The sequence below is a fragment of the Stenomitos rutilans genome (assembly GCF_059505485.1).
In genome coordinates this window covers 1-84,451 of record NZ_JCACKR010000033.1, presented here as the reverse complement: position 1 = coordinate 84,451, position 84,451 = coordinate 1, and the positions used below count along the sequence as shown (strand labels likewise).

Below are 84,451 nucleotides of genomic sequence, written 5' to 3'. Positions count from 1 at the left end.
AGAAGTCCTGGAACGTCTCATTGAATCAGCCTTGAAAAATGGTGAGTCCCTACCAATGAGACGTTCGCAGCTCAAGAAGTCCTGGAACGTCTCATTGAATCAGCCTTGAAAAATGGTGAGTCCCTACCAGAGCCTCGACTCTTTGATAAGACACTACAGGTTGCCTAAATGGGGAGTCGTTACGATGGGTATTGACGAATTACTCAAAGAAAAGCGCGGGGAAATTATTGCCATTGCCGCTAAGCACGGTGCATTCAATGTGCGTGTATTTGGCTCTGTGGCACGCGGAGAGGCGATCCCTGGGAGCGATGTTTTCTCATTGACTACTCCAGCGAACATCGCAGTCCCTGGTTTCCCGTGGGTCTCACTCGTGATTTGGAAGACTTGCTGGGACGCAAAGTGGATATTGCAACCGTAGAAGGCTTGAAAGACCGCATTCGGGCGCGAGTGCTGAGTGAAGCTGTTCCCCTATGAGAAGCGATACGGAACGTTTACACGATATTGTAGAAGCGATCGTAGGGATCGATCGCTTTGCTAGGGTTACTGCCCTGGACTAATACCGTCTTTGGCTTGATGCCTATTTCGCTAATTCTGAGCATTGAGTTCAAAGTATGGCAACTCAATGCTCAGGGAATTTTTTCCAAAAACATTCTTAAGGATTTCTGCTTTTGGCATAGGGCGATCGCTCTACGTTGAAGTATGAGACGTTTTCTGAGCCGTACTTAAGCTGCTAATGCCGCCATACTGCATCCGTTGATAAACCCCCTGCGTAGGAGCCAACCAGACCTTCCCTGTTCCCCGGAACGTCTGAAGCAAAGCCTCACCACTGGTCAATGTTCCAAACAGACTCTTCGTCGATTTCTCCACCGTAAACTCAATATTGCCTGTTCGCATCAGCGCAAAATTACCGTCCACCTTCAATGTTTCATTATTGAGCTGAATACAACGCACTTCGCTAGTAGGTACGGGCAACTCGAACACACAGATTCCACTGCCCTTGATCTTAGTTTGGAAAAAGCCTTCACCGCCCAGAAATGCTGATGATAAGTTCTTTTGCATTGCGACCCCAACTTCCAGTGACGCTTCAGAGCAGTAGAACAATCCTTTGTCAGCAATAATTTCCTCATGATTGAGGTGATAAATCAGAAAGTGCCCTAGAGAAGGTTCTAGATAAATCTCACCCGTCCCTCGGTAGCGCGGTTTGAACGCCGATTCCTGGGTCAGCATCTTATTCAGTACAGCTTTACCTAGTCCACCCATGCCTCCCGCTTTATTTTCAATCTCAATTCGACCATGCATAAAATGAAGCGCACCTGCTTCCACTTGTGCCTCTCCATTCTGAAGCGTAATCCTAACTTGCTTCAATTTGAGTCCAGCCTGGTTGGCAAAGAAAACAGTTTGGGCAGTAAACGGATCGCGGGAACCAGCTAGAGTCCTGTATGCCAAAACTTCTACCTTGAACGCACCATGAGATGCAGAATCGAGTACTTGCAATCCATCATCAGTTTCCTGAGATGAACCATTCTCCCCTTGCGCTTGATGATCCCCAGGCTTATGCACAGGAGGGAGCGGCGGAGACGTAGAAGTAGGGTTCGCTTTTGTAGCTCGCTCAAATAGACCAGTGACTTTTGCTGCTGGCATCCAGCTTCCAGAATCTTGTCGAACGGTTGTCTCTGGCAAAATCAGCCCTTGTGTTACCGCTTGCACCAGTTCTGCTGGCGACAATGGACCGACCTCGTCATCCATAAACCTGTAATACCATACAACTGCCATTCTTGCTCTCCTTAAGTGCTATATACGGTTGATCAGGCAAAAGGAGTGGAGGAAGAATCAACATCTTCTACAAAGACTCTCCTTGATGTCCGGATTTAAAGTTCCCCGTTTGAATGGGAGATTGCTCCGCTGATTGTGCCTAATTAAGCCTTGCACTTACAGAAACTCCTCCATGAGTATTTCAGAGTTAGACTGAGCATTGTCTGGGATATCATCCAAAACGATTTGCCTGAGTTGAAAGCGCAGATTGAAGCGATACTTCGGCAGCTAGAAGGTTAGGGTACGATCGCTCCCATCATCCTCAAACTGCTGTTCGCCCACGCCAACGAGTTCCACAATGACAGTGCGAGCAGGTGGAGTCCAGTTGCCGTGTCGCGGTTGGACGCTGACGGTGGTACGCTCACCTTCTTGCCAAACGCGATACTCCGTAGTGGCCCAGGCACCATCCCGATAGTCAAAACTACTCCCGTCATCCTCATAGAGCGTGTATCGTCCTTCTCCTGACCAGATGCGGAGGCGAATTTCGTCCACAGGGCGTTCATCCACATACTGCATCACGGGCTGCATGGGAATAATGGCTCCCGCTTTCACGTAGAGGGGCATCCGCTCCAAGGGGGCATAGGCGAGGATGTGAGTGTTGCCGTCATAGCGATCGCCTGTCCACCAGTCGTACCACACACCTTCGGGTAGATAGACAGCACGATGGGTGACACCGGGACGATAGACGGGAGCCGCCATGAGAGACTCACCCAGAAAGACCTGATCGTGCAGGGCGTAGGTTTGGCGATCGTTTGGGTAATGGTAGAGCAGGGGACGGAGAATCGGTGCGCCTGTGGTTGCAGCTTCCCAAAAGGCGGTGTAGAGGTAAGGCAGCAGTCGGTAGCGCAGTTCAATGTATTCGCGGCAAATGCGTTCGGTTTGTTCGCCAAAGACCCAGGGTTCGTGCTGTTCAGTTTTCATAGACGAGTGGGCACGCATCAGAGGATAGAGCAAACCGACCTGCATCCAGCGGGCAAAGAGTTCTGCGGTTGCATTGCCAGCAAAGCCGCCAATGTCGCACCCAACGAAGGCGACACCGGAGAGACCCATATTGCAGAGCATGGGAATGGAAAGCTCCAGGTGTTCCCACCAGGACTGGTTATCACCCATCCACACCGACGACCAGCGCTGAATGCCCGCAAAGCCCGATCGCGTCAGTACGAACGATCGCTCGTTAGGACGGAGCCGCTCTAACCCTTCGGCACAGGCTTGCGACATCCCAGACCCGTACAGATTATGCGCTTCGGCGTGAGTTGTTTGTTCCTCAGTATTACCCTGTGGCGAATCGAGGGGAAACCAGATGTGAACGCCGTCATCGCCAAAGGGGCGATCGACAATGGCAGGCTCATTCATATCGTTCCAGATGCCTGCCACGCCCACATCGGTCAGCGCTTTCTGAGCCTTGCCCCACCACTGGCGGACTTCGGGCTTGAGAAAGTCGGGAAACACGGCTTTATCGGGCCACACGTAGCCGTGAAAGATCTCACCATTTGCCTGACGCACAAAGTAATCTTGCTCTAGCCCCTCCTCAAAGATGGTGTAATCGGCTTCCGGTTCATACTTCACGCCCGGATCGACGATCGTCACCACGTTAAAGCCCGTTTCCTTGAGATCGCCAATGAGCTTAGCGGGGTCAGCAAAGCGTTTGGGAGTCCAGGTGAAGACGCGGTAGCCGTTCATGTAATCGATGTCTAAATGAATGACATCACAGGGAATATGACGATCGCGAAACTCTTGCGCCAGCTTTCGCACAATGCTGTCCGACTCGTAGCTCCAGCGGCACTGATGGTAGCCGATCGACCATTTCGGCGGTAGTGGCATCCGTCCTGTAAGCTGCGTATAGGTTTCCAAGATTTTGGCAGGGGTAGGGCCGTAGATGATGTAGTAGTCCAGTTCGCCGCTGTGGGTTTCCATCTGCCAGATGCCGGACTTGGTAGCTCCCAGGTCAAACTGACTCCAAAACGTGGTGTTGAAGAAGATGCCATAGCCCACGTTGGGACGCAGCGCCATGAAGAACGGGATCGCCTGATACATCTCATCCGTCAACGTGGTGTAGTCGAGGGCGTCATTTGTCCAGTTGGTTTTACGCTCCGATCGCTTATCTAACAACCCAGTACGCTCACCAAACCCGTAGAAATGCTCGTCTGTCTCGATCGTCTTCCAACCCGCCACCGTATTTTCTGACCAGCCAATGCCCGTTTCGGCATCCTCTGCGAAGTGTCTGCCTGCCTGATCCATACACACGATGCGGCACGGATTGCGCTCAATGCGGAGCAGCACCTTATCAGTGTTGATCTCGATCGCCTCTTCCGTTTCCTGCACACCCATCAGCACAGGCAAGTAGTCTGAGTCATCCTTTGCCACAGCCCACGATCGGCGGGGTAGGAGTTTTCCAGTCGGTGCCAGTCGTACCCGAATCAACGATTGGGTTAGCACCGTGACGGACAGGAGCGCGTCACCACACTGGCAGTAAACGCCGCGATCGTCCTGCTCAACGGCTGTCACTGCGCCCAGGGTCGTCCAGGAGCGGGCATGAATAGGAAGTTTGCCAAAGACTTGGGGCATAGGAAAAAGGATAAAGGCTGAAGAATAAGAGGTTTGTCCTGCAAGCTTGAATGGCTGTAAATAGTTAGCTCATTGGTATCTCTGGGTACACTGCGCTGCAAGGCAACGCTGATTTTACACTAACTAGAACGCTTGGAGATTGCTATGGGAAGTCTTGTAACCCTCGCTGTGTGGGCTTTATGCGCTTATGCTTGCTACAACATCGCCAAGTCCAAAAATAGAAACAAGGAGCTATGGACAATCCTGGGGATAGTATTCGGTTTGTTTGCCGTAGTTGCGATTTCTTTCATGTCAAATCTGCCGCCTGCATAAATTGGGCGTTGCACACAGAACACCCGCCTTTTAACCTACTGCTACGCAGAAGCAAACTATAGCCTTCAGCCTTTCAACAGCGACTCTGTACCATCGATCCAGACTTCGGTGCCGCTAATGTGGCTGGAAGCATTGGAGACGAGGAACAGTACCAGTTGTGCGACTTGCTCAGAGGTGCCTGGTTTGCCATCGGTGAGCGGAATCTTGCCTTTGGGGAACTCCACAGGTGTTTGAATGTCTTCCAGGTCGCGTTTCTTTGTACTTTCGTTGATTTCGGTTTCGATCGCCCCTGGACAGATGACATTCACCCGCACACGATGCGGTGCCAACTCTAGCGCCACCATTTTGGTAAACGCCACCTGCGCAGCTTTAGACGTAGCGTAAGCTGTTGCGCCTGTGTTGCTAAAAATCCGAGTGCCGTTGACCGATGCTGTGATGACGACTGCTCCACCCTGACGCTTGAGATGAGGCGTGGCGTATTTAACGGTCAAAAACGTGCCTTTGAGGTTGGTATCGAGTGTTTTGTCCCACTCTTCAGGCGCGAGTTCCTCCAAAGGTGCCCATACGCCATTAATACCCGCGTTCGCAAACACAATATCGATGCGCCCAAAGGTCTCACTAATCTGCTGAAAGGATTTTTGCACCTGGTCGGGCTGCGCAATATCGGCAATTGTCACCAGTCCCTTGCCACCGTTTTGCTGCACCTTATCGATCGTCTCCTGACTGTCTTCCGGCGTGTGATCGATGGTGGCGATGATTGCCCCTTCCTGAGCCAACAGCAGCGCTGCCGCTCGACCAAGCCCAGAGCCTGCCCCAGTAATTACAGCAACCTTGCCCTCAAGCATCTGTCCTGTCATGGTTGATTCCTACGGTTAGTGCTTCCATCCGTAAGGGTCATCCACGCACTGCCGCTTTTCCTCTGTCTGTGGGAGAGAGTTGGGCTTCTGTCTGTAGTGGGTTTAATCACGTTCGTGGCATCGCTAAATTACGTGAGACGATAGGACGAGGTTTTTATGACGTACACCACATCAGATCTCAACAGTGAGAAGATTAAAGCATTCCAAAACTTAGATGTTGATCAGCAGTTGGCCTTGTTCTGGTTCATCTACACCGAAATGGGCGAATCCATCACTCCTGCGGCACCCGGTGCAAGTACGGCTTCACCCGCGATCGCCGAAGGGCTGTTTAGTCAGGTCGAGAAGCTGTCGCATGAGGAGCAGTTGCAGCTACAGCGCGATTTGATCACCCACAAGAATACCCAGTTAGCCCGTGAGTATAGTGCGCTTGGTGACACCACAAAACTACTATTCTGGTACCTGTTGGCTCAAGGGATGGACAAAGGCACAGTCGTTCCCGTGCCTGCTGATTACAAACTGCCAGGCGCAGCTGAATCTCTGTTTACCCAGATCAAAGGATTGGAGTTTAACGAGCAAATTACGCTCTTCCGCGACATTGTTTCACCGATGGGTGTCGACCCCAACGCGGTTGAACACGACAGCGAAACAGGTCTGTAAGCCCATCGGCGATCGATGGGCTTACAGTTAGGTCAGTAGGGCAAAGCAGCGCCAGTCATGCTTTGCCCCTTTTGATGCAATGTCCTCTGTGCCACCCCATCCTGCAAGTGAATCGCTTACTTACCCCAAATACTCCTATTCGGGGCGCGTGGGGGAGTTAGGGCCCCACATAGCGGGGGCCGGGGGGAAGTCCCCCGGTCAAATGGTATAAGATCTAAGACCGACCCCTTCAACGATCTTCCATGACCGCCGCTCGCCGCTATCACATCACAACCTTCGGCTGCCAGATGAACAAAGCCGACTCCGAGCGTATGGCTGGCATTCTGGAAACAATGGGCTTTGAGTGGGCAGAGCAGCCTGATGATGCAGACCTCATTCTCTACAACACCTGCACCATCCGCGACAACGCCGAACAAAAGGTGTACTCCTACCTGGGTAGGCAGGCCATTCGCAAGCAAACTCAGCCAGATTTGACGTTAATTGTTGCCGGGTGCGTTGCGCAGCAAGAAGGGGAACAGCTCTTGCGCCGCGTACCCGAACTGGATCTGGTGATGGGGCCACAACACGCTAACCGCTTACAGGATTTGCTGGAAGACGTGTTTAGTGGCAATCAGGTCGTCGCCACCGAGCCGCTCCACATCATGGAGGATATCACCAAGCCGCGCCGCGATAGCACCGTGACGGCCTGGGTCAACGTCATCTATGGCTGCAACGAACGCTGCACCTACTGCGTAGTGCCCAATGTGCGCGGTGTGGAGCAATCCCGCACGCCCGAAGCCATTCGTGCAGAAATTGAGGCACTGGCAGAGCAGGGCTTTAAAGAAATCACGCTCCTGGGACAAAACATTGATGCCTACGGACGCGACCTCCCCGGTTCTACGCCTGAAGGTCGCCACCAGCATACGCTGACTGATTTGCTTTACTACATCCATGATGTCCCAGGGATCGATCGCATCCGGTTTGCCACCAGCCATCCCCGCTACTTTACCGATCGCCTGATTCGTGCCTGCGCGGAGTTACCCAAAGTTTGCGAACACTTCCACATCCCCTTTCAGTCGGGTGACAACGATATCCTCAAAGCAATGGCGCGAGGCTACACCCACGAGAAGTACCGCCGCATTATCGACACCATTCGCCACACCATGCCCGATGCGGCCATCAGTGCGGATGCGATCGTCGGCTTTCCTGGCGAAACCGAAGCGCAGTTTGAACGCACGCTGCAACTGGTCGATGACATTGGCTTTGATCTAGTAAATACGGCAGCCTATTCGCCCCGACCCAACACGCCTGCCGCGCTCTGGCAAAACCAACTCAGCGACGACGTGAAGCGCGATCGCCTCCAGCGTCTTAACCATCTCGTTGCCATTAAAGCGATGGAGCGATCGGAACGATACCGCGATCGGGTCGAAGAAATTCTGGTGGAAGCGCAGAATACGAAAGACCTGACTCAAGTAATGGGACGCACCCGCAGTAATCGCCTCACCTTCTTCCCCGGCGATATTGCCACGATGAAGGGCAAACTCGTTCCCGTCAAAATCACCGCAGCGCGAGCGTTTAGCCTGACGGGTTTAAAGGCCTAACTGCGGCAGTGTGATACGTTATGCCACGGCAACCCAATTTTGTTCCCCTTGCTTCATTCTCGAAGTCTCAGTGATTTCGGCTTTCCCACCGCATCCAGGGAGGCGAACTCTCCAGATTGCTATCGTATGCTGGCGTTACCTCTTCTGGGTGATCTAACGTTGCTAGCGTGATGTCAATAATCTCACTGCCATCGTCCACAACCAAGAGCGAGCTACCACATTTGGGACAAAAGCCCCTCTGGGTGCTTTCTGACGATCGATAGAGGGCTGGCTCTGCCCCTTCATACGTCAGTGAAGCAATGGGAACGTTTGCCCAGGCTACAACGGGTGCTCCTGCTGAACGCTGACACATGCGACAGTGACAAAAATGGGGCGAGCTAGGCTCTTCGCTCAAATGATAACGGATGTACCCACATTGACACCCACCCGTATAGTTGCTCATCTCGCAGACCTCCGCGCAACTTAGAGAAAAGACAGTAGTGTATGCGTACCACAAAAAATGATACCAATTTGAATTGAAAATGCGACACATCCTGTAGGGGAAAGGCATTGCCTTGCCCCTACCCACCGATTGATCTATAGCCGTCATTCTTTAAATCGGTATGAGATGTGCCAAGCCTACACGAGTCGGCACGCAATGAATATGCCTTGCTAGGGGCTATCATCAATTACCAAGACACATGACTTGCAGCAAGGGTTCCAGACCCTAGCCTGGTTTGTGAGGACGGGCGCGGTAAGGCTAATACTCAAGGTTTCTGAGCTTCATTGCTGACACGCCCTAAAGTAGCTTAGTTGGTGGGATTGCTCTGCGACTTATGCTGCGGAGAGTGTGCGTCCGTCGCCTTTTTTTCGCGCTTGAGCTTTTCTTCCATTTCTTGAATCTGTTCTTTGCGGGCTTCTAGATCTGATGAGTGGACATCCATGATCCGTTTCTCACGCTTGAGCTTTTCTTCCATTTCCTGGATTTGCTCTTTGCGGGCTTCCAGCTCCAACGCACGACGATCGAGTTCCTGACTTTGCAGCGTGAGCGACTGTCGCCATTGTTCGGCGCGTTCCGTTTCTTGCTGCAAAAAGGCTGGTGTGATGCCGTTAACCAAAAACTTCTGCACAATGTCTAACAGCCATTCCTTAGCATCTTCAGCAGATAAGACCTGGCGACTAGGGCCTAGCTCAACCAACACAAACATGCCTTCGCTGAAGTTACTGGCTTCTGTGGCAAGAATGGTTTCCTCTTCTAAAAGAAGCGCCCACGCGTTTTCAGACTTCTGCCGCGCTAAGAGCTGTAGCCCTGACTTACCTAAAAGCCCCTTTTTTTGCACTTGCGCCAGATACAGCATTCCCTATCTCTGCCTTCGTGGGTTTAAGAACAACCGTATATCGTCTCGCCTAGACCTTCAAGAGTGGGGCAAACATCCTGGTGATAGGTTCCAAACTATACGGTTTAAACGGTTCTGTTTAAATTGTAAGCTGCACCAGTAGCCTATGGAGATGAGTATAACCTTGACTTGAGCGGTTTCCAAAGTGAACCACAATGACTTCACCTGCAAGCCGCTGCGATCGTCCATTAGCGCACATTGACAAAGCGTTCCTGGGCGATCGCGCGTAGCTGCTGCAAAGCTTCACGACGCGAAACAGACAACGGAATAGTGGCCTTAATGGTGTCAACTAGAATCGCTGTGTCTAAAGGCTTTTGCACGTAAAGGGCACGATAGAGCGCTGCAATAACGGCTTGCTCGATTTCGGCACCGCTAAACCCATCGATCGCCTGCACGAGTGCGAGCAAGTCGAACTGCTGAGGCGATTGCTTGTGCCGTGCCAAGTGAATTTGCAGGATCGTCGCGCGTTCCTGATCATTGGGCAAATCGACAAAGAATAGTTCATCGAACCGTCCCTTCCGCAACAGTTCCGGCGGCAGTTGAGAGAGGTCATTCGCCGTTGCCACCACAAAAATTTCCTGCGATTTTTCTTGCATCCACGTGAGGAAGGAGCCGAACAAGCGCCGACTCAGCCCGCCGTCGGCATCGCTTGTACTGCCACCCAATGCCTTCTCGATTTCGTCAATCCACAAGACGGTGGGTGCCATTGACTCTGCCAGCGCGATCGCCTGCCGAAAGTTTTTCTCCGATTCGCCGACATATTTGTCATACAGACGGCTGGTGTCAAGCTTGAGCAAGGGCATTTTCCACGCGCGGGCGATCGCCTTTGCCGCTAGCGATTTGCCGCATCCCTGAATACCCATAATGAGAATGCCTTTGGGTGGTTTTAGATTCAACGCTTTTGCCTGGGGGCTGAAGCCTACCCGCGCCTCTGCCAGCCATTGCTTGAGTCCGTTAAATCCACCTAGATCCACAGGGGCATCGCTGGTGGGAAAATATTCCAGTACGCCGCCTTCTCGAATGACCTGAGCTTTCCGCTGGAGAATGCGTCCCACATCTTGCAGCGTCAGCTTGCCATCCTCCAAAGCAGCATAGGCAATGACCTGTCGTGCCTGCTTTAACGTCATGCCGCTCAATGCCTGCACCAGCGCTGGCACATCCGCATCCTGTAGCTCGATCGCCACACGATTTTTCACACGCAAAGATCGGATGGCATCAGCAACGACCTGCTGTAGCTCATCGCGTCCGGGTAACTTCAGGTCAAAGTAAACGACATCGTGAGCAATCTCAGCAGGTAGTTTGATCGCATTGCCTGTGAGAACGATCGCCGATCGGCTCTGAGCAAACAGCTGCACGACTTCTCGAAACTGACGCGCCACTTCCGCATCTTCTAAATGCCGAGCAAAGTCCTTGAGCAAGAACACCGCTTTAAAGCTGATGTCCTGCATGTACTTCAGTGCTTTCAGTGGTTCTGTTGTGTTTTCAAAGGCAGCAGGTTTGTGTGCTGCGGGTGGGGCACATTCATCTACCCAACGATTTTCGGATGGACTGCCGAAGTTGCCAGCACCGTGCGATCGCGCCAAGCCCTGTGTGATGCTCCACTCCAGCAACTGCATCTTCATGTCCTGCGTGGCTTCTTGCAGCAAGGACTGCACCCGCTCTTCCTCCACCGTCTCAATCACGATCGCGGGGTGGAACGACATGATCAGCGTTTGCAGTTCGTGAATGCTGGCAGCAAGGGAACTGGGCGACGAGTGCATAGGCGTTACGTAGAGCAGATACCGCTAACTACGCTAGAGTGCCCGTTTATTCCTCAAAGGCAGCATGGACGAAAGGGATCGATCATCTATGTTAAAAGTCTCTATTTTTTACAAAATGCAAACATTTTAGCCAAACACCCATCAGAAGTGGCTTTGGTCTGGACTGCTTTCTGAGTGGCAGGCAAATGGGATCGGCAATTATACATTACCGTTCGAGTTAAAGTGAAAGATAGAACTTACGCAACTGCCCCCTTAAATCCTCCAATTCTGGGGGACTTTGAGTACTTGCTCCCCAAACTTGGGGGCCGGGGGCCAGTTCTGCGAGAATTTGCGTAAGTCCTAAAAGAAACAGATTGCAGCAAGGGCAAACCAATGACAGTTCGCCAAAGACGCGACAGCAAAGAAGAGTTGGCTCAACGAGGGTAAGCACTCTACGAGTCTGGCATCCGGCAGCAAGTTGAGGCAGGCAACGAGGGTACGGAGTCTGAAGCAGGGTCAATGATTTACGGAGTGGTGAATTTACGCCGTGAAGCAATGCTTCCATTGGTGGTCGGTAACTCGAATGAACAGCGGCAAGTAATCGATACGGTGATTGATACAGGATTCAGTGGATTCCTGTCTTAACCCTCTGCGCTCATTGCTACCCTGAATCTACCTTGGAGTGCTTCTGCTATCGTGACTCTGGGCGATGGCAGTGAAACTCTCTTTGATTTGTATGCTGCGATTGTGATTTGGGATGGGCAGTACCGCTGACACAGTAGAGCGCGATGGTGAGGGAGGCTGCTGCTCTGCTGAGTGCGTTTGCTTGAATGCGATCGTCGACCCATGCTTCACAATGCTTCTGGGAGCACTCACGACCAGCCGCATACAAATCGCTGAACCCGCCCGGGTAAAAGCTACTTGCTGAGAACCATCGGTTATTTGCAATCGTCAACTCAATCGTTAGTGAACTTGTTCCATTTCGCAACTCTGGTTTGTTGCGGGTCTTTGTCAGCGATCGCACCCATTGCTCAAACTAATTTTTCGGTTCTGTCGAAATGCCAGTCTCTCGTTCGTCATTAGAGTAGGAAGCAGAGAAGCCAAAACCTCCTGTGCTTGAATCAAACCCAAAACGGACAAGAGCTGATGAAATACGCCATTCTGGTTTACGAGACTGAGCAAGACTTTGCAAACCGTGAACTGCACATGCCCGCCTACAATGCCTACTCACAAGCCCTGGCTGAAGCGGGCGTAGCAGCAGGAGGAGCGGCACTGCACCCCAGCCACACAGGCACAACCATTCGGCTGCACAACGGACAGCGAAACGTGCAAGATGGCCCCTATGCCGATACGAAAGAACAACTGGGCGGCTTTTTTATCATTGATGTTCCCGATCTCGATGTGGCTTTAGATTGGGCTTCCCGTTGCCCTGCCGCCAGCAATTGCGCGGTTGAAGTGCGTCCCTTGCTACCCATGCAGGCATAGGAGATCCGTCATGAAACTTTATTACTTTCCACCTTCGCCCAACACCCGCAAAGCTCATGCTGTTGCAATTCATCTGGGACTGTCGATCGACCTGCGTTTAGTGGATTTGCAGCAAGGCGAACAGCGCACGCCAGAGTTCATGCGGTTAAATCCCACAGGTCGCACGCCAGTCTTACAGGATGGCGAGTTCATTTTGTGGGAATCGACGGCTATTATGCAATATCTGGCTAGCCAGATGCCCAACGCGCTTTGGCCCGATGTACCACAAATTCGGGCAGATATTATGCGCTGGCAAAGCTGGCAACTTGCCCATTGGCATCAGGCTTGTCAGCCCTTGCAGTATGAGAATTTTGTCAAGCCACTCTTACAGCTAGGCGAACCTGATGCGCAAGTGGTGCAACAGGCGACGGAGCGCTTTCATACAGAGGCGATCGTGCTCGATCAGCATCTGGCAGAGCGTGCATTTTTAGTCAACAACACCTTGACGTTGGCTGACTTTTCGGTAGCCAGTGACTTAACGTATGCCGTGCCTGGGCGCTTTCCTTTAGATAACTATCCGCACATTCGGCGGTGGTACGGGCAGCTTGAGCAGTTACCCGCATGGCAAGAAACCGCACCGAGGAGCTAAACGCGGATGGATGCACGCCGAGCGGCAGAATTGGCAGCACGCAACTCCTACGGTCGGTTGGTGGCTTATCTAGCTGCACAAACGCGGGATGTGGCAGCGGCTGAAGATGCCCTCGGTGAAGCATTCCTTGCGGCCCTCAATACCTGGGCAGACAGTGGAATACCCCAAAACCCTGAAGCCTGGTTGTTGACAATAGCACGCCATCGACTGATTGACGTTGCGCGGCGCACGCAGGTTCAGACCAAGGTTCTCAATAAGTTGAAGCTTGATGGATTGGAATGGCAAGCTGAACCATCGTTAGATGCAGTGATCTTTCAAGACGATCGCCTGAAATTACTGTTCCTTTGCGCTCATCCCGCCATTGATGCAGCCATTCACACCCCATTGATGCTGCAAACCGTGCTTGGTTTGAATGCAGTACAGATTGCTTCTGCCTTTTTGGTTGCACCTGCCACCATGAGCCAGCGACTTGTACGAGCAAAGGCGAAGATTCGGGATGCGGGCATTGCGCTTGAGTTACCTGACGCACGAGATTTGCCGACTCGACTGATAGCTGTGCTAGAAGCCATTTATGCCGCGTTTACTCATGCGTGGGAAACCGTAGATGGGGGCGATCCTCGGCATCAAGGACTGGCAGAAGAAGCGGTTTGGCTGGCACGGTTATGCGTTCAGCTCATGCCCCAGGAGCCAGAAGTGCGAGGGTTACTGGCGTTGATGCTTTACTGCGAAGCTCGACGTGAAACGCGTCGCACCACAAATGGTCGCTATGTCCCATTATCGCAGCAAGATACCCAGCTTTGGGCACAGCCCATGATCGATGAAGCTGAGCGTGAATTAGCAAAAGCCGCGACCTATAAGCAATTGGGACGCTTTCAACTGGAAGCAGCCATTCAATCGATCCACGCTCAACGTGCGACAACGCAGCAGGTTAACTGGGAAGCACTGGCCTTGCTTTATGAAGGGTTAGTGCAGCTTTCACCAACGCTGGGTGCGTATGTGAGTCAAGCGGCTGCGATCGCCGAAGCCAAGGGCTCAGACCAGGGCTTACAACAACTTGCGGCACTCCCAACTGAGGCGGTGAAGCATTACCAACCCTATTGGGCTTTGAAGGCTCATCTATTCAAGCAGTTGGGGCGTGAGCCTGAAGCGCAACAGGCTTATACACAGGCGATCGGTTTAACCGAAGATGCCGCTATTCGGGAGTTTCTGCTCCATCAATCGCGCTCTAATTAGAGGGCAAGCGTAAATGCTGCCGCTGCTGCTAGGGCTGCTACCGTCCGTACATGGTTCCAGGCTGTCCAGTTGGTGAGATAGCGAGTCCATAGCGCGGCACCGTCACTGCTGGTTGGTTCGACGGCTGCAAGGGCATCGTTGAGCGGTACGTTAAAAGCGATCGTGACCAGAAACGTGCCGATAAGATACAGCAGACTACCAATGAGTAAGAAAGCTGCACCGGGTTGTTGCCACTTGAGCAGCGACACGATCGCCCAAAAGAAGCAAACGGCGGCTGTGCCAAGAAATGCAGCCATAAACAGAGGATTAATCACGGTAATGTTGATGGCCTGCATAGCCGCAATCCCTTGTGATGGCTGAAGGCGGGCAAGAGCGCTCATGACGAAGGTTGAAAACGCGAAGAAAACGCCTGCGACCAAGCCACAGCCTAAAACCGTGAAAAGCTTCAACACAAAAAGTGCATCATTTGTGATCGCCATAAACCCTCCTGTCACTTACGCCATTGCCTTGTTAGCACCTTCTTTCATGAGTATTACTCTTATTGGATGCCGTCTAGTGCGTGCAGATCATGTTCCAAGACGACCTACCGCTTGGAAACCGTGAGAGTACACCAAGCTGTGGTTTTGCGGTACATTTCTGTGCAACATGTGTTGACTTCATGATGGATAACTCACAGCGTTGCTAAATACTCATCCATGCAGTCAAAGGTGGAGTTCCAACCTGCAACAACGCCCATTTCTTCGTGCTTACGGCGATCGTCTGCTGTAGCGTGCAGGATCAGGAGGGTTAGCTTGGTTTGGTTGCCCAACGCCTCGAAGGTTGCAGTCACGACAATTCCTTGTGGCAAATCAGCATTGATCACCGCTTCAAAGCCTTCATCAAACTCATCGCTCGTAACAATCCGCTCAGGAGCCACGATTTCACGAAACACCCCTTTGACTGGGTATTCCGTGCCATCTGGGCCAAGCATGACATAACGCCATTGCCCACCTGAACGGAAATCTAGCTCAGTAACACGGGTGGTAAAGCCTTTGGGTCCCCACCATTGGGTGATGTGCTGCGGCTCTGTCCAGACCTTGAAGACCAACTCGCGTGGTGCATTGAAGGTGCGGGTGATGACGATCGCACGATCGGACTGAGACTCGGACTGAGCCATTGTGGAATCATGATTGTTGCCCATTGGGATTCTCCTGGGTTTGCGATGCTGTTTGTGAAACTTGCAGGTAATCATCTAGCTATCGAGGCGATCTTCCCAGTATTAGCGATGTTGCTGGAGCCAATCTGCCACTTTCTTGAATGTTCTGCATTGATTTGACAGGGTCGCCATCGAGCCTCTCGCTCGCGTGTGATGAATGAGGATGCTCTACCCCCTAAGTTGTTAGAAATGGCTGAAAGGCTCATCTCATACCAATTTGAATTGAAAATGCGACACATCCTGTAGGGGCAAGGCATTGCCTTGCCCCTACCCACCGATTGATCTGTAGCCGTCATTCTTTAAATCGGTATCAAAGGGCTTTGCCAACTCCAGCGACGAAAGCCTCGTCCTGTATGACTGGGCCAGAAACGCACGTCGAGTGAGATCGGCAAGCGCCGCAAGGGTGGCACTCAGGTGATCAAGAGACATCTGATCGGCAGACCATCCTTTACTTAACCGTGCGGTTAATTACCTAATAGGTTAAGTGTACTAGTCCAGAATGTCAAGGGCTATCTGGTTACTGGCTCACAAAAGGCGCGATCGCAGTTCAATCACAGCGTGCAAGCGTGATCCTAACAAACTGAATCCGTTGAGCGTTGGTTTGGGTAAGGCAGTCTTGAACCGATGCTTAGCAGCAAACAATTTATCACGCAGAATGGTCTCACCTGTTAGAAGATTGCTAGAGCCGTCAAAGCGACTAAACAGGCAAGCTGAATCACTAAGCTCAAGAGCCGAAACAGTGGATTTAGGCCAGCGATGTGAATCAGTGAATGGAGTAGCCGAAAGGCTATGTACACAACAACAATTGAGTCGATGACAGTTCCAGAGACACCGCGAATGGTCAGAAGAAAGACAACCCCCAAATACAGAGGAAGGTTTTCTACTAAGTTGGACTGCACTCGGAATAATCGCCAAAGCAAGCTTTCGTCGTTTTGCATGCCGAAATCTTTGGGAGAACCGCCAGCCGATAGGTGTCGAATTCTAACGGCTAGCAGAAGGACAACGACGGCGATCGTCCATACAATAAAAACGGCTAGGCCCCAAAGTGGTATGGTCATCTCGATCGTAGGCATGATTAAGTTCCTCGACTTCAGTAACGGTTAAAGAATCAACGATGAGCTACTGCTAGAAGCGTCAACCACTTCCACAATTTGTCATAAGGTACCTCAAACAAATAAAATCCCACGTTGAAGGGATAGGTGGCTGGATGGACTCGCCGTAAGATGTTATTTCCCGGCGAGTATCCTGAATAAGCTATTCATGTAGCTAGATAAGCCGATCTTCATTGACTGAGGGTAGTTCGTTGATTGACAGACAAAAGTCTTGAAAGGCTGCTGGCTTTGTTGCTCGTCCGCCCGTGTTTAAAAGCCGGACTAACGGTGCGAAACCCGTTAAAACGAGTTGCAAGGCGCTTGCAGTCCTCTATCCTTCGGGAAGGCAACGCCTACAAATGACTTCCTGTTATTAGTCCGCACTTTGAGTGCAGGGTAGAGCCGAAATCATGGAAAGATTTGTCAGCCAATCAGGGGTAGCTCGATCAATTGAGTCATTTTAGTCCGAGCTGATGCGATCGAGTCTGCCAAACTAGCACCTCCAAACTCGTCACTTTCAACTGCGATAAAGGTAATGTCGGTAATGCCAACAAATCCAAAAATAGTGCTTAGATACGGGTCTTGATGATTCATCTTCTCGTTACGTCCTCCTGGCCCAAAGCCAGAATCCCCTCGCGCTGTCATGATTACCATTTTCTTACCAAGTACGAGCGGCTGATAGCGGTTCTCAACCTGCTCTGGCACAAACCCAAACGTTCTCCCAGGCCGCACAATCTGGTCAATATACGCCTTGAGCGTACTGGGTATGCTGAAGTTATACATCGGCACTCCAAGCACATAAACATCTGCCGCCAGAAACTCGTCTATGAGTCGATCGCTAATGCGAATAGCCTCAAGCTGGGTTGCCTCTGGATGAGAAGTTGCATAGGCCGCTGCAATCCAGGCTTCATCGACATGGGGTACGGGATGGCGACCAATATCTCGATACGTAATCGTGTTTGTAGGATGTGCCTGTGTCCATCGGTCAGCAAATTCTCTAGTCATGCGGCGAGAATGGGAGCGTTCACCACGCGGACTCGCATCGATTTGTAGTAGGTGTGCCATAGCTTCTCCTGATTCACTTACCTGTTCAGCTTAGGCAAACGGTTTCAGCTCAGCTATCTCATTCTTGTGGGGCTATCACAATCTTGCGATCGATTCAGCGCTTGCTGGCAAACTCTCAATGAGAAGCCAAAGGCATACAATCAGAATAAAATTCCTTGGACTGATCTCATGAAGTCGATCGCTCCTCCTGCGCTTGAATGTCCCTGTCTACCTGTGCTGTCTAGCCGAAACAAGGGGTGGGAAAACATTTTGGTGGAACAATTTCAGCACTCATCGGGGGAGGGAAAAACTCGTTTCAAAGAGGAACACACGATTTGTCTGTCGCTGGCATCGCGCCCGGTGCGCTTTCTCTTCATTCAAGGTGGCAAGACGCACACAAGCCTGTATAGCAAGGGCGACATTTCCGTAACGCCTGCTGAAACACCGTTTTTTGCCCGCTGGGACGGCGATGATCACTACTTGCAGATCCGCCTTGCATCCAAGTTTATGCAAACGATCGCCCGCGAAACGCTGGACAAGCAGCCCGATCAGCTAGAGCTATTGCCCACGTTTCGGACGCGTGATCCTCAAATTGAGGCGATCGGGCTGCTGCTGTTGTCCGAACTTCAGCAAAAAAATGTCGGCAGTAGGCTCTACGTCGAGTCGTTAACGAATGTGCTGGCAGTGCATTTACTCAGGCAATATGCTGTGGCGAAACCACACCTATCTGTTTATGAGGGTGGCTTACCTGAGCGTCAACTGCTGTACGTCCTGGAATATCTGCATGAGCATCTGGATCAGGACATTAAGCTCGCGGATTTAGCGGCGTTAGTGGGGATGAGCCAGTTCCATTTCAGCCATTTATTCAAGCAATCGATCGGTCTACCTCCCTATCAATACCTGCTACAACAGCGGGTAGAACGAGCCAAGCAACTATTGAAGCAAACCGATCGCACCATTGTAGAGATTGCTTTTTTATGTGGATTCAATAGCCATAGCCATTTGAGCAAACAGTTTCGGCAATTGACTGGCATTACGCCAACAGCTTACAGAGCTAACTAACGATTATGGATCGTTAAAGCTTAGGAACATGCGATCGATGCTGCTCTCTAAAGATCACAATTTCTAGTGAGCAACAGTCTAGACATCATCTACAAACACTATGCAAGCCGCACTGCGTAGTATCTAACTTTTAAGGTCAACTTTATCTCTTTCTAGGAAGTAACTCGTCTGAAAGCGATGCCAGGACGGGGACTTGAACCCCGGACACGAGGATTTTCAGTCCTCTGCTCTACCAACTGAGCTATCCCGGCGGGGTGTAGCGCTTTAACAACTTAGCAAACCCATGTAACCAATTGCAAGCTAATTTTGAGAAAGAGTTGATCGCGCAGCGAGATAGGCTTTGGATTCAGAGCAGGAAGCCAGTTTCGTGCGGCAAAATGAAGCTAGGTAGTCTCATTCGACTGCGATTCTCTCATCTTCATAACGCATGGATTGGCAGGAAATTTCTGGTAATTGGGTTTTGGTACCGCCACGCCCCACTGCGATCGTCCACTTTTTGGGTGGTGCCTTTGTGGCAACCGCACCTCACGTCACCTACCGCAGGTTTTTAGAGCAATTAGCTACGCAAGGGTATGTAATTGTTGCCACCCCCTTTGTCAATACGTTTGACCACACCGCGATCGCCAAAAGCGTCCTCAAAGAGTTTGAGCAGGCTTTAGAGACGCTCTACGCCAGGGTGTTGCATAAACGCTATTTGCCAATTTATGGCGTAGGTCACAGTATGGGCTGCAAGCTGCATTTGCTCATTGGCAGCTTATTTTCTGTGGAGCGATCGGGCAATATTTTGATTGCCTTCAACAATTTTTCGGCTCGGAACGCCGTGCCTCTGGTCGAACAATTTTCGCCTATCTTTGCAGTCGAGTTCACACCATCACCACTGGAGACGAATCAACTGGTTGCTCAGCGCTACCAGGTACGCCGAAATTTGCTGGTGAACTTTACGAACGACACGATCGACCAGTCTGCTAAGTTAGCTAATGTGTTGCAAACCCGTTTTCCAGGCATGATTGCGACTCAAACCCTGTCTGGCAACCATTTGACCCCACTTGGCCCGGACGTTAGCTGGCAAATGGGCGACGTTTTCACACCTTTTGACGCGATCGGGCAATGGGTTCGTCAAGGTGTTTATCGAGAACTCCATCAGCTAGAACGTACTGTCTTGCGGTGGCTCGATCCATTAGCGTCTTTCAGCTAGCGTCTGTACCACCACCCAGTTTTTGACGACGCTTGCCGCTCCAGCAGAAGAAGTACCTTAGATACAGTTCTGCAAAGATGTAGCATAGTCTGACTGCGACGTAGCTCATTGGGTCTTCGGGATGGCATTTTTCAAGCCTTTGGTTCAACTAGGGGTCGTATGTTTACTCACCGCACTCATGTGTTTAGTAATGGTCGAGTTTTTACAGACCAGCCCCCTGTGTAGCATTGGTTTTTTGTGTCTGGCGACGCTAGGGGCACTTTTAACGGCTAATGCTCTGTGAGGTCGGTGGATCTTCAGTCTCATCAGGACGGGGATCGGTTTTAGAGTACAGGGTATAGGGTTTGGGGAATGCAAACGAAGCAGCTATTACTGTAAGCAACCATTAGTCGTTGGCAATAGAGTGTGATGCAGGAATCGCCATCAATCTTGAATCTCAAGACTTGAATCTCATGATAAGATTCACTGGGTTTAGAGCGATCGCTGTGGCTACCTATGGAGACTGAATCTGACGTTGAGTGGAATGGGTTAATGGACATTGAAGCGGTACAAAAAACGCTCAATCGTTCTAGAGCTTCCATCTATCGCTATGCCAATACGGATGCAAATGCGTTGAATCCGCCCTACGATCCAGCCCTTTTAAACCCTGAATTACGCCTACACAAGGATGATATCTTGCGGTTTCATCCCAACGAAGTGGCTCGCTTTGCCAGAGACGTGCTGAAGATCAAGCATGTCACAGTTGAAGTGCGTGAAGCTCCCCCCACACCTACACAGGAGCTTCTACAGGAGATCCTAGCCGAACTGCAGCGCATTTATGCACTACTGAAGGAGCGATCGTAGAAAAGTAGTCCAGGTAGGCTACAGCATGTGCCTGGAAGTGCAATTTCTCCTGTTGAGGCTCCTCCCTCCTGCTTGACTGACAAATCTCTTTTGTAAGCGATTGTCTTGGGCCGTGACACCCACATAGCCCTCTTGTCCCGGTAGGCGGTCTTGAATGCGTGCCCATTGATCATCGCTCAAAGCGTCACGTCGAGTCGTCATGGTGGTGCTAGTCAGGTGCGTTAATGGTGTTTTCCCTCTAGCTCAACTAATTAATGACACGCTCTAGGGGCTGTCATCAATTACGCATACACATGACTTGCAGTAAGGGTTCCAGCCCCTAGCCTTGTGAGGACGGGCGCGGTAGGGCTGATACTCAAGGTGTCTAAGCTTGATTGATGACGCGCTCTAGGGAAAGTTGACCTTAAGGATGCATTTTGGGCGGCACTTTGGTACTATGTATATAGTTAGGATTCATCCGATTGGGGGATTCCGCACTAAGTTCTCAGCTTTGTTAAAACTTTTTGTTTTTGCTGATTTTAATTTAAGAGCAACCCGAGAAACGTTTCTAAAGCTTTATTAGGATTACTGGTCGCATTTAGTACGCTTACTAGGCACTCCTATAGGGGTTGATACAAGCGCTTACAATGCTTGATGGTACTTTGCCATTATCTCCATCCATAGGTTGCATTCATCCATCTGGAAGCTATGGGGTTTTCTGAGTGATTGCTGTTTCATCTCGTCCTGTCAAGCGCCACTGGAATACGGTTAGCTTTGCCTCTACGCTGTACCTCATTCCAGTTTTGGATTTGTTGTTGGCGGAAATCCCAAATCGTTGGAAGGCAGAGATCCGGCTAGGGTTGCAAGAAGCGTTAGTGAATGCTGCTAAGCACGGCAACGCCTTGGATCCCAGCAAGACGGTTCTTGTGCGGTTTTCGGTTGTTGCCAATCAGCATTGGTGGGTTATCTCAGACCAGGGTGCTGGTTTCAACACACCTGAAGAGGCGCTGCCTTGTGACGAGCAGGAGTGCGGGCGCGGTATGTATATCCTTCACCAAATTTTCGATCAGGTTCAGTGGAATCATCAAGGAACTGAACTGCGCCTCTGTAAGTGCGTCAGAAGTCCTTATCGGTTGCCTTTATTGACTTAGGTCGGTTAAGCAATCTTATCGGCCGCTTGACTTTATTCCATGCGAGATGCGTCTGCGTTTAGCCTTTACTGGTTTGAGTCGCTCTCACTGGTGTTGTCAACAAAGTGGTAGGGCGGTAACGCGCCTCCTAAAGCAATTTGCCATTCGGGGTGCTGCGCCTGCAAGGTTTGGATTGTTTGGCGAAGTTGCTGCTCTCGATCGTATGCGAGTAGCAGGTGAAGGGTCTTGTTTCCTGTTTGGTCTTCGCTCAAGCGACAGTGGCGATATGTTTGAGTGATGGTCTGCTCAATTTGCTTGAACGCTGCTTGCTGCTGTTGTTGGTGCAAGAGCTGGGCTTGAAACTGTTGCTTCTTGGCAAGGAAATAATCTTTACCCTTGATTGCTGAGCCAATGGCTAGCTCTGGTAACGTTTGAGGTATGAGTTTGAGCGTGTATTCGGCCTTTCCTTCTAATTGGGCCAGCTTGTTGAGATAGGTCTGCTGCTGGGTGTACAAATGTGCTTTTAAGCCTTCCAGCGAGTTAAAGCTTGTACCAAAGCGCAAGGGTAGGATGGTTGTTTGCACAAACAAGTCACGAATGACGCGATCGTGCCCAAGGACAGCTTGCATGAGAAGAGTGTCGTCCTGTTTGAGGGCGTCTAAGGAGATGGCTGGCTCAACCAACGCAGAGAGCTGCCCAGTCTCGATCGATTGCACCAAAGCAACAATGCCGTGTGGCAAGTTTAAAGGTGCAGGGGGTGTTTTACAAAAAGCGTAGGTATACATCAAAGGGCGTCCGCAACAAACGCAAGGCTTATACTTAGCTTCATGGTGCCAGTTTGCCAGTCTTGCTCAATGTCTTCAAGCCACGTAATCGAAACACCGTCTTTTAGCAGCCGATAGGCAAACATGGTTTCATCAAGTTGCTGCTGTAGATGATCGATGACTGCTGTGATTGGTGTTGGCTGTGAGCCGACTGCCGTGTTAATTTGAACAACTGTGCTGCTGCTTAGCGAAACTACGTCTGACTCAATCGATCGCCCAGTTGATAAGTCGAGCTGATAGTCTACATCGGTTGCCTTTAAGTGCAATGCTGCAAGCAATCGGAGCGTACCCCGTTGCCAGTGTGCATGGGGTTGTAATACTTGGGCAGATATACCTCCTACGAGTCGCATTATATCGTGTGTGCTGCTGGTGATTGACCACAGCAGGTTTGGGACGAGCTCATCCATTAGCAGCATGGGGTGCAGCAGCTCAAGACCAGACGTGTTGAGCTGCTGCTCACAACTGTCAATTGCGGCTTGGACAATGAGCGCCAGGTGCGCTTCCTTTTCGCCGCACGTTATCTGCTGATGGCGCAGTTGAGCCAGGGTCTGTTCACACTGCTGCTGAGCGGTTTCTTGGGCATAACGCTCTAGAGCCTCGGTTTCGGTCAGCCGCACCAAGGTGGTAGGGCTGAGCAGGCGATCAACTGGATTAACGACGGATACATGGGTTTTGGACAGTAAGCCCGCGATCGCAGGCTTTGCCGCTGTGGGCCATTGGGAGGCGCTATTTTGAGCCAGCCCAACTGTTTCTTCCATGAGCTCTGCTTCAATCAATTCAGGTTCAATCAATTCAGGATGTCTGGCGCTCTCTTCGCTGCCATCAGTTTGAGCGATCTGTGTGCTAAAGGCAAAACCCAAGCGAAGTCGGAGGTCGCCCGCTTGCCAGTCTATTCCAGGCTGTAGTAGCTCGATCGCGACTCCTTGAAGAAATGTATCGAGCCCAGACACACTGGTTTGCAGTTGGCGCAAAACAGCTTGCAGTTGATGCTTTACCTGACAAGGGGAAGCGTCACTGGCTTCGATCGTTGTGCAGCGGATGGGTAATGCCGACTCATCTGATTGAACGATCGCGGTTGGTTCTAACATCAACTCAGGCGGGTAGCCAGTGGCTAAATCAAAACACCAGCGGATGGTGGGCGCTTCTACTTCTAGCATGACCACTAATCGCAGCATGCCACACACCCAGCCTTGCTCCGGTAGCCAGCGCTTTGCGCGAATGCCTTCAATGAGGTGCATGGCGCTGTAAGAACTGCGAGCAAGACGCCAAAGTAAAGAGGGAATCAGGCTCTCGATTGTGGTGAAAGGGCTAGGCAGCGGGGAAATGAGGTCAAACGGACTGACTTGAGGTGAATGGCTAATGGCTGGCTGCGGGCTGTTGACTACCGCCTGACGCTCTGCATGCAAGGCATCCAGCACGTCGTAGGCTTCTTCGCTTACGTAGGGAAGTAAAGTTTCAAGCTTGTGGGCTTCGCTAAGTGAACCTTCTGGAGCGGCCAACGGGGACAATCGCGCCAGGTTGATGATCGCTATCAGCCGCTGCATAGCTGCCAGTAGAGTCTCGGAATTTACTGCTGCCGCGATCGGTTGCCCACACGACAGCGGATTCACAAACTTAAGCACGGTCTGATGCACCGTAGTCCAATCAAATAGTGGAGGTTCTGCTTGCGTTGGACTGGCAGAAGACTTGTCAGATGTGATGAGGAGAGACGGGTTGGGCATAAGTGACCATCATGGGCTGTTCAAAGGCGATTATGGTAAGAATGCCCATTCCGGAGCCTATCTGCAAGAACAGCAGCCTATTCTTAGTGGAGATTTGTAAATCTGAGCAAGTTTGAAGGTGAACGCGTAGCGCTAGTCCCTTCATTCTTAGCTGTAGCCACGTTTAGCAGTCGATATTTCATGCGGTTGCTGGTCAAGTCTCGGTCAGAACGCTCTGCGCAACTTACAATTTTGAGTGTATGGTCATGCCTCGCCATGAACGCTAACGCGCTTAACGACCAGCCCGAATCGCACGTACCGTTTCTCCCCTTTTGTGTCATGTCTCTCGTTGCTTTACCGATCGCCGTCTTTACGTCTCCAGGCCCAATGCTGTTGGAATGGGGGCCGTTCTCCATCCGTTGGTATGGGTTTTTAATCGCATCGGCTGTGCTGATTGGCGTGACGCTTGCCCAATGGTTAGCTAGTCGCCGTGACGTCAACCCAGATCTGCTTAGCGATTTGGCACTTTGGCTCGTCATTGCGGCCATTCCGAGCGCGCGGCTTTATTATGTTGCGTTTCAGTGGCAAGAGTATGCCCAGCATCCCGATCAGATTATTGCCATTTGGAAAGGTGGGATCGCGATTCACGGTGCCATCTTGGGTGGGTTAGTCGCCAGCTTGCTGTTTGCCCGTCTGCGCCATATTTCCTTCTGGCAATTAGCAGATTTAGTAGCACCATCGCTGATTTTGGGGCAGGCGATCGGGCGCTGGGGCAATTTCTTTAATTCGGAAGCGTTTGGTCGTCCGACTGATTTGCCCTGGAAGCTCTACATTCCTTTGGAGCGCCGTCCGGCTGGCTATGAGGGGTTTGAATACTTTCATCCCACGTTTCTGTACGAGTCGGTCTGGAATCTTACGGTGTTCAGTCTTTTGATTGCGCTCTTTTTTTGGGGCTTGAAAGCACCCTCTCGACTGAAGGTTGGTACTCTCTTTTTGGTCTATCTCGTCGCCTATAGCTGTGGCCGCGTTTGGATTGAGGGGCTGCGTACCGATAGCTTGATGCTAGGCCCATTACGCATTGCCCAGGTCGTTAGCTTGACCCAGATTGCGATCGGGCTGTTTGGTTTGGCTTGGCTGTATGGTCTCGATCGCGCTCTACCAGACGTAGCCTCACCTCAGAAGCAAACTGCCGCCAAAGCATCGCATCAGCCAAATCGAATGCCCTAAACACGTTTTGCACCAGATTTTGCCAAAAAAAACACCCCAGAACCAAAGGCTCCAGGGCGAAATCAGGGTGCATCTACCACTCTATTCTTCTGCGCTACGGCGACCCGTCCGGAGAAAATGAAATACACGCCATCTAATGCTTCCCTTTTGTGACTAACCAACTGCCTCAGCCGCCTGCTGTCCCTTTACTCCCTGCGGTCTACATTGTGGGTGCTGGCCCTGGTGCCCCCGATTTGCTGACTGTCAAAGCTCAGCACCTCCTCGCACAGGCAGATGTTGTCTTATTTGCCGATTCTCTCGTGCCTGAGGCGCTTTTGTACGGTGTACGCTCTGCTGCAGAACTGATACCAACGGCTGCAAAAACCTTGGAAGAAATTGTGCAGCTCATGGTGGCACGCGTGCAGGCAGGATGTAGTGTCGTTCGGTTACATTCAGGTGATCCCAGTCTTTACAGTGCTGCGCAAGAGCAAATGCAGGCACTATTGGAGGCTGGCATTCCCTTTGAAGTTGTGCCTGGTATTAGTGCTTTTCAAGCGGCAGCGGCAAAACTTCGTGTTGAGTTAACGCTACCAGGGGTTGTGCAAACTATTATCCTGACTCGCATAAGTGGGCGTACAGAGGTGCCCTCAACCGAGGAACTCACTACGCTAGCAGTTCATCAAGCGAGCTTGTGTCTTTACCTGAGTGCAAAGCATGTTGAGACGGCACAGGCAAAGCTAATGCAGCACTATCCAGCCGACACGCCAGTCGCCATCTGCTTTCGCTTGAGCTGGCAGGATGAAAAAATCTGGTTAGTGCCGTTGTCCGACATGGCTAAGACGACTCAGCAAGAAAAGCTGACGCGGACAACACTTTATATCGTTAGCCCAGCATTGGCTACTGCAACGGTACCAGAGACCGGCATTCATTTAGAAGTCTCTAGCCGTCGATCGCCCTCACGATCGCGTCTTTACAACCCCAGTCATCCGCATCTTTTTCGCCCGTCAAGCTCATAAGTACTGAACGAGCTGATGGGGTAAACACGATCGAGACGATCGTGGTGTGCGTTTCCGGATTGGTGGCGATTCGCTGTGTTGTCATCCTTATGAAGCACTCATAGGTATAAACCCGCCGGATTATCTGGCGGGTTTTTTGTCTACATCGGCAGGGCGCAGTTTGCGCTGAGTAAAGCTGTAAGAATAGAGAAACCACCGCGATACAGATTTTGTTGCGATACCTGTAACTTCTGCCTATGAAAGCGCTTGCGATCCTATTGACCTCTCTTCTTCTGGCTGGCTGGATTAGCGCGATTGCGATTCTGGCGATCCAAAACTTTAGCCCTGTTTCGCTACGCTTTTTGGGCTTTCAGTCAATTAACATTCCTGTTGGCTTAGTGCTGGCCTTTAGCGTTGGCATCGGCGTTTTGGGCACCGCGGTCGTTCAACCGTTGCTTGGGCTTTCCAGCTTCCAGCGAGACGACGATGATTAAGAAAAATTTCGAGTTTTAGGTGATGAGTTTTAAGTTGAAGCCAGCCGTCTGAAAAACAAAGCTGAGAATTAGCAGCCCTGCCGCTTACCGAACCCTTTAAAGTGCGTAGACTTGCCCATCAATCAGCAAGCGGGTGATACCCTTTGCTTGCAGATGCGAAGAGGTTTTTTGTAGCACTTGCGCATCAGGCAGCTTAATCACCCGCTGCGTGCGAGGATTTGAGTAGCGTTTAGCGACTCGATGATTGTCAAAAATGGGCAGCGTTTTTTCTAAAATTTCGGCTTCGGGAATTTGACCCAAATCGCCAAATTCCTTTAACGGTCTGGCAATCAGCTCCGCTGAGCGATCGACAACCAGATAGCAGGTTCGTGGTAGGGCGGCTTCTGCTAAGGGCAATACCTGTACCAGGGCTTTCCCGGCAATGCGGCTTCCTACTAACAGTGCCTCGTCTTCCAGATCATCGTCCAGGTCATCCTCATCTAAATCATCATCATCAAGCCCGTCGTCATCTAGATCATCTTCTTCATCGTTCTCTAGATCGCTAGCCAACTCTGCTTCTGGCAGCAAGTCTTCTCCAGTAATGGCTTCAGCGGTTTTGGACGGGGTAGCAAACACTGCATCCCGATCGTCATAGGTTGGATCAAGGTAGGCTTCACCTGCCGCATCAGAAGGTGAGGCCTCATCCCCAAGCGGCTCTATCGGTAATTGTTCTACTGAGTCGAGCGACTTTGACTTAACGATCGGCGGCGCAATAAATGTGGTTGACGGAGACGCTTCAGGGGGAGCAGAAGAGCGCTTTCGTAGTCGTCGTCCATTGGCTGTAACAGACAATGGCTCACTTGAAGTTTCCACTTGCGGTTGATGGGGCAGCGGTTCGGTAGGCGCTTCGACGACAACCGTCTTAGCATCAAAGGGTTCTTTCAGATTGACCGGACTAGGAGCAACTTCCATTACTTCCGGCCCCAGAGCTTCATGCAGTGTCGATATAGTCTGAGGTGCTGGTTCGTTCAGCGTCTTTGAAGTCTCAGGAGCAAATGCTTCAGAGTCTGAAGTCAGAGATGAGGTGGCCTCGGTTGAGGTGCGGTTTCCCCGCTTCTGCTGAATCAGAATGTCGTATTCTGCTTCAGAGAAACTCTGTTTGAGAATACGGCTGATTGTACTATTGCTCACACCATAGCGGCTTGCCAGCGTAGAGGTTGTCTCACCTGGTTGCCGATAGAGTTGTAAAATTTCCTGCTTGTCAGACTCGGACAGTTTTCGAGAGGTCATGCTTTAGGCTGCAAAGAGAACAGGCCGTTTGCTTCATTCTATGCTGAAGTGTTGGCATCTGGAGGCGATCGCCCAATCAGGCCGAGAACCAGGTAGCCTACTTCAACGGCGAAATTCACAGTAAAACCGCTGCTTAAGATGTCTTGCACGCTGCGTGTCGAATCAAGACGAGGCCCGTCTACGCCCACCTGTACGGCTGCGTGTGCGACTGGATAAATCATGCTCTAGCGCGGCCCCAATACCAAACAACACACCACTAAACACCCAAAAGACTTCCAAAAAGCCGCCGCTTTGATAATTAGCTAAATGCGTCGTCGCGTATTTGAACCAAATGTCAGCCACGTAGAGTGAGAAGGCGGCGGCGGCAATCATGCGCCAGGATTGAGCGAAGCGCCCCCCCCAAAAAGCGAGCAGCAACGTAGTGGCAATAATTAACAGCAGCACATCGCAGACAACGTAAAAGCCATTGACGTAGGGCTTGAGGGGTTTTAACGTTTCCTCTAGCGATAAAGCCCACTCTGGCGGCGGCGCTTTTGTCTCACCAACAGAGACGGAGGACGTTGAACTTCCAGGAGCCATTTCTGGTGCCTTTCTATCAGCAGCGGGGACAGGCGCGACGATGGGTGGTGCAGGCGAGGCAGATGGTTGCGTTGGCTTTGGCTTTGCAACAGAAGCCGCTTTGGGGCTAGCTTTGACAGCAGTTGGCTTTGCCGTTGGTTTTGTGACTGGTTTCGTCGCTGGTGCTGTTTGCGCTGCAACAGGTTGGATCAAGAAAGATTGAGGTGTGCTATCGGCGACTGGCGAGGCTACAAACCATGAAATGACAATGCTCAGCGCCGCAATAACTGCAACCACGCCCCACTGCCAAAGCTCTAGATTCAACCGCCGGGATGCGACGGCAAGCAGAATGCCAACAATAAGAAAGATGTAGGTCAGGATGTAAAAGAAGTCGCCTGGAGACACATCAGCCTCTTGTCCTAAAACCGTTTCCCAGTAGAAGAAAAACAGATTGCCCAGGAAATAAAACAGCATCCCCAACCCAATGCAGAGCCAGACGTTGCGACCGCTTACAATCTGTGGACTACGCCAGTTTCTAAAGCACAGCCAGGCGGCGGTAAAATAGGCAATTTCTTCAAAAACTGTCGTGCCAAGAGAATACCAAAGCGGATGCTCTTGCCCTGGCAGCGTCGCACTGAAAAGCAGGAAAAACAGCAGCGCTAAGACGGCCCAGACAATCTCAGAAAGGACGATCGTCTGGACTGATAACAACGCTTTAGGAGAACTAGATGATTTGTCCAAGGGACTGCCTACCAAACTTCAAGAAGGGTGATGTAGAAGGGGAGCGGCTCAACAGGCACGCTTGCGGCAAGACTCGCATCGTAATCGAAAGGGGCGGCGATGGCTACAAAGCGTGAACATTTCTTAGCTAACGCCACAGCTTACCTAAGGGAGATTGGTTGAGCCAGGCTTGAAAGACCGTGCGATCGTTGCCTGACAGGTCTTGTAAGGTGTCGATCGCCCGTTCTGCAAAGGTAGTATTCCCAAAATAGGCTTTCCCTAAGCGATGGAGTTCTTGCAGGAGCGTATTGAGGTGATGCTCCTGCCAGGGAGGAATTTGCGGCGCATCCAGGGGATCAACCGTGAGCAAATACTTAATCGCCTCTGGCGACTCCGCTTGTGGAAAGCGCCATTGCTTAAACACTTCTGCAATATCTTTCTGAAAAAGACCCGCCTGCCGATTACCCAGCAAATCTTCAATATCGATGTATACAGCTTGTAGCATCAGCAGGGATGCTTTGATGTAAACCGGCGTAGCTGCCGTATCGCCCCCACCGTCTGCATCTGCCGCCAGTTGCTCTAAGCGAATTTTGCCCCAAACACTGTAGCGCTCAGGCTCTTCCAGCAGCACACAAGCTTTGCCCTGGTTGTCAGTGAGATCGCGCCAGAATGTCTTCGCATCTTCCTCTTGGCTTGCATTAAAAACACTCAGCAAACGGAAAGTTTGTCCCTGATACGTAAGAATGGGGATTTGCTGATCCCGTTTTGGGTGCTGAACACTAGTGATCTCAACATCCTGCCTTTTCAGAATAAACATGACGCTGCCAATTAACTCCTGTCGGGACTGGGCGTTTGGGCGGGATGATAGAGCACGATCTCGCCAGTGGTTAAAGGAGGTAGCTCAATAACTGTCAACTACTTTAACGATTGTCAGCTATAGATTCTAAAGTGATGTTAAAGCAAACATACCTTAAGCAATTCCCCATTTTGAGTCACTAATTGACATTCCCTCACGTGACCTCGCCTCAAGTTTTGGGAGGGGCTGTTTTCTGCTTCTAGCTGAGGGCTAATTGCCCTGGGGTGTTTATGGTTAAACTCCTGAAGTTAAAGACATACTGCTTGTAGTGCGTTATCTATTATTTATAAATGGATAGCCTGGCGTAAGGTTTAGTCCTACCAAACGTTACATAAAAGCATCGTACAGCTAGAGTTCAGAGTAGCGCAGAAACCCAAGGTTGAGCATGGTTTATCGTCAACGTCTTAGGACAGTTGTTTCTCACGTGTGCTTGCGGGCTGTAGACAGAGACTTCCTTTGAGGGCTTCGTCTCCAATCGAGCACTCAAACTTCTGAGCAAGCGCAAGGACTTCTTGGTTTATGCTAATGCTATAACAGCACTTATCCTTGGATCCTTAGCTCAGTGGATAGAGCAACCGCCTTCTAAGCGGTCGGCCACAGGTTCAAATCCTGTAGGATCCGCTGGTTTACGTCATTGTCAGATTGAGTAAAGGCTGAACGCAGTAGAAGCGGGTCAGGCTTAGTTCTGGCTATGACGATGACACTGAACTCAGCGACTCAGCGGAGAAAACCTCTCACTAATAGCAGATGCCAGTTAGGAGTAGAGAGCCGACGATCGAATAAGCACGCTAGATAGCGAAAACGGTCCGTTGGATTTAGAGCAAAAGTTGAGCTGCGATGAAGAGTTTAATGCTTCTGGTTCCGTTACTACTGGCGGTCTCAATTCCTGTCCTTGCTCTTTACGCGTACACGCCACCGACTGAGGGTGGGCCTGGATCTTCACGAGGCAGCGGCACCCGTATTCTTTGTCCCATAACATGGGGCGTCATACCTCTGCATGAGACTGCTGTCAGCAGAAGCTAGACAACGTTATTCTTTCTGCTCAATTTAGCTTACCTGTCCTGTTTGTTTGGCTTTTGTTCTTGAGATTCTGTTTCCCGCAAAGCCAGTCTGGCACATAGTTTCGCTTGAGCTAAGTGCGATAGTTCGTGCAATTATGAGGACAGTAATGCAAATTTTATGCAAACCCAGCTATACATTCGTTCACAAACCAGATAAACTTCTCGTTCGTAGGCTTATTGACTTTGTTGAATCGGGATTAATCATGGTTAGATATCGGGCTGCTGTTGCGTTCATATTGACGATGATCGCTGTGATGCTAGTGAGCTTTGGTGGCATTGCAGAGGCAAAAACGCTGTCCTATACCCCCGCACAGGTAGAAGAAATTCAGACGTATGCCGCTGAGGTTTCAGAACTTCGCGATCGCCTGCCTGAGCTTGCTAAGCTGATCCAAGACGAAAACTGGACATTTGCGCGCAACTTCATTCACGGTCCCCTGGGAGAGCTACGCACCAAAATGGCTTACATCTCGCGCAGCTTGGTACCAACTGAGCAGGCAAAAGCCCGTGAACAAGCAAATGAAACCTTTAAAGGTTTCGTCGCGATCGACGCGGCTGCCGAAAAGAAGGATTACAAAGCCGCCATTCGCAATTTTGGTAAAGCGGTCAAAAGTCTGGATGCTTTTCTAGAACTTGTTCCTGGCGCTTAAAGAACCTTATCTGTGAGGAGGGAGCCAGCAAGATTAGATGTCTTGGCAACGGTAAGGCTCCTCCTCAGCCAATAGGGTTTGGTGTCTCCAAAAATCGTGTGCAACGTCTCTTGCTCTGTCGCCAGCGTTTCATGGCCGTTTACAGAGCTTCAAGTGCCTGCTTAAGATCGGCAGTGAGTAATTGAGCGCTCTGCTTCGGTGCTTTCAAGTCGTAAGCAGCCACGTATAGCGGTTGTCCAATGAAAATTTTGACTCGACAACGCCACGGCGCAAGCGGCTTGCTGTAGTACAGCCGAATGGGCACTACTTGAATACCAAGCTTTGGCTGGCTGGCTTCTGCCTGTAACGCGAGTCGTGCCAAACCTGGTTTCAGCCGCTGCACCTGGGTTTCACGAAAAATATTGCCCTCAGGAAAGATCACAAGCGATTCCCGGTTTTGCAGTAGTTCTACGCCATGCCTCAAACTTGCGATCGCCGGACGGCTTGTGTCGATCGGAAACCCACCTAAATGGCGGATAAACCATCCCTGTAGTCCTCTCACCTCATCTGCCGACACCATAAAGCGTAGGTGACGACCCGTCACATCCTGTCCTGCCGCATAAGGAATAAGAACAGCATCCCAACGGGAGCGGTGCGTAGGGGCAAGAATCACTGGCCCCGTCCGAGGTAAGTTTTCGCGCCCAATGACTTCAACTCGTTTGAAGTAAGCAGGCACGACAAGATGACGACCCAAAGGATAAACCAGTGATGCCAACCAGGAAGAGCATTGGGAGTCTGACGGTGGGGCAACAGGGTGACCATGAATGGCGGTTCCTTTCAGCAGGCGCACTGCAAATGAGGCGCTTGACGCAGTTGGCTGCGAAGGGATATCACAATCATCAGAGTGCGAGCTCGCTTGGCAAACTTGCTGCTCGTAGCCAAGTGGACTCACCTGAGTGTCAGAGGCGGCAGGCAGTTGCCCTGCGGTGTAAAACGGTCTAGTCGAATCAAGCGAGTTCATAGCGTACACAGGGCAGACGAGATGCGAAAACAACACGTACATCTACCGTAGAGTGCCCTGAAATTATCGTCGTCTGCTCTAGGGACAGTTTTTAGGGTGGCATGAGAGGAAACGGATGGCTGCGGCGTTGAGCAAACCAGGACTGTAATTGCTGTCGGCACGTCACCTCTAAGATGCCACCCAGCACTGGAAGTCGATGGTTAGAGCAAGCGCCGTCAGGAAGGTTGAGCACCGATCGCACGGCTCCTGCTTTGGGGTCATCGGCTCCATACACTAATTGACCTAACCGTGCTAACACTAAAGCCCCTGCACACATGGGACACGGTTCTAGCGTCACATAGAGAGTGCATTGGGTGAGATGCCAGGAGTTGAGTACCTGCCCTGCGGCTCGTAAAACGAGGATCTCAGCATGAGCAGTAGGGTCGTGATCGCGTTCGCGTCGGTTTTCAGCCTGGGCGATCGCCTGTCCCGCCGCATTGACAATCACTGCCCCAACTGGCACATCCCCAGCATCACCCGCGGCTTGGGCAAGCGCGATCGCCCGCTCCATCCACTGTCGATGTTGCAGGTAGTCTGGATGGTTAAAGGCTTCCGGAACTGACATAGCCGAGACCTGCCAGTCTATAGCGCTGGCTCTATAAGCAGGGGATCTAGTTGCCGCTGCCTGTCTAGTTGATAGAGATCATCACAACCGCCAATGTACCGTCGATTAATAAAAATCTGGGGTACCGATCGACGACCCTCTGCACGTTCAGCCATTTTCGCCCTAGCAGCTTCATCGCCATCAATTTTATATTCTGTAAAATGAACCCCTTTCCACCACAGCAGCAGTTTGGCGCGAATGCAGAACGGGCAAGTCTGCCAGGTGTAGATTTCGACGGTTGCTTTTACTCGTTCGGGATGACGGTTCAGTAGAGAATTGAGTCCTTGAAGCATGGGAGAACTCCACGATCGCGGTGAACAACTAATCAATAAGAGGGGAAGGGTACAACGAGGAGTATGCCGAGTCCAGCGAGGGCAATCGCCAACGAAACCGCTAGCAGTTTGAGGCGCTGCAGCCAGGGATGGCTTGTGGGAGGGCTCTGCTGGGGATTGCGCGATCGTGGCTGGGCAGGCGCAACCAACAGAATGAGGCTACCTAACACCATCAAGCTCCCCAAGATTGCAGTCGTTCCAGCAATCCAGGCAGAAATCAACCAAAGCATTGCATCATCGACGGTTAAAGAAGCTGAACCAGGCACCTTAGCTGAAAAGCGTGTATGCCTCTTAGCTAAGGCAACCTGGACTGAATTAACCCTAATTTTAACGCTAGCAGTACAAGAATCCTCAGCGTGTATCCTATTGAGTGTGCCAATCCAATGCAATTAATTCAGCCAAGTAAGACAGCACTGCTCCAACGCAGGCACTTAGCTAAACATCATAAATTCGGCATTCCACAGCATCGGGGCGCTCGTCGCAATAGCGGTCGAGGCTCGTCTTCTGCTGCAAACGGCGATCAGCAGAAGCAGCCTGTACCTCTTCTACTGCATCCCAAGCCGCAGCACACTCACTGGAAAGATCTCCATTGGTGCTACATGCCGCGCGCGCTTGTTCCAGCATGGACGGTAGCTGCTCTTCGAGGGAGGTGGTGCCGTTTTCTAACGTGTCATTCAACAGCTTAGACATATTGGTTTGAATCTCCTGCTTATGGGGTTGATGTAGCGTTAACCCGTTTACCTGCACGTATGTAGTGAGTGCATAGTTCCAATCTAACGCTGTTTTCCCAGTTTGGTTATGAGGAAACCTGGCTCTTGAGAATGCGGGTAACCGATCAACGACGCTTTTGAAAAGACTTACAGCAGCTCTTGATCGAGTAAGCCACGGTTTGATTGGTGCCGAGGGCCGATGTAGGGTATGGGGTGCGGTGAAGCCAAACGAAACCGGATGCCTGTGTAAAGCAATGAGCGCAGCAAAACTTAACACGCTGAAGCAGCGAGATTCCTATTAAGCGCGTCTCCCCCTTTTGGTAGACTTAAAGACTGAGAACAGCATTTATGAAACCGCGCAAAATCAAGCAGTTGGAGGACTTACTTCGTGGAGAACACGCTCGGTCTAGAGATTATTGAAGTCGTAGAGCAGGCTGCGATCGCATCTGCCCGTTGGATGGGCAAAGGCGAGAAGAACATTGCTGACCAAGTAGCAGTGGAAGCCATGCGCGAACGCATGAACAAGATTTATATGCGGGGACGCATTGTGATCGGAGAGGGCGAGCGGGATGACGCACCGATGCTCTACATCGGCGAAGAAGTCGGTGTTTGTACACAACCAAACGCAAAAGATTTTTGTAATCCCGATGAGTTGATCGAGATTGACATTGCAGTAGACCCTTGCGAAGGCACAAACTTGGTCGCCTATGGACAGCCTGGTTCAATGGCCGTGCTGGCAATCTCCGAAAAAGGCGGGCTTTTTGCCGCACCTGACTTCTACATGAAGAAGTTGGCGGCTCCCGCTGCGGCTAAAGGCAAAGTAGACATTAACAAATCAGCCACTGAAAACCTCAAAATTTTGTCTGAATGCCTGGATCGGTCGATCGAAGAACTGGTGGTTGTCGTGATGAAGCGCGATCGACATGCCGAGCTCATCAAAGAAATTCGGGATGCTGGTGCAAGAGTTTCTCTTATTAGCGATGGAGACGTTGGAGCCGCAATCTCCTGCGGCTTTGCAGGCACAAACATCCATGCGCTCATGGGGATTGGCGCAGCACCCGAAGGTGTAATCTCTGCGGCGGCGATGCGCGCTTTAGGTGGGCATTTCCAGGGACAGCTTATCTATGATCCAGCGATTGTGAAGACGGGTCTCATTGGTGAGAGTAAAGAAGCGAACCTCGATCGTCTGAAGAGCATGAACATCACCGACCCCGATAAAGTCTACGACGCCCATGAACTTGCTTCTGGTGAAACTGTCCTGTTTGCAGGATGTGGCATCACCTCTGGCAATTTAATGGAAGGCGTGCGCTTTTTCGGCGGCGGCGCTAGAACCCAGTCACTGGTTATTTCTAACCAGTCCAACACAGCCCGGTTTGTAGACACTATCCACTTATCTGGACAGCCAAAAGTCGTGCAGTTGCATTAAGTTGTTAGTAATGAGTTGTTAGTTGTTAGACACATTGCTGCTAACAACTAACAACCAAAAGCTAATAACTGGAATTCGGTTCACCACAAAAGAGCGCACTTTTAATAAGATAATTAAGATGAACATTGCCGTTGTAGGGTTAAGCCACAAAACAGCCCCGGTTGACGTTCGAGAAAAACTGAGCATTCCAGAGACCCTTTATGACCGTGCGATCGCGCAGCTTTGCGCTTGCCCACACCTGGAAGAAGTGGCTGTCCTCAGCACCTGTAATCGCCTAGAGATCTATCTAGTCACCAGCGAAACCGAGCAGGGTATCCGCGAAGTCACCCAGTTTTTAGGCGATCACAGTAAGCTTTTTCTCCCTCAGTTACGTCCTCATCTGTTTACTTTGCTGCATCAAGATGCTGTCATGCATTTAATGCGTGTTGCCTCTGGGCTCGATAGCCTGGTGCTGGGCGAAGGACAAATCCTGGCACAGGTCAAGCACTGCCACAAGCTCGGTCAGCAGCATCAGGGCATTGGGCGCATTCTCAATCAACTCTTTAAACAGGCTCTCACCGCAGGCAAACGCGTCCGTACAGAGACTAGTATTGGCACAGGAGCGGTTTCCATTAGTTCTGCGGCAGTGGAATTGGCACAAATCAAAGCCCAAAATTTAGCCGCCTGTCGTGTGGGCATATTGGGCGCAGGTAAGATGTCTCGCCTGCTGGTACAACACTTGTTGTCCAAAGGTGCCGTCAATATTTCAATTTTGAATCGCTCGCTCGAACGCGCCCAAGAGTTAGCCAAGCTCTTTCCAGACGCAGCATTACGCCTACACCCGCTGTCCGACTTATCTACCATACTGGCAAACTCCGACATCGTGTTTACCAGCACAGCCGCCACAGAACCCTTGCTCGATCGCGCCAAACTCGAAATGGTGTTAGATCCCGCACAACCGTTGCTGCTGTTTGATATTGCGGTGCCGCGAAACGTTCACACAGATGTAAACGAATTGCCCCATGTGCAAGCCTTTAACGTGGATGACCTGAAGGCAGTGGTGGCACAAAATCAGGAAAGCCGCCGTCAAATGGCAATGGAAGCAGAGATGCTGCTGGATGAAGAGGTGGATACCTTTGATAGCTGGCTGCGATCGCTCGAAACCGTCTCGACCATCAGCAGCTTGCGTGAAAAAGTGGAAACAATCCGGGCGCAAGAACTTGAAAAAGCCTTGTCGCGTCTGGGCACCGAGTTCGCCGAAAAGCACCAGGAAGTCATCGAAGCGCTCACCCGTGGCATTGTGAACAAAATCTTGCATGACCCAATGGTGCAGTTGCGGGCACAGCAAGATATTGAAGCCAGACGGCAGGCGATGGAAACCCTCACAACCCTGTTTAAGCTTGAATCTACGTCGAATAAGCAGTTTGGCTAAGATGGGGCACTGGGAGGCGGGAGACAGAAGGTAGGAAAGGTATAAAGTCAGAAGGCTAGAATAAACTGGCTGACCCCTGTGATTTCGGCTGGTGAGAAATTTAAGGAAAGGCCAGCGCTGATTTTTTGGAAAAACGGCGATCGTTTGCTTTCGTCGGAAGAGCATTAAGCGATGGCTTGATGCAGGGTTTCAGCCAAGTCCCGCAATCACACTGGCTTCGAGTTATCGGCACTGGCTTCTACTGCCTATGCCGCTTGAAAGTCGCCCAAAATTTTTACTTCTGGCTCCAACTGTAGCGACCATCGCTGCTCGACCTCCTGCTGCACGTGGTGGATCAACCGAAAAATGTCGCTTGCCATCGCATTGCCACAGTTAAGAATGAAGTTTGCGTGCCGCTCCGCTATTTGGGCACCGCCGATCTGGTAGCCTTTGAGGCCAGCCTGCTCAATGAGCCATCCTGCTTTGTGCTGTTCGTTTGGATTACGAAAAACGCTGCCACAGCTAGGTAAGTGATAGGGCTGCGTGCTGCGGCGATGCTGATAGTGCTGATTTGTCAGCCTGGTCAGCTCAGCCGGATCAATCCCTGACTTTAGCTGGAACGTTGCCTGCATCACCAACCAGTTTTTGCCCTGCAACGCTGAAGTGCGATAGCGGTAGCGCAAATCTTGTGGGGTCAGAATTTTTGTTGTACCGTCTGGAAGCAACACATGCGCATTGACGAGGTAGTCTGCCATGCAGCCACCGTGGGCACCTGCGTTCATGACGATCGCGCCGCCCACCGTACCAGGGATGCCCACAGCCCATTCCATACCCTGCAAACCGCGTTCAGCTGCTTGCCATGCCAAGCGGGGTAACGGCTCACCCGCACCGACCGTTACTTGTCCAGACTCTAGGTCAAACAGGCTTTGACGTAAACGACGTGTGCTGATCACTAGACCCGGTAAGCCGCGATCGCTAATCAGCAAATTTGAGCCCGCTCCTAGTAGGGTTACTGGTAACCTGTGAGTCTGTGCCCAGTCAAAGCTTGCCTGTAGCTCTGAAACTTGCTTAGGCGCGACATACCATTGAGCAGGCCCTCCTACTCGAAAGGAGGTTAATGAGGCTAGAGGGACACAGGGTTTGATAAGGCAGTCTGTACCTAACAGGTGCACTGGCTGAGTTGCTGACTGGATGCCGCTTCCAGGAGAGTCAAGGCTTAGCCGCACTGTGTCAGAAAGAGCCACTTTGAGGGGATCGTACGAAAGCGTCATGGTATTAAATCATGGTGTGACCCAACCCGTTAGCGCGGAGTGGGTGCGATGGACTAAGGTCGTCGTTTGGCGCATCACACTAGGCTTGGTTGCACCATGCTTGCGATTGCCCTGGCTCCATGCTTTGATGAAACGCCATAACTTCAGGAATCAGTTGGTTCAGATTCCCAGCCCCCAAAAAGAGGGCGATGTCCCCAGGTACAAGCAGTTGAGTTAAGCGGCGACCGACCGCCTGAAGAGACGGTTGGTAGTCTACTTGAGGATGATAGTTTGCAATTAAATTAGCAACCTGTTGCCCACTGATATTGCCTGGGTTTGCTTCACCAGCACTGTAGATGTCACTGACAATAACCACATCAGCATCGCTAAACGACGTGGCAAAATCTTCTAGAAACGTAAGTGTCCGGCTGTAGCGATGTGGCTGAAAGATAGCGACCACTCGCCGTTTAGAGGATGGAGATGCGCCATAGCTTTGCAAACGTGCTGCTGCCAACGTTGCTCGTAGCTCACTAGGGTGGTGGGCATAGTCATCCACAAACAGGATGCCATTATACTCACCGCGTCGCTCAAACCGTCGTCGTGCCCCTTCAAAGGTGGCGATCGCCTGTGCAATCGTGGCAAACTCTAGTTTCAACGCGCGCCCAACCGCAACGGCTGCGAGGGCATTACTTAGATTATGCTTCCCCAACAGCTTGACATTCAAACGTCCTAGAATGACTCCGCGCTCCCAGACGCGTGCGGTCGTACCATCAGCGCGGCACGTCACACAATCGACCGTATAATCTGCGCCAGAAGCACGATCGAGACTGTAGCTAATGGTAGGCTGAAGTTGATCCCTTACGGTTTGGCAATCGATGCTACCGATCAGCGTTTGACAATGGCTCGCAAAGGTTTTGAAAATAGCAATAACTTCATCCAGATTGCTGTAGTGATCAGGATGATCGAGTTCAATGTTCGTCACGATGCCGATGCTGGCTGCCATCTTCACCAAAGAACCATCCGATTCATCCGCTTCAGCGACTAAATGAGCGCCTTGGCCGAGGCGAGCGTTCCCTTCCCAAGCGTTGACTTCGCCTCCTACTACGATCGTGGGGTCAAGTTCTGCTTGCAACAACATATAACCAATCATGCTGCTGGTCGTTGTTTTACCATGAGTGCCTGCAACGGCAATGCTTTCATACTCTTGCATGAGTCCTGCAAGTACATCCGAGCGATGAAAAATGGGGCAGCCCAGATCGCGTGCTGCTAAATATTCAGCATTGGCTGGATGGATGGCGGTAGAGCAAATGACTTGCGGTAGCGTTTCTTCCACCAGGCTGGTCAGCGATGAAGTTGTTAGCGGTGGGGTTGTCAGCGAGCGTGGCAGCGTGGCTTGCTCTGCTCTTACGGTTGCTGACGCGAAACCGATCGTCGCTGATGGCACTGATTCGCGTGCTAACCGCGTGTTGGCTTGAAAAAACTCTAAATTGCTGGGATCTTGGCTCCAAAATATGTGAGCACCCTCTTCTTGAAGTCGTTGCGTAATCCGACTGAGATGCAAATCAGAACCAGATACGGGTAGTCCACGTTTCGCTAACACATAAGCAAGGGCCGACATCCCAATGCCACCAATGCCGATGAAATGAAATGGTCTACCGCTGAAATCGACGGAATTCAGCATTTTTCTTCCTCACACACCACACCAATGTCTCGCGCTATCATATCAAGGATTATCTTTTCGGGATACAGCTTTCTTATAAATCTCACGGCTTAACAGTGAAGAGGGAATGTTGATGCGTAAGCCTTTCTCCCCAATTGCCACGTCAGCTCAGGCCATGTTTTGGAGCAAACAATCAGCTTCAATGCCTGTGATTGAATGCCTGTGATTGTACTCGCAAAAGACCTGCATGAATCAGGCTTCATACCCATGTTGCAGTTTTATACCGCACTTCTAGGGCCGCTGTAGTCAAGACGATGTCTGACCAGCACTCCGATTTTATAAGCCGCTCTGCACTTGGCTGGGGAGAACTGTGGGTGTTCCTCTTGAGTTAACTACAAGCCCAATGTGATGCATTCCCGATCGCTGCAACAAAAGTCACCAACCGACGCTTGAACCACAGTGTATCAACTGAACCTTGTAGAGATAATGTTGATATATAAGATGCTAAACCTCGTCCATCTTGAGAACTGGAGTTTTTGACACTGAGACGGTAAGCTGAGTTGGAAGGTTAAAGCGGTCGGGCAGATCAAAATGTTGAAAGTGAATCTGGAACGGTGGCAGCACAGCCCTGAAAGATTGCGGGAACAAGCTTTCAGCGCGCATCATGCTCGGACACGAGAACGAGTTTTAGCCCTCTATGAGATCAGTCAGGGCAAAAGTGCGACGCAAATCGGTTGGCAAACTGGGCGTAATCCTCAAACCATCATGGACTGGGTGCATCGATACAATCAAGGGGGGTTGGAGTCTCTGGTGTATCACCGGACTGGCGGACATCCCCCCCTTTGACTCCTGATGTCGAGCAACAACTCGATGACACCATTCGTCAGGCATTAGTCCTGGCGGCAACCCCACCTCAAGAACGTCAAGCTCCTACCCTGCCACGATGGACGTTAAAGCGCTTACTAGTCTGGGTGAAGCAGCAATTTGGCATCGATTGCTGCCGGGACACCTTACGCAAAGTGATGCGGCGGTTGGGCTTTTCTTGGAAGAAAGCCCATAAGTTATTGAACAAAGGCAACCCCCACAAGCGTGCTGCCTTTCTCGAACGGCTTCAGGGACTGCTCGATGAGGCTCTCCATCAACGGTGCTTGCTGGTTTACATCGACGAAGCTCACATCCATCTCGACACCGATGCCGGGTATGGTTGGTCAATTCGAGGTCAGCGGTTTTGGGTCAGTTCCAGTTCGCCTGGGCGTGCCAAGTCTCGTTCTACGGAGTCTACCTATACAACTTGGGACAAGTGCGTGTGTTTGCGTATGACAAGGCAGACCAATTCAATACCATTGATGTCCTCAAGCAATTACGGGTCGAGTTTCCTGAGCGTCCTTTGAAGTTGATTTGGGATGGCGCATCCTATCATCGTGCTCAAACCGTTCAAATTGCTGCCGCTATGCTCGATGTGGCTATCGAGCCTTTACCTGCCTATAGCCCGGACTTTATGCCAGTTGAGCATCTTTGGCAATGGCTCCGCGAGGATGTGACCTATCATGCTTGCTATGCCAATCAAGCCGAGTTGAAGCAACGAGTCGAGCAATTTCAGCAGGAGATTAATGCCAAGTCCCTTGTTCTTGCTGACCGCCTATGGGTGAAGAATCACCTTGACCCCGATGAAGAAAAACTACGGGTTTCGAGTTAGACGAGGTTTACCAACTGATGTGTTGGTTTTACAGCGTGGTTGCTTGAGAGGATACGTCGTGATAAACCATCTTTCATGACTGGGTAAAGCATAGTCAATGAGTCGTTGTGTGAAAGGATGGTACGTAAACACGGTTCAGATGCCTAAGATTGCCGTTTTTGGTGGTACCTTTAACCCAGTTCATTGGGGCCATCTGTTGATTGCCGAAACCGCGATCGATCAATTCCAGCTCGATCGTGTGATCTGGGTACCGACGTTTCGCTCACCTCATAAGGCCCAAGCATTGCTTGCCTTTGACCATCGTCTAGAAATGGTGCAGCGTGCGATCGCTGATCAACCCGCTTTTACGGTATCTGCGATCGAGGGGCAACGGCAGGGGCTTTCGTATGCAAGCGCAACACTCAATACCTTGCAAGCACTGGAACCAGAAGCCCACTGGTACTGGATTATGGGTAATGATGCGTTTCAAAGCCTGCCCAAATGGTATGCCAGCGAGTCTTTAATGGCGCAATGCACCTGGCTGGTCGCACCGCGAAGCGAACTAAACGACATTGACCAGCAGGAAGATGACTTGGGACGAGACCGATTAAGCAGAGATGGCACCAGTTCTGAGCAGTCGATCGCGCTGTGTCAAGCCTCGCAGCCTCCCCTGTCTTTTTCCTCCCAATTACACTGGCATCGATTACAGCTACCGTTGCTTGGCATCTCTTCGACACTGATTCGGCAACGCTGCCAGGAGGGGCACTCGATTCGCTATTTGGTGCCTGAATCTGTGCGTTGCTATATTACACGACAAAACTTGTACCAAATGAGCTAAAATACCTACTCAAGGCTTCAAAGATACAAATAGCAATGTAAGTTCACATCGAGCGCTAAAGTCAGAAATCTTGCCAGCGACGCGATCGTTGGCAGGCGGTAGCTTCAAGACGCGATGACAGTAGAGCGAGTTATTGCACTCGTATCCCTAGAGTCTTATGATCAATTTGACTACCAAGAATCTCTTTAATAGACAGAGGGCAAGACGCAGTGATTAGAGTAGCGATTAACGGATTCGGACGTATCGGACGCAATTTCATGCGGTGCTGGTTAACTCGCGCCAACAGCCAAATAGAAGTAGTTGCCATCAACGACACCTCTGACCCCAAAACCAACGCGCACCTGCTGAGATACGACACGATGTTGGGCACGTTTAATGCTGACATCAGTGCGGATGAAAATACCATCACTGTGAATGGTCACACGATCAAATGTACATCCGATCGTAATCCCGAAAACTTGCCCTGGAAAGATTGGGACATTGACCTCATCATTGAATCCACTGGTGTGTTTGTTAGCAAGGAAGGTGCCTCAAAGCACATCAAAGCGGGCGCTAAAAAAGTTTTGATTACCGCTCCTGGAAAAGGCGACGATGGCACCTTTGTCGTGGGTGTGAACCAGCATGATTACACCCACGAAAACCATTGGGTGATCAGCAACGCAAGCTGCACGACCAATTGCCTCGCACCGATCGCGAAGGTGCTGAACGAGCAATTCGGCATCATCAAGGGTGTGATGACTACTACCCATAGCTATACGGGCGATCAACGCCTGCTGGATGCTAGCCACCGTGATTTGCGTCGGGCAAGAGCGGCGGCCATGAACATTGTGCCGACCTCCACCGGAGCGGCCAAAGCGGTTGCAATGGTGCTGCCTGCGTTGGCTGGCAAGCTGAATGGGATTGCGTTACGTGTTCCCACCCCAAATGTGTCGATCGTCGATCTCGTGGTACAAGTCGAGAAAACAACGTTTGCCGAACAGGTAAACGAAGTACTGAAAGATGCCTCCGAAAACTCACTCAAAGGCATCTTGAAGTATTGCGATTTGCCCCTTGTTTCGAGCGATCACGCTGGTACAGATGAGTCTTCTATTATTGACGCGGCTCTGACGATGGTGATGGGCGGCGATTTGGTGAAAGTGGTCGCTTGGTACGACAACGAATGGGGCTACAGCCAGCGCGTTGTAGACCTCGCCGAGTTAGTGGCTGAGAAGTGGGTCGCTTAGATTCAAGCAGTACGTTCATTTCTGAGATCACTCCCTCGCTGTTCGTGATTGCACCTGATGTGGACATACGAGCATGCGGTTGCGTAGTCATAAGCAGGTTCACCGTTGATTTCACTCTGAACATTCAGGCTGAAGTCAGCGGTGAATCTGTTTGGGTGTTATTTTTGTCTTTGCCCCCTGCCTTTTGCCTTTCGACTTCTACCTTTACCTTCTAGTCTCTGCCTTTTACTTTTTAACTTTTGCCTTCTGCTATATGTCCACGTCAGGTACGACGATCGCCGCGATTGCAACCGCCATTGTGCCTGCTCAGGGCAGCGTTGGCATTGTGCGTCTATCGGGAACTGAGGCAGTCGCGATCGCCCGCGCACTCTTTCACGCGCCCGGTCAACAGGTGTGGGAAAGCCATCACATTCTGTATGGCTATGTACAGCATCCCAAGACGTATCGGGTCGTGGATGAAGTGCTTTTACTGCTCATGCTGGCTCCACGATCGTATACTTGCGAAGATGTGGTGGAGTTTCACTGCCACGGTGGCATGATGCCCGTGCAGCAAGTGTTACAGCTTTGTCTGGAGCAAGGGGCACGACTGGCAGAACCAGGCGAGTTCACGCTCAGAGCGTTTTTAAATGGGCGACTGGATCTCACACAGGTAGAAAGTATTAACGATCTGGTGGGTGCACGATCGCCCCAAGCGGCTCAGACGGCGTTGGCTGGACTCCAAGGCAAGCTGGCTCATCCGATCCGGCACCTTCGCGCTACCTGTCTGGATCTTCTGGCAGAGGTTGAGGCACGCATTGACTTTGAGGAAGATTTGCCACCACTGAATGAAGCGCACATCCAAACGCAACTGGAGCAACTTCTAGCAGACGTGACGCACATTTTGGCAACTGCTGATCGCGGAGCACTCCTGCGTACTGGGCTAAAGGTGGCGATCGTGGGTCGTCCCAATGTGGGCAAATCCAGCCTGCTCAATGCCTGGAGCCGTAGTGATCGCGCGATTGTGACCGAACTTCCCGGCACCACTCGTGACGTAGTGGAATCGCAGTTGGTGGTTGGTGGCATTCCCATTCAGGTGCTGGATACCGCAGGCATCCGTGATACCAACGATCGAGTAGAGAAAATTGGCGTAGAGCGATCGCGCCTTGCGGCCCAAAATGCCGATCTGGTGCTGCTGACGATCGATGCACAAGCAGGCTGGACAGAGGCCGATCAAGCTATCCACGAACAAGTACGCGATCGGCCCCTGATCCTGGTGATCAACAAAATCGATTTGGTTCAGCCTCCCTCCGCTTCCCCACTCCCCACTCCCCACTCCCCACTCCCCACCGTTCCCACTGCCGCCGCTCTCAATCAAGGCATTGATGCCCTAGAAACCGCGATTTTAGAAACGGTTCAACGGGGCACCCTTCGAGCCGCTAACCTTGATATCGCCATTAATCAACGGCAGGCGGCGGCTCTGACACGAGCGAAAGCAGCGCTAGAGCAGGTGCAGAGAACGATCGCCGATCGGCTCCCCCTCGACTTCTGGACAATCGATCTCCGCAGTGCCATTCAAGCACTCGGCGAATTGCTTGGCGAAGACGTGACCGAATCCGTTCTCGATCGCATCTTCAGCCGTTTTTGCATCGGCAAGTAACCATAATTGACCATTGCAAGTTAAGGTCAATGCATATTTTCCCTGAAGCCTCTCTTTGAGCCTCATTCTTTAACGGCCCAGTGTTTACTCGGACAGAGAATGTTGTTCTTGTTTGCTTCGGCAAGGCCGCGCTGCCCTGCTTGCAGTTTAGAGGAGTTGAGGCACGGTTGTGAATCGGCCATGACTCAATCAGCTCAGAGCGGTAACTCCTACTAATAGGAGGTGACTAATACTTCTGTAATTTTCCCGCGTTTTTCTGCATTAGAGTTTATTGCTCTAGAAGCCACGATCGTATAAATCGTAAAGTCTTGATACAGGTCACGCACGAACGGGCAGTCAGAGTTAGAGAGCATCACGTTTACACCACGCTCTGCTAGTTTGACAAATGTATCACGCAGCCGAATTTGATCAGCTTCGGTAAAGGCGTAGCGGTTGTAAGCGGTGAACTTACTGGTGGCGCTGATAGGATGATACGGTGGGTCAAGATAAACAAAATCCTGGCTGCTGTTGGCTTCTTGCAGTACTGCCTCAAAGGAATTTAGCTCAATGTACGTCGATCGCAGAGCGGCTGAAGTGGCATACAGTAACTCAACATCGCAAATCGTTGGATTTTTGTACCGACCAATGGGTACGTTGAATAACCCTTTAGAATTCTCACGGTAAAGCCCGTTAAAACAGGTTTTATTCAGGTAGATTAAGCGTGCTGCTCGTTCCACAGCAGACTCATGCATGCTAGCTCGAACCTGATAGTAATAGTCTGCACAATGGCGATCGCGATGGTCATTCAAGCAAGCAATTAATGACTCAACGTGATCTCTGACGCAACAATAAACATTCACCAACTCTGGATTAATATCCATGAGCCGCGATCGTGACGGCAAGAGGTGAAAAAAAACCGCACCCCCTCCTAAAAACGGCTCGTAGTACGTCGAAAACTGTTTAGGAAAGTGAGGAATGTATTGTTGAATCAGTTGACCTTTGCCGCCAGCCCACTTTAAAAACGGACGGGGATGCAGCCTTAGCGGAAGTCGAGTTTGCATGCACCTATCATAGAGGTGATTCTTCAAGTGGACGCAAGTTTCCGCCTGGTACACTGAATGCAATCGTTTGGCTTCTAAAGTAATACCGATTTGTTTTTCAAAAGCGATACGTGACACGTTTGAAAAGTCAGAAGTTAGAATACATATGCCTCCTGACTTCATCCCAAAGTCCTTGGTCGAAAGTCCAGTAACGTCGAAAGTCCAGTAAAATATAGGAGCAGCACGTTTACTGTGAATCCACGAACGGTATGCCGTTCTCCTTCAAGTCATGCAGAATTTTTGGAATACCGTTTCTAAGTATCCGATCTTCATCACAGGTGTGGTGTTGGGTGTTTTGCTGAATGCGCTCAAGCCGCTTGCCCCGCTGTTGAAGAACCCAGTTACGGCGATCGCGCTCATTAGTTTTTTCATTGCCAGCCTGGTTTTCATCGGCTTGACCTTACGTGCCATGTTGGGACTTGAGGTGGCTTGATTCGCGGTGTGACTGTGATCGACAGTCAGGCGATCACGCATTGCCATGCTCCACAAGTTCGTCAAGCCGCGTACATATTAGAAGGTAGGTTTGTTATGGCTACGAGTCGGCGAGTTGAACGCGTTGCTGAATTGATCAAACGCGAGGTCGGTCAGATGCTGCTTTCCGGCATTAAGGACGATCGAGTCGGCTCAGGCATGGTCAGCGTCACGGATGTGCAAGTGGCAGGCGATTTGCAGCATGCCAAGATTTTCGTCAGCATTTATGGATCGAGCGAAGCCAAAGCTGAAACGATGGCAGGGTTAAAGTCAGCAACGGGCTTTGTGCGTAGCGAACTTGGTCAACGGATTCGCCTGCGTCGTACCCCTGAAGTTGTTTTTCTAGAAGATAGTTCTCTAGAGCGTGGTGACAAAGTGCTTTCGCTACTTAATCGCCTCAGTCAAGAACGGGAGAAGACGGAACAGACAGGTGAGTTTGATGGAAACCAGGCAGAAGTGGAGTAGAGCCATTCGTCTGTAGGGACGTGACATGTCACGTCCCTACAAACGGTTAATTCGCCCCTTCATCCTTCACTGCGATTCCTATGAGATCTCTCTTACCTCACATCGAAGCACTGTCGCTGCAACAGCAAGTGGCGCAAATGGTTGTTGTGCGGGCTTCAGGCTATCTGTTTGACCATCAGATTCAATATCCTGTGTGGGAACCAACCGCTGCAAAACTTCAGCGCTGGATTCAAGATCTAGGTGTAGGCGGAGTGATCTTGCTGGGCGGCAGTGCGGGGGAATTGGCGCTTCGCACACACCAGCTACAGTCCTGGGCAAAAATCCCTTTGTTGATTGCAGCCGATGTAGAAGAAGGGGTTGGACAGCGCTTTGCAGGCGCAACCTGGTTTCCACCGCCGATGGCCCTGGCTGCCGTTGCACAAACCTCACCCGATCGCGCCGAACACTACGCTGAACAGTTGGGACGCACCACCGCACAGGAAGCCCGCGCGATCGGGCTAAATTGGGTGCTGGCCCCGATCGTGGATGTGAACAACAATCCTGACAATCCCGTCATCAATGTGCGGGCGTTTGGCGAAACGTCGGCACTGGCCAGCCAACTTATCACGGCCTTCTTGCATGGCGCACAGCAATATCCTGTACTGACGGCTGCTAAACACTTTCCGGGGCATGGCGACACCGCTGTTGATTCGCACTTGGAGTTGCCCGTCTTACCCCACTCGTTGGAACGGCTGGCTCAGGTCGAAATCCCTCCCTTCAAGGCGGCGATCGCGGCGGGTGTGGATGCAGTCATGAGTGCCCATCTGCAAATTCCAGCCCTTGATCCAACCGCTCCAGCAACGTTATCGTCTCGGATTTTAACGCAGGAGTTACGGCAGGGCTTAGACTTCGACGGTTTAATCGTCACAGATGCCCTAGTGATGGGAGCCATCGCCAACCGTTACGGGGCCAACGAAGCAGCGGTGTTAGCTGTCGAAGCAGGGGCAGACATTTTGCTGATGCCACTCGATCCAGAGGGTGCGATTCAAACCGTCTGTGAGGCAGTAGAATCGGGACGGCTTGCCGCCGATCGCATTCAGTCCTCAGTAGAACGCATTTGGCGGGCGAAATATAAAGTTTGTGCGGTTGTCGAGGATGGCAGCACCTCTCACGATTGGGAAACACGACCTGCGATCGGCGTTGAAGCTCCAACCCTAACGGCGCAGTTAGCGCAACCCCAGACGCACGTTCTTGTGGACAATCTGCTGCGCGATTCAATGCAGATCCACTGTCCTGAGAACTCACGGTTGACTCAAGCACGATGGTCACAGCAACGGCGCAATCTGGTGATTGTGGATGATGTGTTGGCGTGCGAAGGCTTAGGAAGGCAGTGTCCCGCGATCGCCCTGCCCCAAACCTTGGGCTATCAGGTGCAACTGGTTGATCGCCACACGCCCGCGATCGCGCTTGATCCGAACGCGCTAGAGTTTAATGGAAACTGGCAACCAACGCTATTACAACTGTTCATTCGTGGCAACCCCTTTCGCGGTAGTGCGGGATTGACCCAAACCGCGATTGACTGGTTTCACTACTTAGTCGAGACAGACCAACTACTGGCACTTGTCCTCTACGGTAGCCCTTACGTGCTGGATCAGTTTTTGCCAAAGCTACCAGCAGACGTGCCCTATATGTTTACCTACGGACAAATGCCGCAAGCGCAGGCGATCGCGCTAGAGTTCTTAAATCGATCGCCACACGACCCCAATCACTGACTTCTAACTCCTGAATCCTGACTCTCAGATAGCCACTGCAACCCAACCACTAATTACTCACAACCCTATGCCCTGCGAACACTTAAACACACTGACAACGGAAACGATCATCCCGAAAGCTAACTATCCCGTCTTTCGCTGCGAAGAGTGCGTTAAAACCAATAGTCGGTGGGTGCATCTGCGGATTTGTCAGGAATGCGGCAAAATGCTGTGCTGTGATTCTTCTCCCAATCAACACGCAAGCCATCATCATAAAGAAACAGGCCATCCTGTGATTAGTTCAGCCGAAATGGGCGAACAGTGGCTCTGGTGTTTCGTCGATCAAAAAGCCAAGAATTATTAATAGGCGGTTGATATGACAACGCTTGACTCTGCACTCGATACTGTTATGCAGCTTCCTGTAGAGCAGCAAGAGATGCTGGTAGAAATTGTGCGTAAGCGACATATTGAACGTCGCCGCGAAGCGATCGCAAAAGATGCACAGGAATCGATCGCCGCTTTCCATGCAGGTAAATTACAACCGCAACCTGTAGAAACGATTATAAAAGAATTACAGCAGTCGCTAGAAGACCCAGACGAGGAATGAGAGCGCTTGTCCTGACCCCAAAGTTTAAGCGGCCTTCCGCAAGTTTGTGAAACGAGATCAACAGCTCCAACAACGCATCGAAGGGACACTGTTGCAGATGCAGCAAGAAGTGTTTGCACCAAATTTAGGGACACATAAACTAGAAGGTCAATTACAAGGGTTACTTGCTTGCTCCTGTGGCTATGACTGTAGAGTCGTGTTTTTAATTGAGAAAGATAAAGAGACTGGGAGTGAAGCCATTATTCTGCTTGATATCGGAACACACGATGAGATTTATTGAGCTTTCGGTGTTTCCGTCAAATTGGTAGATAGTGAGAATCTAGCGTTGCTGAAATGGAGTAAAGGCACGATCGCGGGAAGGTTTCGGCAGGGAGATCGGTTTCGGCGATCGCTCGTTCAACTGCATTGATGTAACACTCAGCAAAAATCTGCTCTAGATACGGTTTTAAGCTGGGAGAATCTTTCAGTTCATTCTGAATGCGCTGGCGGTGCTCAACGATACTGCCTTTCCAGCTACCGATCCGGCGTTCTGGTTGATACTGCCATTTGAGCAAATGCAGAAGTACAACGACCAAATTACTCGTTAGACTTCTACGTTCACTGCGTCCCATCGCTTCAATTTCATCAATCAGATTTTCCCAATCAACATTGGTGTAGTCCTGCGTTTTCAACTGTTCGGCTGTCGTTTCAATCCACTTTACGAAATCTGTTTCATAAAGATTCTTGCGGCGCTCTTCTAGTTCTGTTGTCATAGCGGTTTCCTCTCAATGTTCCAGTTCAGCGAATGGAAAACTGCTTGTTTCGATCTTAAAACTCCACATCCAGCGGAGCGCGGGGAAAGGGAATCACGTCGCGGATGTTGCCCATGCCCGTGAGGAACTGCACGAGACGCTCGAAGCCCAAACCAAAGCCTGCGTGAGGTACGGTGCCGTAGCGACGGAGATCCAGATACCACCAGTACTCTGCGAGATCCAATCCCTGCTCTTGAATGCGGCGTTCCAGTACGTCTAACCGCTCTTCCCGTTGAGAACCGCCGATGATTTCGCCGATTTTAGGCGCAAGGATGTCCATTGCGCGCACGGTGTTTTCGTCGTCGTTTAGCCGCATGTAGAAGGCTTTGATTTTGGCGGGATAGTCGGTGACGATCGTCGGCTTCTTAAAATGCTCCTCAGCTAGATAGCGTTCGTGTTCCGATTGGAGATCCAAACCCCATTCGACCGGGTATTCAAAGGTCTTGCTGGCTTTTTCGAGAAGCGCGATCGCCTCGGTATAGGTCACGCGGGCAAACTCGTTGTTGATGATGTTATCGGCAGTTGCCAGCACGGAGTTGTCGATCCGCTGGTTGAAGAACTCCATATCTTCGGGGCAGGTTTCCAGCACGTATTGAAAGATGTGCTTGAGGAAGGCTTCTGCCAGATCCATGTCTCCGTCTAAATCGCAAAACGCTATCTCTGGCTCGACCATCCAGAACTCTGCCAGGTGACGAGAGGTGTTGGAGTTTTCGGCGCGAAACGTCGGCCCAAACGTGTAGACGTTGCTGAACGCCATCGCCATGATTTCGGCTTCGAGCTGTCCGCTCACAGTCAGGTAGGCATGTTTACCAAAAAAGTCCTGGCTGAAGTCAACGGCTTTTTTGTCGTCCGTCAGGGGCACTTGCTTCAGGTCAAAGCCTGTCACGGTGAACATTTCGCCTGCCCCTTCGCAGTCGCTAGCACTAATAATGGGGGTATGTACCCACAGAAAGCCTCTTTCCTGAAAGAATTGGTGAATTGCAGTTGAAGCGGCGTTACGGACGCGAAATACGGCGCTGAGGGTGTTGGTACGCGATCGCAAATGCCCAATATCGCGCAAAAATTCAAATGAATGCCGTTTCTTTTGTAAGGGATAGGTTTCTGGATCGGCTTCTCCGTAAACTGCGATCGAGTCCGCTTTGAGTTCTACGCGCTGTCCCTTAGCGGGTGACTCTACTAACACACCCGCAATTTCTACCGATGCACCCGTGCTAAGCCGCTTCATCGTTTCTACGTACCCTGGCGTGTCCTGATTGACAACGACCTGAAGCCCCGCTAAGGAGGAACCATCATTGACTTCAACAAAGCTGAATTCTTTTTGCTCTCGCTTGGTACGCACCCAGCCTTTGATAGTCACAGCTTCGTTGCGCTGTCCGTGGCGGAGGAGATCTACAATGCGTCGAGTCGTAGGCATAAAAGAGAGGGAGTAGGGAGTGGGGTTTAGAGCGCTGAACTTGAGTGTAGCAAAGTGCTTCACCAAGGTTGGATGATCTTAAAGGCTAGGGCGATCGCGGCTTGAGCCAACCGATGTTCAGGCAAATTGCAACAATGGGTTGAACCATGTCTACACTGATTCATCGTCGCGTTGAGGCGGCACGCGCAGGCACTAATCCAACGGTGATTGGTCGTGTGCCGTCGGGTTGGCTGGTTTTAGGGGATGTGCAGTTTTTGCGCGGTTACTCGCTGCTGCTGCCAGATCCGGTGATGCCAGATTTGAATGCGCTGGATGAGCCGGGGCGATCGCAGTTTTTGCACGATATGACCGTCTTAGGCGATGCACTGCTGAAGGTTACAGACGCCTACCGCATCAACTACCAAATTTTGGGCAATCTGGAACCAGCCCTCCACGCCCATGTATTTCCTCGATATTTGACGGAGCCTGAGCCGTACCGCAGCTCGTTGCCACAACTATATGAGCCAGCGTATCGACAGTCCGTTCGGTTTGATGAGGCGCGCGATCGTCCGTTGATGGAGGCGATTAGCAAAGCCGTGCAGCGACGTTTGTGATGTCAGTGGTAGCGGACTAGTAAGATAGCTGAAACGACACAGAGCTTCCAGGTGAGGCACCGGACAATACAGTGTTGCCATGAGCGGGGTGGCGCGATCTCTGACAGCAGCATGCAAGAGTTAGAAGTGAAAAGAAGTGAAGGCTTCAAGACCTCCGTGTGTACTTCATCTAGCTGTAAACCACTTACGTTCTAGCGGTAATCCAGTTCTGTTTGGGTCTTTTCAAAGTTAGAAGGGTCGTAGAGAAATCGGACAATTTCTTCTTCAAGGCGATGAATTAGATACGGCTCAAGCGTGTTGGAGTGTCTAAGGGCCGCCAGGTAGCCATCCACATAGAGGCGCAGGTCGTCAAAACGATAGCCTCGATTCCAGAGTTCAACAACCGCGTCGGTGAGCTTCTGGTAGTAGCGGATAGTGAGAGTGTCCTGCAACATAGGTGGCGTTCGTGTGATGAAGTTAACAGTTAAGACTAGAAGCGGGAAGACTACTTGAGGGTGCTGCAACAGAGGGCAACAATGAGCCCGACCGTTTCAACACCCGTGCTAAACGAAACTGCTATCTGTTTCTTATTTTAACTTTAATGGCTAAAGTTCTTGCTCTTTCTCAGGCTGTAATGCGTAAAAATGCGCAAAACATTTCTGCTGAACTGCAATCGGTTTGCAACACCGCTTGAGGTTGAGGGCAATGTGATCGCCATTTTGAGACGCATCTAGCCTGTCCAAAACTCGCGTTTCTAAAGCGTGAGCGTACAAGCGGCATGATGTTCAATTGCGCAGGGCGTTAAAAAGAGGGTTCCTCGAAAGGCTGAATTGGTAGGGGTAGCACCGATTACAAACCCAGTTCAAAGGCTCTGATAGGTTTATAATCACAATCTTTGAGGAATGCAGCCTCCGTGGGAGCTTTTTGTATTCAAATTGTCGAAGCAAATCCGCATCTGCGATCGCTCCTGGGATGGCATTTGCAGCAGGCAGGGTATTGGGTACACCAAACGGCTGACCTGCATCAAGCGAGGGATGTGTTTCAGCATCGTCAGCCGACGCTAGTCATTCTGGACTCAGAGCTTCCCGATGGCAATGGCATTGAATTTTGCCGTTGGCTGCAACAACAGCAGCAGTCACTCATCTTGATGCTGTCTGCTCGCAGCTCTGAAACAGACATTGTGGAAGGCTTACGGGCAGGAGCCGACGATTACCTCACGAAGCCCTTTGGGATGCAGGAATTTCTCGCCCGCGTAGAAGCGTTGACCCGACGCAGTAAATCGCCTGCGCCACCTGCATCGCTGGATTATGGCGACCTCAAGATTGATCTCGTTCATCGTCGAGTGCGCTTTAAGGGCGATCTGGTTGATTTGACGCCCCAGGAGTTTAGCTTGCTCTACGTCTTAGCTCAGGCGGGGGGCATGCCTTTGAGCCGCCTAGAATTATTACGACGAGCGTGGCCCGATGCGATCGACAATCCTCGCACTGTGGATACTCACGTTTTATCCCTTCGTAAAAAAATTGAAACCGATCCTCGGCAACCCAGCTTAATTCAAACCGTTCGCAACGTGGGCTATCGGTTTAACTTGGAGTTTCTTACATCTGTAGCGGCACAGCCCACCGATTACCCACAGCATCGCAAATCGCTGGCGCGACCGTCGGCAAGGATGATGGTAGGAGAGAGAGGGAGGAGTTAGAGAGGGATTAAGGATGACGAATGAAGGCTAAAGGATGAGGGGTGAGGGCTAAAAGATGAAAGATTAACCCCCCGTGCTTCCCCTGCACCCCTTGCTCCTTCTGCCCTCTGCCTTCTATCCACTCAGCACTAAATTATCTCGATGCACTACGGTTTCTGCACCGGGGTAGCCTAGAATAGCGGCGATCGCGTCCGATTGATGCCCTTTGATCTGCTGGAGTTCGCTACTACGATAGTTGACGATGCCTCTGGCAACTTCTTTACCATCGCGATCGCACAGCAGTACGGCTTCCTGGCTTTGAAATTCACCCTCTACCTGAATAATGCCAGCCGCGAGGAGCGATCGTCCAGCTTTCAGAATTGCTTTGACGGCACCGCCATCTAAATAGAGTTTGCCAGAGGGGACTAAGCCATGCGCAATCCAGCGTTTGCGGGCATTTGCAGGTCGTGGCTGTGGTTCAAACTGAGTGCCGATCGCGTCACCTTGCAGAATCTTTTCCAAATTTTTGGGGAATCGCCCTTCCGTAATCACCGTTCGTACACCCGCACCTGTCGCGATTTGGGCAGCGGCGATTTTTGTCACCATGCCGCCTGTACCCCAACGAGACCCGCGATGCTCCAGGTTAATTTGCAGTTCCTTAAGCTGATCCATGCGGCTAATGTGTGTGATCGGTTCTGCCTTGGGATCGCGGCGTGGATCGGTGGAATAGAGGCGATCAACATCGGTGAGTAGGAAGAGCCAGTCAGCACGCACCAGATTGGCAACGAGTGCCGATAAGGTGTCGTTGTCACCAAACTTGAGTTCGTCTACGGCTACGGTGTCATTTTCGTTGACGATGGGGACAACTCCAAGTTGGAGCAATTGCTGAAAGGTGCGTTCGACGTTGAGGTAGCTGTTGCGCTGCACCAAATCGCTGCGAGTCAGCAAGACTTGGGCGATCGGCTGCTGCAATGAGGTAAAAAAGTCATCGTAGGTGCGAATTAAACGCCCCTGTCCCACAGCCGCTACAGCTTGCTTAAGAGCAATGTCGCGGGGACGCTCCGTCAGCCCAAGGCGAGCACAACCAACCCCGACCGCACCGGAAGAAACCAGAACGACCCGATGCCCTTGCCGTCTCAAGCTGCTTAACACTTCTACCAGGCTGGCGATCGTCGCTAGGGCCAAAAGTCCTGTCTCAGGCTGCGTCAAGCTAGACGTGCCGATTTTGACTACCAGTGTTTGGGGCATTCGTGATCACCTTTTGTGAGCAAGTGATGCCGATTTGCTTTGTCAATGCGATACATAAGATTTCCCTACCTCCAGCATCCCCTTTCATAAGGGGAACTGAAGGGGATCGATTCAGGGCAAAGATCTATCACTATGATTGTTTCAATTGGTATAACGTGTGGACTTGTGAAGGGGGATGGGAAATGGCATCCTTCACCCGTGATTGCTATCAGAATCAGGCAGTTTACAGGCAGCATAACCGCGATCGCTTTAAAATGGCGAAGCGCCAAAACCTTTATTAGCAAGGCTTGGCGCTTCACACATGTATTCACTGGCATTCATCGTTAGAGTCTTTATGTAAGCTGACTCCAGTACTATAATCATCAATTTAGCGCCTGTTTTCGTTGATCCCTGACTGGCTTAAACTTTTCTTAAGATTCTTCTATGCGGTAGATGTTTGATGGGAGCAAGGCATGCTTCCGCTTGGGGATCACTTATCAGGAATAAGGGATGCTCCCAGAGCTTGGGAGAGCCAGACCTCAAACGAATGTATGGGAGACCGCTTGACGGCCTCGTCGGGATTCACCATTGCCTCAACCAGAATGGTAAACATACCTAGACGATTTCCAGCCAACACATCTGTGAACAGACGATCGCCCACCATTGCTACCTGCTCTACAGGTAACGCCATCGCATCAACGGCACGTCTTAGCTTACGGCGAGACGGCTTGCCAGCCCCCGCAATGTAAGGGAGGTCTAACGTCTTAGCAATCCGCTGAATACGCCCTTCGCTGATGTTGTTGCTGACGAGCCACAGTGTTGCGACTTGGCGAATTTCGTTCACCCAAGGCAACAGTTCTGCCGATACTTCAGACATGCGAATTGGCACGAGTGTTTCATCAACATCCAGCACTAGCCCCTTAAGCTGATGCTGTTGCAGCACTTCGGGAGTTAGCTTCAAGATGGGCCCACGCAGGATAAGGTCAGGTTGGAGAAGTTCGCTCCAAGACATAAGCAGTCGGAATAAAGATCATAAGGAGGTAGAAGCAGTGAGGAGTCTGCTTGCTACCAGCAGAAATGGATGGTCAAATCAGCACCCGCTTTCAATCAATGCACGATCCTATTTGGTTAGATTACCCTGCATCGGTTCATTCAATTGGTTTTTCGTTAAGTTTTGCTGGGCTTGGTAGCTTTGCGCTTATCCTGAATTTCTACTTGTGCCGCCTGGTGTTCTGCCAGAGTGCGGCTGAAGACATGAGTACCATCGTACCGCGCAACGAAGTAGAGAAACGCAGTGGTTTCTGGGTTAAGCGCTGCTTTGAAGCTGGCTAAACCAGGGCTGGCGATCGGGGTGGGCGGTAAACCCGTGTTGAGATAGGTATTGTAGGCAGAAGGCGTTCGGACTTGAGCGAGAGTCAGTGGTTGATCGGGTGTTTGCTGAATGCCCAACCCATATTCCACGGTTGGGTCTGCGCCAAGAGGAATTTTTTTGCGGAGTCGATTGAGAAAGACTCCTGCAATGCGAGGGCGTTCGCTGGCGATCACGGCTTCTTTCTCGACGATGCTGGCGAGTGTAACCCATTGGGCAAAGGTCAGGGCGGTTTGTCCTCGTTCCTTTTGATAAAGTGGGAGTGCTACTTGCTCAAAGCGATCGAGCATTTGCTTGAGCACGACTTCAGGCTGTACAGGTGCCCCCGACACGTCGTAAGTATCAGGATAAAGATAGCCTTCTAAAGACCGCTCTCCGGGTGAAGCATGGGTGGGCAGCCAGGCATATTGAGTTGTAGGAAAGGTTTTCGCGGCTGCCAGGAAATCTTGCGCTGAGAAAAAACCCTGTTCCTCAAAATAAGCTGCCATTTGCCGTAGCGACCACCCCTCTGGAATGGTATAGCTCAAACGAACGACATCTCCTGACCAGATTTTGGCGGCAACGGTTGTGAGTGGTTCTGTCTGGGACAGTTGGTACACACCCGCTTTGAAACCACCCTGCGGTTCGTGCAGCATCAACCAGCGTGCCCAGAAATCCCATGCGGTGGCTGAACGAATGACACCCAGAGCCTGCAAATCTCTGCCAATCTCCTGGGCAGACGTGCCCTGTGGTACTCGTAGTTTGACTTTTTTGGTGGGGTTGCCTGCGGCGATCGGTGCGGCATTCGCGGCTGTCCACCAGGCCCAACTACGCCAACCAGCAGCACCGATCGCTGCCAGTAGCAGCAGAACGATGGCACCCCTTACTATGCTGTGTTTTGCTTTCATGCTCTATTGCAGGCTGAATCCGATCGAACGGTCAAAAAAAGCAGTTGTTAGCTGTTGCTGTCGGCTTTTAGCAGCATGACATTTTAACAACTAACAACCAAGCTCTAACAGCAGCTTTACCCGCGTGTTCTTACTCAAACTGGTCAAGCAACTGGTCTTCAATCATGGGCAGCAGCGGCTCAATTTTTTCCAACTCTTCGGGCGAGAGTAGCTGCGGTTGGTTGTCTGCATCAACCCGCGCCAGAATGAAAAATGGGTCAAGTGGCGCGTAAATGCCAAACTCCTGCTCTTCGTAGTAGAAACTTGCTAAGAATTGCAGTTCCTCTTCTTCGCCCTCTGTGTCAGATTCCAGACCAGCCAGGTCGTCTTCCTCGGTGAGATCGGGGAGTTCGCCTTCAACTGTCAGGGTTACAGCCGTGCGCTTCAGCACCAGGTTTTGCTCTTCTAGAACCACTTTGGCGACGGGAAAGAGGACATCAATGTCTTCATCGTCTTCGACTGGGACCGCTTCTTCCTCATCACCATCTTCCTGCCAGGCAATGATTTCGACAGGCGAGTTCACTGGCAGCAACAGCACATACTCTTGCCCTTCTACTTCTAGAGCATGCTCAATGGTGCAGTTAATCGTCCGTCCGGCAGTGTCCGTCAGGGTGACGGTTTCTACATCCATCTCAAGATCCTCTTCATCCATTCCGGACTCTCCACTAAAATCGATCATTTTGCAGGCAATCTACCCACCTCTGCCCGTGACTCAGAAGACGGTAGAATCCAGGGCTTCGGAATCAGCCGCGTCGGGCGTGAGAGATGGTTGAGTGTAAGGTGCCTTGAGGCGGCGCTCATCCAACCATTGTTGCAGAATGAGTGACGCAGCTTTGCGATCGATAAGTCCTTTATGGCGAGAAGGCGAAATCTTTTGTGCGTGAAGCAACTGTTCTGCTTGAAAAGAGGTAAGGCGTTCGTCAACGTATTCCAGTGGTAAATGAAGTGCGGTTGACATGGCCTGAGCAAATTTCTGCACGTGTCGCGCTTGGGTGCCGATCGTGCCGCTCATGGTATACGGCAAACCTACCACCAAAATGGTGACATCGCGCTCAGCGACTAATGCCTGGAGCTGGCTCACCACATGATGAAAGGACAGGCGCTCGATCGTCGTTAAGCCAGTCGCAATCAGCCCTGTTCGATCGCACCCTGCCACTCCAATCCGTTTTTTGCCAACGTCTAAGCCCAACGCAGAGATTTGCATCCTCTGTGCCTCCTCTGGCACCTAACAGCAAGGCCCTTCCTGAGGTGGGTCAGAAAATTCGGCTGGTGTGGGCAAATTTAGTAATGGATTGTTGCTCCGTACCGAGTCATCTGTGTTGCTGGCCTGATGAGGGGGCATACTCACATCTGCCTTTGGATCGGTGGTGGATTGATTCCAGGTACGTAGGAGCGAAATGCGCCCCGGCACAGGCTTACGGGCCGGTTTAAACCCTTGCAGCACTTCAGAAAGCTGGAGCGAGTCAAGCGCCATTGGCAGTTTCGATTCTCGCAGCTTGTGCCACACCGATCGCGACATCATCAGTGTATGAGCGACTCGACTTGCTCCAACCCGCTCCAGATATTCTTCGCGCTCTGGTTGGTAGTCAGAGGAAGCCAGCTCTACGCTTTGGGGTGGCACTTCTTGGGTGATACGCGCCATTTGAGACATCAGTTCAGGGTAGAGCCAGGTGTAGGCAGGGTGAACCGTAAGCTGTGCCTGGTGTGGCTGTGAGCCGTCGCGACAAAGGCGAATTTGAAAGTAGCCGATCGCGGCTTTCCGCTGAGGCTCAAAGACGTATCCACTGACGGCTTCCGCATGGCTAAACCAATTTTTGACTCCACCCATCAGTGAGCTAAACAGGCTCGTTTTGAAATCTAAAACGTGACGATCGAAGACTTGCCGTACCAGGGGAGGCATAGCGGCTGTATCTAGCTGATACAGCAATTGGGCATCCGCATTACTGATAGGTAGAAGGTTGGGCAGGTCGGGTTCGCGCTCAGCAATATCTTGCAGTTGCTCTGGCGCAAGCACCCAGTAGGTCATTTGCGCCAGCGGCTGAAAACCATTCTGCCGATACAGCGCCAGCAGAGCCGTGTCATTAACATCGACTTCCAACAGCCAGGTACGTGCTTCCCAAATCTTTTCAAAGCAGTGTCTTAGAAGCTGGGAACCAACGGTGGCAAGGCTCAGCTTTGGTGGTGCTTTCGATGGTTCGGGGGTTTCTTCTGTAAGCGATTCAATGGTCGGTTCAGCGCTCGGCACGACAGCAACGCGATCGACGCGCCACGTACTGCGAGTGCGGTTGAAGGGCGCAATCCGAATCATGCCGCGCAGTTGGTTGTCCTGGTCTGCCAAGTACGCACCGAAGGTCTGCTGTGATGGTGCCCAAACCAGGCTCAACGCTTTTTTCAACCCATGCAAGGGTTTAAACAATAATGCTTTGGCTGGTTTTTCGACGTTGGTGGTGCCGTGCTCACGATCGCGATCGACATCTGCCTCACAAAGACGTTCGACCGTTTCCAGATCACGATACTGGATCGATCGAATCACAATTGGAGTCGTCTGAGGTAGAACTTGGGTCATCGTGGGTATGGCTGCAACCAGCCGCGCGCAACGTCGAGAACCGGAAGGCTCAATTTACATTCTGGCTCACTTCATATTCTAAAGGGTTTATACACTAAACCGGGTTTTCTAACGTACACAGGCTGAAATTGCAGACAACGCTACAGGCCAGCTATCAGCGGTCAGCGGAGAAGTTTTGAGTTGAACAGCTACCAACCCTCAGCGGGTTTCTAAAAACCAACAACTAATCACTAATAACTTCTCTAGCCTTTTACCTCCTGCCTTGAACCGTTGCTGTCGCTGGCGTTTCTGAGGTTTTGACAGGGCGAATCAACACGACAGGGGTTTGTTCGCTGGCGTTTCCGGCTGGGTTTTTGATCAGGGCTTGCTTGAGAAACGATGTGGTTACGTCTGGAGAAGCCGCCAATATTTTCACGGCTCTCAGGTCGTTGACATCGACGATCGCAGCCGAAAGGCCCGTTTCACGCTTGATTTGATCCACCACTTGCTGCGGGTCTGCTGGCCCCAGGACAATGAACTGGTCATAGGGCGGGATAGTGCCTGTTACATCGTCAATGAGGCGCGCCTGTTCTCCGGCTAGCTGGTAAAAGACACCCGGTTTGCCCAGTACTTTGGCGATCGCGCCGACCGCAAAGGCAACCAGCACGCGCACAGGGCCGACTAAATCAACCAGGGTTTGCAAGCCACAAGCGGTTGCCAAACTGGAGGTGGGTAAAAAGAGGTAGCACAACCGCCGTGCCACCCATCCTGGCTTGATCTCACTGGGATGGCGGAAACGGCCCTGCATCACGGCTAGCGGCGTCTCCCCGATCGTCACAACATCGCCAGGTTGGGCATTTGGCACCACGTAACGCTGCACGACTGCCAATGGGTTATCGAGATGCGTTAGCAGGTGAGTGCGAATGGGCAGCACATCCGCATTGGTCGCGGGTCGCCAGTTTTTAGAATCTTCGGGGCTGGGAAAGGTTAATGGCACAATGACATGACGCACCCTGGGTAGCCGTCCCTGTGGCCCGTAGCTAAAAAAATGGATGCGAATCCAGGCGACTCTCAAAGCGCTCAGGTCTTGCCCTTGAATTTCGACCTGAATTTCGATCGGAGAGGGGTCACGCTTGACGATGTGGCCTTCCCAGTAGCCGTCAGCCCTTGGCTCTGCATCCTTGTAGCGAGGAATAACCTGTGTGCTGGTTGTCATGCCATTGAGGCCAGCGATCGACAGCAGCTTTACGTCTACCCAAATTTCCGGCACCATGACTTCTAGCCGCTGAGTCAGGTTACGAAACTCCAGTTCGCCTACTAGTAAATAGCGCTGCGGTTCGTAGACCTCTAGCTGCCAGTGCCCAGCCGTTAGCTCCAGCTTATTGCCCGGTCGGCGGCGATATTGCACTTCCAGCGCTAGCAGCAACAGAAGTACGATACCAATGACCGCGATCGCAATGCTCCCAAGAATCCCCACAAACGTTTTTTCGCCTAATCACTCTGTTAAAAAGTCTAGTAGGAGTTGGAAGTTTTGCAGCAAGAAGAAGGCAGAAGAAAGGAGGCAGGGGGCAAAAGACAGAAGAAAGGAGTCGGGAGTCGGGAGTCGGCTGATGGCTAACCACTGACCGCTAATTGCTCTTTAACTCAAAACTCAAAACTCAAAACTCTCCCCCTCCTGCTCCCCTTGCCGCCAAAATTTCTTCATCTACTGAAAAATCGATCCCCGCTTTATCTCGTCCAGAGGCGAGATAGTCGGTTTGGTACGAGTCTTTAAGACCTGAGATAAGGTCGTACTGAGGCTGCCAGTGGAGGTCGGTTTGGACTTTTTGAATGGAAGTAAAGAAGTGTTGAGTGCGGAGAGGAAAGGCTTTGCGCTTGCCAAAGTCAAATTGCTTGGGGTCGTAATGAACGATTTTGAGGTCATCGGGCGCTTTGTCAACAGCAATGGCGCAGGCACGGGCCAAACCATCGAAGGTGACGGCACGATCGCCCGATACGTTGTAAACTTGCCCGATCGCGTGAGCCTTACCAAGCACTTGCGTCATGGCTTGCGCTAAATCCTGCACATGTCCAAACTGGGTCAGGTGTTGACCGTGACCTGGAATGGGAATGGGACGATCGCGCACGATGCGATCGAAAAACCAGGCTTCCAGATCGTTGTAGTTTTGAGGCCCGTAGATATAAGTGGGACGAATCGAGGTGAAGGGAACGTCATGCGTGACTAAATACGCTTCTGTCTCATGTTTGCCTTTATGCCGACTTTTGGGATCGATTGGATCGCCTTCAACATGGGGCAATTGATCCGCTTTGAGATACACGCCAGCGGAACTCATGTAGATAACGTGTTCGATTTTGCCTTGGAACAGTTCTATCAGTGGTTGGGTATCACTGAGTTCGCGTCCGTTGTTGTCAAAAATAGCATCAAAAGTTTCACCAGAAAGCGCTGCTTTCAGGTCTTCGGGATGGGTGCGATCGCCATGAAGCTGCTGAATCCCATTTACAGGCGCAGGGTTTTGACCGCGATTAAACAGCACTACCTCGTGGCCCTGTTTCACCAAAAGGCGCGTCAGATACACGCCGATAAACCGGGTGCCGCCCATCATTAAGATTCGCATGTTCTTTACGTCCCGACGGCAACAACACTCCATTCTAAGCGTTCGGCTAAGATACGCACGTCGTCTCCTGTCATGATCGGGCCTGGACGCTCGACCGAACACACAATGCCCCGTCGTTTTTTGGCGACGGACACAAACCGCTGACTCAAGCGAGGCAGATCAGGATACAGCGTTTGGATCACGTCTCCAGGATGACGACAGGGGGCATTTTCGCCTTCACACACTAAGCCGGTGCCGTCTGGTAACAAGAGCCGGGAGCCAGCGGGTAGCTGCGTCAGATGAGGCAACCCGCTGACGAGAAGATTGGCTCCCAACCATTCTGGCAGTAACATGTCCAGCCCTAGCAGTTGAGCGATCTGGTCGCATTCCTCAACGGACACAATGCTGATTTGCCGCCGATTCCGAATTTCGGTGCCGCGTGGATACATGGGTTCTCGTCCCCCTGCTCGACGGGTCAGCCCATAATGGCAATCGCCAGGAATGCCTGCCATGTCTAAATGGACGCGATCAACTCGGCGTGTGACAAACGTTCCTGGTATGTCGGCAAGTAGAACCGATTCAACTGTTGCTGAGACTTTCATGGTGTCTTAATAGGGTAGGCATTGTATTGCTAGCGGCATCGATCGAGCCATTCATTCTCTCTCCAGATGCGGCCGCAAACGGTTAAATCTACTACTCAAGTGGATGTAGTCTGTCAGCATCACCGTCAGACTAGAAGGAGATTTAAGAACATGAGTACTTATGCAACGAAATTTAGCTGCGTCGGCTACGCCAAGTTTATCCCTGTCAGCCTTGATGGAAAGAGAGGTGGTAGAGCCGCGCGATCTGATAGAGCGGGGCGATCGTGCACAAAAGCAAGATCAGTTTGCCCTTTTTACCCTTCCTAACTACGCCGAAGCAGAACAAGCCTTTGTCAAACTGCTTGAGGTAAACAACCTGGATGAGAACCTGGATCAGCATACCCGGTTGCAGACCGTTTTTGAGAGTACAGTGGCAGCAGCCCTGGCAGTTGCTTATAGCGATGAGTATCAATCCGATGCTGCCCATTTGTTTTTGCACCGTATTCTGTATCGCATCAATCGCTTGAAGTTTTTCTGGTATGACGACTTAAACCGCTATACCAACGAGCGATCGCTCTACTTACAGACCATCCGCAATCAGATTGAAGCTGCGTGGCAAGCCTGGGAACTGTCACAGCTAGATGCGGCAAGCCTGAAGCGCCTAAATGTCGTAGAAATATTGCGTGACTGGTCTGCGGCTGACCTAGATCCCGAACTTTCTGATACAGGACGCTATTTTCAGGACGAGATGACTCTGGCAGGTTATCGCAAGATGCTGGAGATTGCGTCGCTGGATGGCTTAGTCGAAGCGAGTCAGCTTTCGCGCACTTTGGGTGGTGTCGCCAACGAAATTCAAAGCGTGATGACGCGCCTGTTAGTAGAAGAATATGGGGTTGGTAAACTAGCACGCAAACACTCGACCCATTTCGCTACCATGTTGTCTGAGTTAGGCATGAGCACCGAGCCAGAAGCCTATTTTGACGCAGTGCCGTGGGAAGTTTTAGCCACTATTAACCACAGCTTTCTCCTGTCTGAGCGCAAGCGTGACTATTTGCGTTACGTCGGCGGGCTACTCCATACGGAAATTTCGGTTCCTGCTGCCTTTAGCCCTTACAGCGCGGCGGCAGAACGACTTGGCCTATCAGCAGAGGCGATGAGCTACTGGACGCTGCATATCAAGGTAGATAAGTTGCATGGCCGCTGGATGCTGGATGAAGTTGCACTGCCTCTGGTTGAGCGCTATCCACACGACGCATGGGAGTTACTACTGGGGTATAAGCAACAGCGGTTTATGGGCGATCGTGCTGGAGAAGCCGTAGCCCGCGCAGCAAAAGTGGCCGATCGAGAAGAATAAAGCGAGAAGAGGGCACAGAGGACGGTGGAGGGGGTGGGGAGTAGGGGAGAGTTTTGAGTAGCGCTTTGCGCCGACAAGCTAGAGAGTTGTGAGTTGCGAATTGTTCCCCTGCTTCTTCTGCTTCTTCTGCCTTCTCCCAATCGCCCCCAACCTTAAACAGCCCTGATAGGATGAAGAGAGATGCACAAACTTAACAAAGCGGCTCATGTCTTCTCTTGGAAATTTGCGTGATCTCTACCAGCAAGTCATTCTAGAACGTTACAAAAAGCCTCGCCATCGTGGCAAGACTGATCCAGTTGATCGCCAACAGCGGGGACACAACCCTTCTTGTGGAGACACGATCGAGTTAACCGTGCAACTTAATGCCACCCACGATCGCATTGAGGATGTCAAATTTGAAGGTGAAGGCTGCGCGATCGCGATGGCATCCGCTGACTTGATGGCAGAAGCTATGCGAGGCCGCACGGTAGCGGAAGCGCTTCAGATGGTGCAGCGTTTTCAAACCATGATGCAAGGTAAAGATGAGTTCCCGTCGGAACTGCGTAAATTGAATGTGATGCAAGGCGTGTCGCAGTTTCCTGTACGAATTAAGTGCGCCACATTAACCTGGCATACTCTCAAGGCCGCATTGGAGACTGCTAACGAAGGCAAGCCGGAGAGCTTTGTGAGCAATGAGAATGAAGACGTTGCCTAGACAGCATCAGGAATGAATTTAAGTGTAGTGACACAAAAGCGCAGAGACCTAAATCTCTGCGCTTTTGCTATGCAAATTGATCAACGGATTAAACCTGTGAGCATGCTAGTACCAGCAAGTGACTCACTAACAGTAGCCTACGAGATTTCAGCCTTTTAGTTCAAATCGAGATCGCACGGTGGGATCACATGCTTTTATTAGCTTGGTCTGGCTAGTTCGGTCTACAGCATAGCGATCGACATCCACAAAGCGTAGCGATCGTCACCAATCACCTCAACATTAAATTAGAGATATTATTGCGAAATGTAAATGTCTGGAAGGCGAGAATCAGCACAGCTAGGATTGTTACGGTTTTTTGCAAACCTGATCGGTGAAAAAGACGTCTTTCAAGCGTAAACCCTGCTTTTGATTTACACATTTTTATAAATACGTACATAACGTAACGAGTGATTTAAGAATGCAGTGATACTATTTAAGTAATTGGATAAGGGGGCATTGGCTCTTCATAAAATGTGTTCTTTGAAGCCAAATTCTAAGGGCTAAGGAGTTGAGACTTATGATTTTTGATGACCTTGATAACATAGAAGTTAAGCCAGAAACTCGTAATCACAGAGGTAGTTTCGTTCAAGAAACATCCTACAAATTGGTCAGTATTGATCGCGCAGGCTGGGCGTTTATTTGCATGAATGATGCCGTCTGCCATTATGTTGATCCTGATAATCTGAAACGTGCAGCAGCGATCGAGTCAGAGAAGGATCTTCTGCAAGCTTAATGCGAGGGCTGACCGTGAATAGGCGTGTCAGATGACTGGTTTTAAACCTAAACCAGTCATCTTTTTTTGCGATTTTTACTAATAGTATTCCTAACCGCACCAGTCCAGAGATGCGGTTCAATGTCGCCGTATGGTTATGTGTTAGCCACTCATGTTTATAATTAATCTGCTAACCAGCCAAGCTTTGCATCTAGCAACCCTGCTCTACAGCCGCCCTAAATCATTCACGAAAAGCTATGGGCGAAAAGTATGGGGTAGTATAAGCATCCAGCGGTCAGCCTGGACTGAAAAGCTGAAAGCTGAAAGCTAATCTAGAGTGACTTTCCCAAACCAAACGGATCGCTATATGAGAGATCGATTGCTTCAGTGGCTGAATGTAGCCTTAATGGTAGATTTATTTCTGGTTCTGTTTAGCTTTCTCTGGCTGGCGGCTGCGGTTGCTGGTCGAGCCGCTAACGTGCCGTTGGGCTTAGATCTCTGGTATAAGCTTTGGGAGCCTGTGTTTACACCCGCGTTGGGTATTTTGATGGCAGGTGCGTTGCTGAGCGGTGTGATTAGCTGGGTGAATAAGCAGTGGCGCGATCGCTCGGCAGACAATCTTTGAGTCGCTTACTACAAAATGTTTGCGATCGCCTGTGATAACGCTGGATATTGATATTGAAAGCCGATCGCCTGAGTCCGTTTTGGCATGACCTGCTGCCCTTCTAGCACCACCTTTGCGCCATCCCCCAACAGCGCTTCCAGGGCAAAGCTTGGGACGGGTAGCCAGGAGGGGCGCTTTAGTACGTCACCTAGCGTCTGGGCCAGTTCAGTCATGCGGACTGGATTGGGAGCGGTTGCATTGTAAACGCCTTCAAACGACCTGTTTGTCAAGGCTTGTAAAATAAGGTTCACCAGATCTTCACGGTGAATCCAGGAAAACCACTGCTTGCCTGTACCAATGGGGCCACCCGCAAACAGCTTGAAGGGGGGAAGCATCTTGGCAAGCGCTCCACCATCCCCTAACACAATGCCGATGCGAACAATCACCAATCGGACTCCCACTTGTGTAACGTTCTGCGCTTCGGCTTCCCATGCCTGACAAACCTGCGCCAAAAAATCATCACCGGGGGCGCTAGTCTCATCAAAGGTTGCGGTTTCACTGGTGCCGTAATAGCCGATCGCAGACGCATTAACTAAAACAGAGGGTTTAGGTGTCGCTTGGACGATCGCCTCAACGAGTTTTTGCGTCCCCACTTTGCGGCTGTCGAGAATGGTCTGCTTGCGTTCGGGTGTCCAACGACTTTCCGCGATCGGCTCTCCCGCTAAGTTCACCACCCCATCACAGCCTGAAAGGGATTGCTGCCAATCTCCAGAAACTTTGGGCGTGTAGCCAACCACTTCAACTGCCGGAAACGCCGTGGCAGGAAACCGTCGCAACGCCTGCTCTGGATTGCGGGTCAGCGCTATGACCTGATGCCCCTCTGCCTGCAAACGCTCGACCAAGCGACCGCCGACAAAGCCAGTTGCACCCGTAATCGCGACTTTCATGCAAAACCTCTCGATGCGATCGTCCGTCAGAGTAAAAGCCAGAAAAGGCTAAAAATGCCACAGTCACCATGTGCCAACGGTAAGCCAGTCAAATCAACAAGCCAGCACCGAAAAGACACAACTTTGAGTATATCGAAGTTCCTGAACCCTTACAGGTCTCTACGGTGAAGCAGAATTGTGTCCTACTCGCGATCGCTCCTCAATTTCCACTACAGTGACATGTAGACCCATTCACGCAATTGACTGCTGCGATGACTGCGCCGCTCTGGTTTTCTACTGTGCCACCGCTCTGGTTGCAAATTGCGATCACTGGAGCCTGGATTGGCTTGCTGGGCTTTTTAGCCGAATGGCTGCATCGCTATACCTCGGTAGAGCCGGAAGTGGTACGTAAGGTGGTACACATTGGTGCAGGGAATGTCATTTTGCTGGCCTGGTGGTTGCAGGTACCTGCCTGGTTGGGCATCAGTGCGTCCATTGTCTTTAGCGCGATCGCCTTTCTCTCCTACCGCTTGCCCATTCTGCCGAGTATCAATGGTATTGGGCGCAAAAGCTTAGGAACTTTTTTCTACGCGGTGAGTATTGGCGTTTTGGTGGCCTGGTTTTGGTCGCAGCAACCGCAGTATGCAGCTTTGGGTGTACTGGTGATGACGTGGGGTGATGGCTTGGCAGCGCTGATTGGGCAACGCTTTGGCAAGCATCCTTATAAACTGTGGGATATGCAAAAAAGCTGGGAAGGGTCACTCACAATGGCGATCGTCAGCGGTCTTGTGAGTCTTCTCATTCTCTTAGCCGTAGAAGGAAACTTCTGGCAGATCTGGAGCATTTCGCTGCTTGTGGCGATCGTTGCCACTGGGTTAGAAGCCTTTTCAAAGTTTGGCGTTGACAATCTCACGGTGCCGCTAGGGAGTGCTATCGTCTGCTTTTTCCTCTGCCAACTGTTGCTGCCAGGGTGACGGATGCCTTCAAGAGAGACTTACGGCCCTCTGCTGCGTACTTCTCAACGATCGTCAGCCTTCTTCTACCTCCTGCCTTCTACCTTCTTTTGCCGTCTGCCCCCCTGAATCAAGGCAAACCTTCGCGCTCCCCATCCTCTGACAAACGTTTATCCTGTTGGGTGAGGTCAGGCTGTGAACGAACATGTCACGATCGGGTGGGTTTGAGTAGCCGGAAACATCCTTATTCAATCTGAAGTCCTGTAGTGTTGGAGTCTTATGATTTTGAAGTCTGGCTGCAAGATTTAAGACCTGTTTCAAGACCTGTAACCACTACACCGATCCTGGTTGTGTTTTCTATCGTAAAGCTATGGCTTCCCCAGTCAAACTGCCCACCCCGACCGCTGTCGAAACGCTGCCTCTCATCTCTCATCCTGATCCGTCGCAGTTGGACAACATCAAGGCTCAATTGGATTTGGTTTTGCTGGCATTAGAGGCTCTGGCTGGCATTGGTTCCGAAGCAATCCTTCAGGCGGCGATCAATCTAAATCTAGAAGCTTTGGTGGCCGATCGAGTGGCTCTGTGGCGGTTGCGCCAGTCCAGCCCGTTACGCAAGGGGCAAGGTGGGCGAAAGAAGCTGGACGTAGAAGAGGCACGCGCTCTAGTGCTGATTAGTTGCCATCTAGCAAAGCAGCAGGCTGAAAAAATCCGTCGTGCAGTGGCTTTGTTAGAGCAAATGGCAGAGCAACAGCGTGAACCCCACCAAACGGCGCTGTTGGGCGATTACCTCGATCGGTTTAACAATATGTATCAGGAGCGTATGGATGAGGGAGAAACTGTGTCGCCTGCGGTGCTGTCAAACCTTGCTCTCAAGCTGTTGATTGATTTGTTGTTCTATAGCGCCACTCACGGCTCTCGGCGACTCTGGCTTGCCCTTATGGATCGATCGAAAGATGGAAGCCATGCATCGATGGCAACGGTTAATCCTTTAAAGGGAGATGGTAAGCGGCAAAAAATCTAGACTGGCACTAGCGGTTACGCCGCGATCGCTCCCGTACAGTCTCTCACGCCATCTTGATGTTCCTCTAGGTTTTCACTCCTTGCATCGTCCCTTCCCCCACTCGCTTGTTCATCTACACGTTGTGTTCATTGCATGTCCCAATCTATCCTGCGACGATACACGCCTCCCACTTGCACGCTAGAGATCATGGCGAAAAACTCGCCGTTGGCTCGCTGGGCAGGGCAGCCTGTGGTAAAGCAACTCCGGTTTCAATTGACGTTGGATGATCCAACCCGACCGCAGGAGCAGTGGATTACGCTGCGTGGCGATCATGGGCAGCTTGAAGCGCTGCATGAAATCGTTTCAACCTACGTGCAGACGTTTTTGGAGCAATCGCACGGTCAGCTTAAGGCTTCTGGGATGCCCTTGTCTGATGCGGCGATCGCAACCCAATCTATGGCAAGGATGGATACCGCCCTTGCAGCCGTTTCATCAGCTTCTCCAGGGCTTTCCTTACGCCCCAAAGGATTCCTGAAGCACGAACTGGCGTTGGGAACGTTGGCAACACCCGAAACGCCCAACATTATTTCCTTAAACGCCCTACAGCTATTTGACCTCGCTAATGCGCTAGATGATTACGCTGCCGATCTGCTGGTATTACCAGAGGGGTTGCAATCACGGCAAGCAGCACCTGCTTTTCTGCGTTGGGGACAGCTAGCGGCGACTGGTCTTATTGTTATTGGGTTATCCGCTTCTGTTGCCAAGCTTATTGATCACAATAAATTAGCCGCCCCTACCGCAAACCAGACGAACGGTGATCAACCAGTAGCGCTTCAGCCTCCAGCGATGCAAAGCCCTCTCCCGTCGATCGCGTCCAATCAAAAATTACCACCCCCCCCACCGCTTGGTTCTACACTTCCTGGCAGTCCAGGGTCACCAGCATTTCCATCTCCGTCTCCTGTAACACCGCTTCCTAAGATTGCTAGCACTAAGACGGGCGGCGCACAGTCCAGTCAGCCTACTCTGACCCTTCCGAATCCATCGCGGACACAGACTGGTAACCAGATTGCGATGGCCCCTCAAAAGAGTAGTCCTTCAACGACAGCGCGATCGGCTCCACCGATGCCAGCGCCACTTGCGATGAAACGAGAGCTTGCCACTGCACCCTCCAGCCAGTCTGCAAGTTTGGAGGGACGAGCCGCCGCAGCCGATCGCGGCCGTCAATCTGAATCGACTACCACAGCCTTTGACACTATTCCACAAATAGCTGAGGCAAGAGAATACCTGCAACAGCGCTGGAGTCCACCTCAGGATTTAACGCAAACTCTAGAATACACGCTCTTTGTCAGCGCAAATGGCACCATTCAACGCACAATGCCTTTGGGACAAGCCGCAGGCGATTACGCCAGTCGCGTCGGCATCCCGTCGGTTGGAGCACCCTTCGTGTCACCTCTCAGCAATGGACGGAACGCCAAAATCCGAGTGGTGCTCAGCCCTGATGGCACGGTAAAAACGTTTTTGGAAGGATACTACTAGTGAAGCTGCTTCAGCAGTTAGCTTTCAGCCGTCAGCCGTCAGTCCATCTAACCTGTGCAATTTTGTTGCATTTGGTGGCTTAGCAAAAAGGCCACAAACAAAAGCAGGATGATGGTTAAACATCCTGCTTACAAAGTCCTTCTAGTACTCGTATGACCTTAAGATGTGGATTTACGTGATTTGAGCTTTTGACGACGGCGATTGCTTGCTACGACAGCCGTATCAACTGGAAAACCCACTAACGGAATGACTTGATACGTGCGCTCTTCCTCTAACCGCTTTAGCTCGGTGTAGTCAACCCAGTGAATACAGTCAACCGGGCACGTGTCGATCGCCTCCTGAAGCAACTCTTCAGAATCACCGTCTTGCCGCACTACGCGCGATCGCCCGTAATCAGGCTCGATGTAAAAGGTGTTACGAGCTACATGAGCGCAGTGCTTGCAGCCAATGCAGGTAATTTCGTCTACGTAAACGCCCTTTTGCCGTAGTGCTCCACCCAGCTCAGGCTCTAGCCCCGATCGCTCTGGTTCATCCCGTAAAAAGCCACCCAATTCAGGCTCCAGGCCTGTGCGAGACGGATCTTGCATCAAACCAGAGTCCAATGGAGCTATTGGATTGGTTGAGTTGGGTGAAGCCGCATCAGTCATTACGCACTCCAGCGCTGCAAGACAAGGCGAATCGAGCCATCTTGTTGCTGCTTCTGCTCAGTGACCTGAAACCCTTTCTGCGCCGTCTCGCTCAACACGGTGTGGTAAGCATAACGCTGGGTCACGCGGCTGAGGAACCGATCAACCGTTAGCTCCTGCCGCCAGTATTGCAAATCAGCCACTAACTCATAGGCGCTGCCGTTCCATCGAAAGCCAATGTCATACCCGTTGTCTTGCTCGATCGCAATCTCGGCTGTTTCAGTGGCCCCACGGTAACCACGGATTGGCTCAGAGCCTGGTTTCCAGGTGATACCTAAGTCGGTCAACGCGGCTTTTAACGACGAAAGGTTGCGAATCTGAGTTTTAATCTGGCTGAAATGTGACATGGTGATTTTAAGGGGATTAAAGACTAGACAGGGAAAAGCTACCACTCGCTAAAGGTGGCTTGATTTTTTGCAAACAACGACTGACCATCTACTTGAGCAAAATATTCAGAGGTTGGCTCTTGGCTGACAACCTGACCTAATTGAGCTTCGATCGCGGCCGTTACTTCAGCACAGGAAGCACCGACAATACCAGTGACAGTTTCCTGCACTCGACCATCGGGGTAAATAATAAATTCGAGCGTTTCCATAGATTTGGTGAGAAGTGAGCGAACGTTTCGATCCTTGAAGCTCAACCGCAGTCAAGACTGAAGCAGATAAACCTCTAACGCCTCATTTAATGGGCTGACTTAAAAGAAAGCTTAAATCATTACAGAGACACAAGTTCTTAAAAGTATGCAGCGCGTTACAGAAGTTAAAATCTGTCTGAAGCAGTGACTCAGATATTTGACAGTTTCGCTTAACTTCCTGTTGCAGTCAAGCTGAAAACGGCAAAGAAATTTGTTTAAAAAAGTTCACAAAAAGCCTGCCAAGCGGTCATTTTGCTGCTTCACCCATGCACGGGTAATCGTCTTGACGCAGAGTAGGCTCAACCGGGAACGATTGAACGGATGAGTGGCAAGACCTTAAATAGTTGGCCTTTAGTTGATTCTGTCTGAGGGGTGAGGCACCGCAGGATCTTTCAGATAGAACAGGTCAGAATGAGGACGATAGGAGACTTGTCCCTATTGTGGTTTAGCTCTCAACGCAACAAAACATGGTGCCCCCTCTTCCCTCAGGAACGGTGCTGCGCCAGCGGTACCTTATTCAGCAGGTTCTCGGTCAGGGCGGGTTTGGTCGCACGTATCTAGCGCTTGATCAGGAACGCTTCAACGAACCCTGTGTCCTTAAAGAATTTATTGTTCCGTATCACGATGGGACGCTGATTGAAAAGTCAAAAATTCTGTTTCACCGCGAAGCCAGCACGCTCTACCAGATTCAGCATCCTCAGATTCCGCGTTTTTGGGCCGCCTTTGAAGATGAGCAGCGCTTCTTCTTAGTGCAAGATTTTGTGGATGGGCAAACCTATCGTCAGCTATTAAGCGATCGTAAGCAAAAGGGGCAGACCTTTTCGGAAACCGAAGCCCTGCATTTTCTCAATCATCTGCTGCCTGTCCTTGCTTCTATTCATAGCCAGGGCATTATTCACCGTGATATTTCGCCCGAAAACGTCATTCTGCAAACGCAGCCAGCCACAACGCTGGAACCCACACAGCCCGCTTCTGAAAGTGGTCTGCCCGTTTTAATTGATTTTGGAGCCGTAAAAGAGGCTACGAGTCACTGGCCCCTGATCTCAACGCCGACGCGGGTGGGGAAGGTGGGCTATGCTCCGCCTGAGCAACTGCAAACCGGGAAGGTGTATCCCAATAGCGACCTGTATGCGCTGGCGGCTACAGCGTTGGTGCTGCTGACGGGACGAGAGCCACAAACGCTTTTAGACAGCCGTACCCTCACCTGGAATTGGGAGCCTTATGCACGGGTGGGTGATGAACTGTCGATGGTACTCCGGCGGCTGTTGGCGGTGTATCCCGGCGATCGCTATCAGTCCGCAGACGAAGTGTTACAAGATCTACAGTCCTTTGGTGCTGCGCCGTTAGAAAGTACGCTGTTGCGATCGCCCTCTCCCCATGCAGCCGAAGCGGATCGTCAGCCAGCCATTGTAAACTTTCTACAGCCCCAGCCCGATCGCGCGGTTCAACCCGTTGAAACGGCTCGCTCTGTCACCTATACATCGCCACCTTCTGACCACCCACGAGAGCCTCGCCAGACGATCGTTACTCACGACGCTATGTTTCCCTGGAAATGGCAGCGCATCGGTGGGCGAGTACGAGCTGGCATTGCGGCCACAGCGCTGGCGGGGCTAGGAGTCGCGTTGCCGATCGTGTGGCAGGTGTGGATGAAAGCGCCCGACAGCACCGGAGATGTTTGGGTTTCTGGTGCCAAACTGCCGCAGTCAGAAGCTTCGCGCATTATTGATTCTCCCGTGACGAACGGCTCGAATTTGGCGATTAAGTCGCCCCCTGACGCTACGGGCACAGAATCCCCTCCAGCTAAAACGAGCCGACCACCGCAACGAATTCAGTTTGCTCGCGGCAAAAGCACCACGGTACTTCAGGGAAGCCTACAGCCATCTGAGGTACAACCCTATGTCCTGCAAGCCTCGCAAGGGCAGATTATGACCGTCACCCTTGAAGGGGCTGAGGCCGTGATGAATGTGCTGCGATCGAACCAGGAAGCGATCGATGCGGCATCTTACCAGACGCGCAGCTGGACGGGACAACTGCCTGCGGACGATCGCTACACCATCCAGGTTTCTGGTACAGGTGCTTACACGTTAGAAATAGCCATTACGCCATTGGTTCGCTCTGCACAGGCAGCGATTCAGCGAGTGACGTTTGCACCTGGCAAAACGGGGACTACAGTCACCGGACAACTGGCACCAAACAAAGTGCAGCGCTATTTGCTTCAAGCCAAACGCGGACAAACGCTAGATGTGAAAGTGCTACAGGGCAATGCTGGTATTAGCGCGATCGCACCCAATGGGCAAAGACTGAGCGGCAGTGCAATCGGCACGAAAAGCTGGCAGGGACGTTTACCTCAAGAAGGTGACTATACCCTTGAAGTTACAGGCAATGCCGCAGGGAGTTACGCGATCGCGCTTGAAGTGCTTTAAATAGGACTTACGCAAACCTCGGAGGGCTTCACCCAGCATCAGGCGTTGTCACCCAATGTCGTCGCTTAAACCTCCGAGGTTTTGGTAAAATGCGGAAGTCCTGTTTATATCAGCTTCTTGCGAACTGCTACTCTTGCCCTCTGCCCCCTCACCCAGTATTCTGCAAAACTTCATTCATTAGTTGCGCCAGTTTGGTAGCTGCTCCTGCTTGTCCTCGTACCTGCCGAAGTTGAGTTTGTATCTGGTTCAGCTTTTCTGGATGGTTGAGCCAGTCTAGAACGATCGCTGTTATGTCTTCGGGTTGCAGGTTGCCAGCCAGTTCAGGCACAATCTCCTTCTTTGCCCACATGTTGGGCCATGCTAACTGCCCCAGCCGTTTTAACGCGAGACGAGTCATGAGGGTTGCAACGCGTCCTCCTACAAGCGGCAGGTTTGCCAGTAGCCCTGGTATGCCATCCCATGTACGAATCTGGTCAATTTGCTGGAGCGGGATCAGCACAAGCATGGGTACCGCCAGTGCGCCTAATTCTGCCGTGTTTGCGCCCACGGTTGTCAGGCAAAGACTGCATTGCGTCAAAATCTCGTAAGCGGGAAATGCTGTCCAGAGTTCGACCTGAAGCCCAGAGCGTGTTTTGAGAAACGGTCGCTCGTTGGGTGCATCTGGCACCGCGAGAGTAGCACCAGACCAACCAAGCTGCTCGATCGCAGGATTCTGCGTAGAGTCAGCAAATGTCGCAAGTGTAGCTAACTCTAGACTAGGTGCGACAGGGATGACAAACCGTGTGGATGGGTTGGCTGCGTAGACCTGTTCTGCGATCGCAAGGCACAGGGGAACACCGAGAGAAAGTTTTGTCGGCTTGGAACCGGGGAGGAGTCCGATGAGGTGATGGGGAGTAGGGCGTGGGGAGTAGGGCGTGGGGAGTGGGGTATAAAGTGTTGAGTGTTGAGTGTTGAGTGTTGAGTGTTGAGTTTCAACGGTCGAATCAAGCTTTTCCCGTTCCCCTGCTTCCTCTGCTTCCCCTTGCGTCTCTGCTTTCCCTGCCTCCCCTGCTTTCCAACGCCCCGCTTCTGCCATTAAATCACCCACAACGGTAAATTTGTGACGGTACTTTGGGGGCACACGGGTCAGAATGCTGTCGCTCATGACTCCAAAGCGATCGATCCAGCGGTGCCAGCGAGCTTCCCATTCGGCATAGATGACGGTGCGGTAACCTAGCCGTTTGCCAATCACGACTGGAAAAAACTGGTCGCCGCCGAGAAAGAGTACTACACCCTGCGATCGCCAATCCCACTTGTCTGCTGTTTGACCCCACAAGAGGAAGGGAAAGAAATGTTCGGCACTCTGGACGCGATCGACTTCTGGGTAACGATGGGCGATCGCGGCTTCCTGCCCACTGGCATTGACACAAGGTGATAGCACCACCGAGATTCTCACTTGCGTGCGATCGTTGCCGCACTGCTGCCGTAACGCTTGTACAACAGGCTTGACCCAGGTTGCTAGTTCTCCAGGGCCGTTGGATAAAATCACAATGTCAACCGCTTGACGCACTCGCTTGTCCTCTCTTAGCCGTTGCTACTCTGGCCGTTACTTCTCTAGCCATTGACTCGATGCTTCTCATTCATGTTGCCTCAGTTCGCATAGCCGCTCTGAATCATGGATGAAACTGTGCGTTGCTGTAAGCGGTCAGTCGTCAGTCTCATTGAAGGTGAAAGCTGACCCTGACCGCTAAAAGCTGATTTATTAAAAGCTAACTCAATAAAAATTGCGCGATCGCTGCTTTGCTAAAGCTGAGGCGATATAGTGAGTTTAATCCCCATATGATGGGAATGCATGCTGTTTAAACTGGGTCAGAGGCACGTTAAAGCGCCCTGATGACGATGAAGCGATGCACCATCTGCCACCAAGACCTTTAGTTGTTGAGGTCTGCCCCCGCATCAACGAGTAGAGCCAACCTCGATGAGCAATTCTACTTCCATCCTGGAAGACCTGCTGCAAACCCTGCCTGAACTCAGAACCCAGCTTTACTTCAAGTCATCCTTGACTGCTCTCTCGCATGCGATGGAAGATCAGGTGCTTGCCGGAGTCGGTAGCTCGTTGGTGATTGCCAGCTTTCAGCGCGAACGGTTTTACCGACAGGAAGCCCATCGCTATTTACGCATTTCTGAACGCGCTGACCAGGTGTATGTTCTAGCCGCACCAGAAACAGATTTTGCGAATCGGTCTGGTCAGTACGAAACGATCGCCTTTGCACCAACGGATGCGCTGGCTCATGAATGGCATCTCGTGGTCATCGGTGCCCGCTATGCCGCCTGTCTAATTTGCCGCGAGAAACAGGTGCCGATCGCCGAAGCAGATTCGACGCAGCTTGCTACCGATCAGGCGCGACGGTTTGAAGGGATCTGGACGTTCGATCGTAAAACGGTTTGTGTGGTCGCAGAACTGCTGCTCGATCGGATTTTAGCGTACCGCCCAGAGTTAGCGACCAAGATTTCTCAGGCGAAAGCGCAGCTTCAGGTGGCACGACGCATCAGTGCCAATAATGCGGATCCCGAACCATTTGCTGAACGGTTAGTTACCTATCTGCAAGCAGGACAGTACAAACTGCTCAAAGCCTATCGCTCGATCGCTGCAAAAGAGCAGAAAGAACGCCTGGTTAATTCCATCACGGCTGCCATTCGGCGATCGTTTGATCCTGAAGAAATTTTTGCGGTAGCTGTGCGAGAACTCGGACAGGCATTGAGGGGTTGCCGTTGTCTAATTTATCGCTGTAAAGAAACCGACCTATCCGTGACCATTCAGCATGAATACCTGGGTGCTGCGGTTGATTCTCTTGTGGGGCAAGCGTGGGTACTGCGTGACAATCCCCTCTTCCAGGCTGTAGTAGAACACCAGGAGCGAGTTTACCTCAACGATGCCCAGGCCGATCCGTGGGTTCTGGAAGACGGACGAACCGTCCTGCCGCCCGGATCGTCGATCGCCCAACCGTCTGCAAGAGAAGCTCAACCCGAATCTCTGGCGCAGCGCTGGACGATCGCCACCTGGCTGATGGTACCCGTCATGCATCAAAACCGTCTTCTGGGCATGGTAGAGCTACATACCTGTGGTGGCACCCTGCATGAATGGACAGAGGCTGAGCTTGGGCTAATTGATGCGATCGCCACTCAAATTGGGGTTGCCCTCATTCAAGCAGAAGCCTATGCCCACCTGGAAGACTTGAACCAACAGCTTGCCGCATTGGATGTCACCCGCAGCAATCTCATCGCTATCACTGGGCACGAACTCCGCACGCCCCTATCAACCATTCAAGTTTGTTTAGAAAGCCTTTCTACCGAACCTGACATGCCTCCAGAACTGCGTCAGATCATGCTCCAATCGGCTCTCTCCGACACTGAACGGATGCGAAAGCTGGTGCAGGACTTTCTTACGCTGTCGCAACTTGAAAGCGGACGGGTACAGTGGCACCTGGAACCGCTGCCGCTGCAAGAATGCGTGGATCTGGCCCTCAGTAGCCTTCGCACCCGCCAGCAGCAAGGGGATCTGCCCGAAATTACGGCTCAAGTGCCAGTAGATCTGCCTCTGGTGCAAACCGATGGTGAATGGCTGGTCGAAGTGCTTTCAAAATTGCTGGACAACGCCTGCAAGTTCACAGACCCCCAAGGACGTGTGGTGGTACAGGCAAATCAAAACGGTGGACAGATGCTCGAAGTGACGGTGGCCGACACGGGGCGCGGCATTGAACCCAATCGTTTGGAAACGGTATTCGATCGCTTCTATCAAGAAGAAGGAGCCTTACGCCGTACCACGGGAGGGACAGGACTGGGACTTGCCATCTGTCGCCAAATTGTCACTGGGTTGGGTGGGCGCATCTGGGCAGAATCTTCTGGTAAAGACCAGGGCAGCCAATTTCACTTCACGGTGCCGATCGTCTGCTCTAAACCAGAGGAAGCATCTCCAAAAAACAGGACAGAGCGAGGTAAAATTCCCCGTGCGCGCAGTCGATGAGAGGCCAAGGCTGAAAGGGATACGATCGTCCCCTGTGGTCTCCTTTGCTTGCACAACACGTCGATTGCTAACAACTGTTACAGATCGTATGAGAGTTTATCGATGGTGACAGACTCAGTGATAGGATTTGCTCAAATATCGAGAGAGAAATCCAATGGCAGAAACTCTTTCTGGACAAGCACCTTTATTCGGCGGTAGTACGGGCGGACTGCTGACCAAAGCTCTTGTTGAAGAAAAATATGCAATCACGTGGACAAGCCCTAAAGAGCAAGTCTTTGAACTGCCCACTGGCGGTGCAGCTGTGATGCGCCAGGGTGAAAACCTGCTGTATCTAGCTCGCAAAGAGCAATGCATTGCGCTGGGTGGTCAGCAACTGCGCGCAAAATTCAAAATCAACGACTATAAAATCTACCGTGTGTATCCTAGCGGAGACATTGAGTACCTCCATCCTAAAGATGGTGTTTTTCCAGAAAAGGTGAATCCTGGCCGTCCTCAAGTGAACAGCGTTGCTCGCAACATCGGCAGCAACCCTGAGCCTGCTAAGTTGAAATTTAGCGGCACTCCAACCTACGAAGCTTAGTTCGCTCTCTTTAGTCATCAAAACAACAACTTAGCGATCGCCTCAGAAATTTAGCTCTGGGGCGATTTTTATTGTTCAGGATTGCAAATTAACTAAGTTGTATAGCATTTATACCAATTTGAATTAAAAATGCGACACATCCTGTAGGGGCAAGGCATTGCCTTGCCCCTACCCACCGATTGATCTGTAGCCGTCATTCTTTAAATCGGTATTACTCGATCGCAAACCGATAGAGGCAATAGAGACAACCCTCAGCGTTCTCTGCGCCTCGGCAGTATTCGACATAATGAATTTTTATTTCTGAGTTGCTACTGTCACCTCCTCCTCAGCGCTTGGGCATAACTAAAAGGTATGACTCAACAAATTTTTGGTGCATGACCTACTGCCTTAAAGTCGCTGATATGCCTGCAACTGAACGTCCACGGGAACGCTTGATTGCACACGGGCCAAAACATCTGGCAACGGCTGAACTACTCGCCATTCTTTTAGCGACAGGACAAGGGCCGGGAAAGCTCTCTGCTGTGGGCCTCGGTCAATACATTCTGCAACACGTTGGACAGCATCAACATGACCCGCTTTCTGCCTTGCGAGAAGTCAGCATTCCAGAGTTAACCGCCATTTCTGGAGTAGGTGAAGCCAAAGCCGCGACGATTCTGGCCGCGATCGAACTTGGTAAACGTGTGTTTCAATCGCGTCCACCCGAACATACGATCGTGGATGACCCCTCCATTGCCGCCGCCGCCCTCAGCCAGGATCTCATGTGGCAACCGCAAGAGCGCTTTGCCATTCTGATGCTAGATGTCAAGCATCGCTTACTGGGAACTCAGGTAATTACGATCGGTACCGCCACCGAGACCCTGGCTCATCCTCGTGATATCTTTCGTGCAGTGCTTAAACAGGGTGCAACGCGCGCGATCGTGGCGCATAATCACCCCTCTGGCAGTGTAGAACCCAGTAACGAAGACATCACGCTGACCCGTCAACTTCTTGCAGGCGCAGAGTTTTTGGGTATCCCCTTACTCGACCATCTCATTTTGGGTAATGGTGATTTTCTCAGCCTACGTCAAACCACCAGCCTGTGGAGTGAGTGCCCTCAAGAGGACTAGAGCGCTTTTAGCTATAACTGGACACAGAATTCTTTACGTGAGAAAATTAAGCGGTTTAGCTAGGTCAAACTTCTTGAATCAGTAATGTTGGTAGATATTCAAAAGCTCAACCTTGGTTCAGATTCCGCAGAACGAGACATTACAGTCGGCTTGTCGGAATATTTCTATCAGAATTCAGCATATCAGAAATTTCTGAACAGCAAAAAGACGATTCTGGTGGGCAATCGAGGCGCTGGTAAAAGTGCAATTTTTAAGTATATTGCATCAACTGAAGCCAAGAAGGGCAATTTAGTTTTAGAACTGTCCCCAGAAGAATACTCTTACGATTTACTTTCAGATTACTTAAAACGTGAAAATGAAGGCTCCTGGGGTAAACAAAGTTCCTATTCTGTTGCGTGGCAGTATCTTTTATATAACTTAATCTTTAATAAGATCGTTGAAAACAAGCGCGGCTTGCTATTGGGGCCTCAACGAGATATTTATAATTATGTCAACGCAAACTCCAGCATGAAAGGGTTGAGCCCGATCGGCGTTTTGGTTAGCTACTTAAAGCAGCTAGAAACGGTCAAGTTCGATGCGCACGAAAGTGTGGTTAAGTCAAAAAATCTGCAAGCGCTTTACAGCTTAGAAGAAATTAAAAATCTGATTCCCAGCCTCAAAAAAGTGTTAGAAAAATCAAGAATGAAGGTCTTGATTGATGAACTTGATAAAGGTTGGGATGATTCTGAAGACGCTAAATACTTTATTGCTGGTTTGTTTCAAGCCACTCAAAAAATTAACCTGATCAGCCCTGACCTGCGCGTGTACGTGTCTATCCGCCAAGAGCTGTTTGATAACATTCCCCAAATTTACGATGATGCCCAAAAGATTAGAGAGGATGTTGAGGTCATCCGTTGGGGTAAAAACGAGTTGCTGGAACTCATTGGGTTAAGAATTGCTCATTCGTTTCCCGAAACGGCCAGATTGGATACTGCAAACCGCTGGAAAACAGTTTTTGCAGCGAAATTAGACTCTAAATTTGAAGATTCAGCAGATTATATTATCGGCAGAACTCAGCTACGCCCTAGAGAACTGCTTCAGTTCTGCAAGCTGTGTGGAGAATACTATGCGGGCAGTAAGAAAATTGATGAATCGGCCATCATGGCAGCCGAAGAAATTTATTCTGAACAAAAGACCAAAGATTTGGCCTCTGAATATCGCTTTCAATATCCTCATCTCTTAGATGTTTTTGAGGTCTTTAGAGGTCGAAACTGCTGCTTTGCAAAAGACGATTTAGATTATTTATTGCTCTCTATGGTCTGTGGTGAAGTGCATGTCGATCGTGCAACCGAATGGGTTTCTGAGATGGACTACCTGGAGCTGAAGAGCCTGCTCTGGCAAATTGGCTTTTTGAAGGCGTGGATACCAAAAGCCACAGGGGATGCAACCAATAAGGGAAGTTATTTAGGACACTATGAGTTACCTACTGTTAATCTAGAGAACATTGAAAAGTTTCGAGTGCATCCTGCGTTTGCCACATTCTTAAGCTTAAAAGGTTAAATGATCAGCTTGTAGTCCGTCGATTGCGTCTAGTGGTCAGCCAAGAGTGATTTGTGGGTTAAAAACGAACAAATATAGGACTTACGCAAAAGCGGCCATCTTTCGCCCCCTAGTCCCCAATTCTGGGGGAATCGAGCCAATTAAACCCCCAATTCTGGGGCTTTATGGGCAAATGCGTAAGTCCTAAAATAATAAGCTTTACTCTATCCCAAGCTCATAAATTGAATGGACTACTAAGGTAAGGATGCGTGAACGCAACGGACGGATGAAACGGAAGTCATCGCAGTTAATACGCCAACTGGAACAAACCGTTCAGTCTATTCCAACCTGGCTGGCGATCGCAGTGACGGTTATTTTCCTGGTGGTGTTAGCGTTGTGGGCTGAGGATGATATACAGCTCCGCTCATGGCAAGACTTGACTTCGCGCGAAACGATCAAAACGGTCTTTGCCCAATCTCAGTCGATCGCCGTTGTCGTCGCGATTATTCTCTATCTCAAAGAAGCGCCCGATCGACGCTCTCAAAAGCATTACGAAGCGTGGCGCGTCATCGACAATGCAGCAGCGGCTAATGTCTCCACCAGTTACGCTCGCCGGATCGCCCTTCAAGATCTCCACAAAGACAGCGTTTCGTTACGAGGCCTGGACGCGGCGGGCGCAAATTTAGCCAGAATTAGGTTACCCAAGGCTGATTTGCAAGAAGCGAATCTCGAAATGGCTAATCTGCAAGAGTCCGATTTACAAGAAGCTGATCTGTCAGCGGCAAACCTATGTGGAGCGAATCTTCAAAAGGCAAACCTGCGCGGAGCCAATCTTCAGGCTGCAAATTTACAAGAAGCGAATCTGCGTGATGCCGATTTGTCTGGGGCCAATTTGCGAGAGACTCATTTACAGAAAGCCAATCTGCGAGGAGCCGAATTATGGCGAGCCGAACTGTGGAACGCTGATTTGGAAGATGCCGACCTTCGCTGGGCCGAGTTTCAGGGGGTTGAACTAAACGGTGCAAGGCTCTGTCGCACAACAATGCCAGATGGAACAGAGCTAAGCCAAGACTGATGCACCTGGTTTGAGAAAACCGATACGGACGTTCATCCTGCCAAAAGTCTGAGGGAATCTGCTAGAATCCTTAGGCTGTCTGGGTTGATGGAGTTAGGACTGTTATTTAGTCCTAAACCTTAAGGGCGATTAGCACAGTGGTAGCGCACTTCCTTCACACGGTTAGCGTTCCTTGCGTAAAATCCCTTAGCAGCGGTACTTACGTCTTTCCCTAAAACAAACGTGTGCGCTAAAGTGTGCGCCAAGGGGAAAGAGATGAGAAAACTAGAGCTTCAAGACCGCAAAGGAAGAATCGGACTTCAGTGGACGGTAGACGGGCAGAGATATAGTCTCTACGGTTTAGGTAATACTGATTCACACTCTGATAAAGCGAAAGCTGAAGCGCTTGTAAGAGCTATCGAAGCAGACATACTAGAGAAATGTTTTGACCCTACGCTAGAGCGTTACAAAGCAGGGCTAAGCAAAGCGGTAAAGAGATTAGGAACTCCTGTAGAAATGTTTGCTAAGTGGGTTGAAGCCCTGAAGGTTAGCGACAAAACTTACAGGGTTCACTATGAGCCAGTGCTGCAAGTTTTAATGAAGCAAGACGTTAGAAGCTTCCACCCTGCTCTTAAGTAGATCAACCAAATTAAGCCTAATATAGAGCGTGTCGATTCAAAGAAGATT

Annotated in this window: 87 protein-coding genes and 2 tRNA genes; 46 read left to right on the top strand and 43 right to left on the bottom strand. The window is 51.1% G+C overall.

Annotated features, from left to right (window positions below; genetic code table 11):
- Positions 1-687: 687 nt before the first annotated feature.
- Complete coding sequence (locus tag AC5JLP_RS05420) at positions 688-1,773, bottom strand: AIM24 family protein (RefSeq protein ID WP_496066894.1); 1,086 nt, start codon at positions 1,771-1,773, stop codon at positions 688-690.
- 150 nt (positions 1,774-1,923) lie between these two features.
- Here AC5JLP_RS05420 and AC5JLP_RS05415 point away from each other — a divergent pair, with 150 nt between their 5' ends.
- Positions 1,924-2,052 (top strand): HepT-like ribonuclease domain-containing protein, encoded by a 129-nt coding sequence (locus tag AC5JLP_RS05415; RefSeq protein ID WP_496066893.1) that lies wholly within the window; start codon positions 1,924-1,926, stop codon positions 2,050-2,052.
- On the opposite strand, the gene AC5JLP_RS05410 is transcribed toward AC5JLP_RS05415, so the two are convergent.
- Both AC5JLP_RS05410 and AC5JLP_RS05405 read right to left on the bottom strand, forming a co-directional pair.
- Positions 2,041-4,377, bottom strand: a complete 2,337-nt coding sequence (locus tag AC5JLP_RS05410; RefSeq protein ID WP_496066892.1) for a glycoside hydrolase family 31 protein — start codon at positions 4,375-4,377, stop codon at positions 2,041-2,043. The genes AC5JLP_RS05415 and AC5JLP_RS05410 overlap by 12 nt on opposite strands.
- A 377-nt stretch (positions 4,378-4,754) precedes the next feature.
- Positions 4,755-5,546 (bottom strand): SDR family oxidoreductase, encoded by a 792-nt coding sequence (locus AC5JLP_RS05405; protein WP_496066891.1) that lies wholly within the window; start codon positions 5,544-5,546, stop codon positions 4,755-4,757.
- Between the two features lie 156 nt (positions 5,547-5,702).
- Here AC5JLP_RS05405 and AC5JLP_RS05400 point away from each other — a divergent pair, with 156 nt between their 5' ends.
- Together AC5JLP_RS05400 and miaB are read left to right on the top strand one after the other, a co-directional pair.
- Entirely contained in the window at positions 5,703-6,203 is a 501-nt protein-coding gene (locus AC5JLP_RS05400; RefSeq protein WP_496066890.1) for an orange carotenoid protein N-terminal domain-containing protein, read from the top strand.
- Between the two features lie 242 nt (positions 6,204-6,445).
- A complete protein-coding gene (miaB, locus tag AC5JLP_RS05395; RefSeq protein ID WP_496066889.1) occupies positions 6,446-7,783 on the top strand; it encodes a tRNA (N6-isopentenyl adenosine(37)-C2)-methylthiotransferase MiaB in 1,338 nt (445 codons plus the stop codon).
- Between the two features lie 67 nt (positions 7,784-7,850).
- On the opposite strand, the gene AC5JLP_RS05390 is transcribed toward miaB, so the two are convergent.
- The 3 genes from AC5JLP_RS05390 to AC5JLP_RS05380 form a co-directional block, all read right to left on the bottom strand.
- Complete coding sequence (locus AC5JLP_RS05390) at positions 7,851-8,225, bottom strand: GFA family protein (RefSeq protein WP_496066888.1); 375 nt, start codon at positions 8,223-8,225, stop codon at positions 7,851-7,853.
- A gap of 346 nt (positions 8,226-8,571) precedes the next feature.
- The gene (locus tag AC5JLP_RS05385) at positions 8,572-9,120 is read right to left on the bottom strand and encodes an HmpF-related protein (protein ID WP_496066887.1); all 549 of its coding nucleotides are present in this window, start codon (positions 9,118-9,120) and stop codon (positions 8,572-8,574) included.
- A 227-nt stretch (positions 9,121-9,347) separates the two neighbouring features.
- Positions 9,348-10,919, bottom strand: a complete 1,572-nt coding sequence (locus AC5JLP_RS05380; RefSeq protein WP_496066886.1) for an AAA family ATPase — start codon at positions 10,917-10,919, stop codon at positions 9,348-9,350.
- Positions 10,920-11,417: 498 nt separating this feature from the next.
- Here AC5JLP_RS05380 and AC5JLP_RS05375 point away from each other — a divergent pair, with 498 nt between their 5' ends.
- The 4 genes from AC5JLP_RS05375 to AC5JLP_RS05360 all read left to right on the top strand — a co-directional run bounded on the left by AC5JLP_RS05375 (position 11,418) and on the right by AC5JLP_RS05360 (position 14,244).
- Entirely contained in the window at positions 11,418-11,543 is a 126-nt protein-coding gene (locus tag AC5JLP_RS05375) for a hypothetical protein (RefSeq protein WP_496066885.1), read from the top strand.
- A gap of 501 nt (positions 11,544-12,044) precedes the next feature.
- Entirely contained in the window at positions 12,045-12,383 is a 339-nt protein-coding gene (locus tag AC5JLP_RS05370) for a YciI family protein (protein ID WP_496066884.1), read from the top strand.
- A gap of 10 nt (positions 12,384-12,393) precedes the next feature.
- Positions 12,394-13,011 carry a glutathione S-transferase family protein gene (locus AC5JLP_RS05365; protein WP_496066883.1) on the top strand — a complete coding sequence of 206 codons (618 nt, stop codon included), beginning with the start codon at positions 12,394-12,396 and terminating at the stop codon, positions 13,009-13,011.
- A gap of 6 nt (positions 13,012-13,017) precedes the next feature.
- The gene (locus tag AC5JLP_RS05360; RefSeq protein WP_496066882.1) at positions 13,018-14,244 is read left to right on the top strand and encodes an RNA polymerase sigma factor; all 1,227 of its coding nucleotides are present in this window, start codon (positions 13,018-13,020) and stop codon (positions 14,242-14,244) included.
- On the opposite strand, the gene AC5JLP_RS05355 is transcribed toward AC5JLP_RS05360, so the two are convergent.
- The 5 genes from AC5JLP_RS05355 to AC5JLP_RS05335 form a co-directional block, all read right to left on the bottom strand.
- The gene (locus tag AC5JLP_RS05355) at positions 14,241-14,723 is read right to left on the bottom strand and encodes an anthrone oxygenase family protein (RefSeq protein ID WP_496066881.1); all 483 of its coding nucleotides are present in this window, start codon (positions 14,721-14,723) and stop codon (positions 14,241-14,243) included. The two genes, AC5JLP_RS05360 and AC5JLP_RS05355, sit on opposite strands and share 4 nt — an antisense overlap.
- A 191-nt stretch (positions 14,724-14,914) precedes the next feature.
- Entirely contained in the window at positions 14,915-15,424 is a 510-nt protein-coding gene (locus AC5JLP_RS05350) for an SRPBCC domain-containing protein (RefSeq protein WP_496066880.1), read from the bottom strand.
- A gap of 282 nt (positions 15,425-15,706) precedes the next feature.
- The gene (locus AC5JLP_RS05345) at positions 15,707-15,868 is read right to left on the bottom strand and encodes a hypothetical protein (RefSeq protein ID WP_496066879.1); all 162 of its coding nucleotides are present in this window, start codon (positions 15,866-15,868) and stop codon (positions 15,707-15,709) included.
- Between the two features lie 239 nt (positions 15,869-16,107).
- Entirely contained in the window at positions 16,108-16,512 is a 405-nt protein-coding gene (locus AC5JLP_RS05340) for an MAPEG family protein (protein ID WP_496066878.1), read from the bottom strand.
- Between the two features lie 441 nt (positions 16,513-16,953).
- On the bottom strand, positions 16,954-17,595 hold the full coding sequence (locus AC5JLP_RS05335; RefSeq protein ID WP_496066877.1) for an FMN-dependent NADH-azoreductase: 642 nt from the start codon (positions 17,593-17,595) through the stop codon (positions 16,954-16,956).
- A 168-nt stretch (positions 17,596-17,763) separates the two neighbouring features.
- Here AC5JLP_RS05335 and AC5JLP_RS05330 point away from each other — a divergent pair, with 168 nt between their 5' ends.
- Positions 17,764-18,636, top strand: coding sequence for a helix-turn-helix domain-containing protein (locus tag AC5JLP_RS05330; protein WP_496066876.1), 873 nt, complete (start codon positions 17,764-17,766; stop codon positions 18,634-18,636).
- A 178-nt stretch (positions 18,637-18,814) separates the two neighbouring features.
- On the opposite strand, the gene AC5JLP_RS05325 is transcribed toward AC5JLP_RS05330, so the two are convergent.
- Positions 18,815-18,887 (bottom strand) — tRNA-Phe (locus tag AC5JLP_RS05325).
- A gap of 176 nt (positions 18,888-19,063) precedes the next feature.
- Between AC5JLP_RS05325 and AC5JLP_RS05320 the strand changes: the two genes are divergently transcribed.
- On the top strand, positions 19,064-19,831 hold the full coding sequence (locus AC5JLP_RS05320; protein WP_496066875.1) for a DUF1350 family protein: 768 nt from the start codon (positions 19,064-19,066) through the stop codon (positions 19,829-19,831).
- A 495-nt stretch (positions 19,832-20,326) separates the two neighbouring features.
- Complete coding sequence (locus tag AC5JLP_RS05315) at positions 20,327-20,674, top strand: DUF8631 domain-containing protein (RefSeq protein ID WP_496066874.1); 348 nt, start codon at positions 20,327-20,329, stop codon at positions 20,672-20,674.
- Between the two features lie 18 nt (positions 20,675-20,692).
- Here the strand turns inward: AC5JLP_RS05315 and AC5JLP_RS05310 are convergent, their stop codons facing one another.
- A complete protein-coding gene (locus AC5JLP_RS05310) occupies positions 20,693-20,875 on the bottom strand; it encodes a hypothetical protein (protein ID WP_496066873.1) in 183 nt (60 codons plus the stop codon).
- 500 nt (positions 20,876-21,375) lie between these two features.
- Between AC5JLP_RS05310 and AC5JLP_RS05305 the strand changes: the two genes are divergently transcribed.
- Positions 21,376-21,804, top strand: coding sequence for an ATP-binding protein (locus tag AC5JLP_RS05305; RefSeq protein WP_496066872.1), 429 nt, complete (start codon positions 21,376-21,378; stop codon positions 21,802-21,804).
- A 65-nt stretch (positions 21,805-21,869) separates the two neighbouring features.
- Here AC5JLP_RS05305 and AC5JLP_RS05300 read toward each other — a convergent pair whose 3' ends face one another.
- Both AC5JLP_RS05300 and AC5JLP_RS05295 read right to left on the bottom strand, forming a co-directional pair.
- Positions 21,870-22,568 carry a GvpL/GvpF family gas vesicle protein gene (locus tag AC5JLP_RS05300; RefSeq protein ID WP_496066871.1) on the bottom strand — a complete coding sequence of 233 codons (699 nt, stop codon included), beginning with the start codon at positions 22,566-22,568 and terminating at the stop codon, positions 21,870-21,872.
- Positions 22,568-24,328, bottom strand: a complete 1,761-nt coding sequence (locus AC5JLP_RS05295; protein ID WP_496066870.1) for a hypothetical protein — start codon at positions 24,326-24,328, stop codon at positions 22,568-22,570. Before AC5JLP_RS05295 ends, AC5JLP_RS05300 begins: the two co-directional genes overlap by 1 nt.
- 255 nt (positions 24,329-24,583) lie before the next feature.
- On the opposite strand from AC5JLP_RS05295, the gene lgt reads away from it, so the two are divergent.
- The 3 genes from lgt (at position 24,584) to AC5JLP_RS05280 (ending at position 27,002) form a co-directional block, all read left to right on the top strand.
- Positions 24,584-25,534 carry a prolipoprotein diacylglyceryl transferase gene (gene lgt, locus AC5JLP_RS05290; protein ID WP_496066869.1) on the top strand — a complete coding sequence of 317 codons (951 nt, stop codon included), beginning with the start codon at positions 24,584-24,586 and terminating at the stop codon, positions 25,532-25,534.
- Positions 25,535-25,683: 149 nt separating this feature from the next.
- Positions 25,684-26,529 carry a precorrin-4 C(11)-methyltransferase gene (cobM, locus tag AC5JLP_RS05285; RefSeq protein ID WP_496066868.1) on the top strand — a complete coding sequence of 282 codons (846 nt, stop codon included), beginning with the start codon at positions 25,684-25,686 and terminating at the stop codon, positions 26,527-26,529.
- A gap of 257 nt (positions 26,530-26,786) precedes the next feature.
- Positions 26,787-27,002 carry a DUF1049 domain-containing protein gene (locus AC5JLP_RS05280; RefSeq protein WP_496066867.1) on the top strand — a complete coding sequence of 72 codons (216 nt, stop codon included), beginning with the start codon at positions 26,787-26,789 and terminating at the stop codon, positions 27,000-27,002.
- 96 nt (positions 27,003-27,098) lie between these two features.
- Here the strand turns inward: AC5JLP_RS05280 and AC5JLP_RS05275 are convergent, their stop codons facing one another.
- From AC5JLP_RS05275 to AC5JLP_RS05265, 3 genes are all read right to left on the bottom strand, one after another.
- Complete coding sequence (locus AC5JLP_RS05275) at positions 27,099-28,271, bottom strand: helix-turn-helix domain-containing protein (protein WP_496066866.1); 1,173 nt, start codon at positions 28,269-28,271, stop codon at positions 27,099-27,101.
- Positions 28,272-28,433: 162 nt separating this feature from the next.
- Entirely contained in the window at positions 28,434-29,570 is a 1,137-nt protein-coding gene (locus AC5JLP_RS05270) for an SPOR domain-containing protein (protein WP_496066865.1), read from the bottom strand.
- A 127-nt stretch (positions 29,571-29,697) separates the two neighbouring features.
- Positions 29,698-30,366, bottom strand: a complete 669-nt coding sequence (locus AC5JLP_RS05265; protein ID WP_496066864.1) for an Npun_F0813 family protein — start codon at positions 30,364-30,366, stop codon at positions 29,698-29,700.
- A 587-nt stretch (positions 30,367-30,953) separates the two neighbouring features.
- Between AC5JLP_RS05265 and AC5JLP_RS05260 the strand changes: the two genes are divergently transcribed.
- Positions 30,954-31,026: transfer RNA gene (locus tag AC5JLP_RS05260), tRNA-Arg, on the top strand.
- A gap of 643 nt (positions 31,027-31,669) precedes the next feature.
- A complete protein-coding gene (gene psbQ, locus AC5JLP_RS05255; RefSeq protein ID WP_496066863.1) occupies positions 31,670-32,113 on the top strand; it encodes a photosystem II protein PsbQ in 444 nt (147 codons plus the stop codon).
- 139 nt (positions 32,114-32,252) lie between these two features.
- Here the strand turns inward: psbQ and AC5JLP_RS05250 are convergent, their stop codons facing one another.
- From AC5JLP_RS05250 to AC5JLP_RS05230, 5 genes are all read right to left on the bottom strand, one after another.
- Positions 32,253-33,113 carry a lysophospholipid acyltransferase family protein gene (locus tag AC5JLP_RS05250; protein WP_496066862.1) on the bottom strand — a complete coding sequence of 287 codons (861 nt, stop codon included), beginning with the start codon at positions 33,111-33,113 and terminating at the stop codon, positions 32,253-32,255.
- Between the two features lie 91 nt (positions 33,114-33,204).
- Entirely contained in the window at positions 33,205-33,717 is a 513-nt protein-coding gene (gene tadA, locus AC5JLP_RS05245; protein ID WP_496066861.1) for a tRNA adenosine(34) deaminase TadA, read from the bottom strand.
- A gap of 17 nt (positions 33,718-33,734) precedes the next feature.
- Positions 33,735-34,049: a glutaredoxin 3 gene (grxC, locus tag AC5JLP_RS05240; RefSeq protein WP_496066860.1), complete on the bottom strand. Its 315-nt coding sequence runs from the start codon at positions 34,047-34,049 to the stop codon at positions 33,735-33,737.
- Between the two features lie 32 nt (positions 34,050-34,081).
- Positions 34,082-34,318, bottom strand: coding sequence for a hypothetical protein (locus AC5JLP_RS05235; protein ID WP_496066859.1), 237 nt, complete (start codon positions 34,316-34,318; stop codon positions 34,082-34,084).
- A gap of 205 nt (positions 34,319-34,523) precedes the next feature.
- Complete coding sequence (locus AC5JLP_RS05230) at positions 34,524-34,778, bottom strand: Calvin cycle protein CP12 (RefSeq protein ID WP_496066858.1); 255 nt, start codon at positions 34,776-34,778, stop codon at positions 34,524-34,526.
- Between the two features lie 408 nt (positions 34,779-35,186).
- Here AC5JLP_RS05230 and glpX point away from each other — a divergent pair, with 408 nt between their 5' ends.
- Together glpX and AC5JLP_RS05220 are read left to right on the top strand one after the other, a co-directional pair.
- Positions 35,187-36,224, top strand: coding sequence for a class II fructose-bisphosphatase (gene glpX, locus AC5JLP_RS05225; RefSeq protein WP_496066857.1), 1,038 nt, complete (start codon positions 35,187-35,189; stop codon positions 36,222-36,224).
- A gap of 118 nt (positions 36,225-36,342) precedes the next feature.
- Entirely contained in the window at positions 36,343-37,635 is a 1,293-nt protein-coding gene (locus AC5JLP_RS05220; protein WP_496066856.1) for a glutamyl-tRNA reductase, read from the top strand.
- Between the two features lie 245 nt (positions 37,636-37,880).
- Here AC5JLP_RS05220 and murB read toward each other — a convergent pair whose 3' ends face one another.
- Together murB and murC are read right to left on the bottom strand one after the other, a co-directional pair.
- Complete coding sequence (gene murB, locus AC5JLP_RS05215) at positions 37,881-38,885, bottom strand: UDP-N-acetylmuramate dehydrogenase (RefSeq protein WP_496066855.1); 1,005 nt, start codon at positions 38,883-38,885, stop codon at positions 37,881-37,883.
- A 79-nt stretch (positions 38,886-38,964) separates the two neighbouring features.
- Positions 38,965-40,545 (bottom strand): UDP-N-acetylmuramate--L-alanine ligase, encoded by a 1,581-nt coding sequence (murC, locus tag AC5JLP_RS05210; RefSeq protein WP_496066854.1) that lies wholly within the window; start codon positions 40,543-40,545, stop codon positions 38,965-38,967.
- Positions 40,546-41,115: 570 nt separating this feature from the next.
- Between murC and AC5JLP_RS05205 the strand changes: the two genes are divergently transcribed.
- The 6 genes from AC5JLP_RS05205 to mnmE all read left to right on the top strand — a co-directional run bounded on the left by AC5JLP_RS05205 (position 41,116) and on the right by mnmE (position 45,896).
- Entirely contained in the window at positions 41,116-41,370 is a 255-nt protein-coding gene (locus AC5JLP_RS05205) for a helix-turn-helix domain-containing protein (RefSeq protein ID WP_496066853.1), read from the top strand.
- Positions 41,367-41,915 carry a winged helix-turn-helix domain-containing protein gene (locus AC5JLP_RS05200; RefSeq protein ID WP_496066852.1) on the top strand — a complete coding sequence of 183 codons (549 nt, stop codon included), beginning with the start codon at positions 41,367-41,369 and terminating at the stop codon, positions 41,913-41,915. Before AC5JLP_RS05205 ends, AC5JLP_RS05200 begins: the two co-directional genes overlap by 4 nt.
- On the top strand, positions 41,825-42,220 hold the full coding sequence (locus AC5JLP_RS05195; RefSeq protein WP_496066851.1) for a transposase: 396 nt from the start codon (positions 41,825-41,827) through the stop codon (positions 42,218-42,220). Before AC5JLP_RS05200 ends, AC5JLP_RS05195 begins: the two co-directional genes overlap by 91 nt.
- Before the next feature lie 139 nt (positions 42,221-42,359).
- Complete coding sequence (gene nadD, locus AC5JLP_RS05190) at positions 42,360-43,037, top strand: nicotinate (nicotinamide) nucleotide adenylyltransferase (protein ID WP_496066850.1); 678 nt, start codon at positions 42,360-42,362, stop codon at positions 43,035-43,037.
- Positions 43,038-43,246: 209 nt separating this feature from the next.
- On the top strand, positions 43,247-44,260 hold the full coding sequence (locus AC5JLP_RS05185; RefSeq protein ID WP_496066849.1) for a type I glyceraldehyde-3-phosphate dehydrogenase: 1,014 nt from the start codon (positions 43,247-43,249) through the stop codon (positions 44,258-44,260).
- A gap of 253 nt (positions 44,261-44,513) precedes the next feature.
- Positions 44,514-45,896: a tRNA uridine-5-carboxymethylaminomethyl(34) synthesis GTPase MnmE gene (gene mnmE, locus AC5JLP_RS05180; protein WP_496066848.1), complete on the top strand. Its 1,383-nt coding sequence runs from the start codon at positions 44,514-44,516 to the stop codon at positions 45,894-45,896.
- A gap of 212 nt (positions 45,897-46,108) precedes the next feature.
- Here mnmE and AC5JLP_RS05175 read toward each other — a convergent pair whose 3' ends face one another.
- Positions 46,109-46,936, bottom strand: coding sequence for a DNA adenine methylase (locus AC5JLP_RS05175; RefSeq protein WP_496066847.1), 828 nt, complete (start codon positions 46,934-46,936; stop codon positions 46,109-46,111).
- A gap of 268 nt (positions 46,937-47,204) precedes the next feature.
- On the opposite strand from AC5JLP_RS05175, the gene AC5JLP_RS05170 reads away from it, so the two are divergent.
- The 6 genes from AC5JLP_RS05170 to AC5JLP_RS05145 all read left to right on the top strand — a co-directional run bounded on the left by AC5JLP_RS05170 (position 47,205) and on the right by AC5JLP_RS05145 (position 50,528).
- Positions 47,205-47,408 (top strand): DUF751 family protein, encoded by a 204-nt coding sequence (locus AC5JLP_RS05170; RefSeq protein WP_496066846.1) that lies wholly within the window; start codon positions 47,205-47,207, stop codon positions 47,406-47,408.
- A gap of 95 nt (positions 47,409-47,503) precedes the next feature.
- Complete coding sequence (rbfA, locus tag AC5JLP_RS05165) at positions 47,504-47,911, top strand: 30S ribosome-binding factor RbfA (RefSeq protein WP_496066845.1); 408 nt, start codon at positions 47,504-47,506, stop codon at positions 47,909-47,911.
- Between the two features lie 80 nt (positions 47,912-47,991).
- On the top strand, positions 47,992-49,662 hold the full coding sequence (locus AC5JLP_RS05160; RefSeq protein ID WP_496066844.1) for a glycoside hydrolase family 3 N-terminal domain-containing protein: 1,671 nt from the start codon (positions 47,992-47,994) through the stop codon (positions 49,660-49,662).
- 67 nt (positions 49,663-49,729) lie between these two features.
- On the top strand, positions 49,730-50,005 hold the full coding sequence (locus tag AC5JLP_RS05155; protein ID WP_496066843.1) for a UBP-type zinc finger domain-containing protein: 276 nt from the start codon (positions 49,730-49,732) through the stop codon (positions 50,003-50,005).
- A gap of 12 nt (positions 50,006-50,017) precedes the next feature.
- Complete coding sequence (locus AC5JLP_RS05150) at positions 50,018-50,248, top strand: hypothetical protein (RefSeq protein ID WP_496066842.1); 231 nt, start codon at positions 50,018-50,020, stop codon at positions 50,246-50,248.
- A 46-nt stretch (positions 50,249-50,294) separates the two neighbouring features.
- Positions 50,295-50,528, top strand: a complete 234-nt coding sequence (locus tag AC5JLP_RS05145) for a type II toxin-antitoxin system RelE/ParE family toxin (protein ID WP_496066841.1) — start codon at positions 50,295-50,297, stop codon at positions 50,526-50,528.
- Positions 50,529-50,544: 16 nt separating this feature from the next.
- Here AC5JLP_RS05145 and AC5JLP_RS05140 read toward each other — a convergent pair whose 3' ends face one another.
- Together AC5JLP_RS05140 and asnS are read right to left on the bottom strand one after the other, a co-directional pair.
- A complete protein-coding gene (locus AC5JLP_RS05140; RefSeq protein WP_496066840.1) occupies positions 50,545-51,000 on the bottom strand; it encodes a DUF29 domain-containing protein in 456 nt (151 codons plus the stop codon).
- A gap of 55 nt (positions 51,001-51,055) precedes the next feature.
- The gene (gene asnS, locus AC5JLP_RS05135) at positions 51,056-52,453 is read right to left on the bottom strand and encodes an asparagine--tRNA ligase (RefSeq protein WP_496066839.1); all 1,398 of its coding nucleotides are present in this window, start codon (positions 52,451-52,453) and stop codon (positions 51,056-51,058) included.
- A gap of 146 nt (positions 52,454-52,599) precedes the next feature.
- Between asnS and AC5JLP_RS05130 the strand changes: the two genes are divergently transcribed.
- A complete protein-coding gene (locus AC5JLP_RS05130; protein ID WP_496066838.1) occupies positions 52,600-53,046 on the top strand; it encodes an HIT family protein in 447 nt (148 codons plus the stop codon).
- Positions 53,047-53,237: 191 nt separating this feature from the next.
- Here the strand turns inward: AC5JLP_RS05130 and AC5JLP_RS05125 are convergent, their stop codons facing one another.
- Positions 53,238-53,480: a DUF6761 family protein gene (locus AC5JLP_RS05125; RefSeq protein WP_496066837.1), complete on the bottom strand. Its 243-nt coding sequence runs from the start codon at positions 53,478-53,480 to the stop codon at positions 53,238-53,240.
- Between the two features lie 458 nt (positions 53,481-53,938).
- On the opposite strand from AC5JLP_RS05125, the gene AC5JLP_RS05120 reads away from it, so the two are divergent.
- Positions 53,939-54,721 (top strand): response regulator transcription factor, encoded by a 783-nt coding sequence (locus AC5JLP_RS05120; protein ID WP_496066836.1) that lies wholly within the window; start codon positions 53,939-53,941, stop codon positions 54,719-54,721.
- Positions 54,722-54,835: 114 nt separating this feature from the next.
- Here the strand turns inward: AC5JLP_RS05120 and proB are convergent, their stop codons facing one another.
- The 9 genes from proB to AC5JLP_RS05075 all read right to left on the bottom strand — a co-directional run bounded on the left by proB (position 54,836) and on the right by AC5JLP_RS05075 (position 63,963).
- On the bottom strand, positions 54,836-55,948 hold the full coding sequence (gene proB, locus AC5JLP_RS05115; protein ID WP_496066835.1) for a glutamate 5-kinase: 1,113 nt from the start codon (positions 55,946-55,948) through the stop codon (positions 54,836-54,838).
- A 469-nt stretch (positions 55,949-56,417) separates the two neighbouring features.
- On the bottom strand, positions 56,418-56,939 hold the full coding sequence (locus tag AC5JLP_RS05110) for a YqeG family HAD IIIA-type phosphatase (RefSeq protein WP_496066834.1): 522 nt from the start codon (positions 56,937-56,939) through the stop codon (positions 56,418-56,420).
- A gap of 155 nt (positions 56,940-57,094) precedes the next feature.
- Positions 57,095-58,183 carry an endolytic transglycosylase MltG gene (gene mltG / locus AC5JLP_RS05105; protein WP_496066833.1) on the bottom strand — a complete coding sequence of 363 codons (1,089 nt, stop codon included), beginning with the start codon at positions 58,181-58,183 and terminating at the stop codon, positions 57,095-57,097.
- Between the two features lie 130 nt (positions 58,184-58,313).
- Complete coding sequence (locus AC5JLP_RS05100) at positions 58,314-58,874, bottom strand: DUF3727 domain-containing protein (protein ID WP_496066832.1); 561 nt, start codon at positions 58,872-58,874, stop codon at positions 58,314-58,316.
- A gap of 60 nt (positions 58,875-58,934) precedes the next feature.
- Positions 58,935-59,426: a Holliday junction resolvase RuvX gene (gene ruvX / locus AC5JLP_RS05095; protein WP_496066831.1), complete on the bottom strand. Its 492-nt coding sequence runs from the start codon at positions 59,424-59,426 to the stop codon at positions 58,935-58,937.
- Positions 59,427-59,447: 21 nt separating this feature from the next.
- Complete coding sequence (locus AC5JLP_RS05090) at positions 59,448-60,788, bottom strand: GNAT family N-acetyltransferase (RefSeq protein ID WP_496066830.1); 1,341 nt, start codon at positions 60,786-60,788, stop codon at positions 59,448-59,450.
- 250 nt (positions 60,789-61,038) lie between these two features.
- A complete protein-coding gene (locus AC5JLP_RS05085; RefSeq protein WP_496066829.1) occupies positions 61,039-62,244 on the bottom strand; it encodes a F420-0:Gamma-glutamyl ligase in 1,206 nt (401 codons plus the stop codon).
- 181 nt (positions 62,245-62,425) lie between these two features.
- On the bottom strand, positions 62,426-63,382 hold the full coding sequence (locus AC5JLP_RS05080; protein WP_496066828.1) for an NAD-dependent epimerase/dehydratase family protein: 957 nt from the start codon (positions 63,380-63,382) through the stop codon (positions 62,426-62,428).
- 5 nt (positions 63,383-63,387) lie between these two features.
- The gene (locus tag AC5JLP_RS05075) at positions 63,388-63,963 is read right to left on the bottom strand and encodes an MOSC domain-containing protein (RefSeq protein ID WP_496066827.1); all 576 of its coding nucleotides are present in this window, start codon (positions 63,961-63,963) and stop codon (positions 63,388-63,390) included.
- Between the two features lie 160 nt (positions 63,964-64,123).
- Here AC5JLP_RS05075 and AC5JLP_RS05070 point away from each other — a divergent pair, with 160 nt between their 5' ends.
- The 4 genes from AC5JLP_RS05070 (at position 64,124) to AC5JLP_RS05055 (ending at position 67,366) form a co-directional block, all read left to right on the top strand.
- Positions 64,124-65,296, top strand: a complete 1,173-nt coding sequence (locus AC5JLP_RS05070) for an iron-containing redox enzyme family protein (protein ID WP_496066826.1) — start codon at positions 64,124-64,126, stop codon at positions 65,294-65,296.
- A 205-nt stretch (positions 65,297-65,501) separates the two neighbouring features.
- Complete coding sequence (sufU, locus tag AC5JLP_RS05065) at positions 65,502-65,990, top strand: Fe-S cluster assembly sulfur transfer protein SufU (protein ID WP_496066825.1); 489 nt, start codon at positions 65,502-65,504, stop codon at positions 65,988-65,990.
- Between the two features lie 556 nt (positions 65,991-66,546).
- Positions 66,547-66,762, top strand: a complete 216-nt coding sequence (locus AC5JLP_RS05060) for a hypothetical protein (RefSeq protein WP_496066824.1) — start codon at positions 66,547-66,549, stop codon at positions 66,760-66,762.
- Between the two features lie 346 nt (positions 66,763-67,108).
- Complete coding sequence (locus tag AC5JLP_RS05055) at positions 67,109-67,366, top strand: DUF8620 family protein (protein WP_496066823.1); 258 nt, start codon at positions 67,109-67,111, stop codon at positions 67,364-67,366.
- An 8-nt stretch (positions 67,367-67,374) separates the two neighbouring features.
- Here the strand turns inward: AC5JLP_RS05055 and thyD are convergent, their stop codons facing one another.
- Positions 67,375-68,292 carry a thylakoid membrane protein ThyD gene (gene thyD / locus AC5JLP_RS05050; protein WP_496066822.1) on the bottom strand — a complete coding sequence of 306 codons (918 nt, stop codon included), beginning with the start codon at positions 68,290-68,292 and terminating at the stop codon, positions 67,375-67,377.
- A gap of 239 nt (positions 68,293-68,531) precedes the next feature.
- Here thyD and AC5JLP_RS05045 point away from each other — a divergent pair, with 239 nt between their 5' ends.
- The 3 genes from AC5JLP_RS05045 to AC5JLP_RS05035 all read left to right on the top strand — a co-directional run bounded on the left by AC5JLP_RS05045 (position 68,532) and on the right by AC5JLP_RS05035 (position 71,760).
- The gene (locus AC5JLP_RS05045; protein ID WP_496066821.1) at positions 68,532-69,245 is read left to right on the top strand and encodes a diacylglycerol/polyprenol kinase family protein; all 714 of its coding nucleotides are present in this window, start codon (positions 68,532-68,534) and stop codon (positions 69,243-69,245) included.
- Positions 69,246-69,594: 349 nt separating this feature from the next.
- Positions 69,595-70,245: a DUF3038 domain-containing protein gene (locus tag AC5JLP_RS05040; RefSeq protein ID WP_496066820.1), complete on the top strand. Its 651-nt coding sequence runs from the start codon at positions 69,595-69,597 to the stop codon at positions 70,243-70,245.
- A 132-nt stretch (positions 70,246-70,377) separates the two neighbouring features.
- The gene (locus tag AC5JLP_RS05035; protein ID WP_496066819.1) at positions 70,378-71,760 is read left to right on the top strand and encodes a DUF4335 domain-containing protein; all 1,383 of its coding nucleotides are present in this window, start codon (positions 70,378-70,380) and stop codon (positions 71,758-71,760) included.
- A gap of 158 nt (positions 71,761-71,918) precedes the next feature.
- Here the strand turns inward: AC5JLP_RS05035 and AC5JLP_RS05030 are convergent, their stop codons facing one another.
- From AC5JLP_RS05030 to AC5JLP_RS05020, 3 genes are read right to left on the bottom strand one after another with little or no spacing between them, the layout of a single operon-like run.
- Positions 71,919-72,407 carry a ferredoxin gene (locus tag AC5JLP_RS05030; protein ID WP_496066818.1) on the bottom strand — a complete coding sequence of 163 codons (489 nt, stop codon included), beginning with the start codon at positions 72,405-72,407 and terminating at the stop codon, positions 71,919-71,921.
- The gene (locus AC5JLP_RS05025; RefSeq protein WP_496066817.1) at positions 72,407-72,793 is read right to left on the bottom strand and encodes a DUF1257 domain-containing protein; all 387 of its coding nucleotides are present in this window, start codon (positions 72,791-72,793) and stop codon (positions 72,407-72,409) included. Before AC5JLP_RS05025 ends, AC5JLP_RS05030 begins: the two co-directional genes overlap by 1 nt.
- Positions 72,794-72,831: 38 nt before the next feature.
- A complete protein-coding gene (locus AC5JLP_RS05020) occupies positions 72,832-73,041 on the bottom strand; it encodes a DUF2997 domain-containing protein (protein ID WP_496066816.1) in 210 nt (69 codons plus the stop codon).
- A gap of 506 nt (positions 73,042-73,547) precedes the next feature.
- Here AC5JLP_RS05020 and AC5JLP_RS05015 point away from each other — a divergent pair.
- The gene (locus AC5JLP_RS05015) at positions 73,548-75,503 is read left to right on the top strand and encodes a protein kinase domain-containing protein (RefSeq protein WP_496066815.1); all 1,956 of its coding nucleotides are present in this window, start codon (positions 73,548-73,550) and stop codon (positions 75,501-75,503) included.
- 148 nt (positions 75,504-75,651) lie between these two features.
- Here the strand turns inward: AC5JLP_RS05015 and AC5JLP_RS05010 are convergent, their stop codons facing one another.
- The gene (locus AC5JLP_RS05010; protein WP_496066814.1) at positions 75,652-77,052 is read right to left on the bottom strand and encodes a glycosyltransferase family protein; all 1,401 of its coding nucleotides are present in this window, start codon (positions 77,050-77,052) and stop codon (positions 75,652-75,654) included.
- 408 nt (positions 77,053-77,460) lie between these two features.
- On the opposite strand from AC5JLP_RS05010, the gene AC5JLP_RS05005 reads away from it, so the two are divergent.
- The 6 genes from AC5JLP_RS05005 (at position 77,461) to AC5JLP_RS04980 (ending at position 84,403) form a co-directional block, all read left to right on the top strand.
- Positions 77,461-79,506 carry a DICT sensory domain-containing protein gene (locus AC5JLP_RS05005; protein ID WP_496066813.1) on the top strand — a complete coding sequence of 682 codons (2,046 nt, stop codon included), beginning with the start codon at positions 77,461-77,463 and terminating at the stop codon, positions 79,504-79,506.
- A gap of 154 nt (positions 79,507-79,660) precedes the next feature.
- Positions 79,661-80,086: a photosystem I reaction center subunit II PsaD gene (locus AC5JLP_RS05000; protein WP_496066812.1), complete on the top strand. Its 426-nt coding sequence runs from the start codon at positions 79,661-79,663 to the stop codon at positions 80,084-80,086.
- Between the two features lie 374 nt (positions 80,087-80,460).
- Positions 80,461-81,192, top strand: a complete 732-nt coding sequence (radC, locus tag AC5JLP_RS04995) for a RadC family protein (protein WP_496066811.1) — start codon at positions 80,461-80,463, stop codon at positions 81,190-81,192.
- Positions 81,193-81,276: 84 nt separating this feature from the next.
- Positions 81,277-82,731 (top strand): P-loop ATPase, Sll1717 family, encoded by a 1,455-nt coding sequence (locus AC5JLP_RS04990; RefSeq protein ID WP_496066810.1) that lies wholly within the window; start codon positions 81,277-81,279, stop codon positions 82,729-82,731.
- A 244-nt stretch (positions 82,732-82,975) separates the two neighbouring features.
- Positions 82,976-83,785 (top strand): pentapeptide repeat-containing protein, encoded by an 810-nt coding sequence (locus AC5JLP_RS04985; RefSeq protein ID WP_496066809.1) that lies wholly within the window; start codon positions 82,976-82,978, stop codon positions 83,783-83,785.
- 255 nt (positions 83,786-84,040) lie between these two features.
- Positions 84,041-84,403: a hypothetical protein gene (locus AC5JLP_RS04980; protein ID WP_496066808.1), complete on the top strand. Its 363-nt coding sequence runs from the start codon at positions 84,041-84,043 to the stop codon at positions 84,401-84,403.
- The last annotated feature ends 48 nt before the right edge of the window (positions 84,404-84,451 follow it).

What these genes read in the sequence shown, in the direction of transcription:
- AC5JLP_RS05420 (WP_496066894.1), bottom strand. Translation starts at nt 1,773, where the DNA reads ATGGCAGTTGTATGGTATTACAGGTTTATGGATGACGAGGTCGGTCCA.
- AC5JLP_RS05410 (WP_496066892.1), bottom strand. Translation starts at nt 4,377, where the DNA reads ATGCCCCAAGTCTTTGGCAAACTTCCTATTCATGCCCGCTCCTGGACG.
- AC5JLP_RS05405 (WP_496066891.1), bottom strand. Translation starts at nt 5,546, where the DNA reads ATGACAGGACAGATGCTTGAGGGCAAGGTTGCTGTAATTACTGGGGCA.
- AC5JLP_RS05400 (WP_496066890.1), top strand. Translation starts at nt 5,703, where the DNA reads ATGACGTACACCACATCAGATCTCAACAGTGAGAAGATTAAAGCATTC.
- miaB (WP_496066889.1), top strand. Translation starts at nt 6,446, where the DNA reads ATGACCGCCGCTCGCCGCTATCACATCACAACCTTCGGCTGCCAGATG.
- AC5JLP_RS05390 (WP_496066888.1), bottom strand. Translation starts at nt 8,225, where the DNA reads ATGAGCAACTATACGGGTGGGTGTCAATGTGGGTACATCCGTTATCAT.
- AC5JLP_RS05385 (WP_496066887.1), bottom strand. Translation starts at nt 9,120, where the DNA reads ATGCTGTATCTGGCGCAAGTGCAAAAAAAGGGGCTTTTAGGTAAGTCA.
- AC5JLP_RS05380 (WP_496066886.1), bottom strand. Translation starts at nt 10,919, where the DNA reads ATGCACTCGTCGCCCAGTTCCCTTGCTGCCAGCATTCACGAACTGCAA.
- AC5JLP_RS05375 (WP_496066885.1), top strand. Translation starts at nt 11,418, where the DNA reads ATGATTTACGGAGTGGTGAATTTACGCCGTGAAGCAATGCTTCCATTG.
- AC5JLP_RS05370 (WP_496066884.1), top strand. Translation starts at nt 12,045, where the DNA reads ATGAAATACGCCATTCTGGTTTACGAGACTGAGCAAGACTTTGCAAAC.
- AC5JLP_RS05365 (WP_496066883.1), top strand. Translation starts at nt 12,394, where the DNA reads ATGAAACTTTATTACTTTCCACCTTCGCCCAACACCCGCAAAGCTCAT.
- AC5JLP_RS05360 (WP_496066882.1), top strand. Translation starts at nt 13,018, where the DNA reads ATGGATGCACGCCGAGCGGCAGAATTGGCAGCACGCAACTCCTACGGT.
- AC5JLP_RS05355 (WP_496066881.1), bottom strand. Translation starts at nt 14,723, where the DNA reads ATGGCGATCACAAATGATGCACTTTTTGTGTTGAAGCTTTTCACGGTT.
- AC5JLP_RS05350 (WP_496066880.1), bottom strand. Translation starts at nt 15,424, where the DNA reads ATGGGCAACAATCATGATTCCACAATGGCTCAGTCCGAGTCTCAGTCC.
- AC5JLP_RS05345 (WP_496066879.1), bottom strand. Translation starts at nt 15,868, where the DNA reads ATGTCTCTTGATCACCTGAGTGCCACCCTTGCGGCGCTTGCCGATCTC.
- AC5JLP_RS05340 (WP_496066878.1), bottom strand. Translation starts at nt 16,512, where the DNA reads ATGCCTACGATCGAGATGACCATACCACTTTGGGGCCTAGCCGTTTTT.
- AC5JLP_RS05335 (WP_496066877.1), bottom strand. Translation starts at nt 17,595, where the DNA reads ATGGCACACCTACTACAAATCGATGCGAGTCCGCGTGGTGAACGCTCC.
- AC5JLP_RS05330 (WP_496066876.1), top strand. Translation starts at nt 17,764, where the DNA reads ATGAAGTCGATCGCTCCTCCTGCGCTTGAATGTCCCTGTCTACCTGTG.
- AC5JLP_RS05320 (WP_496066875.1), top strand. Translation starts at nt 19,064, where the DNA reads ATGGATTGGCAGGAAATTTCTGGTAATTGGGTTTTGGTACCGCCACGC.
- AC5JLP_RS05315 (WP_496066874.1), top strand. Translation starts at nt 20,327, where the DNA reads ATGGAGACTGAATCTGACGTTGAGTGGAATGGGTTAATGGACATTGAA.
- AC5JLP_RS05310 (WP_496066873.1), bottom strand. Translation starts at nt 20,875, where the DNA reads ATGACGACTCGACGTGACGCTTTGAGCGATGATCAATGGGCACGCATT.
- AC5JLP_RS05300 (WP_496066871.1), bottom strand. Translation starts at nt 22,568, where the DNA reads ATGTATACCTACGCTTTTTGTAAAACACCCCCTGCACCTTTAAACTTG.
- AC5JLP_RS05295 (WP_496066870.1), bottom strand. Translation starts at nt 24,328, where the DNA reads ATGCCCAACCCGTCTCTCCTCATCACATCTGACAAGTCTTCTGCCAGT.
- lgt (WP_496066869.1), top strand. Translation starts at nt 24,584, where the DNA reads ATGAACGCTAACGCGCTTAACGACCAGCCCGAATCGCACGTACCGTTT.
- AC5JLP_RS05275 (WP_496066866.1), bottom strand. Translation starts at nt 28,271, where the DNA reads ATGACCTCTCGAAAACTGTCCGAGTCTGACAAGCAGGAAATTTTACAA.
- AC5JLP_RS05265 (WP_496066864.1), bottom strand. Translation starts at nt 30,366, where the DNA reads ATGTTTATTCTGAAAAGGCAGGATGTTGAGATCACTAGTGTTCAGCAC.
- psbQ (WP_496066863.1), top strand. Translation starts at nt 31,670, where the DNA reads ATGGTTAGATATCGGGCTGCTGTTGCGTTCATATTGACGATGATCGCT.
- AC5JLP_RS05250 (WP_496066862.1), bottom strand. Translation starts at nt 33,113, where the DNA reads ATGAACTCGCTTGATTCGACTAGACCGTTTTACACCGCAGGGCAACTG.
- tadA (WP_496066861.1), bottom strand. Translation starts at nt 33,717, where the DNA reads ATGTCAGTTCCGGAAGCCTTTAACCATCCAGACTACCTGCAACATCGA.
- grxC (WP_496066860.1), bottom strand. Translation starts at nt 34,049, where the DNA reads ATGCTTCAAGGACTCAATTCTCTACTGAACCGTCATCCCGAACGAGTA.
- AC5JLP_RS05235 (WP_496066859.1), bottom strand. Translation starts at nt 34,318, where the DNA reads ATGCTTTGGTTGATTTCTGCCTGGATTGCTGGAACGACTGCAATCTTG.
- AC5JLP_RS05230 (WP_496066858.1), bottom strand. Translation starts at nt 34,778, where the DNA reads ATGTCTAAGCTGTTGAATGACACGTTAGAAAACGGCACCACCTCCCTC.
- AC5JLP_RS05220 (WP_496066856.1), top strand. Translation starts at nt 36,343, where the DNA reads ATGAACATTGCCGTTGTAGGGTTAAGCCACAAAACAGCCCCGGTTGAC.
- murB (WP_496066855.1), bottom strand. Translation starts at nt 38,885, where the DNA reads ATGACGCTTTCGTACGATCCCCTCAAAGTGGCTCTTTCTGACACAGTG.
- murC (WP_496066854.1), bottom strand. Translation starts at nt 40,545, where the DNA reads ATGCTGAATTCCGTCGATTTCAGCGGTAGACCATTTCATTTCATCGGC.
- AC5JLP_RS05205 (WP_496066853.1), top strand. Translation starts at nt 41,116, where the DNA reads ATGTTGAAAGTGAATCTGGAACGGTGGCAGCACAGCCCTGAAAGATTG.
- nadD (WP_496066850.1), top strand. Translation starts at nt 42,360, where the DNA reads ATGCCTAAGATTGCCGTTTTTGGTGGTACCTTTAACCCAGTTCATTGG.
- mnmE (WP_496066848.1), top strand. Translation starts at nt 44,514, where the DNA reads ATGTCCACGTCAGGTACGACGATCGCCGCGATTGCAACCGCCATTGTG.
- AC5JLP_RS05175 (WP_496066847.1), bottom strand. Translation starts at nt 46,936, where the DNA reads ATGCAAACTCGACTTCCGCTAAGGCTGCATCCCCGTCCGTTTTTAAAG.
- AC5JLP_RS05170 (WP_496066846.1), top strand. Translation starts at nt 47,205, where the DNA reads ATGCAGAATTTTTGGAATACCGTTTCTAAGTATCCGATCTTCATCACA.
- rbfA (WP_496066845.1), top strand. Translation starts at nt 47,504, where the DNA reads ATGGCTACGAGTCGGCGAGTTGAACGCGTTGCTGAATTGATCAAACGC.
- AC5JLP_RS05160 (WP_496066844.1), top strand. Translation starts at nt 47,992, where the DNA reads ATGAGATCTCTCTTACCTCACATCGAAGCACTGTCGCTGCAACAGCAA.
- AC5JLP_RS05155 (WP_496066843.1), top strand. Translation starts at nt 49,730, where the DNA reads ATGCCCTGCGAACACTTAAACACACTGACAACGGAAACGATCATCCCG.
- AC5JLP_RS05150 (WP_496066842.1), top strand. Translation starts at nt 50,018, where the DNA reads ATGACAACGCTTGACTCTGCACTCGATACTGTTATGCAGCTTCCTGTA.
- AC5JLP_RS05140 (WP_496066840.1), bottom strand. Translation starts at nt 51,000, where the DNA reads ATGACAACAGAACTAGAAGAGCGCCGCAAGAATCTTTATGAAACAGAT.
- asnS (WP_496066839.1), bottom strand. Translation starts at nt 52,453, where the DNA reads ATGCCTACGACTCGACGCATTGTAGATCTCCTCCGCCACGGACAGCGC.
- AC5JLP_RS05130 (WP_496066838.1), top strand. Translation starts at nt 52,600, where the DNA reads ATGTCTACACTGATTCATCGTCGCGTTGAGGCGGCACGCGCAGGCACT.
- AC5JLP_RS05125 (WP_496066837.1), bottom strand. Translation starts at nt 53,480, where the DNA reads ATGTTGCAGGACACTCTCACTATCCGCTACTACCAGAAGCTCACCGAC.
- proB (WP_496066835.1), bottom strand. Translation starts at nt 55,948, where the DNA reads ATGCCCCAAACACTGGTAGTCAAAATCGGCACGTCTAGCTTGACGCAG.
- AC5JLP_RS05110 (WP_496066834.1), bottom strand. Translation starts at nt 56,939, where the DNA reads ATGTCTTGGAGCGAACTTCTCCAACCTGACCTTATCCTGCGTGGGCCC.
- mltG (WP_496066833.1), bottom strand. Translation starts at nt 58,183, where the DNA reads ATGAAAGCAAAACACAGCATAGTAAGGGGTGCCATCGTTCTGCTGCTA.
- AC5JLP_RS05100 (WP_496066832.1), bottom strand. Translation starts at nt 58,874, where the DNA reads ATGGATGAAGAGGATCTTGAGATGGATGTAGAAACCGTCACCCTGACG.
- ruvX (WP_496066831.1), bottom strand. Translation starts at nt 59,426, where the DNA reads ATGCAAATCTCTGCGTTGGGCTTAGACGTTGGCAAAAAACGGATTGGA.
- AC5JLP_RS05090 (WP_496066830.1), bottom strand. Translation starts at nt 60,788, where the DNA reads ATGACCCAAGTTCTACCTCAGACGACTCCAATTGTGATTCGATCGATC.
- AC5JLP_RS05080 (WP_496066828.1), bottom strand. Translation starts at nt 63,382, where the DNA reads ATGCGAATCTTAATGATGGGCGGCACCCGGTTTATCGGCGTGTATCTG.
- AC5JLP_RS05075 (WP_496066827.1), bottom strand. Translation starts at nt 63,963, where the DNA reads ATGAAAGTCTCAGCAACAGTTGAATCGGTTCTACTTGCCGACATACCA.
- AC5JLP_RS05070 (WP_496066826.1), top strand. Translation starts at nt 64,124, where the DNA reads ATGCAACGAAATTTAGCTGCGTCGGCTACGCCAAGTTTATCCCTGTCA.
- sufU (WP_496066825.1), top strand. Translation starts at nt 65,502, where the DNA reads ATGTCTTCTCTTGGAAATTTGCGTGATCTCTACCAGCAAGTCATTCTA.
- AC5JLP_RS05060 (WP_496066824.1), top strand. Translation starts at nt 66,547, where the DNA reads ATGATTTTTGATGACCTTGATAACATAGAAGTTAAGCCAGAAACTCGT.
- AC5JLP_RS05055 (WP_496066823.1), top strand. Translation starts at nt 67,109, where the DNA reads ATGAGAGATCGATTGCTTCAGTGGCTGAATGTAGCCTTAATGGTAGAT.
- thyD (WP_496066822.1), bottom strand. Translation starts at nt 68,292, where the DNA reads ATGAAAGTCGCGATTACGGGTGCAACTGGCTTTGTCGGCGGTCGCTTG.
- AC5JLP_RS05040 (WP_496066820.1), top strand. Translation starts at nt 69,595, where the DNA reads ATGGCTTCCCCAGTCAAACTGCCCACCCCGACCGCTGTCGAAACGCTG.
- AC5JLP_RS05035 (WP_496066819.1), top strand. Translation starts at nt 70,378, where the DNA reads ATGTCCCAATCTATCCTGCGACGATACACGCCTCCCACTTGCACGCTA.
- AC5JLP_RS05030 (WP_496066818.1), bottom strand. Translation starts at nt 72,407, where the DNA reads ATGACTGATGCGGCTTCACCCAACTCAACCAATCCAATAGCTCCATTG.
- AC5JLP_RS05025 (WP_496066817.1), bottom strand. Translation starts at nt 72,793, where the DNA reads ATGTCACATTTCAGCCAGATTAAAACTCAGATTCGCAACCTTTCGTCG.
- AC5JLP_RS05020 (WP_496066816.1), bottom strand. Translation starts at nt 73,041, where the DNA reads ATGGAAACGCTCGAATTTATTATTTACCCCGATGGTCGAGTGCAGGAA.
- AC5JLP_RS05015 (WP_496066815.1), top strand. Translation starts at nt 73,548, where the DNA reads ATGGTGCCCCCTCTTCCCTCAGGAACGGTGCTGCGCCAGCGGTACCTT.
- AC5JLP_RS05005 (WP_496066813.1), top strand. Translation starts at nt 77,461, where the DNA reads ATGAGCAATTCTACTTCCATCCTGGAAGACCTGCTGCAAACCCTGCCT.
- AC5JLP_RS05000 (WP_496066812.1), top strand. Translation starts at nt 79,661, where the DNA reads ATGGCAGAAACTCTTTCTGGACAAGCACCTTTATTCGGCGGTAGTACG.
- radC (WP_496066811.1), top strand. Translation starts at nt 80,461, where the DNA reads ATGACCTACTGCCTTAAAGTCGCTGATATGCCTGCAACTGAACGTCCA.
- AC5JLP_RS04990 (WP_496066810.1), top strand. Translation starts at nt 81,277, where the DNA reads ATGTTGGTAGATATTCAAAAGCTCAACCTTGGTTCAGATTCCGCAGAA.
- AC5JLP_RS04985 (WP_496066809.1), top strand. Translation starts at nt 82,976, where the DNA reads ATGCGTGAACGCAACGGACGGATGAAACGGAAGTCATCGCAGTTAATA.
- AC5JLP_RS04980 (WP_496066808.1), top strand. Translation starts at nt 84,041, where the DNA reads ATGAGAAAACTAGAGCTTCAAGACCGCAAAGGAAGAATCGGACTTCAG.